The organism is Glycomyces sambucus (genome assembly GCF_900102815.1).
Classification (GTDB): Bacteria; Actinomycetota; Actinomycetes; order Mycobacteriales; family Micromonosporaceae; genus Glycomyces; species Glycomyces sambucus.
Map to the genome: position 1 here is coordinate 1 of NZ_FNGF01000003.1, position 115,343 is coordinate 115,343.

102 protein-coding genes and 3 pseudogenes are annotated in these 115,343 nt (G+C 69.5%); 45 read left to right on the forward strand and 60 right to left on the reverse strand.

Going from position 1 to position 115,343, the window contains the following annotated elements:
• Together BLS99_RS09780 and BLS99_RS09785 are read right to left on the reverse strand one after the other, a co-directional pair.
• A partial coding sequence (locus BLS99_RS09780) for an ATP-binding cassette domain-containing protein (RefSeq protein ID WP_342761270.1) occupies nt 1–427 on the reverse strand: 427 nt, incomplete at its 3' end.
• 125 nt (nt 428–552) lie between these two features.
• Nucleotides 553–1,650, reverse strand: a complete 1,098-nt coding sequence (locus BLS99_RS09785; RefSeq protein WP_091047928.1) for a Gfo/Idh/MocA family protein — start codon at nt 1,648–1,650, stop codon at nt 553–555.
• Between the two features lie 106 nt (nt 1,651–1,756).
• On the opposite strand from BLS99_RS09785, the gene BLS99_RS09790 reads away from it, so the two are divergent.
• Together BLS99_RS09790 and BLS99_RS09795 are read left to right on the forward strand one after the other, a co-directional pair.
• Complete coding sequence (locus BLS99_RS09790; protein ID WP_245712206.1) at nt 1,757–2,986, forward strand: ROK family transcriptional regulator; 1,230 nt, start codon at nt 1,757–1,759, stop codon at nt 2,984–2,986.
• 46 nt (nt 2,987–3,032) lie between these two features.
• On the forward strand, nt 3,033–3,968 hold the full coding sequence (locus tag BLS99_RS09795) for an aldo/keto reductase (protein ID WP_091049563.1): 936 nt from the start codon (nt 3,033–3,035) through the stop codon (nt 3,966–3,968).
• Between the two features lie 298 nt (nt 3,969–4,266).
• Here BLS99_RS09795 and BLS99_RS09800 read toward each other — a convergent pair whose 3' ends face one another.
• Complete coding sequence (locus BLS99_RS09800; RefSeq protein WP_143034733.1) at nt 4,267–7,572, reverse strand: DUF4132 domain-containing protein; 3,306 nt, start codon at nt 7,570–7,572, stop codon at nt 4,267–4,269.
• Nucleotides 7,573–7,626: 54 nt separating this feature from the next.
• Between BLS99_RS09800 and BLS99_RS09805 the strand changes: the two genes are divergently transcribed.
• Nucleotides 7,627–8,088, forward strand: a complete 462-nt coding sequence (locus BLS99_RS09805) for an SRPBCC family protein (protein WP_091047937.1) — start codon at nt 7,627–7,629, stop codon at nt 8,086–8,088.
• On the opposite strand, the gene BLS99_RS09810 is transcribed toward BLS99_RS09805, so the two are convergent.
• Nucleotides 8,073–8,645: a dihydrofolate reductase family protein gene (locus BLS99_RS09810; protein WP_091047940.1), complete on the reverse strand. Its 573-nt coding sequence runs from the start codon at nt 8,643–8,645 to the stop codon at nt 8,073–8,075. The genes BLS99_RS09805 and BLS99_RS09810 overlap by 16 nt on opposite strands.
• 87 nt (nt 8,646–8,732) lie before the next feature.
• Between BLS99_RS09810 and BLS99_RS09815 the strand changes: the two genes are divergently transcribed.
• From BLS99_RS09815 to BLS99_RS09830, 4 genes and pseudogenes are all read left to right on the forward strand, one after another.
• The gene (locus BLS99_RS09815; protein ID WP_091047944.1) at nt 8,733–9,308 is read left to right on the forward strand and encodes a TetR/AcrR family transcriptional regulator; all 576 of its coding nucleotides are present in this window, start codon (nt 8,733–8,735) and stop codon (nt 9,306–9,308) included.
• 285 nt (nt 9,309–9,593) lie between these two features.
• Nucleotides 9,594–9,995, forward strand: a complete 402-nt coding sequence (locus BLS99_RS09820) for a hypothetical protein (protein ID WP_091047946.1) — start codon at nt 9,594–9,596, stop codon at nt 9,993–9,995.
• A 295-nt stretch (nt 9,996–10,290) separates the two neighbouring features.
• On the forward strand, nt 10,291–10,863 hold the full coding sequence (locus BLS99_RS09825; RefSeq protein WP_091047949.1) for a hypothetical protein: 573 nt from the start codon (nt 10,291–10,293) through the stop codon (nt 10,861–10,863).
• Nucleotides 10,864–10,928: 65 nt separating this feature from the next.
• Nucleotides 10,929–11,039 (forward strand): annotated as a pseudogene (locus BLS99_RS09830) (endonuclease NucS); the annotation flags it as partial.
• Between the two features lie 23 nt (nt 11,040–11,062).
• Here BLS99_RS09830 and BLS99_RS09835 read toward each other — a convergent pair.
• The gene (locus BLS99_RS09835) at nt 11,063–14,371 is read right to left on the reverse strand and encodes a DUF4132 domain-containing protein (protein WP_176953293.1); all 3,309 of its coding nucleotides are present in this window, start codon (nt 14,369–14,371) and stop codon (nt 11,063–11,065) included.
• A 114-nt stretch (nt 14,372–14,485) separates the two neighbouring features.
• Between BLS99_RS09835 and BLS99_RS09840 the strand changes: the two are divergent.
• A pseudogene (locus tag BLS99_RS09840) lies at nt 14,486–14,590 on the forward strand (endonuclease NucS); the annotation flags it as partial.
• A gap of 62 nt (nt 14,591–14,652) precedes the next feature.
• Nucleotides 14,653–16,509 (forward strand): recombinase family protein, encoded by a 1,857-nt coding sequence (locus tag BLS99_RS09845; RefSeq protein WP_091047956.1) that lies wholly within the window; start codon nt 14,653–14,655, stop codon nt 16,507–16,509.
• A gap of 683 nt (nt 16,510–17,192) precedes the next feature.
• Here the strand turns inward: BLS99_RS09845 and BLS99_RS09850 are convergent.
• From BLS99_RS09850 to BLS99_RS09860, 3 genes are all read right to left on the reverse strand, one after another.
• Entirely contained in the window at nt 17,193–18,002 is an 810-nt protein-coding gene (locus BLS99_RS09850; protein ID WP_143034734.1) for a replication-relaxation family protein, read from the reverse strand.
• Nucleotides 17,999–20,443 carry a type IV secretory system conjugative DNA transfer family protein gene (locus BLS99_RS09855; protein WP_091047963.1) on the reverse strand — a complete coding sequence of 815 codons (2,445 nt, stop codon included), beginning with the start codon at nt 20,441–20,443 and terminating at the stop codon, nt 17,999–18,001. Before BLS99_RS09855 ends, BLS99_RS09850 begins: the two co-directional genes overlap by 4 nt.
• Nucleotides 20,444–21,087: 644 nt before the next feature.
• Nucleotides 21,088–21,678: a hypothetical protein gene (locus tag BLS99_RS09860; protein ID WP_091047967.1), complete on the reverse strand. Its 591-nt coding sequence runs from the start codon at nt 21,676–21,678 to the stop codon at nt 21,088–21,090.
• A gap of 160 nt (nt 21,679–21,838) precedes the next feature.
• Between BLS99_RS09860 and BLS99_RS09865 the strand changes: the two genes are divergently transcribed.
• The 5 genes from BLS99_RS09865 to BLS99_RS09880 all read left to right on the forward strand — a co-directional run bounded on the left by BLS99_RS09865 (nt 21,839) and on the right by BLS99_RS09880 (nt 27,881).
• A complete protein-coding gene (locus BLS99_RS09865) occupies nt 21,839–23,062 on the forward strand; it encodes a helix-turn-helix transcriptional regulator (protein WP_176953294.1) in 1,224 nt (407 codons plus the stop codon).
• Nucleotides 23,062–23,610, forward strand: a complete 549-nt coding sequence (locus tag BLS99_RS09870; protein ID WP_091049569.1) for an NUDIX hydrolase — start codon at nt 23,062–23,064, stop codon at nt 23,608–23,610. The genes BLS99_RS09865 and BLS99_RS09870 overlap by 1 nt, the downstream gene beginning before the upstream one ends.
• Nucleotides 23,603–26,389 (forward strand): DUF4365 domain-containing protein, encoded by a 2,787-nt coding sequence (locus BLS99_RS09875; protein ID WP_342761272.1) that lies wholly within the window; start codon nt 23,603–23,605, stop codon nt 26,387–26,389. The genes BLS99_RS09870 and BLS99_RS09875 overlap by 8 nt, the downstream gene beginning before the upstream one ends.
• Before the next feature lie 3 nt (nt 26,390–26,392).
• Nucleotides 26,393–27,295, forward strand: coding sequence for a hypothetical protein (locus BLS99_RS25615; protein ID WP_143034736.1), 903 nt, complete (start codon nt 26,393–26,395; stop codon nt 27,293–27,295).
• Between the two features lie 280 nt (nt 27,296–27,575).
• Nucleotides 27,576–27,881 carry a hypothetical protein gene (locus tag BLS99_RS09880; RefSeq protein WP_091047974.1) on the forward strand — a complete coding sequence of 102 codons (306 nt, stop codon included), beginning with the start codon at nt 27,576–27,578 and terminating at the stop codon, nt 27,879–27,881.
• A 90-nt stretch (nt 27,882–27,971) separates the two neighbouring features.
• On the opposite strand, the gene BLS99_RS09885 is transcribed toward BLS99_RS09880, so the two are convergent.
• Nucleotides 27,972–28,268 (reverse strand): hypothetical protein, encoded by a 297-nt coding sequence (locus tag BLS99_RS09885; RefSeq protein WP_091047977.1) that lies wholly within the window; start codon nt 28,266–28,268, stop codon nt 27,972–27,974.
• Between the two features lie 35 nt (nt 28,269–28,303).
• Here BLS99_RS09885 and BLS99_RS26595 point away from each other — a divergent pair, with 35 nt between their 5' ends.
• Nucleotides 28,304–28,963 carry a hypothetical protein gene (locus BLS99_RS26595; RefSeq protein ID WP_091047980.1) on the forward strand — a complete coding sequence of 220 codons (660 nt, stop codon included), beginning with the start codon at nt 28,304–28,306 and terminating at the stop codon, nt 28,961–28,963.
• Nucleotides 28,964–29,208: 245 nt separating this feature from the next.
• Here the strand turns inward: BLS99_RS26595 and BLS99_RS26600 are convergent, their stop codons facing one another.
• Together BLS99_RS26600 and BLS99_RS09900 are read right to left on the reverse strand one after the other, a co-directional pair.
• On the reverse strand, nt 29,209–29,469 hold the full coding sequence (locus tag BLS99_RS26600) for an SMI1/KNR4 family protein (protein WP_218126403.1): 261 nt from the start codon (nt 29,467–29,469) through the stop codon (nt 29,209–29,211).
• Between the two features lies 1 nt (nt 29,470).
• Nucleotides 29,471–29,926 carry a hypothetical protein gene (locus tag BLS99_RS09900; RefSeq protein WP_091047982.1) on the reverse strand — a complete coding sequence of 152 codons (456 nt, stop codon included), beginning with the start codon at nt 29,924–29,926 and terminating at the stop codon, nt 29,471–29,473.
• Nucleotides 29,927–30,062: 136 nt separating this feature from the next.
• Here BLS99_RS09900 and BLS99_RS09905 point away from each other — a divergent pair, with 136 nt between their 5' ends.
• Together BLS99_RS09905 and nucS are read left to right on the forward strand one after the other, a co-directional pair.
• On the forward strand, nt 30,063–30,416 hold the full coding sequence (locus tag BLS99_RS09905) for a hypothetical protein (protein ID WP_091047985.1): 354 nt from the start codon (nt 30,063–30,065) through the stop codon (nt 30,414–30,416).
• Between the two features lie 83 nt (nt 30,417–30,499).
• Nucleotides 30,500–31,165, forward strand: coding sequence for an endonuclease NucS (nucS, locus tag BLS99_RS09910; RefSeq protein WP_091047989.1), 666 nt, complete (start codon nt 30,500–30,502; stop codon nt 31,163–31,165).
• Between the two features lie 57 nt (nt 31,166–31,222).
• Here nucS and BLS99_RS09915 read toward each other — a convergent pair whose 3' ends face one another.
• Nucleotides 31,223–31,531: a DUF4190 domain-containing protein gene (locus BLS99_RS09915; RefSeq protein ID WP_091047992.1), complete on the reverse strand. Its 309-nt coding sequence runs from the start codon at nt 31,529–31,531 to the stop codon at nt 31,223–31,225.
• Between the two features lie 351 nt (nt 31,532–31,882).
• Here BLS99_RS09915 and BLS99_RS09920 point away from each other — a divergent pair, with 351 nt between their 5' ends.
• The 3 genes and pseudogenes from BLS99_RS09920 to BLS99_RS27615 all read left to right on the forward strand — a co-directional run.
• Nucleotides 31,883–32,971, forward strand: coding sequence for a mannose-1-phosphate guanylyltransferase (locus tag BLS99_RS09920; protein ID WP_091047995.1), 1,089 nt, complete (start codon nt 31,883–31,885; stop codon nt 32,969–32,971).
• Nucleotides 32,971–33,483, forward strand: a complete 513-nt coding sequence (locus BLS99_RS09925) for a hypothetical protein (RefSeq protein WP_091047999.1) — start codon at nt 32,971–32,973, stop codon at nt 33,481–33,483. Before BLS99_RS09920 ends, BLS99_RS09925 begins: the two co-directional genes overlap by 1 nt.
• A gap of 340 nt (nt 33,484–33,823) precedes the next feature.
• A pseudogene (locus BLS99_RS27615) lies at nt 33,824–34,075 on the forward strand (WhiB family transcriptional regulator); the annotation flags it as partial.
• A 308-nt stretch (nt 34,076–34,383) separates the two neighbouring features.
• Here BLS99_RS27615 and BLS99_RS09935 read toward each other — a convergent pair.
• Complete coding sequence (locus BLS99_RS09935) at nt 34,384–34,815, reverse strand: metallopeptidase family protein (protein ID WP_091048002.1); 432 nt, start codon at nt 34,813–34,815, stop codon at nt 34,384–34,386.
• Between the two features lie 121 nt (nt 34,816–34,936).
• Between BLS99_RS09935 and BLS99_RS09940 the strand changes: the two genes are divergently transcribed.
• From BLS99_RS09940 to manA, 5 genes are all read left to right on the forward strand, one after another.
• On the forward strand, nt 34,937–35,377 hold the full coding sequence (locus tag BLS99_RS09940) for a DUF3499 domain-containing protein (RefSeq protein WP_091048004.1): 441 nt from the start codon (nt 34,937–34,939) through the stop codon (nt 35,375–35,377).
• Between the two features lie 125 nt (nt 35,378–35,502).
• Entirely contained in the window at nt 35,503–36,882 is a 1,380-nt protein-coding gene (locus BLS99_RS09945; protein WP_176953296.1) for a phosphomannomutase/phosphoglucomutase, read from the forward strand.
• A gap of 3 nt (nt 36,883–36,885) precedes the next feature.
• On the forward strand, nt 36,886–37,098 hold the full coding sequence (locus BLS99_RS09950; RefSeq protein WP_091048008.1) for a Trm112 family protein: 213 nt from the start codon (nt 36,886–36,888) through the stop codon (nt 37,096–37,098).
• An 82-nt stretch (nt 37,099–37,180) separates the two neighbouring features.
• The gene (locus tag BLS99_RS09955) at nt 37,181–38,377 is read left to right on the forward strand and encodes an SIS domain-containing protein (RefSeq protein WP_091048012.1); all 1,197 of its coding nucleotides are present in this window, start codon (nt 37,181–37,183) and stop codon (nt 38,375–38,377) included.
• A gap of 135 nt (nt 38,378–38,512) precedes the next feature.
• The gene (manA, locus tag BLS99_RS09960; protein ID WP_091048016.1) at nt 38,513–39,661 is read left to right on the forward strand and encodes a mannose-6-phosphate isomerase, class I; all 1,149 of its coding nucleotides are present in this window, start codon (nt 38,513–38,515) and stop codon (nt 39,659–39,661) included.
• A 68-nt stretch (nt 39,662–39,729) separates the two neighbouring features.
• On the opposite strand, the gene BLS99_RS09965 is transcribed toward manA, so the two are convergent.
• Nucleotides 39,730–40,764, reverse strand: a complete 1,035-nt coding sequence (locus tag BLS99_RS09965) for a GNAT family N-acetyltransferase (RefSeq protein WP_176953297.1) — start codon at nt 40,762–40,764, stop codon at nt 39,730–39,732.
• Between the two features lie 407 nt (nt 40,765–41,171).
• Between BLS99_RS09965 and ahcY the strand changes: the two genes are divergently transcribed.
• On the forward strand, nt 41,172–42,617 hold the full coding sequence (gene ahcY / locus BLS99_RS09970; RefSeq protein ID WP_091048023.1) for an adenosylhomocysteinase: 1,446 nt from the start codon (nt 41,172–41,174) through the stop codon (nt 42,615–42,617).
• Nucleotides 42,618–42,790: 173 nt separating this feature from the next.
• Here ahcY and BLS99_RS09975 read toward each other — a convergent pair whose 3' ends face one another.
• The 6 genes from BLS99_RS09975 to BLS99_RS26905 form a co-directional block, all read right to left on the reverse strand.
• The gene (locus tag BLS99_RS09975) at nt 42,791–43,678 is read right to left on the reverse strand and encodes a serine hydrolase (protein ID WP_091048025.1); all 888 of its coding nucleotides are present in this window, start codon (nt 43,676–43,678) and stop codon (nt 42,791–42,793) included.
• An 11-nt stretch (nt 43,679–43,689) separates the two neighbouring features.
• Nucleotides 43,690–44,478, reverse strand: a complete 789-nt coding sequence (locus BLS99_RS09980; RefSeq protein WP_143034737.1) for a serine hydrolase — start codon at nt 44,476–44,478, stop codon at nt 43,690–43,692.
• Between the two features lie 257 nt (nt 44,479–44,735).
• On the reverse strand, nt 44,736–45,914 hold the full coding sequence (gene moeZ / locus BLS99_RS09985) for an adenylyltransferase/sulfurtransferase MoeZ (protein ID WP_091048032.1): 1,179 nt from the start codon (nt 45,912–45,914) through the stop codon (nt 44,736–44,738).
• 99 nt (nt 45,915–46,013) lie between these two features.
• Complete coding sequence (locus BLS99_RS09990) at nt 46,014–46,853, reverse strand: DUF3152 domain-containing protein (RefSeq protein WP_143034738.1); 840 nt, start codon at nt 46,851–46,853, stop codon at nt 46,014–46,016.
• 59 nt (nt 46,854–46,912) lie between these two features.
• The gene (locus BLS99_RS09995) at nt 46,913–47,902 is read right to left on the reverse strand and encodes an alpha/beta fold hydrolase (RefSeq protein WP_091048039.1); all 990 of its coding nucleotides are present in this window, start codon (nt 47,900–47,902) and stop codon (nt 46,913–46,915) included.
• A gap of 5 nt (nt 47,903–47,907) precedes the next feature.
• Nucleotides 47,908–49,791 (reverse strand): hypothetical protein, encoded by a 1,884-nt coding sequence (locus BLS99_RS26905; RefSeq protein ID WP_143034739.1) that lies wholly within the window; start codon nt 49,789–49,791, stop codon nt 47,908–47,910.
• Between the two features lie 176 nt (nt 49,792–49,967).
• On the opposite strand from BLS99_RS26905, the gene BLS99_RS26910 reads away from it, so the two are divergent.
• Both BLS99_RS26910 and BLS99_RS10005 read left to right on the forward strand, forming a co-directional pair.
• Complete coding sequence (locus BLS99_RS26910; RefSeq protein ID WP_143034740.1) at nt 49,968–50,585, forward strand: TetR/AcrR family transcriptional regulator; 618 nt, start codon at nt 49,968–49,970, stop codon at nt 50,583–50,585.
• A gap of 187 nt (nt 50,586–50,772) precedes the next feature.
• Nucleotides 50,773–51,000 (forward strand): DUF3107 domain-containing protein, encoded by a 228-nt coding sequence (locus BLS99_RS10005; RefSeq protein ID WP_091048043.1) that lies wholly within the window; start codon nt 50,773–50,775, stop codon nt 50,998–51,000.
• Between the two features lie 129 nt (nt 51,001–51,129).
• On the opposite strand, the gene BLS99_RS10010 is transcribed toward BLS99_RS10005, so the two are convergent.
• From BLS99_RS10010 to BLS99_RS10050, 9 genes are all read right to left on the reverse strand, one after another.
• Nucleotides 51,130–52,863, reverse strand: a complete 1,734-nt coding sequence (locus BLS99_RS10010) for an LpqB family beta-propeller domain-containing protein (RefSeq protein ID WP_091048046.1) — start codon at nt 52,861–52,863, stop codon at nt 51,130–51,132.
• Nucleotides 52,847–54,499, reverse strand: coding sequence for an MtrAB system histidine kinase MtrB (gene mtrB, locus BLS99_RS10015; RefSeq protein ID WP_143034741.1), 1,653 nt, complete (start codon nt 54,497–54,499; stop codon nt 52,847–52,849). The genes BLS99_RS10010 and mtrB overlap by 17 nt, the downstream gene beginning before the upstream one ends.
• Nucleotides 54,500–54,520: 21 nt before the next feature.
• Entirely contained in the window at nt 54,521–55,210 is a 690-nt protein-coding gene (gene mtrA, locus BLS99_RS10020; protein WP_091048055.1) for an MtrAB system response regulator MtrA, read from the reverse strand.
• Nucleotides 55,211–55,283: 73 nt separating this feature from the next.
• Complete coding sequence (locus BLS99_RS10025) at nt 55,284–56,660, reverse strand: NAD(P)/FAD-dependent oxidoreductase (protein ID WP_091048059.1); 1,377 nt, start codon at nt 56,658–56,660, stop codon at nt 55,284–55,286.
• 20 nt (nt 56,661–56,680) lie between these two features.
• Entirely contained in the window at nt 56,681–57,298 is a 618-nt protein-coding gene (locus BLS99_RS10030) for a hypothetical protein (RefSeq protein WP_091048063.1), read from the reverse strand.
• A 29-nt stretch (nt 57,299–57,327) separates the two neighbouring features.
• Entirely contained in the window at nt 57,328–58,698 is a 1,371-nt protein-coding gene (locus BLS99_RS10035; protein WP_091048067.1) for a DUF58 domain-containing protein, read from the reverse strand.
• On the reverse strand, nt 58,695–59,687 hold the full coding sequence (locus tag BLS99_RS10040; protein ID WP_091048072.1) for an AAA family ATPase: 993 nt from the start codon (nt 59,685–59,687) through the stop codon (nt 58,695–58,697). The genes BLS99_RS10035 and BLS99_RS10040 overlap by 4 nt, the downstream gene beginning before the upstream one ends.
• Nucleotides 59,684–60,223 (reverse strand): hypothetical protein, encoded by a 540-nt coding sequence (locus BLS99_RS10045; RefSeq protein WP_091048076.1) that lies wholly within the window; start codon nt 60,221–60,223, stop codon nt 59,684–59,686. The genes BLS99_RS10040 and BLS99_RS10045 overlap by 4 nt, the downstream gene beginning before the upstream one ends.
• On the reverse strand, nt 60,220–60,939 hold the full coding sequence (locus BLS99_RS10050) for a DUF4129 domain-containing protein (RefSeq protein WP_143034742.1): 720 nt from the start codon (nt 60,937–60,939) through the stop codon (nt 60,220–60,222). Before BLS99_RS10050 ends, BLS99_RS10045 begins: the two co-directional genes overlap by 4 nt.
• Before the next feature lie 183 nt (nt 60,940–61,122).
• Between BLS99_RS10050 and BLS99_RS10055 the strand changes: the two genes are divergently transcribed.
• Together BLS99_RS10055 and BLS99_RS10060 are read left to right on the forward strand one after the other, a co-directional pair.
• The gene (locus BLS99_RS10055; protein WP_091048083.1) at nt 61,123–61,581 is read left to right on the forward strand and encodes a helix-turn-helix domain-containing protein; all 459 of its coding nucleotides are present in this window, start codon (nt 61,123–61,125) and stop codon (nt 61,579–61,581) included.
• A 1-nt stretch (nt 61,582) separates the two neighbouring features.
• Complete coding sequence (locus BLS99_RS10060) at nt 61,583–62,137, forward strand: PIN domain-containing protein (RefSeq protein ID WP_091048086.1); 555 nt, start codon at nt 61,583–61,585, stop codon at nt 62,135–62,137.
• An 87-nt stretch (nt 62,138–62,224) separates the two neighbouring features.
• Here BLS99_RS10060 and BLS99_RS10065 read toward each other — a convergent pair whose 3' ends face one another.
• The 9 genes from BLS99_RS10065 to pruA all read right to left on the reverse strand — a co-directional run bounded on the left by BLS99_RS10065 (nt 62,225) and on the right by pruA (nt 71,444).
• Nucleotides 62,225–62,647 (reverse strand): protein-tyrosine phosphatase family protein, encoded by a 423-nt coding sequence (locus BLS99_RS10065; RefSeq protein ID WP_091048090.1) that lies wholly within the window; start codon nt 62,645–62,647, stop codon nt 62,225–62,227.
• A gap of 25 nt (nt 62,648–62,672) precedes the next feature.
• Nucleotides 62,673–63,914: an MFS transporter gene (locus BLS99_RS10070; RefSeq protein ID WP_091048094.1), complete on the reverse strand. Its 1,242-nt coding sequence runs from the start codon at nt 63,912–63,914 to the stop codon at nt 62,673–62,675.
• Between the two features lie 38 nt (nt 63,915–63,952).
• Nucleotides 63,953–65,107: a CHAT domain-containing protein gene (locus BLS99_RS10075; protein ID WP_091048098.1), complete on the reverse strand. Its 1,155-nt coding sequence runs from the start codon at nt 65,105–65,107 to the stop codon at nt 63,953–63,955.
• On the reverse strand, nt 65,104–66,381 hold the full coding sequence (locus tag BLS99_RS10080) for a tetratricopeptide repeat protein (protein WP_143034743.1): 1,278 nt from the start codon (nt 66,379–66,381) through the stop codon (nt 65,104–65,106). Before BLS99_RS10080 ends, BLS99_RS10075 begins: the two co-directional genes overlap by 4 nt.
• Nucleotides 66,382–66,475: 94 nt before the next feature.
• Nucleotides 66,476–67,006, reverse strand: coding sequence for a hypothetical protein (locus tag BLS99_RS10085; RefSeq protein WP_143034744.1), 531 nt, complete (start codon nt 67,004–67,006; stop codon nt 66,476–66,478).
• On the reverse strand, nt 66,996–67,610 hold the full coding sequence (locus BLS99_RS10090; protein ID WP_091048108.1) for an RNA polymerase sigma factor: 615 nt from the start codon (nt 67,608–67,610) through the stop codon (nt 66,996–66,998). Before BLS99_RS10090 ends, BLS99_RS10085 begins: the two co-directional genes overlap by 11 nt.
• Nucleotides 67,611–67,619: 9 nt before the next feature.
• The gene (locus tag BLS99_RS10095) at nt 67,620–69,161 is read right to left on the reverse strand and encodes a S8 family peptidase (RefSeq protein ID WP_091048112.1); all 1,542 of its coding nucleotides are present in this window, start codon (nt 69,159–69,161) and stop codon (nt 67,620–67,622) included.
• A gap of 304 nt (nt 69,162–69,465) precedes the next feature.
• Nucleotides 69,466–69,762 (reverse strand): DUF397 domain-containing protein, encoded by a 297-nt coding sequence (locus BLS99_RS10100; protein WP_091048115.1) that lies wholly within the window; start codon nt 69,760–69,762, stop codon nt 69,466–69,468.
• A gap of 56 nt (nt 69,763–69,818) precedes the next feature.
• The gene (gene pruA, locus BLS99_RS10105; protein ID WP_091048118.1) at nt 69,819–71,444 is read right to left on the reverse strand and encodes an L-glutamate gamma-semialdehyde dehydrogenase; all 1,626 of its coding nucleotides are present in this window, start codon (nt 71,442–71,444) and stop codon (nt 69,819–69,821) included.
• Between the two features lie 213 nt (nt 71,445–71,657).
• Between pruA and BLS99_RS10110 the strand changes: the two genes are divergently transcribed.
• On the forward strand, nt 71,658–72,587 hold the full coding sequence (locus BLS99_RS10110; RefSeq protein WP_091048122.1) for a hypothetical protein: 930 nt from the start codon (nt 71,658–71,660) through the stop codon (nt 72,585–72,587).
• Here BLS99_RS10110 and BLS99_RS10115 read toward each other — a convergent pair.
• Nucleotides 72,560–73,015: a DUF6912 family protein gene (locus BLS99_RS10115; RefSeq protein WP_091048126.1), complete on the reverse strand. Its 456-nt coding sequence runs from the start codon at nt 73,013–73,015 to the stop codon at nt 72,560–72,562. The two genes, BLS99_RS10110 and BLS99_RS10115, sit on opposite strands and share 28 nt — an antisense overlap.
• A 4-nt stretch (nt 73,016–73,019) precedes the next feature.
• Nucleotides 73,020–75,917, reverse strand: coding sequence for a preprotein translocase subunit SecA (gene secA / locus BLS99_RS10120; protein WP_091048130.1), 2,898 nt, complete (start codon nt 75,915–75,917; stop codon nt 73,020–73,022).
• Between the two features lie 111 nt (nt 75,918–76,028).
• Here secA and BLS99_RS10125 point away from each other — a divergent pair, with 111 nt between their 5' ends.
• The 3 genes from BLS99_RS10125 to BLS99_RS10135 all read left to right on the forward strand — a co-directional run bounded on the left by BLS99_RS10125 (nt 76,029) and on the right by BLS99_RS10135 (nt 79,427).
• Nucleotides 76,029–77,147: a GNAT family N-acetyltransferase gene (locus BLS99_RS10125; RefSeq protein WP_091048134.1), complete on the forward strand. Its 1,119-nt coding sequence runs from the start codon at nt 76,029–76,031 to the stop codon at nt 77,145–77,147.
• Nucleotides 77,148–77,228: 81 nt separating this feature from the next.
• Complete coding sequence (locus tag BLS99_RS10130) at nt 77,229–78,197, forward strand: GNAT family N-acetyltransferase (RefSeq protein ID WP_091048137.1); 969 nt, start codon at nt 77,229–77,231, stop codon at nt 78,195–78,197.
• Nucleotides 78,198–78,272: 75 nt separating this feature from the next.
• Nucleotides 78,273–79,427 carry an Ig-like domain-containing protein gene (locus BLS99_RS10135; RefSeq protein WP_091048141.1) on the forward strand — a complete coding sequence of 385 codons (1,155 nt, stop codon included), beginning with the start codon at nt 78,273–78,275 and terminating at the stop codon, nt 79,425–79,427.
• 66 nt (nt 79,428–79,493) lie between these two features.
• On the opposite strand, the gene hpf is transcribed toward BLS99_RS10135, so the two are convergent.
• The 5 genes from hpf to BLS99_RS10160 form a co-directional block, all read right to left on the reverse strand.
• On the reverse strand, nt 79,494–80,171 hold the full coding sequence (gene hpf, locus BLS99_RS10140; protein WP_091048145.1) for a ribosome hibernation-promoting factor, HPF/YfiA family: 678 nt from the start codon (nt 80,169–80,171) through the stop codon (nt 79,494–79,496).
• 393 nt (nt 80,172–80,564) lie between these two features.
• Nucleotides 80,565–81,212: a ComF family protein gene (locus tag BLS99_RS10145; RefSeq protein ID WP_091048148.1), complete on the reverse strand. Its 648-nt coding sequence runs from the start codon at nt 81,210–81,212 to the stop codon at nt 80,565–80,567.
• 16 nt (nt 81,213–81,228) lie between these two features.
• Nucleotides 81,229–82,614, reverse strand: coding sequence for an ABC transporter permease (locus tag BLS99_RS10150; protein ID WP_091048152.1), 1,386 nt, complete (start codon nt 82,612–82,614; stop codon nt 81,229–81,231).
• Nucleotides 82,614–83,897, reverse strand: coding sequence for a permuted SH3 domain-containing protein (locus BLS99_RS10155; RefSeq protein ID WP_091048155.1), 1,284 nt, complete (start codon nt 83,895–83,897; stop codon nt 82,614–82,616). Before BLS99_RS10155 ends, BLS99_RS10150 begins: the two co-directional genes overlap by 1 nt.
• A gap of 112 nt (nt 83,898–84,009) precedes the next feature.
• Nucleotides 84,010–84,693: a ferritin-like fold-containing protein gene (locus BLS99_RS10160; RefSeq protein WP_245712209.1), complete on the reverse strand. Its 684-nt coding sequence runs from the start codon at nt 84,691–84,693 to the stop codon at nt 84,010–84,012.
• A 368-nt stretch (nt 84,694–85,061) separates the two neighbouring features.
• On the opposite strand from BLS99_RS10160, the gene BLS99_RS10165 reads away from it, so the two are divergent.
• Both BLS99_RS10165 and BLS99_RS10170 read left to right on the forward strand, forming a co-directional pair.
• The gene (locus tag BLS99_RS10165) at nt 85,062–86,741 is read left to right on the forward strand and encodes a DEAD/DEAH box helicase (protein WP_245712210.1); all 1,680 of its coding nucleotides are present in this window, start codon (nt 85,062–85,064) and stop codon (nt 86,739–86,741) included.
• Between the two features lie 120 nt (nt 86,742–86,861).
• Nucleotides 86,862–87,092: a hypothetical protein gene (locus BLS99_RS10170; protein ID WP_091048164.1), complete on the forward strand. Its 231-nt coding sequence runs from the start codon at nt 86,862–86,864 to the stop codon at nt 87,090–87,092.
• A gap of 112 nt (nt 87,093–87,204) precedes the next feature.
• Here BLS99_RS10170 and BLS99_RS10175 read toward each other — a convergent pair whose 3' ends face one another.
• The 9 genes from BLS99_RS10175 to BLS99_RS10210 form a co-directional block, all read right to left on the reverse strand.
• Nucleotides 87,205–87,759: a hypothetical protein gene (locus tag BLS99_RS10175; protein WP_091048168.1), complete on the reverse strand. Its 555-nt coding sequence runs from the start codon at nt 87,757–87,759 to the stop codon at nt 87,205–87,207.
• A 23-nt stretch (nt 87,760–87,782) separates the two neighbouring features.
• Nucleotides 87,783–88,415 (reverse strand): MarC family protein, encoded by a 633-nt coding sequence (locus BLS99_RS10180; RefSeq protein WP_245712211.1) that lies wholly within the window; start codon nt 88,413–88,415, stop codon nt 87,783–87,785.
• A 75-nt stretch (nt 88,416–88,490) separates the two neighbouring features.
• Entirely contained in the window at nt 88,491–89,678 is a 1,188-nt protein-coding gene (locus BLS99_RS26160) for a hypothetical protein (protein ID WP_091048171.1), read from the reverse strand.
• Entirely contained in the window at nt 89,675–90,220 is a 546-nt protein-coding gene (locus BLS99_RS10190; RefSeq protein WP_091048175.1) for a SigE family RNA polymerase sigma factor, read from the reverse strand. The genes BLS99_RS26160 and BLS99_RS10190 overlap by 4 nt, the downstream gene beginning before the upstream one ends.
• A gap of 253 nt (nt 90,221–90,473) precedes the next feature.
• Nucleotides 90,474–91,337 carry a PH domain-containing protein gene (locus BLS99_RS10195; protein WP_091048179.1) on the reverse strand — a complete coding sequence of 288 codons (864 nt, stop codon included), beginning with the start codon at nt 91,335–91,337 and terminating at the stop codon, nt 90,474–90,476.
• Nucleotides 91,338–91,350: 13 nt separating this feature from the next.
• Nucleotides 91,351–91,509 (reverse strand): hypothetical protein, encoded by a 159-nt coding sequence (locus tag BLS99_RS26165; RefSeq protein ID WP_176953298.1) that lies wholly within the window; start codon nt 91,507–91,509, stop codon nt 91,351–91,353.
• A gap of 310 nt (nt 91,510–91,819) precedes the next feature.
• Nucleotides 91,820–92,467: a TrmH family RNA methyltransferase gene (locus BLS99_RS10200; protein WP_091048182.1), complete on the reverse strand. Its 648-nt coding sequence runs from the start codon at nt 92,465–92,467 to the stop codon at nt 91,820–91,822.
• A gap of 223 nt (nt 92,468–92,690) precedes the next feature.
• Nucleotides 92,691–94,625, reverse strand: a complete 1,935-nt coding sequence (locus BLS99_RS10205) for an acetoacetate--CoA ligase (RefSeq protein WP_245712212.1) — start codon at nt 94,623–94,625, stop codon at nt 92,691–92,693.
• Between the two features lie 104 nt (nt 94,626–94,729).
• Nucleotides 94,730–96,022 carry an MFS transporter gene (locus tag BLS99_RS10210; RefSeq protein WP_218126406.1) on the reverse strand — a complete coding sequence of 431 codons (1,293 nt, stop codon included), beginning with the start codon at nt 96,020–96,022 and terminating at the stop codon, nt 94,730–94,732.
• A 291-nt stretch (nt 96,023–96,313) separates the two neighbouring features.
• Here BLS99_RS10210 and BLS99_RS10215 point away from each other — a divergent pair, with 291 nt between their 5' ends.
• The 3 genes from BLS99_RS10215 (at nt 96,314) to BLS99_RS10225 (ending at nt 98,510) form a co-directional block, all read left to right on the forward strand.
• A complete protein-coding gene (locus BLS99_RS10215) occupies nt 96,314–96,982 on the forward strand; it encodes a FadR/GntR family transcriptional regulator (RefSeq protein ID WP_091048185.1) in 669 nt (222 codons plus the stop codon).
• A 108-nt stretch (nt 96,983–97,090) separates the two neighbouring features.
• Nucleotides 97,091–97,549: an RrF2 family transcriptional regulator gene (locus BLS99_RS10220; protein ID WP_091048191.1), complete on the forward strand. Its 459-nt coding sequence runs from the start codon at nt 97,091–97,093 to the stop codon at nt 97,547–97,549.
• A 37-nt stretch (nt 97,550–97,586) separates the two neighbouring features.
• The gene (locus BLS99_RS10225) at nt 97,587–98,510 is read left to right on the forward strand and encodes a YihY/virulence factor BrkB family protein (protein ID WP_091048195.1); all 924 of its coding nucleotides are present in this window, start codon (nt 97,587–97,589) and stop codon (nt 98,508–98,510) included.
• Nucleotides 98,511–98,551: 41 nt separating this feature from the next.
• On the opposite strand, the gene BLS99_RS10230 is transcribed toward BLS99_RS10225, so the two are convergent.
• The 3 genes from BLS99_RS10230 to BLS99_RS10240 form a co-directional block, all read right to left on the reverse strand.
• Complete coding sequence (locus tag BLS99_RS10230; protein ID WP_091048199.1) at nt 98,552–102,274, reverse strand: rhamnogalacturonan lyase family protein; 3,723 nt, start codon at nt 102,272–102,274, stop codon at nt 98,552–98,554.
• Nucleotides 102,275–102,530: 256 nt separating this feature from the next.
• Nucleotides 102,531–103,601 carry an L-cysteine desulfhydrase Cds1 gene (cds1, locus tag BLS99_RS10235; RefSeq protein WP_091048202.1) on the reverse strand — a complete coding sequence of 357 codons (1,071 nt, stop codon included), beginning with the start codon at nt 103,599–103,601 and terminating at the stop codon, nt 102,531–102,533.
• Nucleotides 103,588–104,061 (reverse strand): Lrp/AsnC family transcriptional regulator, encoded by a 474-nt coding sequence (locus tag BLS99_RS10240; RefSeq protein ID WP_091048207.1) that lies wholly within the window; start codon nt 104,059–104,061, stop codon nt 103,588–103,590. The genes cds1 and BLS99_RS10240 overlap by 14 nt, the downstream gene beginning before the upstream one ends.
• A gap of 226 nt (nt 104,062–104,287) precedes the next feature.
• Here BLS99_RS10240 and BLS99_RS10245 point away from each other — a divergent pair, with 226 nt between their 5' ends.
• The 3 genes from BLS99_RS10245 (at nt 104,288) to BLS99_RS10255 (ending at nt 108,534) form a co-directional block, all read left to right on the forward strand.
• Nucleotides 104,288–104,503, forward strand: coding sequence for a BldC family transcriptional regulator (locus tag BLS99_RS10245; protein ID WP_091048212.1), 216 nt, complete (start codon nt 104,288–104,290; stop codon nt 104,501–104,503).
• Between the two features lie 439 nt (nt 104,504–104,942).
• Complete coding sequence (locus BLS99_RS10250) at nt 104,943–106,367, forward strand: glycoside hydrolase family 6 protein (protein ID WP_091048214.1); 1,425 nt, start codon at nt 104,943–104,945, stop codon at nt 106,365–106,367.
• A 406-nt stretch (nt 106,368–106,773) separates the two neighbouring features.
• Nucleotides 106,774–108,534, forward strand: coding sequence for a glycoside hydrolase family 6 protein (locus BLS99_RS10255; protein WP_091048217.1), 1,761 nt, complete (start codon nt 106,774–106,776; stop codon nt 108,532–108,534).
• A 236-nt stretch (nt 108,535–108,770) separates the two neighbouring features.
• Here BLS99_RS10255 and BLS99_RS10260 read toward each other — a convergent pair whose 3' ends face one another.
• Both BLS99_RS10260 and BLS99_RS10265 read right to left on the reverse strand, forming a co-directional pair.
• Nucleotides 108,771–109,436, reverse strand: coding sequence for a TetR/AcrR family transcriptional regulator (locus BLS99_RS10260; RefSeq protein ID WP_091048221.1), 666 nt, complete (start codon nt 109,434–109,436; stop codon nt 108,771–108,773).
• 14 nt (nt 109,437–109,450) lie between these two features.
• The gene (locus tag BLS99_RS10265) at nt 109,451–111,049 is read right to left on the reverse strand and encodes an MFS transporter (protein WP_245712213.1); all 1,599 of its coding nucleotides are present in this window, start codon (nt 111,047–111,049) and stop codon (nt 109,451–109,453) included.
• A 375-nt stretch (nt 111,050–111,424) separates the two neighbouring features.
• Between BLS99_RS10265 and BLS99_RS10270 the strand changes: the two genes are divergently transcribed.
• Both BLS99_RS10270 and mqnP read left to right on the forward strand, forming a co-directional pair.
• On the forward strand, nt 111,425–112,894 hold the full coding sequence (locus tag BLS99_RS10270; RefSeq protein WP_091048225.1) for a menaquinone biosynthesis decarboxylase: 1,470 nt from the start codon (nt 111,425–111,427) through the stop codon (nt 112,892–112,894).
• Nucleotides 112,895–112,918: 24 nt separating this feature from the next.
• Nucleotides 112,919–113,803: a menaquinone biosynthesis prenyltransferase MqnP gene (mqnP, locus tag BLS99_RS10275; RefSeq protein WP_091048229.1), complete on the forward strand. Its 885-nt coding sequence runs from the start codon at nt 112,919–112,921 to the stop codon at nt 113,801–113,803.
• Nucleotides 113,804–113,822: 19 nt separating this feature from the next.
• On the opposite strand, the gene BLS99_RS10280 is transcribed toward mqnP, so the two are convergent.
• Entirely contained in the window at nt 113,823–114,539 is a 717-nt protein-coding gene (locus BLS99_RS10280) for an NAD(P)-dependent oxidoreductase (protein ID WP_091048232.1), read from the reverse strand.
• A 103-nt stretch (nt 114,540–114,642) separates the two neighbouring features.
• Between BLS99_RS10280 and BLS99_RS10285 the strand changes: the two genes are divergently transcribed.
• A complete protein-coding gene (locus BLS99_RS10285; protein ID WP_245712214.1) occupies nt 114,643–115,317 on the forward strand; it encodes a TetR/AcrR family transcriptional regulator in 675 nt (224 codons plus the stop codon).
• Nucleotides 115,318–115,343: the final 26 nt, after the last annotated feature.

The window sequence follows — 115,343 nt, forward strand, 5'->3', positions numbered from 1 at the left end:
TCTGCTGGTGCGCCACCGAGAGCGCGCCGACCTTGGCCGTGGGCGGCAGGTCGTCCACGCCGAGGTCGGCGAGGGTGGCGGCGGTGGACTCGACCATGGCGCGGCGGTCGATGAGCCCGCGCCGCTTGGGTTCGCGCCCGAGGTGCACGTTCTCGGCGACGGTGAGCTCGGGCAGGAGGTTGAACTCCTGGAAGACCGAGGCGACCCTGGCCTGCTGGGCCTGGAGGGGGTGGGTGAAGGAGACGGCCCGGCCGCCCAGTTCGATGGTGCCGGCGTCGGCGGTGTGGACGCCGGCGAGGATCTTCATCAGCGTGGACTTGCCGGCGCCGTTCTCCCCCACCAGTGCGTGGACCTCCCCCTGGTTCATAGTGAGGTCCACTGAGGAGAGCACGGGGACGCCGAGGAACGCCTTCCCGATGCCGCGCATGGCGAGCACGGGTTCGGCGGGCGCGGTGGAGGGTGCGGACGGGGGTGCGTCGCCGGTCGGGTCACCGGTCGCCACGGCATCGGTCGTGGTGTCGTCGACTGCGTCGTCGTTCATGTCGCCATCGTTCACTGCGGCACCTCCGCCCAGTCACGGGTGCGGGCCGAATCGGCGACGGCCTCGGCGATGCGGGCGGCGCGCAGGCCGTCCTCGAACACCGGCAGCCCGTCGGGGGCGCTCCCCATGATCGCCGCGCCGGTGTCGGCGACGAAGGCGTTGAAGCAGTCCTGGTAGCCCTGGGCGTGGCCGCCGGGGACGCGGGCGAGCCGCGCGGCGTCCTCGCTCAGGAGCTCGGGGTCGCGCATGAGCTCGCCGTTGATCTCGCGGCCGCCGATCCACAGCGTCTCGGGCCGCTCCTGGTCGAACGCGAGCGTGGCCTCGGTGCCCGAGACCTCCAGCAGGAGGCGGTTCTTGCGCCCGGCCGAGACCTGGCTGACGACGGTGGAGCCGATCATGCCCCCCGCGGTGGCGAACTGGAGCGTCACGATGTCCTCAGTGGAGACCTCGCGTCCGCCGCGGCGGCGGTTCGCGGTCGAGAGTTGGGCCGAGACGGCGGTGATGCGGTCGCCGGTGACGAACTCGAGGAGGTCGCACCAGTGGGAGCCGATGTCGCCGAAGGCCCGCAGCGCGCCGCCCTTGTCGGCGTCGACGCGCCAGTTGTCGTCGTCGGGCCGCAGCAGCCAGTCCTGGAGGTAGGAGCCGTGGGCGAGGGTGAGGCGCCCGACCTTCCCCGCGGCGACGCGGGCGCGGGCCTCGCGGACCATCGGGTGGAAGCGGTAGACGAAGGGCACGGTCGCCACCACGCCGGCCTCCGCGGCGGCCTCGGTCATGGCGCGGGCCGTGTCGAGGTCGGTGGCGAGGGGCTTCTCGCACACGACGTGCTTGCCGGCGGCGATGGCGGCCAGGGCGATCGGCGCGTGGAGGTGGTTGGGGACGCAGACGTGGACGACGTCGGCGGCGTCGATGAGCGCGCCGATGTCGTCGAAGACCGCCTCGGCCCGGAGCGAGGGCGCGGCGTGCCGCGCCCGCTCGGGGGTCGATCCGGCGATCCCGGCGACGGTGCCCCCGGCGACGGCGATGGCGTGGGAGTGCACCCGCCCCATGAAGCCGGTGCCGATGACGGCGGCGCGGTAAGTCGTCGGCCGAGTGATCGTGACGTGAGCCATATGACGACGGTAAGGCAGACTTATGACGGAGCACAAGCAAAAGTTGTCCGTGTTATGAAACAGTTATGACATGAGTACGACCGAACCCGTGTGGTTCACTAGTCCTGTGACAGATGGTTCGACCGGGCAGCCTTCAACCGCGCAGCCTTCAACCGCGCGGCACCGGGCGGCCCCAGCGGCCGCCGCCGGGGCCGGCACCCTGCTCCAGCTGCTGCGGGACGGCGTGCCCCGCACCAGGTCCGAGCTGTCTGCCCTCACCGGCCTCGCCCGGTCCACCGTCACCGGCCGCGTCGACGCCCTCCTCGCCGCGGGCTTCATCGCCCCCAGCGGCGAGACCGCCTCCACCGGCGGCCGGCCCCCCGCGACCTTCGCCTTCAACCCCGCCGCCAAGATCGTGCTCGGCGCCGACCTCGGCGCCACCCACGCCCGCCTCGCCGTCACCGACCTCGCCGGGACCGTGCTCACCGCCGTCAACGCCGACCTCGAGATCGCGTTGGGCCCCAAGGCGGTCCTCGACTGGGTCGTCGAGCACGGCCGCAAGCTCCTCGACGAGGTCGACCGGCCCGTGGCCGACCTCCTCGGCATCGGCATCGGCCTCCCCGGGCCCGTCGAGCACTCCACCGGGCGCGCCGTGAACCCGCCGATCATGCCCGGCTGGGACGGCTTCGACGTCCCCTCCTATGTGCGCGAACGCATCCCGGTGCCGGTCCTGGTCGACAACGACGTGAACATCATGGCCCTCGGCGAGCACTTCACCGCCTGGCCCGAGTATGAGCACCTGCTCTTCATCAAGGCCGCCACCGGGATCGGCTGCGGCATCATCGTCGGCGGCCAGGTCTACCGCGGGGCCCAGGGCGCGGCCGGCGACATGGGGCACATCCGCGTCGCGGGCGCCGACGACGCCCACTGCCGCTGCGGCAACACCGGGTGCCTCGAGGCCGTCGCCTCCGGCGCGGCCATCGCCACGGCGCTCACCGGCGAGGGCATCCCCGCGGGCGGGTCGCTCGACGTGGTCGAACTCGCGCGGTCGGGCTCCGTCCCGGCCCTCCAGCGCGTGCGCCAGGCCGGGCGCGACATCGGCGAAGTGCTCGCCGGGGCCGTCAACTTCTTCAACCCCTCGATCATCGTCATCGGCGGCTCGCTCGCGCTCGCGGGCGACCACCTCATCGCGGGGGTGCGCGAGGTCATCTACCAGCGCTCGCTCCCGCTGGCCACCAGGCACCTGCGCATCGCGGCCGCCCGCACGGGCGAGTCGAGCGGCGCGATCGGGGCCGGCGTCATGGTCATCGAGCACGCCCTCGACCCGGCCCGCCTGAACGCGGGCACCGCGGTCTGAAGCACCACGCAATGCGGAACGACATATTCAATAGGAACGGATGACCATGCAGCGCAACACTCTCGGCAACACCGGACTCGAAGTCGGCCCGCTGTGCATCGGCACCAGCACGCTCGCCGGGTTCACCGAGACGTACGGGTACGACGTGGACGACGAGCGCGCGGTCGAGACGGTCCTCGCCGTCTTCGACAGCGAGGTGAACTACCTCGACACGGGGAACAACTACGGCAAGGACGGGCTGGCCGAACGCCGCGTGGGCGAGGCGATCCGCCGCCGCGGCGGACTGCCCGAGGGCTTCGTCCTCCAGACCAAAGTGGACGCCGACCCGGTGACCGGCGACTACTCCGGCGCGCGAGTGCGCCGCTCGCTGGAGGAGAGCCTGGAGCGGCTCGGCGTGGACCACCTGCCGGTGCTCGCGCTCCACGACCCCGAGTTCATGTCCGCGGACCAGGACGGATTCGGGCCGGGCGGGGCGCTCGAAGCGCTCGTCGCGATCCGCGACGAGGGGATCGCCGACCACCTCGCGGTCGCGTCCGGGTCGGTCGAGGTGACGCAGCGGTACCTCGACACCGGCGCGTTCGACGTGGTCCTCAACCACAACCGCTTCACGCTCCTCAACCGCGAGGCGCAGGACCTGTTCGAAGGCGCGCGGGACAAGGGCCTCGGCGTGCTCAACGCGGCGCCGTACGGCGGCGGGATGCTCGTGAAGGGCCCGGCGCAGCAGCCGAAGTACTGCTACGGCGAACGCGACGAGGCGTTCGCCGCCAGCGCCCTCGCGATGGCGGAGGCGTGCGAGGCGGCGGGCGTCCCGCTCGCGGCGGCGGCCCTCCAGTTCTCGACCCGTTCGCCGCTCGTGGACTCCACAGTGGTCGGCATCTCCCGGCCCGAGCGCATCCGCGAGACCCTGGCGCTCCTGGCCGTCGAGATCCCCCCGGCCCTGTGGGTCGAGCTGGAGTCCCTGCGCCCGGACGCCCGCATCTAGGTCACGCATCGGCCTGGCCGCGAGCTCCGGTCTCCGGGCACCGCACAGGCCCGCCGCACCTCTGGGTTTGGGCCCCCGGTTCGCAATGGTGCCCGAGGGGTACGACATCGGCCCGGCCGGGAGCCGGATTCGCGAGCGGCCGCTGCTCTGTGCCGCCGCCCGTCGCCGGGCAACACACAGGCTCGTCGAGGCCCCGGGGATGGGCCCCCGATCTGCAAGCGTGCCCGAAGGGTACGACATCGGCCTGGCCGCGAGCGAAGCTCGCGGCCAGGCCGTCGCACTTGTCGGTTGGCCGCCGCTAGTTGGCCCGCGCGAGGCGCGAGACGACCATCAGGGCCTCGGACAGGCGGGCCGGATCGACGGCGCCCTCCTCGGGCAGGGCGATCTCGACCCGCGCCAAAGTCTGCTCGCCGTCGTCGTACCCGTAGCCCGGGTGGACCCCCGGGTCGGAGACGACGAGCAGGAAGCCGCCCTCGGGGAACGGCCGGAAGATCCCGTGCCCCTGCGGCCCCGACCGCGCGCTGCCGTACAGCCAGCCGCGCTTGAGCAGGCCGATCATCGGCCCCGACCCCGTCTTGCCGCCCTCGAACCGCGCCACCCGGCCGCTCGCGCGCTCCTCGTCCGTCAGCGTGTAGAACGGCCGCGCGAGCTGCTGGAACGGTTGCAGGATCTCGTAGTCGGCGAAGACCTCGGCCCAGGCCGCGACCTCCTCCCCCAGGTTGATCGGGTGCGCGACCCGCACCTCCGCGTCCTCGGGCAGGTCGAAGGGCTCGTCCTCGACGTCGGCCGCCGTCCGGTCCTCGGCGAGGCGGAACGACCGCCAGCCGTCCCCGGTCGAGCACTGCCACACCAGGCGCCCGGTGAGCTGCCACGCCACCGGGTGGTCGACCAGGTAGCGCCGGAACTCCGGCACGGTCCAGGTGCGGCAGTCGACCATCGCCGCCTCCATCCGCTTGACCAGTTCGGCCGCGGCCGTCTTGATGTCCTTGCGGAGCAGCCCGAACCGCTCGAAGGCGGCCTGCGCCGCCTCGGCGTCGTCCTTCGCCGCGGGCTTCGGGGCGCTCGCGCGGCGCTTGCCGGCGTCGTCCACCACGTACGGCTTCAGGTTCTCGTCGAACCTGACGGTGAACCGCCGCGGCCCGTAGTCGAGGACCAGCGGCTCGTCCGAGGAGAGCCCGAAATCGGGCACCAGGCGGTCGGCGAGCTGGTCGAGGCTCAGGTCCAGGCGCTCGGCGATGACCTCGATCTGGGCGGCCGCGGTCTTCTTGAGCGCCTTGAACTTCGCGTTCGAGGCGATCGACTGCACCGACCGCAGCGCGGCCTCGGACCCGATGTGCCCCAGGATCTCCAGGCCCCGCACGGCCTTGCGGTTCTGGCTCTGGCCGGGCCATTCGCGGATGAGCTCGGTCAGGCGCCGCACCGCGGCGTCGTCGGCGAACCGCCGCAGCTGGTCCATCGCCCAGCCGTCCTTCGAGGGCGCCCCGGAGGAGAGCCACAGCTCGAACAGGCCCCACGAGAACGACGTCAGCGACACCGGGTCGCACTCGGCCGCAAGGAGGTCAGCGCCCGGGTACAGCAGGTCCGGGTCGTCGAGGGTGAACGAGGCCATGAGGGTCCGCACCGCGTCGGCGGGCAGCGCGGCCTCGCGGCCGGGCAGCAGCACCGGCGGGAGCATCACCGGATCGGCCCAGGCCGGGCCCTTGGAGACGCGGCGCTGCGGGTCGAGCGGGTCGGCGTCCACGATCGCGGCGACCGCGGTCGCGGCGGCCGGACCGTACGCGGCGGCCGCTTCGTCCAGGGCGGCGCGGTTCGCCGCGGCGAGGTGCTTGAGTGCGTCGGCGGCGCTCTGGCGCTGCCTGCCGGCCTTGCCGAGCGCGTCCGGGATCAGGAACGCGGCGGCGTCGGCGGGGTGGCGGTCGAGCCAGGTCCGGCCGAGCGCGCGGTCGCCACGGGGCTTGGAGACCAGGTCGGCGGCGAGGCGGGCCGCGTCGAGGTTCACGAAGGGCAGCATGGCGGTCCGGTACGAGGGCCGCTTCTTGACGACCTCCAGGACCCGCGGCGCGGCCTCGTCGCCGAAGCGGGCGAGGATCGCGCGGACGGTCGCGACGCCGGTCCAGTTCGGCACCTCGCCCCGCCACAGCGGCAGCGCGGACCGCGCCCGCTCGTCCTCGGACCAGGCGAGGAGTTCGCAGAAGTAGTAGTGGTCGGGGTCGGGCCCCTTGGGCATCATGCGGTCCCACAGGCCGGGGCGGTTGCCGCGGATGTAGCTGTACTCGTAGCCGTCGTCGGGCATGGTCCCCCACGCCTCGCGCTCGCCCTCGGCCCAGCGCAGCTCGTCGGTCGCGGGGGCGGTGAGCCCGGCGACGGCGGTCTTCGCGGTCTTCGTGAACGGTGCCCAAGGGGGCGTGGCGAACACGTCGGGGACGGTCGCGGCGACGGGGTGCCTCGCGGTGGCGGCCAGCAGCTCCTCGACCCGCGCGCGGCGCTCGTCGTCGAGGTCCGGCAGGCGCGGTTCGAGCCCGAGGTCGCGGATGAGGCCGGCGATGCGGGCCTTGGCGTGCATGGAGGCGCCCGGCGCGGTCGCGGCGACGGCGCGGAGGGTGCGCACCGGGAACCGCGCGGCGGCCTCGCGGAGGGCCGCCAGCGCCTGGGGCTTGACGGTGCGTTCGAGGAGGTAGGCGATGCCGGTCTCGGAGGGCAGGAGGCCGATCGCCTGGAACATGAGGTCGCGGGCGTCGGCGGACGGCTTGAACTCGTGTTCGAGGCTGTCGATGAGCAGCGGGAGCGCGTCGAGGCCGAGGGCGTGGACGACCTGGCCGATCTCGGTGACGTCGAAGGAGGGGTCGTTGAGGAACCGGATGCCGGAGAGCTCGATCTGCTCGCGGCGGGAGATGAAGGACCAGACGGCCTTGGAGCCGTAGCGGGTGCGGCCGGAGGCGGCGTAGGCGGTGCACGCGTCGCGGACCCAGTCCTCGCGGTCGGGGGCGATGACGGCGCTGATGAACTGGTGGGCCTCAGTGGTGCGGCGGGCGCCGACGGCGTCGAGGACCTTCGCGTACTCGTCGTCGGGCAGCCGGGCCGTGAGGGTGCGCAGGTCGGCGAAGGCCGGGTCGCCGGTGTTGGCGTAGCGGGTGACGCCGTACATGCCCTGGGGGCGGAAGTGCAGCATCGAGTCGCCGGGGTGGTTCGCGGCGCGGTACCAGGTGAGGCCGTTTGCGTAGAACTCGGTCAGGGCCTCGGCGGCGAAGGCGAGGCCGTGGCGGGCGGCCCAGGCGTGGAAGGCGGTGGCGTCGACGGGGGTGCGGTAGGGGGCGAGGGCGCGTCCCGCGATGGCGGCGACGAACGCGGCGGCGAAGGGGTCGGGCTCCAGGGCGAGGCCGGCGCGGATCTGGTCCTCGGCGGGGGTGCCCTTCGCGGCCTCCAGCGGGGCTTCGAAGATCTCGGCGTGCTTGGCGTAGTGGTCCAGGAGTCGTTGCGGCGCTTCGGTGTCGATCACGACGGTCCGGGTGGCGCGGCCGCGGCGGTCGAGGAGGTGCTTCGTCCAGGCGTCCGGGAGCGCGAGGGCGTCTTCCCCGGGGACGGATGAGGAGTCGTTGAGGTTCACGCAGAAGAGCATAGGAACCGGGTCCGACACGGCTCCCGCTGCTACGGTGGCGCCATGGTGCGGATCGACAGGGCCGAGCGGACGGTGCCGGGGACCCCGGAGCGGGTGTACGCGGCGATCATGGACCCCGAGGCGCTGCTCGCGTGGCTGCCGCCGGCGGGCATGACCGGGCGCTTCGAGCACTTCGATCCGCGTCCGGGCGGGTCGTACCGGCTCACGTTGACGTATGCGGACGCCGCGGGGAGTCCGGGGAAGTCGACGGCGGACGCCGACACCGCCGACGGGCGGTTCGTCGAGCTGGTGCCGGGCGAGCGGGTGGTCCAGGCCGTCGACTTCGCCTCGGACGATCCGGCGTTCGCCGGGACGATGACGATGACCTGGACGCTCTCGGCCGTCCCCGGGGGGACCCTGGTAGCGATCGCTGCTGCGGACGTCCCTACCGGAGTGAGCCCCGAGGACCATGCGGCGGGCATGGGCTCGACCCTCGACAACCTGGCCGCCTATCTCGGCCGGTAGGTCTCGATCGACATCCCGGACGCGAAGGACTGCTTGGCGACCGGGTCGAAGCGGCGCGGTGCGTAGGGGCCGTCGAACAGCGGCAGGCCGCCGCCGAGGACGAGCGGGTAGCGCTTGAGGACGATGGTGTCGATCTCCTCGACCAGCGACGCTGCGAGCTTCCCGCCGCCGCACAGCCAGATGCCCTGGCCTTCTTGCTCTTTCAGTTCCCGCACGACCTTGAGCGCGTCGCTCGCGACGAAGGTGACGTCGGGGGCGAGGGCCGGGTCGAGGCTGGCGGAGAACACGTACTGCTTCAGGTGCGAGTACGGGCTCGGGGCGCCGGTCTCCAGGCCGGGCAGGTAGGTGCCGCGTCCCATGAGGACGGTGTCGAACTCGAGGTTCGGGGCGTCGGCGAGGCCGAGGGGCTCGCGGAACGCGGTCGGGATGGTCTCGGGCCGGATCCGATTGATGTAGGTCGAGATGTCGGGCTCGACGGGAAGGAGGTCGTACTCCCCGGCGGGGCCGGCGATGTAGCCGTCGATGGTGGCGCCGATGTAGTAGGTCAGCTCGCGCATACACACTCCGTTTGAAGTACTATGAATGAAGTGGTTTGAACTTACCACTACACTCGGAGTGGTGTCAACTAAGCATCGAGGAGACCCATGCGACAGAACCCCGAACGCCGCACCGCCCTGCTCGACGCGGCGATCGAAGTCCTCGCCGACCAGGGCGCCCGCGGGCTCACGTTCCGCGCCGTCGACCAGCGCGCGGCCGTCCCGACCGGCACGGCCTCGAACTACTTCCCCAACCGCGACGCGCTCCTGACCCAGGCCGGGCGCCGCGTCTTCGAGCGCCTCGACCCAGGACCCGAGGTGATCGGCGAATCGCTCGCGCTGCCGCGCACGCGCGCCTCGGTCGACCGGCTCATGCACGAGATGGTCGGACGCATCACCGCGTTCCCCTCCGGCCACCTCGCGATGCTCGAACTCCGCCTCGAATCGACCCGCCGGCCCGAACTGCGCGCCGTCCTCACCGAGCAGATCAAGACGAACCTCCAGGAGAACATCGACTTCCACCTCGACACGGGCATGCCCGGCGACGCGGACACGGTCGTCCACCTGTACCTGGCGCTGAACTGGCTCATCATCGAGCGCCTGACGCTCCCCGACCTCTTCGACGAGGCCCGCACCGACGCCCTCATCACCTCCCTGGTCGACCAGCTCGTCCCGCCGCGCTAGCAGCCGCGCCCGCAGGCACACCAGCCGGTGCCGCAACCCGAACCGCAGCATGAAGAACGACCGCCGCCGCAGCAGCAGCCAGCGCCCGGGCAGCAGCAGCCCGAACCGAACGTCGGCCCCGGGCCGCGCGAGAGTGCTCATCCCCCCACTGTCCCGATGCGAGCCCGACCCCACAACTCCGAACCGCTCAACCGAAATTCAGCACCGATGAACCCCCAGTTCACGAGGAACCCAGATTCAGCCCGACTGAACGACCGTTACCCGATTCGAAGCCGGAAGGACCGCATGGAGCCCGAGACGACCATCCGATACTCGACGGTATCGAGCCAGGACGACGACCACCTGGTCAAGCTGATGAAGCTGGACGACCTCATCGCCGCCCACGAGATCGCCAGGACAAGACGCTGGGGCGCCACCTGGACCACTGTCGACGCCCTCCTCGCTGAGGTCGATCCGGCCTCCCCGAAGTTCCTGCTCCCCGCCTTGAGGAACGCCGCCGGTGACACCCAGGTCGAATCGCTGCGCTGCCATCTCTGGTACCGGCCGCGATCCAGTACTTACGGCCGGGCAACGATCATCGACGTCGAACTCGCACAGTTCCGGGCACTCCCCACCCTTTCACCGGCGAAGACCACCACCGCACTGGAACTGCTGGTGGCGACCTTCCCTCTCACCGCAATCGACTGACCTGAGCGCCGGGCACTTCTGGGCCGCGCCGAGTCTCTGCCCCACGTGAGCACGACCGAGCCTGGTCAGGTTCCTCACCACAGCCCCAGTGAACCCTGCGGGAGAACGGATTCGGGACCATGCTCTCGGTACGCAGCGTCAAAGTCGGCGACCTCACGGCGCAATTCGGCGCGAGCAGGTCAGGTCCGGCACCGCGGCTCAGAGCGCAGAGGCGTGAGCGTGCGTGCATGGGACACGCCCGCCGGGGCGGCGGTAGGGTGCGAAGCGACCCCATAGCCTCTTTCTCAGGATCGACATGTCGTACGAAGACCGCCCTCGCAGCCCTGACGAGTACTTCACCTTGCTCAAATCGATCCGCGGCCAGATGATCGAGCAGGTTTTCTACCGGGATCTCTGCTACGACGACGAGGATTCCAAGACCGTCTTCTGGGATCACGGTCTGCTGCATCAACCGACGATGGGCGTGGAATTCAATGTCAACGGTCGATCGTTCTCGTTCATCTGGGGCCAGTCAGGTTCGGACTTCGGTTTGCAGTACTTCGCCGGCGAGCTGACCGAGACGGTCCGCAACACCCCTCAGTGCTGGGAGGTTACCGACCATCAGGCATGGCAGCCGTTCACCAGCCAGCCGATCCAGGACTTCGCCCTCTGGATCGACACCCACACCAACCTCGTCACCGCCATCGAACTCACCACACACGAGGAGCAGACCGTCTGGATCGTCAACGCCGACACCGACACCGAACATCGTCTGCTCGTCGGCACGGACGACCTGGTCGTGATCTTCGCCGAGGAGGTTGTGACCGCGACATTCGATTCCTCGCTGATCCGCCAGGTGCCGAACCGGGAAGACGCCAACCGATCCTAGGGGTCGTCCTCAGGCCAGCCACGTCAGAAACGATCGTAGTTGGCCGCACCGGTGGGGTGCTGGGCATGCGTTTGTTGGTGACACGGTGCCAGGTTGATTACACAGGTCGGCTTTCTGCCCATTTGCCAATGGCTGTCCGTTTGATAACATGGAAGGCAGACGGGTCCCGTCAGGTCACAAATCTCACCTGAGTCGATTTTTATCTCTGCGGGTTCCGTGCGACCTTCGCGATTGCCATGAGTGCCTCCGACATAGCGACAGCATCGATCGTGTGGTTCGCAGTTGGTAGAGCCAACTCGACGCAGTCCAGGGTGAGGTTGTCGTCTGGGCGGTAGGACGGGTAGAACGACGGCTTGGTCTCCATCGCAATGAAGCCGCCCCCGGAGAACTCGAAGTAGACGCTCCGCCGGCTTCCTTTGGGATCGGGGTCACCGTACTGCCAGCCGCGTTTGAGAAGTCCCATCAGAGGGCCGCCGTCCACTTCCCGGCCCACAAATCGGCTCAAGCGCCCGGACTGCCGCTCTTCCTCGGTCGGTGCGAGCACGGGACGCGCGAGCTGATCGAACGGCTGGAGGATCTCATAGTCGGCCAGGACCGCGGCCCACTGCTCGGCTTCATCGCTCAAGGTGGCCGGGTGCGCGAGTCGGACGACAGCTTCGTCAGGCAGGACCATCGGCTCGTCGTCGAGATTTGCAAAGGTGCGGTCCTCCGCGAGGCGGAACGAGGTCCACCTTGAACCAGAACCGGCTTGCCAGACCAGGCGGCTCGTCAGGTGCCAGAGCAGCGGATGGTCAACCAAGTAGGTCTGGAAGTCATCACCGGTCCAGTTGCGGCCGTAAACCATCGCGGATTCGAGGCGTCGCACTTGCTCCACCGCGACTTTCTTGAGGTCCTTGCGCATCGCGGTGAATCGCTCATATGCCGGCTGGGCAAGCTCGCGGTCGTCCTTCTCACCGGGCTTCGGCAGGTTGGCGCGACGTTTCCCGGAGTCCTCGACCACGTAGGGCCGCAGCTGCTCGTCGAACTTGACGGTAAAGGAGCGGGAGCCGTAGTCGAGGACGAGCGGTGTGACCGCATTCAGGCCGAAGTCCGGGACCAGTCGGTCGGCGAGCTGTTCGCGATTGAGGCCGAGCCGCTGCGCGATCGCGTCGATCTGATCGGCGGCCGCTTTCTTGAGCGCATTGAACTTCGTTTCCTCCGCGATCCCCCGCACCGCCCAGAGCGCAGCTTCGGTCCCCATGGCGCCGAGGATCTCGACGCCTCTCACGGCTTTGGCGCTCTGCCCCTGTCCAGGCCAGTCGCGGATCAGCGTGGCCAGGCGTCGCACGGTGTGCTCATCGGCGAACCTCGCCAACTGCGTCATGGCCCAGACGTCCTTGGAGGGACAGCCCGAGGCCGTCCACAGCTCGTACAGAGCCCACGAGAACGCGGTGAGTGCAGTCGCATCGCATTCGCGAACGAGCACGTCGACACCCAGATAAGGCCCCTCGAGTCCATCAATCGCCAGCGCGATCATCAGCGTCTTAGCAGCATCCACGGGCAACGCGGCAGCACCACCCGCGAGCAGCACCTGCGGCAGCGAGTGCGGATCAGCCCACGTGCCAATGCGCGGAAGGTTGTCGAGATTCGGGTCGAACGGATCAGGCTCGATCAGTGCCCGGACGGCTTCCGCGACAGATTCGCCGTACTGCTTCGCCTGTGTGTCCAGGACCTCCCGGCTTGACTCGGCCAGGTACCGCAACGCTTTGACAGCAGGCCTGCGCAACTTCGCGTCCGCACCGAGAGCGTCCGGGATGAGCAGCGCGGCCGCAGCGTCGGGATGCCTGCCGAGCCAGGCCAACGCAACGGCGCGGTCGCTCTGCGACCGCGTCATGCTGTCAGCTGCGGTCCTCGCCGCCTCGATGTTCACGATGGGAAGCACGGCCGGACGGAAGTCCTTCTTCGACCGGACGATCTGCATGACACGGTCGATCGCGGCGTCCGAGTGTCGGGCGAGGATCGCCTTGATCGTGGAGACCGAGGCCGAGCGGGCCCGACCATCCCATTGGTCGATCGCCGAATGGACCAGGTCTCCTGGGGCGTAGGCGAGGAACTCCGGGAACCACAAGTGATCGGTTCGCGGCCCGTCCGGCATCGAACGCTCCCAGAACCCCTGGTGGGCGAGATAGCTTTCATCATCGGCGAGGACCTGGAAGGCCTCCTGTTCGCCTTCGTTCCAGCGCAGTTCGTTCAATGGGGGTGCAAAGAGCCCGGCCAGCGGAGTCGGTGCTGTTCGATTCACGAAAGCCGCCCAAGGCGGCAACGTGAAGCACTCCGGCAGTGTCGATGAATCGGCCACCGGAACCCCCGCAGACATCGTCTGAAGCTGCTCGATCGCCTGTAGATCAACTTCGTCGAGCATCGCAACAGCCTGCTGTATTAGGGCGTTCGACTGCGAGATTCCGGCGAGCCTGGACTTGGCAGGACCAGTCGACGCCTCCGACACCGAGGCGATCGCTCGCAGGGTCCGAACCGGGAAGCGCTTCGCTGCGGCACGCGCCGCAGTCATCGGCCGCGCTTCGCCACTGCGTTCGAGAAGGTATTCGATCGCCGGGTCGGAAGGCAGGATTCCGAGCGCGTCAACCATCGCCCGTGCTACCTCAGGACGCTTGACCGACGGGCTGCTCAGGGACTTCACCAGGACCGGAAACGCGTCGACACCCAGCGCATCCACGAGACGGGCCACCGTCCCCACCTCGCACCGATAGGCATCGATCATGGATGCGCCGCTGGCTTCGAGGTGTTCCCGCCTCGACACGAAGGACCACAGGGCATCCTTGCCGACATTCAGCGGTCCATGCGATCGATAGAGCGAACACGCCTCCTCCACCCAGGATTCCTGGTTCGGCAACAGCATGGCGCTGGCGAATCGCTTCGAGTCATCCGATCGCATACCACCGACCGAGGCAACAACTGCTGCGTACGCCGAAGAGTCGAGCGCAGCCAGCAACGACCGGATGGGGCTGATCCAGCTGGCAACACCCCAAGTCCCTGCCAAGCGCTCGACATGCATCGGCCCGATTCGAACCTGCTGCCGAGAAACGACCCGAGGATGCAGCCAGGAAACGCTGGTACTCAACGCTTCGACCGCAGCTTTGACCGCGAAGGCGATTCCGTACTGCGCGATCCAGGCGTCCCGGGCAAGCTCTCGGTTATCGTTGGAAGCATCCACCCAGTCCAACAGTTTCAATGCCAGCGCGGCTCCGAGCGGGTCCGGTTCTCCGGCGATACCAGCGCGGATGGGCGCTTCGAGGGAGGGGTCGGGGAGCGCGCGGAACGCGTATTCGAGATACCGGGTCCCCTCGGCAAATCGTTTGTCGAGCTCGGCCGGGGCGTCTTGCTTGATCTCGACCGGCCGAGGCGCTCCACCGCCGGGCCGGTCGAGGGTGTGCCGCTTCCACGATCTGGGCAGCTCAAGCAGGTCCTCATCAGGCAACTGGCGCGGAGCCGAGGGGTTCACTCTCTTCATAGGAGTAAGGCTATGAGACAAGTGTGACATTCGTTCGCGACCCTGCACCTGTCACACCGCACAGACGGTTGCACTCGCGGTCCATGCCGCAGAGCGGCCGGTAGGGTGCTTGCCATGCGTTTGTTGGTGGCTCGTTGCCAGGTCGACTACACGGGGCGGCTTTCGGCCCATCTGCCCATGGCTACCCGATTGATCATTTGGAAGGCGGACGGGACGGTCCTCTGACTTTCCAAACCGCCGGTTTAGCCGCTCCCTGTCCGTTTTGAGGGGAGAATGGCAACATGAAGGTCCTTCCTGTCAAGCGCATCAGCAGGGACACCGAAACGTCCAGTGCCCTGGAGCGCCAGGACATCGAACTGCGGGAAGCGGTCGCGGTCGGCGGCCACGAGCTCGTTCACATGGTCGAGGACGCGACCGTCTCCGGAGCCGTCAATCTTGATGAGCGCCCGTCACTGGGCGAATGGCTGACCGAGCCGAAGGTCCACGAGTGGGAAGCCCTCATGGTCACCACGCAAGACCGCATCACCCGCGACGACATGCACTGGTGGCAGTTCGTCGGCTGGGTGCTCAAGCACAACAAGTCGGTGATCGTCCTCGACGACCCCTCGCTCGACCTCACGACCGAAGACGGCCGCATGATCGCGGGCATCAAGGCCACCCAGGCGGCGAAGTACCGCAAGACCGTGCAGGAGAAGAAGCTCAAGCAGACCGCCTACTACCGCGAGGTCAACCTCTGGAGCGGCGGCGTATGGCCCTTCGGGTACAGGACCGAGGCGATCATGTTCAACGGCTCGAAGCGGCTGCGTCTTGTCAAGGACGAGTACACCGCCGGCCTGATCCGCGAAGCGTACGAGAGCATCGTCGATCTCGGCTCGAACATGAACCGGATCTGTATCGACTGGAATGCACGTGGCATCCTCACCGCCACCGACTACCAGAAGACCGAGAACGCCAAGGCGAACAAGCAGGAAGCCAACACCAAGCCACGCGGTGTTCGGTGGCAGCCCTCGATCCTCAAGACGGTGCTCTCCAGTCCGACGCTCATGGGCTACGCGACCCACAAGGGCAGCATCATCCGCGAGGACGGGCTGCCGGTACAGCGCTCCGAGCCGATCCTCACTCGCTCCGAATTCGACCGGCTCCAAGAGGCGCTGGCGACCTACAGGAGCGCGGGCCGCCGACCGCACTACCCGCCGACGGTCTTGTCCGGTCTGCTCTTCTGCATCTGCGGGCTTCCGCTCTACTCGAACTCGTCGCGCCGCAAGCTCGCCGACGGCTCGTACAGGGAGTACCGCTACTACCTCTGCGCTGCCAGGTTCGCCGACCGGATGTGCCCCTATCGAGTCTCCTGGGACCGGGAGTACCTCAAGGAGTCGCTTGAGAGCTACTTCCTCGAGACCGTCGGAGACCTCGAGATCATGAACCGTGCCTTCGTCCCTGGCCGAGACCGCACCGCGGAGATCACCGAGCTCGAAGGCGCAATCGAGAACCTGGCCCAGGCCATCGCCACGGCGGAGTCCAGCATCGCAATTACAGCATTGACCAGTGCAATGGAACGTCACGCCAGGAACTTGGAGACGCTGCGCTCGTTGCCCGTGGTGCCATCATCTTGGACCGAGGTCGGCACCGGCGTCACCTATCGCGAGAAGTGGAACGTCCAGGAGGACTGGGAGGCAAAGGCCGAGATCCTGAGGCGCGGCGGGTTCAAGCTCTACTGCGCAGGAACTCCGCAGGCGCCGAGCCTGCACTTCCAGATGCCAGAGAACATCGAACGCCGACTTGATCTCAGCCCCATCGACTACCGCCCCGAAATCGAGCTGCGTGAAGGCATCCCGTACAACCGCGAGTCGGGCGAGCCGGTGGCTGCGCGGCTGGAGCCGCCGGAGCGTCGTAGAAGGTTATTCGAACGGCTCGCCCTCGTATCTGAACATGCCGTTGGGTTTCATGGGGACGAGGACAGGCTTGACCAAGCCATCCTCGACCTCCAACACCGCGAACCCTGGACCGCTGCCGAACGGTGGCTTCTGCCGCTCAGCGCGATGGCTCGCCGCCTGCAAGTGACCGACCTCCACCGCGTGCAGCGTCTGCCTCAGCTCACTCGGACCGCGGGTCTCCGAGGCGATTCCAAGGAACCCTGAGCATCCGCAGACGACGTTGACTCCGAGTTTCCGTGCCTCAGCCAGCGCCGTCGCGCCGACGGTCGAACGGCGTCGAACTCCGAGCGCCGCGCAGGCGATCACCCAGCCGGGAAGCAGTTCGACGTGACTGGAAAGCACCTCCACTTCGAATTCGGCGAGCATTTCCGCCAATTCGATCGGAGCATCCACACCGCGCTTCAATCGGGTTTGGCGTGGTATAGGGACGCGCCCACTCAGTCCGGGCATCGCGACGGGCCCTGTGTACACCGCTCGGAGCGGGCTCAGGTACTCCCGGGCGACGGACGCCAGCAGTGCCCCTTCCTCACTGCCCGTCTGCTCGGTACTCGAACGGTCCGCGAAGAGACCACCGATGTTGACCACGGCGGCCGGTTGAAGCCGTTCGATGAACCTCAGATGGCTCGAAAGCAATCTGAGTCCGTGGAACGGAAATCTGATCGGGCTGGTGATCACGACCAGGCCAGAACGGAGCCCGTTCAGGAGAGCACCACCCTTGGCCCTACGGGGAGTATGTTTCGGAGTCCCCAGGACCCGCACAACCTCGCTCTGAGCTGGCGTTCCACCCCTTGCCGCCCCCACACCGCCGGTAGGGGCGGTGTGGGGGTCGGAATTGGGGGCGGTGTGGCCCGCAGTGTGGGGATCGGTGTGCCCCGATTCTCGACTGGTCATGACCGCACCGCCGCCCCAAGTTCGCTCAACCTCGCAGGTCGTTCGGAGCCGAGCACTCGCCAGCAGGCACCGAGGAACCCAGCTCCGGCGCTTGTGGTTGCGATCAAGAACGGGAACCGACGGCCCGCGAGATGATCGTGAAAGTTGCGCTCGCGGCCCGGTCGGATGATCTGAAGCAGCACGAGTCGATTTCCGCCGACCGGCTGCTTGGCCGCGTAGCGATCAAGCTTGGCAGCCAGATAGCCGAGCGGTTCAGAGCCGGTGTCGTACTCGAAGAAAAACGGCGTCGAGCACCCCTCTCCCATGAGAGTTCCGGCGCCGTCGGGTCGAACCTTCCCAAGGAACAGGCCGGCGGCCTCGTCCTCGCACAGCCACGAGCCCACCGTCAACCCACCCGCCTCACGGGATTCGGCATGCATGCGAGCGAAGAAGGCGTTGACCCCCTCAAGGTGGCCTCGTTTCCGGGACACCGCGAGCTGATGGACCGCCAGGGCGACCACTGCTCTGGTCGGCGCTGACTCCCCTTGCCGCCAGGCGTGCACACCGCCACCCCAGTATCCGAGCGTGTACCGGTACGCCTTCCGGTTGTCGTCCCGGAAACGGGCGAGCACTTCCATCTCCACAAGCGTCACCGCTCGCACTCGGGCGGCCCAGGTCGACGGAAAGTACAGGTCGGCCATTTGCGCGGCGGTGAGGACGCGATGGCGGGCCAGTGCATCTATGAGCTCCATGTCCCGCCCGGTCAGGCGTTCAAGAACCTCGGAGAAGTCCTTCGTCACCTGACCGGGAATCCGCTGTGCGCTCAAGCGGCCTCACCGAACCTCTCCTCGTCCTCCCGGCGCTGCTCGGCGAGACGCTGTCTGAGGATCTTGGTGAACGGCCCTGGTACGGGCGGTATATACGGCCGCCCGGTCGCCTCGGCACGAATCTGCTCAGCCTTCCCGACGATCGGCGCGGGCGGGTCCGTCCGCAGCGTGAACGCCGGAGCCGCCACACCATCGACGATCAATCGGCAACCCGCCTCCCAGGCACCCATCCGAGCAAGATCTTCCTCACCCAGTTCGGGCAGCGTGTGCCGCTGAAGCCGGTGTGCATCCTCCGGACTCGCGTTGAAGAACACCTTGTTCCGCGCGTTCGCCGATATCCCGTCGGCAAGTTCGCGGTTGAGCTGGCCGAGATGCTGGTGGGCGAGCACCAGACCCATGTGCAGCCCCCGGGCCTCGGCGAGCAGGTCCTCAATCTTGTAGGGCAGGTTGAGGAAGTTGTGCGCTTCGTCGATGTACAGCACCGTCTCCGGCCGCTCATGGTCCGGCAGTTCGGACCGGCGCATGGCCGTCTGCCACGCCTTCGCGACCAGAACCGAACCCATCAGCGGCACTGCGGACTCGGGCATCTCACCCTTCGGAAGGCGCGCGAGCACGATCCCGCCTGAGTCGAGCACCTTGCCGATGTCGACGGGATTGGTGGGCCTGCCGAAGGTCGAGCGCATGAACTTGTTGCCGAACATCGCGTCGAAGCGCGAGAGGATCGGCCCGATCGCCTGGTGGCGGCTGGTCTTGTCCAAGTCCTCCCACCAGGCCCAGAACCCGAGCAATTGCTCGTCGCCTGGGTCCAGACGCTTAACGACTTCCCTCCAGTAGTCACGATTCATCATCAGCTCGGGAAGATCCACCAGGTCCAGCCCCGCAGCGATGATGGTTCGAAGGCCGTTCCGCAGGATGTAGTCGGCTCGCGGACCCCAGTGCCGTTCCCAGAGCTTGTTGCAGATACCGACCATGTGATCGACTGCGATCTCGCTGTTCGGCCCCGACAGCGGGTAGAACCCGTGCCCGTTCGGTTCCGATGGGTCGATCAGCACGACGCGGCCCTTGACCGTCTCGGGATTGAGCCGGTCCAGCAGGTCATTGATCAGATCGCCTTTGGGATCGATGACCATGACACCGTTGCCGCTCTTGATTTCGGCGAGAATCATGTTCTGTTGCAGCGTCGACTTTCCGGTCCCCGTTGCGCCGAGTACATGAACGTGTTGGCGGGCGTCAGCCGCAGTGAGCCCGACCTTTCGACCACCCTGAGCGGCACGACCGAGCGGCTTGACGTTTCGGCCTCCCGAACGCACCGCCTCGATTGGACGCACTCGCCGCGCCCTCGCACGCTCCATGACTGGAACGATCTCGTCGAAGGGCAAGTGCGCCAGCGCAGCGATCTCCGGCGTGTTCAGCAGCACGGTCGAACCGAGCGCCCACGTGTTGACCAGCCGCTCAGGCCGTCGAAGTTGGCGCCTGTTCACCCCACTCCCTCCCGCGAGTGAACGAACCGAAGCTCCGACCTGCTCATTGACCGCCTTCATCTGGGCCGATCGACCCTCAGGCATGCTGACCGCCCATCGAGCCGAACCCGACCACAAGGTCCCCTTCGACACTCGGTCCTGGAGGAGCTTGCGCTTGTGGGAGATCCAGGCCGCCTCGGGTACCGGACGAGCCGGTCCGGAGCCGGGCGACGAAGCCGGGTGCACGATGTCGAGCAGCTCGTTCGCGAGGCTCTTCATGAACGAACTGCCGCCGCTGTCACCGTTCGACCAAGCGGCCTTCGACATCCGGGACATCTGGCGACGACTCGCGGGACGAGCCGCGACCTGTACAACCAGGCTGGTGTCCGCATCGAGCTCGCCGATGTCGTGCGCCAGGAACCGCATCACATCGAACCCTGGAGTGCCTGGCCCGACCGGAACGTCGACGTCTTTGGGCCAGGAGAGCCTGCCGCCTTTCAGGCGAGCCTGCAGCCGCAACGGCGGGTCGGCCTCGACAACCGCTGTCGAGGCGCCGGGCCACGCCGCCTCGATTGCGCCTTCGATGAGTGCGGTGTCGATGCACGAAGGCACCCATACGCGGACCGTCATACGTCGGCGATCGACCCGCATCTCCCAGAGCACCCAGGGCTGTCCGTACCAGTACCGACGCCAGGTTGACCTTGCGATCGAGCCGAGGTGCTTCCAGAACACCTCCCCGCCCGACTCGGAGACCGTCCCAGGAGCGGCGATCTCGACGTACTGGGACCCTGCCGTCCAGCGCCTGCGCTCACGGCCATGGAGAGCTCGCCGTATCAGTTGCACGGCGAGCGCGGCAGCCAGGCAGATGGCTGCGAGAGCGACGAGCATCCGGACCTGTGGACTCTCCCACAAGTCAGCCAGGAGGCCCCTCAGATCGCTCCCCGGGGAGGGGAACGTGTTAATGTTCCATTCGTTGCTCATGCTTTTTCCTCTCGTTTGAATGAGCATCTTCGGGTACAGCTCCGCCCCGAAAAGGGCACAACTGGAACAGCGCGAGCACGGCATCGGGCCAAGCTCACAAGTATTCAGTTAGGGCATGACCAGCGCTTCTGCGACAGGAAGTACGCAGGCAGTGCTCGACATGTCATGTACGCATGGGAAGCCTTGAAAAGCGCAGAGCGCGCACTCCAACGGCACTAGTCAGTGGTCTCAGATGTCCGACTACAGTCCTCGTGGATCAAGGTGAATGAAGACCACCTGTCTCAGCGGACAGAACTCACCAAATCGACATGTCGAGTCGTATCGTGCTCAGGCTCCGAAAATAAATCCGCTATTTCTGTGAAGCGCGCGTGAACATTCGAGAGTTGGCTTTTACAATCCTCGCTGGACGCCGAGCGTTATCGAGCCCCTCAAGCCTCCGGCCCGAACCTTCTTCCTGGATATAGGCAGGGTGCGCGGCAGCTTCCGCGCAAGGGTGCGCTGGGTGCGCGCACCCTGAGCCGCATCGCACGCCCAGAACACGACGAACGGAGCGGGCACCGCCATCAGACGGTGCCCGCTCCGTTGCATCAATCGGGGCGTGGGGCCGCCGCCACCTCGGCGGCCCCACTTGGGGAGGGAAGGGTCTATCGCCCGTCGTTCGCGGCGGCCTGGGTCAGGATCGCCTCACTCTCGCGTCGCCATTGGCGACGGCGTTCGTCGGGCGTGCCCTTCCAGCCTGGACGGGTGACGAGCCCGCAGATTCGTCCTTCGTCATGGAGTAGGTCGGCCACCGGGGTGAGGCCGTTCTCGACGTTCACCACGCTGAGGACTGCGTGCTCGGACGCGACGGTGGGCTCGACGGCGAACCGGAAGCCGTCGAGGTCGAAGATCCCGATGACACTCGTGGGGAGCGGTGCAGGCCGGACCGGCCGCTGAATCTCGGCGTGCCAGTCTGCGATGAGCGAGGCGATGTGGTGCCGCTGTTGCCCTTTCCAGGCCCGAGTCTGCTCGTTCCAGGGAACCTCCCACCGAACTTCCCGGACTACCCCGCCCGCGTGAAGCGCATAGCCGATCTTCACCGCTTGGCCCTGGTAGTCCAGCCACACCGAGGCGTATCCGGTCTTGCGACGAGCTTTGAGCGACAATAGGTTCCCATTCGTGGTCTGCCACTCCCCCAGCACTTCGAAGCGGCCCTTGCTCCCACGGGCCCCGTCTTGCGAGGTCTCACCGACCATCGTTCCGCCCTCCATGGTCAACCCATCACCTGCATGGATGACGCCTTGCAACGATCAGGCATCCACCCGTAGCCTTGATTTCAGCAAGATCGGAACGTCTAAACCAGAGCATCACCGCCTCATCAATGAGGCATGAATGAGGCATCGAACCGCTCACCTGGTGCGCCAGGAGATCCCGAAACGGAGGCAGGCCGTGGGGAACCGACGTGAAGCACTGATTCGACGGCGGAGGTCGCTGAGCCTGAGTCAAGAGCTGGTCGCCGAGCGCCTCGGGGTTGAACGTTCTACGGTCTCCCGTTGGGAGCGAGGAGAGAACGACCCGCAGCCATGGATACGCGGCGGCCTCGCCAAACTGCTCAAGATCTCTCCCGAACAGCTTGAACACCTGCTGTTCGACCAGCAGCCGGAGCCAGGCAAAGCACCGGCAATGCCCAATGGCCGCGTCAGCCTGGATCCGATCACGGCTACCCGTGCTGCGACGAAGGAAGACCTCTTCCGGATCGAGCAAACCCGGGCACACTTCCAGGAGATGTACCGCCGAGTCGGAGGCGTGCCGACGCTTCCCCGGATCAACGCCGTCCTCGATCAGAGGGTCGCGCCGATGCTCCGCACCGCCTACGAAAACAACCTGGGCCGTCAGCTCTTCCGAGCAGCCGGAAGCCTTACCGCTTTCGCAGGGATCTGCGCCTACGACGCCGACCAGCAGATGGCGGCGACCTCACGGTTCGCGGAAGCCCTCAGCCTCGCCAGGGCAGCCGCCGATCTCCAGTTCGAGGGCTACCTACACGCCCTCCTCGCAAACCAGGCGATGCACCTCGGCGACATGGCCCAAGTCCTCGACCACACCGAGAACGTCTTGGACACGTTGGGGCTCCAGCTCAACTCAGCACTCGTATGCGACCTGCACACCCTGGCGGCGAAAGCCCATGCCCGCTCAGGCTCCGTCAGCGCATGCCATCGCCATCTCAGAGCCGCAGAGGCCACTGCCGATGCGAACCCTGACGACCCACCACTCCCCGAGGTCTCCTACATGAGCGCCGGCCTCATCCAACTCCAGACCGCAGAAGCACTCCGACGCCTCGGCGACACGACCGCCGCACGCACCTACGTCGACGAGACAATCCGAACCTCGCCGCACACCCACCTTCGCGGAAGGGTTCACCGTTGGGCAGGCTATGCGCTCGTCCTGACCGCTCAAGGCGAAATAGACCGGGCCGCGCACGCCGCCGCAACCATGCTCGATCACGCCGTCGGCATGGAATCCGGCAGGCTCCACGACCGCCTCACCAGCGTGGTCAAGGCGCTGCAGCCGTACTCCACCGAACCCTCCGTCGCGAGTACGCTCGAACGGGCCCACGTCCAACTCGCGGAACCGGGAGCATGATGCGCTGGAAAGTCAACTCCAAGCGAACCCTCTACCGAGACCAATGGGTTCACCTGAGCACCGCAGACGTAGAACTCCCCGACGGCCGCCACCTCGACCACCGCCTCATCGAAACCGGCCCAGGCGCAGGAGCCGTCGTAGTGAAGGACGACAAGGTCCTCCTCCTATGGCGCCACCGCTTCATCACCGACACCTGGGGCTGGGAAATCCCCATCGGCGGCATCGAGCCTGGCGAAACCCCAGAAGAAGCCGCTCGCCGGGAGGTCGAAGAAGAAACCGGCTGGAGGCCACTGGGGCTTCTGTCTCCGCTGATTTACACGCAACCTTCACCTGGGCTCATGACAGCAGAGCATCATATTTTTCTGTCTCTTGACTGTGTGAATATCGGCGAGCCGCTTGACAAGTTTGAATCCGATCGCCTGGATTGGGTTCCAATCAAAGACCTGGCCAGTCTCATTAAGAAAGGCAGCATTACAGCCGCTACTTCAACCGTTGCACTCCTCTTCTACCTACAAGTATGGGCTGAACTCGAACATGAGAATGACTAGTAATCAGCGAACGGGAGCCTTCGGACAGTCAAGAGTGAAAGCCCAGTTTGAGGACCTTGGCTGCGCTCCGATACCTAATCCTGAGCATGATTTTGGTACCGATCTCTATATACAGCTTGCAAATCTTGAAGGCAACTTGACTGGCGCCTTCATCGGGGCTCAAATAAAGACCGGCAAGTCTTTCTTTAAGGAAGAGGTCCACGGAAGGGCGGGAGTAGTCGAAGGATGGTGGTTTCGAGAGGATCTCGCTCATTACGACTATTGGATGACTCATCAGGTACCGCACGTAGTGATTCTGTATAATAAGTCAGAACAAACAGCTTACTGGTCACAAATTACAAAATCGCGTTGCAAACTGACGAAAAAGGGATTCAAGGTCTTTGTGCCGTCACATCAAGTTGTTGATTTCCAGCATCTTGGATCATTGATTCGCGTAGCGTCCTCAGCGTCTTCAGCAATTTCACTCGAGGGCACAGCCTGGGACTCATCGAAATACAGTATGCCGCAGGGCTCCAAAATGCGACACTCGTTCATTGCACCACGGCTGGTTGCACCCCATGGAAATCGGCAAATCGATACGATCGGGTATCATGAGGCTATTGCCCTACAAATACAAGGGCGCGGCGTTGACTATTCTGATTTTCTTGATTCTAATCGTGCTTTGAAAGAAGCTGCAGACACGTGGGGTTGGCAATTTGCAAGGACGGTCAATTCTTTCACTTCTGGCTTGATGCCCGATGAGTTCTCCTCCGAACTTCTGCAGCTTGGGTCGGCACCAACTGAAGATGTTCCAGGTGCGATAGTATTCCTCGCCTGCATGCATATGGAGCGCGGGAACTTTCACCAAGCAAAATCAGTTCTGGAAAACAACACCATAACAGAGAATTCTGTTGACAACGCATGGATTAAAACACAGATCGCTCGCTGCGAACTCGAAACTGGAAATCTTGAGGCCGCGAAGGTCATCATTAACAACACAATCATTGAATTGCTTCGAGTTAAGAATGACGTGACAGCGACTGCAATCCTCGGCGCCGCCACAAAGCTGAGAAACACAATGCTTGATTATCGCAACGCGAGCATCCAAGAAATGATCTCAGCAGCGGACAACATAGCCTCCTGGTGGAGATCAAAAACAGTTTCGATCGGAGCGACCAAGGTCCTGGTCCGTAATTTCCGTCAGTGGGCAGGTGATACATCTCAGATAATTTTCGCTGATGATGTGGCAAACAATAGCCTTTTTGCCGCTCAGATACAAGCTAATTTGACTGGGGATCGTGATGACTGGCGAACCTATCTTAGTTTCTCTGGCCAAAATACACTACTAGACAAAACAGATGATCGCAGCATTCAGATAGCACTAAGCGACCTTAAACTATCTGGCGATGCAAAGACGCTTGAACTAGCTACCAGAAAAATCTGTGATGATGGTCCGCTTCAGGTTCTAAGGAAGTTCGCAACATCTATTCGGAATTCAAACTGGAGTTATACAACTTCACTTCCAAATCTAATGGTTTGGAAGAATGCCGGCGAGCTACTTTCGGAATCGGATGCTGATGAAGCTGCAAGCTACTGCATAGATGCAATCCTCGGTCGGCAGAGCGCACTACATCCAAGCACTCTGACTGGATTTAGTATTGGTTTTCGAGTGTTCGAGGCACTTTCGGGAATCATGAATGCGTCGAGTGTTACATCTCATCAACGCGTTCTAGAAACACTAATTGAAATCGATGAGCGATCGTTCGAGCATCCCGAGATTAGCCGATGCCTCAAACGACTCAAATGGGATCGCATCAACCCAGAGTTGATTGATAGCCTCATCAATAAGATCGCGAATCTTAGCAACTCGTCAACCTCGAACTCGATACTAGGATTGATTTCCCGACATCGTACCTCTGCGAGAGATATTCTTCTGGATCGATTTACAAGTGATGCTGACGCTGCTCTGAGTATCGAATATATTGGCGGCCTATCGGAGCATGCCGCAAATGACTTGATTCAAGATCTTGCTTATCGAGTTGAGCGTCTCTGCAGCGAAAGTTCAACGCAACCTCGAACCTACCCCCCAGACCCGGCTCCTGCTTTTCTTGCTCAGCTTAACAGTTTGCACCAAAGCATTGCATGTTGGGATCCTGTCTTGACCTATCTCTCAAGTGAAAACATTGATAGGAACGACAAATATGCAACCTGCCAAATTATCTCTAGATTGCATAATAAGATTGCCGATAGGGTCCGAACGTCTTTGACTGAAAGCATCGGCAAGATTCGCTTGCAAAGCAGTAGTTACGCAATCCATAACTTCATGTCTCGAAACATCGATGGAGTCCTACTTCGCGCCGAGTACGTCCTCGGGGTGATTCCGCCGGAATCTATCAATCTTTCGGTGATTGCAGCTATTCACGGAGCTGCAGAGATTCGCCGTGACATCGCCGAGTTTGCTGCTCTCGATGACACAGGTCAGCTGGGCTGGGTTCTGTCAAATTTGCTAAATGACGGTGATGCTCAAGTTCGGGCCCTGGTCACTCAAGGGATCGCGCATTGGATAAGTAACGACCGAGCTGAACCATGGATGGTCTCATATGCGAGATCACTTCCTGATGGCGACGGGACTAGACTGCCGCTTGCTTTTGTTATCGGCATGTGCAATCCGACATCCGAACAGAGCCAACTTGTCCTCCCAACTCTAACGCATTTCTCAACCCACCCCTCAGCGAGAGTTCGGCGGATTGCAGGAGAAAAGCTGGCTAAGGTTGAACTGGAACAAGAGAAGGGAGTTTAGATTATGGTCGAGATTCAGTACCCGGAATACAGAAGGTATGTCGAGACCCGCGTCGTCGTAAATAACGCAGTTATGGCCCTGCTGGCGGGCTCCCGTCTTGCAGGGCACTCACTTCAGCTAAACACGGGCTCACATCGAACACTAGCGGAGCTCTTCCCTGCTGTTGAGCATATCGAGCGCTTTGACCTTCGTTCAGATCACGCGCGCGAACTTCTGCTAAATGCAGACTATCACCTTGCTTCAGTTACGATTCCATATGCTCTTGCTACGCATGAGGATTTTGTAATGTCCAGCATTAAGATGCTAAAGTCTGAGAAAATCACTATTCGGAAGGGAAAGGAGGAGATCAGAGCAAACAATATGCACGAAGTGCTATTCTCGTCTACTGATCATGCACTCCCTGAAGAATGGATGCAGAGCTTTCATCTTCTTCGACAGATGCGCAACTGCATCGTTCATGCAGGAGGTCGGGCACAAAAGGCGCTTCTTGACCACCTCACTGAGATGGGTGCTGCCGCGACCGAAGGTTGGCAACGTATAAACCATCAAACGCCGGCGCAGGTTGTTCTCAATGACAAGCTAGACCTAATTGCTGAGCATATTTTTACCGCGTTCGCAGTCACGAAGAGGCTCGGAAGGGAGATCAATACTGCGCTTGGATCAAGAATCCCTCAAACTAGTTGGGCGGCAATAGCAGTAGAAGATTTTCATGAACATAGCTCGAAGATTAAGAACTCTTCTGCATGGCGCCGAGCCTTGCTGGGTTACGCTCGTACTAGCTATAGTCCGCTCAAACTACAGGAAAATGAACTCGAATCCGCAGCACGAGCAAAGGGGTACTGGACTGTTAAAAGATGGAGGTTAGATCGCCTCAAGAATCTAAGAAATGGGGGCTCTTCCTATTGAGCTACTTCCTAAAAAGGAGCCGGGACTCGAACCCGGGTCACCACCCTCTCTGTGGAATCCCTGGTCATGAACCAACGGAAGCGCCCCTCCGAACTCCTAGCGCGATGGTACCACAAGGCCACGTCCAACCGCTAGCTTCGAGCGCCTCTCGCTAGGTCCAGCATGCGTGGCTTCTCTGGGTCTGGCGCGTGGGCCCGCGACCAGCCTCCACTGCTGTGAAACGCGCTCGGCCAGTTGGAACGACCCCATAGAGAATATTGCTGCGACCGAACCGCCTGAGATGAACAATCTCGGCGAGGTCTGGACCCTCCGGGACTTCGGCCGGACGATCGGCAGCATCACTATCGACGACGCCGACTTCCTCTGGCTCGAAGGCACATTCGAGCCTCGACCTGGTTTCGAGAGGTTCAGGCCCCTCTTCGACCGCAGCCCCGAACTCGTCACCGACCACCCCGACGAATGGGAAGTGGTCCAGATCCAGGCCCAGCTCGAACTCCACTCCAAGAACGGCCCCACAGCCGAGCACCTGCTCCACATCGAGAACGACCGCGCCTGGTTCCGCTGGAGCGACACGCCCTTCGACTGAGCCATCAACCGCGGGGAAAGGTGGAGGGCGGGGACACCCATCCTGACTCCAGTCCCGAGCCGGCTGCTGGGGACCAACAAGGAACCCACCTCACAGCCGCGACTTCAGGACGTGCTCAGTCAAGCTGAATCCTCCGACGACACCCGTTCTCGCAACCACGACCTCGAACACCGAGCACTCTTCGAAGACCAAATGGAAGTACGGGCTGCCTTCGACCAACATCTCCCAAACCTCGACCGCTTCGGGATCTGCGAGTACCTGCTCCGCGAGCGCGCCGTGCGCGGTCAACTCGCTATTCGATTCTTCGACCGTCACCAGGACGCCGAAGGTCAGGCAGAGGTTTGGGTTGCCCCACCATTCGAGCTGCGCAGCAAGGGGTTCCTCCATGAGGGAAGTCTCGCATCCGCGGCTAGGCTGCGTCCATGGACAAGGCGACCGCGATGCGTGCCCGCTTGATCGAGCAGGTCTCGCAGATGCTGCGACGACCCGGCATGTACGCCGTCCACGACCAGGACCTTGAGTCGCTGTGCTGGTTCCGACTCCGCGATCTGCGATTCCTCGACGACCTCCCCGAACCGTCCAGGGACGAGCTCGGGCTCTCGGACAAGTACCGGTCGTGCGGCATTCCCGGTCCGTTCCGCGAAGCATTCGGCGATGAGAACCGCTACCACAGCGAGGTCGCCTCGGTCTACGCCGAGATCTTCCACCGATACGGCTACCTCACCACAGAACGGCTGATCCCCGACGACGAGTGGCCGAGCCTGCTCACCAACGCGGGCTCGGCCTACAGGGAGACAGACACTCGACTGAGCGAGATCGTCGATGCCTTCGGACCGCCCAGCTTCAAGATCGGCAGGTGGCTCCTCTGCTACGCACCGGCAGACGGGACCGGCTGGATCTTCTTCGACGGTTTCAGCTACCACCCTGACGACCACGGCGCTCGACCAACCGTCTTCACCGGCTACCCCGACGACCCGATCCTCCGCAGCATCCGCCTCCCCGGACCCGACTTCGAAGCGGGCCTGCGCCTCACCCCACTCGGCGCAGCCCTTCGACGACGCCAACCAGCATCCTTTTCCTGAGAACCAGGCGAGCCCCAGCTCGGCGAAACATCGCAGCTTGCGCCTGATAAGCGCAGACTGGCCACGAAGTCACCGAAACTGGTCGCGATCGTTCTCGGCACACGGTCTTCGTCGATGTAGGCCACGGTGGGCTCCCCGGCTCGAGTGGTCCGGGAGTAGTCGAGCATGACCGTGTCATGCCCTCCCGAAGGGCATACGGCGAACACCACACCGATATCCGGGTAGCCCCACTCCGCGATCAAATATCAGCTACCGCCCACCGCAGCATCGACGCCGTTGATCCCGCCGATCCCCAGCAGTGCCTGAACCGCGAAGTGATCATCCGCCCATGAAGTGGGGAACGTCGTATCGAACCGGCACTTCCGAAGCACCCCGCCGTTTCGTACCCGCAGCATCGCCAGATAGGCCGCTGGCAGTCGTACACCGAGCGTCCGCTCGGCGTCCTCAACCATGCCTGGCGTCAGGCTCTGGCCGGTCCAGACGACGTCGTTGTAGTCGAACGCCACGTCAGTCACCGCTGGAGCCCCAGAAGGCCACCCAGTGTCGGCCGGAGTCGTCGGCCAAGAGCACACAGCGGCCGCTGTCTCGATCCGACAGGTCCCAGACATTCCGACCTGCCTCCAACGCACGCTTCCAGTCCGCAACCAAAGGCTTCGCCGTACCGAAGACCTCAATAGACTCCTGCTCGCTCAGTTCCAGCACCTGGCCCTGGTCGATCTCGTCGAGCTCGATGCCCCGCACGATCTCCCGCATGTCAACGATCGAGTGCGCCCCAGGGTAGTCGTTGCCGTAGATCGACTCCTCCCACTCGGCGAGGCTCTGCGGCTTCGGCCCCTTCCGCAGCTCGTCCTCCGGCCTCCAGTACCAGTCACCCGAGTCGAAGGACCGCCCCCGCAACGCGGCGAGCGTCGCCTCGACCGACCCGTCAAGCTCGACCAGGTAATCCCACGACGAAGCACCCACAACCAGACCATCCAACTACTCGAAGACGACAACCGCCTCGATGTCCGAGGCGTGCTCGGGAAACCTATAGCTTGGGTCCGACATGAATGAACATGCAGACCCATCTTCGGGCCTGCGATGGGCCGGGAGGCATGGCATGGGGCAACAGATTTCGCTCGGGTTCGATGCCAACGAGCGCGAGTTCTTCGCGCGGGCGCTCGAGGAGAGCGGCGGACCAGCTCACGTCACCGACGCCCTGGCTGCATTCGTGGGCTTTATTGATGCGGCCGATATGGTCAAGCGCTGCAACGACATAGCTGATCAGGTTCGCCGCGACGGCAGTATCGACGCCGCCGATCTTCGACGGAGCCAGCTCGCCTGCGAGATCCTGTTCAGCAGCGACATCCACGGCTCCGGGCTGGACTGGGAAGCCACCACCGGGCTCAGCGACGCCGATGCGATCGGGCTGCTGCGCCGCGTCCAGGTGAAGATGCTGGGTCTTCGCCGCTGAGTCTCATTTCCTGTTCACGGGCAGGCCTCAGGGCGCCCACGGCGTCGCAGGGGCGGTCCTGCGGCACCGGTAGGGTGCTTGCCATGCGTTTGTTGGTGGCACGGTGCCAGGTTGATTACACAGGTCGGCTTTCTGCCCATTTGCCAATGGCTGTCCGTTTGATAATATGGAAAGCGGACGGCAGTGTGCTGGTCCATGCCGACGGGGGTTCGTACAAGCCGCTGAACTGGATGACGCCGCCTTGCACGGTCGTGGAGGGCGAGACCGAGTGGACCGTCACGTCGAAGAAGACCGGGGACCAGCTGAAGATCTCGATCGAGGAGGTCCTGCACGACTCCAGCCATGAGCTGGGGGTCGACCCCGGGCTGCAGAAGGACGGCGTCGAGGCGCACCTCCAGGAGCTGCTGGCCGCCGACCCGGCGCCGCTGGGCAAGGGGTGGACGCTCATCCGCCGCGAGTACCCGACCGCGATCGGGCCCGTGGACCTCATGTGCCGCAACGCCGACGGCAAGCACGTCGCCGTCGAGATCAAGCGCCGCGGCGAGATCGACGGCGTCGAGCAGCTGACGAGGTACCTGGAGCTGCTCAACCGCGACCCGCTCCTCGCCCCGGTCGACGGCGTCTTCGCCGCCCAGGCCATCAAGCCCCAGGCCCGCGTGCTGGCCGAGGACCGCGGCATCAGGTGCGTCGTCCTCGACTACGACGACCTGCGCGGGGCGGTCGACGAGAGCCAGCCGCGGCTGTTCTAGGCGGGAACGCGAAGGGCCGCAGTGCTGTCGCACTGCGGCCCTCGGTGTGTCAGGGGTCTACATGTTCTCGAGGTCGAGGCATTCCTGCGAGCCGTAGATCGCGGAGCTCGAGTCGTTGCACTGGTCCTCGACGATGCCGAGGAGGACGAAGTAGATCGCGATGGACGCGATGAGGGTCAGGACGCCGAGGATGACGCCCCACAGGCCGGTGCCCTTGCCCTTGCCGCCGCGGCTCTTGGCCTTCACGAGGGCCACGATGCCGAAGATGACGGCGAGGATGCCGAGGGGGAGCCCGGTGAAGAGGTTGATCCCGGGGATCCAGGAGAAGATGATGAGGCCGATGAGGCCCAGGACGAGGGCGGTCACACCGAAACCGTTGCCCTGCTTAGCGGGCTGCTCGGAAGGGGCGGGAGCCGGGGCGGGCGGGTAAGACACGGGGGATGCTCCAGACGTGTTGGTTTGTTCGGTCGGGCGGATTAGCGGAGAGTCTAGAGGACCCGGGCCACCGACGTGTGACTGATACCGGGAAGCGCGCACACGCACAGGTGCGAATGCGAGTACGGGGCCGCGCGGCCCCGCCGCGGCGGTAAGCGGTATCTCCGCCCGTGGGCGGCGAGAATTGCCCCCGCTTTCACCTGCCGGCAACGGCCGCGTCATCGTCGCGGGCCCGCCGCGGGGGTGAACGAGCACGTGGGAGCGGCATGCAAGACTAGTGGCATGCTTCACGCGGTGGTCCCCGCAGGCGGTTCCGGAACCCGGCTCTGGCCCCTGTCTCGCGCTCAGCGGCCGAAGTTCCTCCTGCCTCTGACAGGAACGGACTCCTCGCTGCTCCAATCGACCGTGGAACGGGTGCGGCTGCTGTCGCGCCCCGACCAGGTGTACGTCGTCACGGGCGCCGCGCACGCGGTGGACGTGGCCCGGCAGCTCCCCGAGGTGCCCGGCGACAACATCCTCGTCGAGCCCTCGCCGCGCGACTCCGCGGCCGCGATCAGCCTGGCCGCGGCCGTGATCGCCGAGCGCGAGCCGACCGCGGTCATGGGCGCCTTCGCCGCCGACCACCTGGTGCAGGACGGCGAGGCCTTCGCCAAGACCGTCGAGCGCGCGATGGAGCTGGCCGAGACGGGCCTGCTCATGACCATCGGCATCAACCCGACCGGGCCCGACACCGGCTACGGCTACCTGCGCTTGGGCGCCTCCGTGGGCCCGGGCTACCAACTGGAGGCGTTCGTCGAGAAGCCCGACCAGGTCTCGGCGGTCGAGTACGTCTCGGCCGGGAACTACCTGTGGAACGCGGGCATGTTCGTGTGGCGCGTCGACGTCTTCCTCGACGAGCTGGCCCGGCGCCGCCCGGCCTTGCACGACGCGGTCCGGACCCTCGCCCGCGCGTGGGACTCCACGAACCGCGAGGCCCTGTTCTCGCAGCTGTGGCCGACGCTGGAGAAGATCTCGATCGACTACGCCGTCATGGAGCCCGCGGCCGCGGCCGGGCGCGTGGGCGTCGTCCCCGGCGACTTCGACTGGCACGACGTGGGCGACTACAACACGCTCGGCCAGGTCCTCAAAGCCGCCGACAAGGTCGGCAACGTCGTCGTCGAGCCGCGCGGCTCCGGCGAGGCCCTGCTGACGGAGTCGAAGCGGAACGTGGTCGTCCCGGCCTCGGGGCGCCTGGTCGCCGCGGTCGGCGTGGACGACCTCATCATCGTGGACACCCCCGACGCGCTCCTGGTGTGCCCCAGGGACCGCGCGCAGGAAGTGAAGGGCCTGGTCGAGGAGTTGAAGCAGTCCCAGCGGAACGACCTGATCTGATGCCCCCCACGCAGTTCGGGCCCCGGGCCCGCACCGTCGCCGCGTCCGCGCTCCTCGGCTGCGCCGTCGCCGTCATCGCGGTCGCGGTGTCGCAGTGGCTGTTCGGCGCCGAACTCGACCCGCGCGACGACGCGCTCCGGCGCGCCGCCGGGATCGCCTTCACCGACGAGGCCCGGAGCACGCTCTTCTCGGTCCTGCCCGTGGCGCTGCCCGCGCTCGCGGCGGCCCTCGCCCCTGATTCGCGACCCGGACGGGTGATCGGGAGGCTGACCCGTCTCGTCTACTTCGCCTATCTCGTTATCGGAGTGCTGCTGGCATCGTCGGCGGCGCGATACGGATTCGACGGCGCCAGGCAACTGGCGGAGGAGGGGCAGGTCTTCATCGGCACTCGGGCGGCGGTCGAACGACTGGTGCTCGACGCGGTCTGGCTCGCATTGGCGGGAATCGGACTCGTGTTCGCCGGAAAGGCGCGTTCACGCGAGCGAACCTCCACTGCGGAGGTTGTCAAGTAAGGTCCCCCGCAAGCGTGAGTCTGAGGGGTCCTTCCGTCGTTCGGATCACTGTGCGCTATCGTCTGATATCGAACCGTTATCGAATAGCGATGAGCACTCATCGTCCATAGAGATGAGTCAGGCGGTGCGGCCCCATCTTCAGGCCGCCCGCGGGCACCGGGCTTTCTACGAGCATTTGCAGGACTCGGCCAGAGCGGGCGGACCGGCGCGTCCGCCGCGGGGCCGTACGCGTCGCAGGGGAGGCGACGCGTAAGCCAGGAGTCCGCATTCCGGTGCCGTGCAAGTGATTGCAAGGGGGGAGCACCGGTTCACCGGTGCGCGAACGAGGAGGCGGACGTATATGGACGGCCGTGACTACTTGGCCGACCTGTTGGGTAACGTTCCGGAGTGGCAGGTTCGCGCATTGTGCGCGCAGACCGACCCGGAGGCGTTCTTCCCCGAGAAGGGGGGCTCCACGCGGGATGCGAAACGCATCTGCGCGCGGTGCGAGGTCAAAGAGAACTGTCTGCAGTACGCACTCGACCACGACGAGCGCTTCGGGATCTGGGGCGGGCTCTCAGAACGCGAGCGCCGCAAGATCAAGCGCCAGGCCCGGGAAGCGGCGCGCCGGCGCCACGAGCGGCTGCCGGTGGTGGTGTGCCTGCCGAGCCCGATGATCAACCCCGCGCTCGCCGCGGAGTTCGCCTTCACGGCGGAGACGCCGCTCGCGGAACCGGTCCTCTCGGGGGGCTTCCGCAGCGAGGCGCTGATGGACGAACTGGTCGGGCCCCGCCGGGGCGAGCCGGCCGCACCGCGGGCCGCCGAGCCCGCGACCGAGCGCGTGCCCGTGGCGGCGTGAGGGACATCCCTACTACGAGCGGATGAAGGGGCGGGACCGATCGGTTCCGCCCCTTCGCCCGTTCAGAACTCCAGGTCCTCCGGCGGCAGGTTGAGCAGGGACGCGAGCTGCTCGGTGAGCACCGAGCGCACCAGCGACTCCGTGTCGGCCTTGCTCTCGCCGCGCAGCTCGATCGGCCTGCGGTAGAGCACGATCCGCGGCGAGGCCGCGACCGTGCCGGGCTGGGCCGGGTAGAGCTTGGAGAGCGGCACGCCGCGGTCCTCGACGATGTCGGCGTCGTACGTCTGCGACTCGGGCGGGACCTCGTCTACGGCGAACTCGATGTGCCGCAGGTCGGTGAACTTCGAACCCAGGGTCTCCGCGAGCCGCCGCTCGATCGAGACGACCGACTCCATCACCAGCGCGTCGAACTCCTCGACGGGCGTGCGACGCATCGGCAGGGCCCCGGGCGCCAGCGGCCCCCGCATCCCCCGTCCGTGTCGATCTCTCCGCATGGGGCCACCTTAGCGTCCGGGTCCGACGAATCCGGCCCCCGCGACGCCCCGCGGCGCGAATCGATCCGCGGCCACTGGTCAGCAACACCGACTTCGACACCGCGAGTGGTAGTTTCGTGGGGTGAGGTCGGATCGGCGTTGCTCCCGGAACGGCTGCCGCCAGCCTGCGGTGGCCACTTTGACATATATCTACTCGGATTCGACGGCTGTGGTCGGCCCGCTCTCGACGGCGCGGGAACCCCACAGCTACGACCTGTGTGACGCGCATGCCCGGCGCCTCACCGTGCCCCACGGTTGGGAGCTCGTCAGGCACCAGGGCGACTACGCCGTGCCCATGCCCACCGACGACGACCTGGTGGCCCTGGCCAACGCCGTGCGCGAGGCCGCCGTCGGCGAGCGCCACGAGGACCCCGGCGCGCCCGAGGACGCCGCGACGCTGGCGAGCCGCCGCCTCGCCGAGGCAGAACCGTCTCCGCGGCAGGGCTACCGGCCCGCGGGGCCCCAGTTCGGTGCCCGCCGTCACCTCCGGGTGGTGTCCGGCGACGAGGACGCGCAGCGCTAGTCTCGTCTGCGGGGGCGGCCCTCCCGCAGCGGCGCGGTGCGGCCGCGGAGGCCACCTCCCCGACCGGCCCCGTTCGGCGACGCGCGAGCCGATCACAGGTAGGACACCGGAAAGGCGGCACACCCGTGGCTCCCAAGCTCAGTGAATTCGTGAAGGCGTACGACGTCCGCGGACTCGTCGGCTCGCAGCTGACGCCCGCGGTCTTCGAGGCGATCGGCGCTGCCGCCGTCGCCGTCACCGGTGAGACGCGGTGGGCCGTCGGCCACGACATGCGCGACTCCGGCCCCGGCTTCGCCGAGGCGTTCGCGCGCGGCGCGACCCGCGCGGGGGCCGACGTCCTCGACGCCGGGCTCTGCTCCACCGACATGCTGTACTTCATCGCGGGGCGGCGCGACGTCGCCGGCGCGATGTTCACCGCCAGCCACAACCCCGCCGAGTACAACGGCCTCAAGATGTGCCTGCCCGCCGCGCGGCCCATCGGCCTCGACACCGGCCTGGCCGACATCCGCGACAGGGCCCAGGCGATCCTCGACGGCGAGCCGGCCCCCGCGGCCGAGGCGCCCGGGACGTTCGCCGCGGAGGACTTCCTCTCCGCGTACGCCGCCTACATGCGCGAACTCGTGGACCTCTCCGGCATCCGCCCGCTCAAGGTCGTCGTCGACGCCGGCAACGGCATGGGCGGCCACACTGTCCCCGCGGTCCTCGGCGACCAGCTCCTCGCGGCGCTCCCGCTCGACATCGACCCGCTGTACTTCGAGCTCGACGGGACCTTCCCCAACCACGAGGCGAACCCGCTGGAGCCGGCGAACATCGTCGACCTCCAGGCCCGCGTGCGGGAGGTCGGCGCCGACCTCGGCCTGGCCTTCGACGGCGACGCCGACCGGTGCTTCGTCGTGGACGCCGACGGCGAGCCCGTCACCCCGTCCGCGATCACCGCGCTCATCGCCACCCGGGAACTCGCCAAGCACCCCGGCTCCGCGGTGTGCCACAACCTCATCACGTCCCGGGCCGTCCCCGAGATCGTCGCCGAGCACGGCGGCCGCCCCCTGCGCACCCGCGTCGGCCACTCGTACATCAAGGCGGTCATGGCCGAGGAGGACGCCGTCTTCGGCGGCGAGCACTCCGGGCACTACTACTTCAAGGACTTCTGGTTCGCCGACACCGGCATGCTCGCGGCCATGCACGTGCTCGCCGCCGTCGGCGGCTCGGACCAGACGCTCGCCGAGCTGGCCGCGGACTACGTCCGCTACACCGCCTCCGGCGAGATCAACTCCAAGGTGGCCGACCCCGCCGCGAAGATCGAAGAGGTCGCCGCCGCCTTCGGCGCCCGGGACGGCGTCGCGACCGACCGCCTCGACGGGCTCACCGTCTCCTTCGCAGACGGCTCCTGGGCCAACCTGCGCCCCTCCAACACCGAACCGCTGCTGCGGCTGAACGTCGAGGGCCCCGACACGGCCTCGATGGAACGGCTGCGCGACGACATCCTCCGCATCGTAAGGAACTAGCCCATGCCCGCCACCGCGCCCAAGCCAGTGCTCCTCGAACTGCTGCGCTGCCCCGAGCCCCACCACGCCCCGCTCTCGTTCGACCGCGAGACCAACGCGCTCACCTGCTCGGAGTGCGCGAAGGTCTTCCGCGTCGAGGACGGCATCCCGGTGATGCTCCTCGACAGTGCCTCGCACAACGGCGCCACCGGCAGCGGCGGACCCGAGCAGTACTAGCGGGGCGCGGCGGGCACCCCGAGCGATCCCACCCGGCAACCGAAGCGAACCGCGACGGCCGCGAAGGCCAAGGAGGAACAGCATGGGTCTCGACGACGACGGCATCGCCGGCATCACCGGCGACCGGCTCCCGGACGAGCGCCGCATCGAAGGCGACCTGAGCGAGTCGATCCGGCCCGGCGGCGCCTTGTGGGCGCTCGCCTCGGCCGGACCGCAGCTGCGCGAGTCGGCCGCGCTCGCCGCCGACGCCGGCCTCGCCGCGCTCGCGGAGGAGGGCCGCCCCCGGGCGGTCGTCGTCGCGGGCGTCGGCACCGCGGCCCGCACCGGCGACATCCTCGCCACCGTCGCCGGGCCCCGCTGCCCGGTCCCGATCCTCGGGCACCGCTCCGCGGGCGTCCCCGGCTGGGTCGGCGCCGCCGACGTCGTCATCGCCGTCTCCGCCTCCGGGCGCAGCCCCGAGGCGCTCGCCGCCGCCGAGGCCGCCGCCCGCCGCGGCGCCCGCCTGGTCGCCATCGGCGCCCCCGACTCCGAGCTCCAGGGCCTCGCCGAACGGGCCCGCGCCCCGTTCGTGGCCGTCCCGCGCCGCGCCCCCGCGCGCCTGAGCCTGTGGGCGCTCACCGTCCCGGTCCTCATGGCCGCCAGGGAACTCGGCCTCGTCAGCCTCGTGGAGGCCGACATCGCCGAGACCGCGCGGCGCCTCGACGAGGACGCCGAGCGGTGCCGGCCCGACGCCGACGCGTACGTCAACCCGGCCAAGGAACTGGCGATGAACCTCGCCGGCTCCATCCCGGTCGTGTGGGGCTCCAGCCCGCTCGCGGGCGTCGCCGCCCGGCGCTTCGGCGACATGCTCGCGGCGAACTCCCGCTACCCGGTGGTCTCCGGCGAGCTCGGCGAGGTCGGCCGCGGCCGCGTGGGCCTCCTCGACGGCGTCTTCGGCTCGCTCGCCGAGGGACAGAAGGACATCTTCGCCGACCCCGACGATGACGACGAGCTCACGCGCCTGCGGATCGTGCTCATGCGCGACGACGGCCTCGACGGCGACGACACCACGCCCAAGCCCGACACGCGCCGCGCCGACGCCGTCGCCGACCTCGCCGGGCGCCGCGGCGTCCGCTGTGACGTGCTCCCGGCCGAGGGCGGCTGCGCCCTGGAGCGGCTCGCCTCGCTCATCGCCGTCCCCGACTTCGCGTCGGTGTACCTCGCCCTCGCGCACGGCCTCGACCCCATGCGGGTCCCCGCCGTCTCGGAGATGAAGGACCTCACTCTCGGCGCCGAATAGCGGAGCACCAGCTCAAGGCCGTGGACGGCGCCGCCGTCCGCGGCCTGCGCCGTACCGCCGCCCTGGGGCGGTGAGACGCGAGAGCCGAACCGATAGAGTTGGGGCCTCCGGAGAAGAGACAGGTGAGGAGCGGCGGTGCAGGGGCTCTACGGCGTCATCCGCAACTACGCGTGGGGATCGCAGGACGACATCGCCAGGCTCCAGGGCCGCGAGGTGCCCGCGGACCTGCCCGAGGCGGAGGAGTGGTTCGGCGCCCACCACAGCGCGCCCTCGACCCTCCACGACGGGCGGCCCCTCGACGCCGCGATCGCCTCGGACCCCGCGGGGATGCTCGGCGACCGCGCCCTCGACCGGTTCGGGCCCAAGCTCCCGTTCCTGCTCAAGCTCCTCGCGGCCGGCAAGCCCCTGTCGCTCCAGGCGCACCCCAACGCCCGCCAGGCCCACTCGGGCCACCAGCGGGAGATGCGCATCGGCATCGACGCGGCCTACCGCAACTACGTGGACGACAACCACAAGCCCGAGATGCTGGTGGCGCTCACCGAGTTCCGCGCCATGTGCGGCTTCCGCGACCCGCTGGAGGCCGCCGCCGACATCGAGGCGCTCGCCGTCCCCGAGCTCGAAGGGCTCGCCGCGACGCTGCGCGACCGCAAGGCCGGGCTCCGCAAGGCCGTCCCCGACCTCCTCGGGCTCGCCCGCGAGGAGTGCCGGGCGATCATCGACGCCGCCGCGAAGGCCGCCTCCGAGCTCGACAGCGCCGACGGCGCCGACCTGGTCTCGCTGGCCCGGTCCTACCCCGACGACCCGGGCGTCCTGGTGAGTCTGCTGCTCAACCACATCACGCTCCAGCCGGGCGAGGCCGTGTACATGCCGGCCGGGAACCTCCACGCGTACCTGCACGGCTTCGGCGTCGAGGTCATGGCCGCCAGCGACAACGTGCTCCGCGGCGGCCTCACCAACAAGCGCGTCGACGTCCCCGAACTGCTGCGGGTCCTCGACTTCCAGGCCATCCCCGACCCGCGCACCACCGCCGAGGACAACGGCCCGGTCCGCTCCTGGCCGGTCCCGATCGAGGACTTCGCGCTGCGCCGGGTCGAACTCACCGGCGGCCCGCAGACCATCGCGGTCGAGGGCCCGCGGATCTGCCTGTCCACCGGCGGGAACGTCACCGTCGCCGACGACGCCGGCGAGGCCGCGCTCTCCCCCGGCCGCGCCGCGTTCTCCGCGGGCACGGCCGGACCGGTCATCGCCAGCGGCACGGGCGAGCTGTTCATCGCCAGCGCCTGAACACGCGAGAACGGCCCGACCGCTGAGCGGTCGGGCCGTTTCCCGTCTGCAACGCGGGAATCTGCGCGCTAGGCGAGCTTCTTCTGGACGTCGAGGTCGCGGCACAGGGCGCGGTAGCCCATCGCCTCGTTGATGGCGATCATGTGGTCGTTGACCTCGGCGTTCCAGGTGTGGATGTAGCGGATCTGCGGCCGGTAGCGGCGCATGAGGCGCTGGTTGGCGATCTTGAGGACCATGCCGAGGCGGTGGCCGCGGTGCTTCTGCTCGACGATGGTGTCCTGCTGCCAGGCGTGCAGCTCCTCGCCGGGGGTGAGGCCGATGCCGGACATGCCGGCGACCTCGCCGGACTCGACGTGGACGACGGCGCTGACGAACTGGGTCTGCCCGCGCTCCTTCATGGTCCACTCGGTGTTGCGGATGCGGGCGGCGTCGTAGACCGCGGGCCGGATGTCCAGCTCCTCGCCCATGGGCGGGTCGGTGTACATGCGCTCGTTCAGGGCCGCGTACCCGGCGAGGACCTCGTCGGGGCAGTCGTCGATCCACTGCACCAGCTCGTATCCGGCGGCCTTGGCCCAGGCGTCGGCGTACAGCGACTCCAGGACGTCGTCGGCGACGACGGTGAGGTCGTTGCGGCGGTGGATCTCCTGGTCGACGACCTTGTATCCGGCGGCCTTCGCGAAGTGCTGGCCGGCGTGGTCGAAGCGCTGTCCTCCGTCGAGGGAGTCGACGGCGAAGGCGAGGATCGTGTCGCGGCCGAGTTCGGCGGCGCGGCGCTCGGTGAAGTCGTTGAGCGCGGTGCCGATGCCCTGGCGGCGGCGGTCGGGGCGCACGTCGAGTTCGAGTTCGAGCAGGTGCTGGTTGTCCTGGGTCGGCATCGAGTACGTCAGGGAGCCGACGACCTCGCCGTCCTGGAGGGCCGTGTAGCGCTCCACGGCGAGGGAGTCGGGCCACAGCAGCAGGCGCAGGCGCTGGAAGGAGGGACTCGGCAGGGGCTCGCCCGGCAGGTCGTGCTCGGTGACGGCGCGCTGGGTGCGGATCCAGCCGTTGACCTGGTCGCGGTTCAGCGGGTCGATCGGGACGATCTCGATGTCAGGGTTGCTCACGCCCCGACCTTCTCGTATTTCGGGAGGCCCCGCAATCGAATTTCAGGACAGCGCTTGCCAGTAGGCGCAAAAATGTGCCGGGCGGCCACCCCAGACCGCCCGGCACTCCCCCCGGTTTGGTATCTCCGCTGCGCCGGTGGCGATGGTCTGGAACCCAGTGGATTCCCGCATCTCCGTGACGCTGCGTATCTGCAATATTACCCACCGCCTCAGCAGTGTCAAGCAGAAACAGGGGTTGCGGCAAGAAATTTTCCGTGGCGCCTCCCACGCGACCGCCGCCACGCCTCTCACCTGCGATTCCGCAGTCGCGAGTCCGATTCGTACGGTTTCCGACCCGCGGTGCGGCGTGGCTGGCGCCACGGTGCCGTTCGGCGGCGGTCGAAGGGGCGGCGCGTAGCATTTCAGGCATGACGAACAAGCTGCGAGCCGACGACTACAAGGTCGCCGATCTCAAGCTGGCCGACTTCGGCCGCCACGAGATCCGCCTGGCCGAACACGAGATGCCCGGCCTGATGGCCCTGCGCGAGCGCTACGGCGCGGACCGCCCGCTGGAGGGTGCCCGCATCACCGGCTCGCTGCACATGACGATCCAGACCGCGGTGCTCATCGAGACGCTGACCGCGCTCGGCGCGCGGGTGCGCTGGGCGTCGTGCAACATCTTCTCCACCCAGGACCACGCCGCCGCGGCGATCGCGGTCGGGCAGGGCACCCCGGAGGCGCCGCAGGGCGTCCCGGTGTTCGCGTGGAAGGGCGAGACGCTCGAGGAGTACTGGTGGTGCACCGAGCGCGCCCTGGACTGGGGCGGCGAGGAGCCGAACCTGATCCTGGACGACGGCGGGGACGCCACGATGCTCGTGGTCAACGGCGCGAAGTTCGAGGCGGACGGAGCCGTCCCGGACGCGTCGACCGCCGCGAGCGAGGAGGAGGCCGTGGTGCTCGCGCTGCTGGCCCGCTCGCTCAAGGAGGACCCGGCCCGCTTCTCGCGCAAGGCGGGCGAGGTCAAGGGGGTCACCGAGGAGACCACCACCGGCGTGCACCGGCTGTACGAGCTGGAGCGCGAGGGGCGGCTGCCGTTCCCGGCGATCAACGTGAACGACTCGGTGACGAAGTCGAAGTTCGACAACAAGTACGGTGTGCGGCACTCGCTCGTGGACGGCATCAACCGCGCCACGGACGTGCTCATCGGCGGCAAGGTGGCCGTGGTCTGCGGTTACGGCGACGTCGGCAAGGGCTCGGCGGAGTCGCTGCGGGGCCAGGGCGCCCGGGTCGTCGTCACCGAGGTGGACCCGATCTGCGCGCTCCAGGCCGCGATGGACGGGTACCAGGTGCTGACGCTGGAGGACGCGGTCGAGTACGCCGACCTCTTCGTCACGACCACCGGGAACAAGGACATCATCTCGGTCGAGCACATGCGCCGGATGAAGCACCAGGCGATCGTCGGCAACATCGGCCACTTCGACAACGAGATCGACATGGCCGGCCTCGCCGCCGAGCCGGGGATCAAGAAGCTCGAAGTGAAGCCGCAGGTCCACGAGTGGCAGTTCGCGGACGGGCACTCGATCATCGTGCTCAGCGAGGGCCGCCTGCTCAACCTGGGCAACGCGACCGGGCACCCGAGCTTCGTGATGAGCAACAGCTTCACGAACCAGGTGCTCGCGCAGATCGAGCTGCACACCCGGCTCGACGAGTACCCGGTCGGCGTCTACACGCTGCCCAAGCACCTCGACGAGGAGGTCGCGCGCCTGCACCTCGACTCGCTCGGCGTCAAGCTGACGACCCTGACGAAGAGCCAGGCCGACTACATCGGCGTCCCGGTCGAGGGGCCGTACAAGCCGGATCACTACCGGTACTGAGCGAAGCGAAGGGACGGTAGCGGGGGCACAGCCGGTACTGAGCGAAGCGAAGGGACGGTAGCGGCCGCACAGCCGGTACTGAGCGAAGCGAAGGGACGGTAGCGGCGGCACAGCCGGTACTGAGAGCGTGTCGGAGCGGCCCCGGCCTGTCGGCCGGGGCCGCTCCGCGTTCTCTAGAGGACGGCCTTGTCGATCACCGAGCGGGAGATCTTGGCGATCTCCTCGACGATCTGGATGCCGCGGGACTCGTTGGGGGCCTTGCTGGTCAGGATCGCCATGCGGATGGCGGTCTGACCCGGGGCGCTGATGACGCCGCAGGAGTGGACGACCCACAGGCCGCCGAGCGAGGAGCGGGAGTCCCAGCCGTTCTTGACCCAGACCGTCTCGCCGGTCTTCTTCGCGGCCCGCAGGCCCCACGCCTGGACCGAGGCGACGCCGCCCATGAGCCAGCGCGCGTGGTCGACCTTCGCCTGGTCGAGGCGTCCCTTGTAGAGCAGCTGGTTGATGACCGAGAGCTGGTCGCCGACGTTGGTCTTGGTCAGGCCCCAGCGGCAGTCGTCCGAGGCCGTCGTGTACGCGAGGCCGTAGCGCACGTGCGCCGCCTTGAGGGCGTCGCAGCCGCCGAGGTGGTTGTAGACCGTGGTGGTCGAGTCGTTGTTCGACCAGACGATCATCTGCCGGGCGTGCTCGCGGATGTCGGCGGGGATCGCCTCGACCGAGCTGTACTCCTCCAGCAGCATCAGCAGGATCTCCATCTTGACGATGGAGGCGGTGTCGTGGATCCGGCGGGCGTAGGTGCCCACGGCCCGGGTGCCGCGCGTCATCTTGACGGACGCCTCGGTCTGGGTGCCGGTGGTCGCCAGGTACGCCTGGACGCGTTCGAAGAGCTCGGTGGAGAGTTCGGCGTCGGTCGGGCCGTCGGCCCAGGCCGCCGTCCCGATCAGGGAGGCGCCTCCGGCGAGGGCGACGGCTGCGGGGACCGCCGCCCTCAGGACCGTTCGGCGCGAGGGGCGGGGCCGGGGGGCCGGCTCCGCGTTGACTTGGGGTGGTTCGAGGGTCATGTGGTTCCTAGTCAGTCGTACTGGATGACGTCGCGGGAGATCGCGGCGATCTCCTCGACGACGGGGATTCCTTCGACGTCGTCGACGGCGCCGCTGGTGAGGACGGCGAGTTTCACGGGGTCGTCGCCGTCGCCGCCGAGGACGCCGATCGAGTTGACGACCCAGAGGCCGCCGAGCTGGGATTCGACGTCCCAGCCGTTCTTGAGCCAGACGGTCTCGCCGTCCCGCGCGGCCGCGGAGACGCCCCACGCCTGCTCGGCGATCACGTCGCCCATGAGCTCGCGGGCGAGCGCGGTCTGGTCGGCGTCGAGGACGCCTTCGGTGAGCGCGAGTCCGGTGAGGACGAGCTGATCGGCGGCGCTGGACCAGCCGACGCCCCAGCGGCCCTGCGCGTCGGGCGTCGTGTCCTGGAGGCCGTACCTGTCGTGGGCGGCCACGAGCGCGTCGACGCCGCCGAGGTAGTTGTAGAGCGTGGTCGCGGAGTCGTTGTGGGACTCGCGGATCATGCGGTCGAGGGCGGTCCGGTGGTCCTCGGGGATCGCGTCGACCGAGCCCCAGTACTCCAGGGTCATGAGCATGATCTCGACCTTGACGATGGAGGCGGTGATGTGGGTCTGGTCGGGGTTGTAGTCGAGGTGCATGTCCCCGCGTTCGACGGCGACCGACGCCTCGACCTGCGTGCCGGTGGAGGCGAGGTACTCGTCGATCCTGGTGCGCAGCTCCGCTTCGAGCTCTTCGCGGGACGGCCCGAAGAACGACTCGAGGCCGTTCTCGGAGGCGTTCGCTGCGACCGTGGCCACGGCTCCGGCACCGACCAGGGCGGCCGCGGCGGGCACGCCAAACCGCAGCAGGCTGCGGCGGGAGGGGCGGAGTAGACGGGAGGATGGTTCGCTTCTGCGGATCATCCGTACAAGGCTAGGGAAGGGGGCGTTGCGGAGTCAACGCGCCCTCTTCGGAATCTTCCGAGCGTTCATGTCTGGAATGTCACCGGGGCCGCGGGCAACCCGCAGACGCCAAGGGGCGTACGGCCGCAGCCATACGCCCCTTGGGATCTCGCCTAGTACGCCGGCAGGCTCGGGTCGACCTGGTTGATCCAGCCGAGGACGCCGCCCTGGACGTGGACGGCGTTCTTCAGCCCGGCGGCCTTCGCGGCGGCCAGGGCCTCGGCCGAGCGGACGCCGGCCTTGCAGTAGAACACCGCCTGCCTCTCGGTCGGCAGCTCGCTCAGCGCGGCACCGGACACGATGTCGCCCTTGGGGATCAGCCGGGAGCCGGGGATGCGCACGATCTCGTACTCGGCGGGCTCGCGCACGTCGATGAGGTCGATGTCGCGGCCCTCCTTGATCCACTCGGCCAGCTCGCGGGCCGTGATGGTGGAGCCGACGACGGCCTCGGCGGCCTCGTCGGTGACCGAACCGCAGAAGTCCTCGTAGTCGATGAGCTCCTTGACGGTGGCGTTCGGGCCGCAGACCGCGCAGTTCGGGTCCTTGCGGACCTTGATCTTGCGGTAGGTCATCTCCAGCGCGTCGTAGACCATGAGCGAGCCCACGAGCGGGTCGCCGATGCCGGTGAGCAGCTTGATGGCCTCGGTGGTCTGGATCGAGCCGATCGACGCGCACAGCACGCCGAGGACGCCGCCCTCGGCGCAGCTCGGGACCATGCCGGGCGGCGGGGGCTCGGGGTAGAGGCAGCGGTAGCACGGGCCGTGGTCGGCCCAGAAGACGCTGGCCTGGCCGTCGAAGCGGTAGATCGAGCCCCACACGTAGGGCTTGCCGAGCAGGACCGCGGCGTCGTTGACCATGTAGCGGGTCGCGAAGTTGTCGGTGCCGTCGACGATGAGGTCGTACTGCTCGAAGATCCCGAAGACGTTGTCGTTGTCGAGGACCGTGTTGTGGATGACCACGTTCACGTGGGGGTTGATCTCGCGGATCGAGGCGGCGGCGGACTCGGCCTTGGGGCGGCCGATGTCCGACTGGCCGTGGATGATCTGGCGCTGGAGGTTCGACTCGTCGACGGTGTCGAACTCCGCGATGCCGATCGTGCCGACCCCGGCCGCGGCCAGGTACATCAGCGCGGGGGACCCGAGGCCGCCCGCGCCCACGCAGAGCACCCTGGCGTTCTTGAGTCGTTTCTGACCGTCCATGGCGACGTCGGGGATGATGAGGTGGCGCGAATAGCGGCGCACCTCGTCGACCGACAGCTCGGAAGCTGGTTCGACCAGCGGCGGCAAACTCATATCACCAATAATGCCCGCCTGCGCTGTGGATATTCCAGCGGGAAGGCCGGTGTGCCGAGATTCACCCCGTGGGATCGACCGTCCCACATGCCGGGAGGACTACTGGTCGACGAAGTCGTCCGGCGGCAGGTCGGGCCCGTTGTAGTCCCCCGCCGGACCGGATACGTACGTCTCGCCGTCCGGGAACGGCCAGGCGTTGCCGGTGCACCCGGCGAGCTGGTACGTCTGCTGCGCCATCACCGGCGAGACCTCGCCGTCGCCGGGGCACACCTCGTGGCCGTGGCCGAGGCGGTGGCCGACCTCGTGGTTCACCGCGTACTGGCGGTACGTGTCGAGCGTGCCGTCCCAGTGCTCGACGCCGGTGATCCAGCGGGCCGAGTTGATGACCACGTTGTCGCCGTTGCGGCACGAGACCGTCGTGTTCTGGGACCCGCACAGGTACGAGCGCTGCTCGGGGCTGGCGAGGTAGACCGTGAAGTCCGCGTCGCCGCCGCCGACCTGCTGGAAGCGCCAGGCGCCGCCCGCGGTCCACGAGCGGGCGTCGGCCAGGGTCGCGCGCACGAACGCGCTGAACTCGTCGGCGTCGAGCCCGATCCCGTTCTCGACCGCCACGTTGTACTTCAGGAGCGTGCCCGCGTCGCCGAAGACCGCGGTGTCCGCCGGCTCGGCGTACGTCCAGGTCCCAGTGCCCGAGAAGTAGAGCGGGACGATCGGGTCGGGCGAGGGGGAGGCGCTGGGGGACAGGGCGTCCGCGGTCGGCGCGGCGCTGGTGGCCACGGCCCGGTCGTCCTCGTCCATGGCCTGCGGCTGCCCGCCGGTGACGGCCGCGCCGAGGGCGAAGAACGCCCCGGTGCCCGCCATGAGGACGAGGATCGCGACCAGCACGAAGCGCCGTCGTCTGCGGAGCCTGCGGTTGCGATCCAGCCGTCCCTCAGTCACACCGGCGAGTCTAATTCCCGGGACGCCCCCGGGGGCCCAGCCCCGTCGAATGTGTGAGTTCACAATGCGGTCAGAACATCCCTCGCGTCTTCGTGCGCATCATCGTGCACCTCGTCGAGCATCGCCGCCATCGCGCGCGCGACCGCCTGCGGGCGCTCCATCATCGCCACGTGCCCGGTCCGGTCGAGGATGAGCAGCCGCGAGTCGGGGATCGCCAGCGCCGTCGGCGGCGCCTGGCGGACGTCGATGACGCGGTCCTGCTTGCCCCACACCACCAGCGCGGGGCACTGGATCTCGCGGGCGAGGCGCCACAGCGAGTTCGTCCCCGGTACCAGCGCCTGCATGAACGAGGCCATGAGCCCGCGGTAGGTCTGGAAGTACGCGCGGTTGTTCCACGGGACGGACAGGCGGTGCCGGGCCTCGGCGATCGCCTCGCGGCGGCGCTGCGGGTGGATCGAGTCGGGGTCGGCCCAGGTGCCGCGGATGATGTCGTCGACGACCTGCTGCGGGGTGCGCCCGCGCATGGCCCGGTCGGCGAGCCACGCGATGTTCGGGACCGCGAGCATCGGCAGGTAGCGGGACTGGTGCGAACGCCGCGGGTTCCCGAACGGCATCGCGGGCGACACGAGCGTCAGGGTCCGGATCAGGTTCGGGCGGGTCGCGGCCAGGTAGACCGCGACCGCGCCGCCGAGCGAGTGGCCCGCCAGGTGCACCGGGCCGCGCCCGGACTCGGTGATCCAGGCGGCGACGTCCTGCGCGAGCAGCGGGATCGTCGCGCGCGGGGCCGGGGCCGAGTGGCCGAAACCGGGCAGGTCGATCGCGTCGGTGCGGAGGCGGTCGGAGAGCGCGTCGGCGAGGTCGGTCCAGTTCTGGGCCGAGCCGCCCAGGCCGTGCACGAACACGGCCGGCTCGGCGCCGGAGGCGGTCGGCGGCGTGTGCCGGATGAAGAGCCGGCGGCGGCTGACCTGGTGCTCGATGCCCGGCCACGGCGAGTGCGGCCGCCGAGGGGTCCGGACCTCCCCGGAGTCGACCAGCCGCGCCCGCTTCATGGGAGCTAGTGTGCCACTTCGGCTGCCAGCGCGCCCAAAGTAGCCGAAACCACCGCGCGGGCGCGCTCGGCGGTCACGACCGCCGCGCCCGAGAGGCGCCGGACCGACCGGCCGTCGAGCCAGAGGATGACCACGACGGCGGTCTTGACCGGCCCGGTGGGGACGATCGAGGCGTGCTCGACCTCCACGCGGACGTCACCGGCGCCGAGGCGGGGGCGCAGGGCCTCCACTGTGGCCGCGGCGGCGGCGTGCTGGATGTGCCAGTCGATCGGCGGGACCGCGACCTTGCCGGTGGACTCGATGTCGCCGAGGGCGAGCGTGACGCTCACTTCGGCCTCGAGCCCGGCGGACTCGATCTCGACGCGGCGCAGCTCGACCGGGCCGACCGAGGCCACCTCGATGTCGGTGGAGGCGGACTCGACGTGGCCGCGGATCTCGGGCTCCTCGGAGGACTGCGGGCCGGGCTCGACCGCGCGCTGCTCGTTGACGACGGCGGAGACCACCGCGTGGACCTCGTCGGGGTCAACGCCCTCTTCGAGCTCCAGCCGCAGGCTGGAGGCCCCGTCGGGCGCGGTCACGTGGAACGCGTCGCGGACGCCGGGGACCTGGCGGACCGCGTCGACCAGGCGGGCGGACTCGGTGTCGGGCGCGCCGACGGTGCCGGCCGGGTTCGCGGGCATGGGTCCTGCGTTCTCCACGGTCGCGGGAGGGGTGGGCTCGGCGATGGGGGGCCGGTTCGCCGGGGACGAGCGGAGCGGGGCCTGCTCGGTGACGGGCGGGCTGGGGACCGCCGCGGGCGAGACCTCGGTGAGCGGGGGCTGGACGATCGGGAACTGGTCGGTCTGCTGCTCGACCACCGGGGAGGGGGCCGGCGGGGTCGCCGGGGCGGGCGGCGTGCTCGGGACGGGCTGGCGCTGGACCTCGGGGGCCGGGGCGGGGGGCGCGCTCGGGGCGGCCTCGGCGGCGCGCGGCTCGGGGCGCTGGCGCGGCGGCGCGCTGAACTCGGGGTTCGGGCCGGGCGGGGCGCTGAAGTCCTGCTGCGGCGGGGCGTATGCGGGCGGCGCGCTCGGCGCGGCGGCCTGCGGGACCTCGATGGGGCCGGTGTGCTGCGGCTGGGCCGGGACGCCGAAGTGCTGCTGCGGCGACTGGGGTTCGGGTGCCGGGGGTTGAGCGAACTCCTGGTTGGGGCCGGGCGGCGCGGGCTGCGGAGGTGCGGGGTTCCCAGAGGCGGGGTTGCCGGGAGCGGGGTGGGCGGCGTAGTCGCCGGACAGCGGCGGGGCGCTGTAGCCGGGGTGCTGCTGCGGGACCCCGAAGTCCTGGGCGGGGGCGCTGTAGAACTGCTGCGCGGGCTGGCTCGGCGGGGCGGCGCGGTCGAGAGAGGCGTGGTCGGGGGCCGGGGGCAGCGGCGGCGCGGCGTGCTGCTGGGGGACGCCGAACTCCTGGGCGGGAGGAGGGGCGTACTCCTGGTGCTGCGGCGCGGGCGCGTGGTCCTGGTTCGGTGCCGGGGGCGCGAACGGGTTCACGGGGGCCTGCTCGGCCTGGAAGCCTTGGGGCGCTTGCGGAGTCTGCTGCGGGGCGGCGGGGATCGGCTCGAACTGCTCGCCGGGCGCGGGGCGGCGGGTCGCCGGGACCATGGGTCCGGTGTCGGCCATCTCGACCGGGACGTTCGGGACCTGCCCGGTGGGGTCGTCGCTGTAGCGGTGGCGCCGGCCGCGGTCCGGGTCGAACCGGTACTGCTCGGGCGCCTGCCCCATCCCCTGGCGGGCGGCGTCGGCGGTCTCGGCGCCCTCGTCGGCCGGCGGTCCCCAGGACCTGCCGATCCTCCTGCGGGCTGCCCGTTCCTCCCCGGTCGGACGCTGGTCATCCGGTCGGTTCTGGTCATACACCACTAGACAACTCCTTCATATTCCCGCCCTCAAGGTACCGTGGCGCGCCCAGTGACTCGAACCCGCGTTTGTCGCCCCCGTACGCTGGGAGACTGTATTCAGGTTTCCGTAAACTTCGTTCGGGTCGCAAGTGCTCGCGACTGACGGATGGGCGACATGAGCCGAAGAGAGGTGCCGGAGTGAACAGCGCTGGTGAGGGGCGGGTCCGACTGCCCAGGAGCGAACGCCGCGCGCAGCTGCTGCGGGCCGCTCAGGACGTCTTCGTCTCCAAGGGGTACCACAGCACCTCCATGGACGACATCGCCGAGAACGCCGGGGTCTCCAAGCCCGTGCTGTACCAGCATTTCACCTCGAAGCTGGAGCTGTACCTGGCGCTGCTGGACGGCCGCGCGGCCGAGCTGGTGGGGCAGGTGCGGGACGCCCTGCAGTCCACGGAGGACAACAAGGAGCGGGTGAACCGCGCGATGCGGGCGTACTTCGACTTCGTCGACGCGCAGGGGGAGGCGTTCCGGCTGGTCTTCGAGTCCGACCAGCGCAACGACCCCGAGGTCGCCGGGCGGGTGCTGAAGATGGAGGCCGAGTGCGTCTCGGCGATGGCCGAGACGATCATGGCCGACACCCACGTGGACAAGGCGCGGGCCGAACTCCTGGCCACGGGCCTGCTCGGGAACGCCGAGGTCTCCGCCCGCAAGTGGATCGCCTCCGGCCGCGCGATCCCCAAGGACGAGGCGGTGCAGCTCATGAGCACCCTCGCCTGGCGCGGGATCTCGCATTTCCCGCGAGAGGGCGAAGCCTGAGCGGGAGCGAGCAGCACAGCCCGCGAGAAGGCGAGGCCTGAGCGGGGCGTGTGAGTGTTCACCCGCAAGGTGAATTCTCGGATCGGTCGTTCGCTCTCGGCGCAGCGCTCCGTGCAGTGGAGCGGGGGTCGCCGCGAGTAGTCTTGCATCGGACCGTAGGTCACAGTATTTCGATTGAGGAGGGCCCGTGGAGGTCAAGATCGGTGTCCAGTACGCCCCACGCGAACTGGTGTTGGAGAGCAAGCTGTCGCCGAAGGACCTGTCCGACACGATCGAGCAGGCCGTGAAGGACGGCGGAGTCCTTCGCCTCGAAGACGAGAAGGGCCGCCAGGTGATGGTGCCGGTCGAGAAGATCGCGTACATCGAGGTCGCCGCCACGAACGTGCGGTCGGTCGGCTTCACCGTCGACGCCTGAGCTTGCGAAGGCTTCGCGCAGTGAACAGGCGGCACAGCACCGTCGACGCCTAGCGCGACCAGGCAGACTTCAAGGCCCGGGGCTTCGGCCCCGGGCCTTATTCGTTCGCTCTCGCCGCCGGCTCCTGGGCTACTGGAGCACCGTGAACGGCGCAGTACCGCCCACGGCGGCCGTCCCGTTCCGGACGCCCTCGGGGCCGCTCGCGGTGTGGATGCGGTACAGCGTCTGGTTCGCCACGGCCAGGACCGGGTCGCCGCGGTTGACCACCGACTCGACCGGGTCGGCCGGGACCGCCGCGATCTCGGAGAACACCAGGCCCGAGGTCCCCGGCTGCGCCGAGGTGTGGGAGTTGTCGAGGGCGATGTTGAACAGCGTGTCGTTGCCCCGCTGCCCCGCCACCCACAGGAAGTTCTCGGAGCTCCAGGCCACGTCGGTGACGTCCTCGACATCGGTGCCGATCCGCCGCGCCTCGCCCGCCTGGAGGTTCCGGTCGGCGTCGACGATCAGCGTCGCCACCCATGCCTCGCCGTCCTCCACGTATGCGAGCCGCCGCCCGTCGGCCGCGAGGGACATCGCGGTGACCCCCTCCCCCACCGGGAGCGTCTGCACGACCGTGCGGGTGTTCGGGTCCACGACCGTGGGCACGCCGTCGGAGAGCACGATGAGCGCCGACACCGGGTGCCACTGCGGGTCGGTCAGCGCGTTCCCCAGGCCCGCGACCGTGCCCATCGCGGCGTCGGTCGGACCCACTTGGAGCACCTCGCCGGCGCCACTGGCGACGACCGCGGCGAGCTGGTCGGCGGGGCCGACGGCGACCTGCCGGAGCCCTTCGGCGGTGAAGCCGACCCACGGGTGGTCGGCCGAGGTCACGGAGACGCCCTCGCCGGTGTACTCCCACACCTGGTCCTCGGCGATGAAGTACGCCGTCTGCGGCAGGTCGCTCGGGATCGCGTTCCAGGTGCGCCAGTCGGCGAGGGAGCCCTCGGCGATGGTGTCGCCGTCGGCGGTGAGCACGAAGCCGTCCACGAGGTTGAGGCTCCAGGCGACCTGCGCGGCCATGGCGTCCTGGACGCTGCGGTCGTCGACCGGCTCGTCGAGCTGGAGGTCGATCTCGACCACGCCGTCCGGGGTCGAGATCTTGCCGACCGTGCCGATCGGGATGGCGGTGCGCGACGACTGGCCGGGGACGTCGGACGGGCCCCGCAGCAGCCAGTCGAGCAGGAGCCGACGGCGCGTGTCGGCGTCGAGGTCGTCGTAGATCCAGCGCAGGTCCGGGACCAGGAGCTCGGCCTGGTCGGTCTGGAAGTACAGCGGCGACTCGGTGTACGAGCCGAGGAACTGCTGGTAGTCCAGCGACACCTGGGAGGGGAGGCTCTGGATCTCCCACGAGTCCTGGAGGCCGCCGTCGCGGCGGAGCATGAACGTCTCCTCGTAGGCGTACGGCGAGGCCATGCGGGCCCAGCCGTCCTGGTGGAAGTAGACGCCGATGACCGTGCCGGTGACCTTCACGTTCGCCGACTCCAGCGGGTTGCCCCCGCCCTCAACCGAGACGTTGAGGTGGTCGACCAGGCGCAGGCCCAGGGTGGGGTCGGAGAACTTCGTGCTCCCGGCGGCCGTGAACTTGTTGAGCCGGTCGTCGCGGCTCGCGGGGTCGCCCGCGGCGGCCCGCAGGAAGTTCCCGACGGTCTCGCCCGCGTCGGCGGTCGGCTCGAACACCTCGACGCTGGTGCCCGAGGACTCGCCGAAGTCCGACGGGGCGTCGTCGATGATCTCCGGGGCCTTGCCGGTGGGGATGCCGCAAGCCGATGCGGCCCAGGCGGTGCCGACGGCGAGCGCGGCGGCGAGGCTAGTCCTGCGTCGCACGGGCGGCCTCCTTACCGGCGCTCCGCGGGCCGTCGAGGCGCAGCGGGATCGGCGAGGTGATGACGCGGTTGCCGGCCTGGAGCGGCAGCGTGAGCACGAACAGCGTGCCCTTGCCCTGCTCGCCGACGGCCTGGAGCGTCCCCGAGTGGAGCTTCGCGTCTTCCAGGCTGATCGCGAGCCCCAGGCCCGTGCCGCCGGTGCGGCGGTTGCGGGACGGGTCGGCGCGCCAGAAGCGGTCGAAGACGCGGTCGGCGTGGCCGGGCTTGAGGCCCACCCCGCGGTCGCGGACCGCGACGGCCACGGCCGTGTCGGACTCGGCGACGGTGACGCGGACCGGCTTGCCCTCGGCGTGCTCGATCGCGTTCGAGACGAGGTTGCGCAGGATGCGCTGGACGCGGCGCGGGTCGACCTCGGCGATGACGCGCCGCTTGGGCCGGGAGACGGTCACCTCGACGCCGCACTCGGACGCGAGGTGGGACAGGCCCTCCACGACGTCCTCGGCGATGCGGCCCACGTCCACGGCGTCGACTTCGAGCGAGGCGAACCCGGAGTCGAAGCGGGAGATCTCCAGCAGCTCCTGGAGCAGGTCCTCGAAGCGGTCGATCTCGTGCTGGAGCAGCTCGGTGGAGCGCTTGGTGACCGGGTCGAAGTCGTCGCGGTTGTCGTAGAGCAGGTCGGCGGCCATGCGGATGGTCGCCAGCGGGGTGCGCAGCTCGTGCGAGACGTCGGAGGTGAAGCGCCGCTGCATCATCGACATCTCCTCCAGGCGCCGGATCTGGCTCTGGAGGTTCTCGGCCATGAGGTTGAACGACCCGGCCAGGCGGGCGAGGTCGTCGGAGCCGCGGACCTCCATGCGCTCGTGGAGGAGCCCGGCCGCGAGGCGCTGGGAGGTGCGGGCGGCCTCGCGCACGGGCGTCACCACCAGGCGCGTGACCAGGGCGGCGATGACGCCGAGGAGCAGGACCAGGGCGACGCCGGCGAGCGCGAGGTTGGTGCGCAGGAGGCTGATGGCGTCCTGCTGCGATTCGAGGGGGTAGAACGCGTACAGCTCGAAGTCGAGGCTCAGGTCGATGTACGAGCCGACCACGAGGTAGGGCATGGCGCCCTCGCCTTCGAGCGCGAAGTTCCCGTACTGGGCCGCGGTCTTGCCCGAGGCCACGTCCTCCTGGAGCTCCGCGGAGGGCTGGACGTCGGAGGAGGACGGGTGCGAGCGGGTCACGTCCCCGTCCGCGGTCCGGAGCATGATCACGGGCGCGTAGACCGGGTCCTCGGCGAGTTCGTTGACGATCCGCTGCATGGCCGTGGCGAGCGCGGTGTCTGAGGAGGAGGTGTAGGTGCCGAGCTGCTCGGCGGCGCGCTCGACGGCGTTCAGGGTCTCCTCGACCGCGGTGTCCTTGCGCTCGGCGAGGAGCCCGGAGGTGACCGAGCCGGCCACGACGAAGCTGAAGATGAGGACCAGGACCGTGGAGGCGATGAGGGTCGAGGAGACGACCCGGAGCTGGAGGGAGGCGCGGTAGCGGTCGACCAGCGGCCGCGCGGCGCGGACGGCCCAGCGGGCGGTGCGCCGCCAGGCCAGGGCGAGTCTGCGGCTGCGCAGGCGTCGCCGAGGGTCCGGCCGCACCGGGCGCTCGCGCACCCGGTCCTCCCCGCCCGTCACCTAGCCCAGTCCGGCCTTGTACCCGACGCCGCGCACGGTCTGGATGAGCTGCGGGCGCTCGGGGTCGGGCTCGATCTTGGCGCGCAGGCGCTGCACGTGGACGTTCACCAGGCGCGTGTCGGCGGAGTGCCGGTAGCCCCAGACCTGCTCCAGCAGGACCTGGCGGGTGAACACCTGGCGCGGCTTGCGGGCGAGGGCCACGAGCAGGTCGAACTCCAGCGGCGTCAGTTTGACCTCGGCGCCGTTGAGGGTGACCTGGTGGGCGGGCACGTCGATCTGCACTTGGAGGCCGGGCTTGCCGATCTCCAGGCGCTCGGGCGTGACGTCGTCGCCGCGGCGCAGGCGGGCGCGGATGCGGGCCACCAGCTCCTTGGGCTTGAACGGCTTCACTATGTAGTCGTCGGCGCCCGATTCGAGGCCGAGGACGATGTCCACGGTGTCGGACTTGGCGGTGAGCATGACGATCGGCACGCCGGACTCGCCGCGGATGGCCTTGGCGACGTCGATCCCGCTCATGCCCGGGAGCATGAGGTCGAGCAGCACGATGTCGGGGCGGTGCTCCTTGAACGCGGCGAGCGCCTTCTCGCCGTCGACGACGAAGGTGGGGGTGAAGCCTTCGGTGCGGAGGATGATGCCGAGCATCTCCGCCAGCGCCGGGTCGTCGTCAACGACGAGTACACGTGCTCTCATGGACACCAGTTTTCCACCTCGCAAAAGCCGAGAGCACCACGGGTGGACACCCGTGGTGCTCTAACTGTAACGACTATCCGACGGACTTGGCCGCTCGTGCGGGGTCGGTGCCTGCGGCGATGGCCTCGAACGGCTCGCGGCCGGCCTGGATCTCGCCGAGCTGGACCATCTCGCGCTTGGTGAAGAAGCCGACGATCCAGTCCGCGAGGACGCGGCCCTTGCGGCCGGTCCCGGGCACGCGCGACAGGTGGTAGCCGCGGTGCATGAGCCAGGCGAGGAGGCCCTTGGCCTTGAAGCCGTAGGTGTTGGCGACGCCCTTGTACAGGCCGAGGCCGGCGACCGAGCCGATGTACTTGTGCTCGTACGGCGTCAGCTCGCGGCCCACGTGGTTGCGGTAGACGTTGTCCGCGAGGGTCTTGGCCTGGCGGACGGCGTGCTGCGCGGACGGGGTGCACCAGTCCATCGGGAAGTCCGAGGTGTCGGGGACCTGGGCGGAGTCGCCCGCGCCCCAGGCGCCTTCGACGACCTCGCCGATGGTGTGCTTGCCGGCCTCGATGCCGGTGGCGACCTGGAGCCGGGTGTTGCACTCGAGGTGGCCGCGGGGGCCGATCGGCAGGTCGGTCTGCTTGAGCAGCGGGTGGGGCATGACGCCGGCGGTCCAGATGATGGTGTCGGAGTCGAACTCCTCGCCGTCGGTGAGGACGACGTGGCCGCCCTCGCAGGACTTGAGGGTGGTGCCGAGCCGGATGTCGACGCCGCGCTTGGTGAGCTCGCGGGCGGCGTAGGCGCCCATCTCGGGGCCGACCTCGGGGAGGATCTTGTTGGCGTACTCGACGAGGTACCACTTGATCTCGGAGGCGTCGAGCATCGGGTAGTTCTTGACGATGTTCGCCGTCAGGTCCTCGAGCTCGCCCAGGGTCTCGGCGCCGGCGAAGCCGCCGCCGACGGTGAGGAACGTGAGGGCCTTGCGGCGCACGTCCGGGTCCTGGGTGGTCGCGGCGATGTCGAAGCGCTGGAGCACGTGGTTGCGCAGCCAGATGGCCTCGCCCATCGACTTGATGCCGATGGCCGTGTCGGCCAGGCCGGGGATGGGCAGCGGCCGGGAGACGGAGCCGGGGGCGACGATGACCTCGTCGTACTCGACCTCGCGGGCGGGGCCGACGTAGGGCTGCACGAGGAGCTTGCGCTCGGCGTGCTTGATCTCGGTGACCGCACCGGTGAGGATGGTGCAGTGCTTGAGGGCCTGTCGGAGCGGCACAACGCCGTGTCGCGGGGAGATGGAGCCAGCGGCCGCCTCGGGCAGGAACGGCTGGTAGGTCATGTGCTGGTTCGGGTCGATGACCATCAGTTCAACTTGACCGCGCTTGATGTCGCCCTTCAGCAGCTTGCTCAAGCGTTCGGCAACGTAAAAACCGACGTGACCGGCACCTATCACGACTATACGTTTCACGTGTTCAATTCTGGCCCTGCTCACGTGGTCTTGTGTAGTGAACGCGCGAGGACGTAGATCACGGTGACTGCGGCCACGATGCCCGCGCCGACCGCGAGACCTGCGGTGAGACCGGAGAAATACGCGGTGAACAGCGCCAGGGTGAGCGCGGTGCCCACAGTCGACGCCAGGACCAGGCCGAGGTGCTTCGCCCAGGTGAGGATGATCTCACCGTCCATTGCGGTAGTCGTTCGGAAGCGCTGCGCCACCGCGGCCGCGGAGTGGGCGGTGTACAGCAGGCAGGCGAGGGCGGCGGCCGTCCACAATGTGGGAGACCGGTCGCCGTCGAAGGCGTCCGCGAGGAGCCACGCGCCGAGGGTGAAGACGATCGCGACGAGGACCGCGGCCCCCGCGGGGGCCAGCGCCGCGGCCGCGGCGGCGAGCGCGGCGACGCCGACGTAGAGCCCGGCCGAGGCCCACTCGGGCGGGACGGCGAGCTCGGCCGCGGTGAAGAGCGTGAGGCCGACGAGCAGGCGCAGCAGGACCGGGGCGGGGGCGACGCGCCGGGCCCAGGAGACCGAGGAGGCGCGCCCGGCCTTGGCGCGCTCGCGGGCGCCGTCGCGGAGGGCCTGGAGGAGGCCGCGCTGGACGTCGCTCATCTATGACTCGCGAGCTTCGTCAAGGGTGCTCATCGGTAGCGCCTCCGGTTGAGTTCGGCGAGGACGGTGTCGAGGGAGGCCGAGCCGCGCCAGGGCTCGACGGCCACGCCGAGGTCGCGCAGCTCCATGACGGTGTTGTCGCGGGACAGGCGCCACAGCCGCTCGGCGTACGGGGTCCAGTGCGTCCGGCGCGGGGGCGAGACGTGCGGCGGGAGGGTGTCGACGCACAGGACGGGCCGGCCGGCGCGGGCCAGGGACGCCACGAGCGCGATCGAGCGGTCGGTGAGCAGGGGCGTGAACACCACGTTCAGGCTGCGCTGCCCGGCGAGCTGGCGGCGCAGCAGCTCGGGCGAGGGCGGGATCGGGTCCGGCGGGACCTCGACGGAGGCGAGCCAGCGGAGGGTAGCCGCGGCGTGGCGGCGGCCCGCGCCGGGGCGCATGCGGCGGCCGCGGGCGCCGAACTCGACGCAGGAGGTGCGGTCGCCCTGGAGCGCGTAGTGGGAGGCGACGGCCCCGGCGGCGCGCACGGTGAGGTCGGCGATCGAGGCGGCGCCGTCGACGCCGCCCGAGACCCCGGCCTCCACCTGGAGGTCGAGGATGAGGGTGACGTCGGTGTCACGCTCGGAGAGGGTCGCGTTGACGTACAGCTCCTGCGTGCGCATCGAGGTGCGCCAGTCGATGCGGCGGAGGCGGTCGCCGGGCTGGTAGCGGCGGACCTCGGCGAGCTCGCCGGAGTCGCCGCCGCGGCGGGAGCGGTGGACGCCGGTGACGCCGTCGGCGAACGGCAGGGACTCGGCGGACTCGAACCAGTCGGGCACCGGCAGGACCCACACGGTGGCGCCGGGCAGGCGCTGGACGGTCGTCTCCAGGAGGCCGCCGCAGGCGATGGAGCGGACGTGGACGGGACCGAGGTGGTGCTCGCCCCAGCGGCGCGCGGTCCCGGCGACGACGAGGTCGCGCCCGGAGGCCGGGGCGATCCGCTCGGCGAAGTCGCCCTTGCCGGTGTGCAGCTCGATCCAGGGGTCGGCGGCGGCGGTGACGAGCGTGGTGACCGCGGCCGCGTCGGGGTTGGCAACGACGACGCGCGCGGCGGCCGTGGCGCCTTCGGCGCAGGTCAGGTCGTCCGCGGTGCCTTCGAGGGGCGCGAGGCGGGCGTGCGGGACGCGGGTCGGGCGCTGTTGGAGGAGGAGGACGGTGCCGATCGCGAAGGGCGCGGCGATGAGCACGAGGTCGACCCGGCCGAAGGCGACCGCGGCGAGCAGGCACGCGGCGGTGACCGCGGCGGCCCGCGTCAGGGCCTTCGTGCGCCGCCACGTCACGGGCGGTTCGATCCGGGCCGGTCCGACCGGGCGCGCGTTGTCGGTGCGCAGGCTCAGGACCGGGTCGCGCGCGATCGTCATCGCAGGGGGGCGGAGTAGGTCGGGGCCTGCGCGGTCTGCGGGGCCTCGACGCCGCGGCAGATGTCGGCGACGACCGCGGCCGGGTCGATGCGGCGCATCCACAGCTCGGGTTTGAGGGTGATGCGGTGGGCGAGCGCCGCGCCGGCAACGCCCTTGACGTCGTCGGGGGTCACGAAGTCGCGCCCGGAGAGCACGGCCAGCGCGCGGGAGGCGAGGAGCAGCGCGAGCGACCCGCGGGGGGAGGCGCCGACCTGGACCTGGGCGTGGCCGCGGGTCGCGGTGGTCACGGCGACCATGTAGCGGCCGACGGAGTCCTCGACGGTGACGTCCTCGAGGGCGTGCTGCATGGCGACGAGGGTCGGGGCGTCGATGACCGGCGCGAGTTCCGCGTTCTCGGTGCGGCGGCCGATGCGGCGCTGGAGGACCTCCCACTCCTCCTCGGGCGTGGGGTAGCCGAAGGAGACGCGGAGCAGGAAGCGGTCGAGCTGGGCCTCGGGGAGCTGGTAGGTGCCCTCGAACTCGACGGGGTTGGAGGTGGCGAGGACGGTGAACGGCTCGGGGAGCAGGTGGGTCTCGCCCTCGACCGAGACCTGGCGCTCCTGCATGGCCTCCAGGAGCGCGGACTGGGTCTTGGGCGGGGTTCGGTTGATCTCGTCGGCGAGGAGGAGGTTGGTGTGGACCGGGCCCTTGCGGTAGACGAACTCGCCGGACTTCTGGTTGTAGAGCAGGGAGCCGGTGACGTCGGCGGGCAGCAGGTCGGGGGTGAACTGGAGCCGGCGGAAGTCGAGGCCGAGGCTCTGCGCGAAGCAGCGCGCGGTGAGGGTCTTGCCGAGGCCGGGCAGGTCCTCCAGGAGGATGTGGCCGCCGGCGAGGATCCCGGCGAGGACCAGGCGCAGGGGCTCGTCCTTGCCGACGATGACCGACTGGACCGACTTCAGGACGGCCGCGGCGTGGTGGGCGACCTGGTCGAGGCCGAGCTTGGCGGTCATTGAATCTCCTCTATGGCTTGCAGGTGCTCGCCGAGCACGCGCGGGGCGGGGCAGTCGGGGACCGGCCCGGTCAGGAACAGGTACGTCGCCTCGCCGAGGACGACCCGGCACTCCTCGGGCTGCTCCGCGAGGGACAGGCCGCGGCGCAGCCGCAGGCGTTCGGCGGCCAGCTCGGTGAGCTGCTGCCTGGCGTTGGTGGTGGCGAACCGGCCGGGCTTGGCCTCGGCGAAGATGAACCGGTCCTCCCAGCGGTTGACGTCGGTGAAGGGGCGCCAGGACGGCTCGTTGACGGTGTGGACGACGAGTTCGGGCGCGGGCTCGGTGTCGGCGCGCATCCCGGAGACGACGGAGTAGGCGAGGACCGCGGCGAGCGCGAAGAGGACGAGCTGCCAGATCGCGAAGTCGACGCCGCCGATGAGCGCGGCGGCCCACACGGCGACCGCGGCGGCGACGGAGGCGACGGCGGGCCACAGGCGCAGGCGCCCGAGGGGCGAGAGGAACTCGCGCACCGCGTCGCGGGCCGGGGGCCTGGTCACTGCGCCTCCCGGACGCCGAGCTGGGACCGGAGCGCGACGAGGGCGTCGCGGGCCCGGTCGCGGTCGGGCTCGCCGACCTCGCGGGGCGAGTAGCGGGCGCGCAGGTAGGTCTCGGTGAGGCGGTTCAGAGCGGCGCCGTCGAGGTCGTGGCGGGCGAGGAGCTTGTGCACGAGGTCGGCGGGGGTGTCGGAGGACTCGCGTTCGATGCCGACCGCGGCGGCGGCGCGCTCGAAGTGCACCCAGCAGGCGATGATCGCCGACCGGGCGTCGGTGCCGAGGTCCATCTCGGCGAGGGCGGCGGCGATGGCGTCGTCGACGAGCGCGAAGTCGCGGTGCAGGTACGCGGTCTCGGGGTCGGGGACCCCGCTGGACTCGGGGGCGTCGACGAGCCAGGCGATGACGCGGCGCGCGATGAACAGCAGGAGGAGGAGCGCGGGGATGCCGATGAGGACGCCGAGGACGAGCCAGGTGACCCAGGGCGGCAGGGAGAAGGTCGCGCCGGGTTCGCCGCCGGGCAGCGACGGCGGCGGCTCCATGCTCGGGGGCGGCGCCTCGAAGGTGGGGGCGTCGCCGCCCGCGGTGGGGAGGCGGCCCTGGTCCCACTGGATGCCGGTGCCCTGCGCCGCGATCCCGACGACGAGCAGCGCCGCCACGACCACGCCGACCGGCAGCCACCGCCGCAGCGCGGATCGCTCGGGCGGTGCGGGTGGCGTCATGGGTGACCTCGGGGACTCGGCGGCAGGGGTGATGCGCGTCCCCCACCTTATGTCAGGGGGACCGGGCATCCCAACTCCCCGTTTTCGGAGCGTTGTCGAACCCGGGCGCTGTCATGCGCTCGAGTCCGCGGTTCCGTTGCGTTCGTTTCGTTTAATTCGTATACTTCGTTGAGGAGGTGCGCAATGGCTGGACTCGGATCGGTCAGTTCCGTCAAGCCCGGAGATGTCGACGCAGAAGTCGCACAAAGGGCGCTCAGACGAATAAAGGACTATCTCGCTCGGCATCCCGACCAGCCCGAAATGATCGAAGTGGTCGTGGAGCACGATGAGCCCGCCTTGGTGCTGCCCCGGGCCACGGTCACGATGTTCGCGCAGATCCTGGCGCAGCTGGCGGAAGGCCGAGGCGTCTCGGTCGTCCCCTCGCAAGCGGAGCTCTCCACTCAGCAGGCCGCCGACCTGCTGGGGGTCTCCCGTCCGTATCTGATCCGGCTGCTGGAGGACGGCGTCATTCCGCACCGGAAGGTCGGGCGGCACCGCCGCGTCTCCTGCGCCGACCTCATGGCGTACAAGCAGGCCGACGACGGCGAGCGGCGCGAAGTGGCCGACGAGCTCGGAGGACTCGGACAGGAACTGGGATTCTGAATTGCCGCTGCGGGTTGTGTACGACGCGAACGTCCTGTATCCGAACAGTCTGCGCGACTTGCTGATCCGAGTCGCGCAGGCCGGTCTCGTCCAGGCGAAGTGGACCAACCGCATCCTCGATGAGGTCGAGCGGGCGATCATGAGGAACCGTCCCGAGGCACCGCGGCACAAGCTCACCAGGCTCCGCGAGCTGATGAACTCCGCCGTCCGGGACTGTCTGGTCGAAGGGTACGAACCACTGATCGAGGGGCTGAAGCTTCCCGACGCGGACGACCGGCATGTCCTGGCCGCGGCGATCACCTCTCGTGCCAACACGATCGTCACGTTCAACCTGAAGGACTTCCCTGCGGACGTTCTGGGCCAGTGGGGCATCGAAGCGTGGAGTCCGGACGAATTCCTCGTCGATCTCATCGAGCTCGACGCCAAGCTCGTCTGGGGCTGTCTGCAGCGGATCGCCGACTCCCGCAAGAACCCTCCCGAGACCGTCGACGATGTGCTGATGCAACTGGAGCGCTCAGGCTTGATCGAGGCGACCGCCGAGCTTCGCGCAGGTTGACCCGGCCGGAAAGTGCGCTCCTCCGAACGTGTTCGCAGGAGCGAAGAGCATCGAACCGCACACTTTCGTTCCGGCACCGCGGCGCGGTCAGGCGAAACGGGAGGCGAAGCGGTGCTGCCAGGGGGTCTCGACGGCCTTCGGGGAGTAGTGGGTCCTGACGTAGGCGACGGCTTCTGGGGCCGGGACGCCGTCGAGGACGGCGAGGCAGGCGAGGGCGGTGCCGGTGCGGCCGTGGCCGCCGTGGCAGGCGAGTTCGACGCGTTCGGCGGCGGCCCGGTTCCAGGCGTCGTGGAGGGCGGTCTTGAAGGCGGCCTTGTCGGCGGGGAGGCGGAAGTCGGGCCAGCGGACCCAGGTGGCGTCCCATGCCACGGCCGGGGGTTCCTTGCCGAGGAGGTAGAGCGCGAACTGCGGTTCGGGGCCGTCGGGGAGCGGCCGGGCGAGGCCGCGGCCGCGGACGAGGCGTCCGGAGGGGAGGCGGAGTACGCCGGGGTCGTCAGGGTTCCAGGTCATGGCCCGATGCTACTGCGGCGCAAGGCTATTTGGCCTCGACGAGGCCGGTGCCCTCCTCGGGGAGATCGGTGAGGGTGCGGATCGGGGTCCTGAGGAGGGCGAGGCATCCGGCGAAGAGCATCGCGGCGGCGATGAGGAGCACGGTCCGGGCGCCGGCGGCCTCGCCGGCGAGGCCGCCGAGGATCGAGCCGACGGCCATCGAGCCCCAGGTGATGACGCGCTGGGTGGCGTTGACGCGGCCTTGGATCGGGTCGGGCGTGACGGCCTGGCGGTAGCTGACGACGTTGACGTTGTAGACGACGATCGAGGCGATGAACAGGACCTGCCCCAGGAACGCGACCGCGGCGCCCCAGCCCGGGCCCGAGAGCGCGACGACGGCCATCCCCGGGCCCGACAGCGCGAGGGCGACGAGTGCGGTGCGGCCCATGCCGAACCGCTGGGAGATCTTCCCGACGAGCATCGCGCCGAGGACGCCGCCGACGCCGGACCCGGCGAGGACCAGGCCGACGACCGCGGTGGACTGGCCGGTGTCGCGGATGAGGAACACCACGAGCATCGCCTGGAACGCGCCGATCGAGAGGTTGCTCCAGGCGCTGGAGAGCGCCACGGTGCGGATGATCTGGTCCTTGAGGAGGAGGAACCTGATCCCCTGGGCGATCTCGCCGCGCAGGTTCGGGGTCGCGGACCGGACGGGTTCGGCCTCCTCGAAGCGGATGCGCCACACGCTGAACGCCGACACCACGAAACCGGCGACGGCGACCGCGACGGCCGCCGGCGCCGTCAGCAGCGTCACGAGCGGGCCGGCGAGGAGCGGGCCGCCGGTGTCCGAGGCCGAGCGGATCCCCTGCATGTGGGAGTTCGCGCCGGTGAGCCGGTCGTTGTCGATGAGCATCGGGATGTAGCTGCCCTGCGCCACGTCGAAGCACACCGAGACGAGGCCGAGCAGGAACATGACCGCGAAAATCTGCCACGCGGCGAGCGCGTCGAAGGCCCACGCGAGCGGGACGCTCAGCATGAGCAGCGCCCGCAGCGCCTCGCTGACGACGATGATCGGCTTGCGCCGCAACCGGTCCACCCAGGCGCCCACGAGGAGCCCGAAGATCACCAGCGCGATCTGGTCCATGGCGTTGAGGACGCCGATCTGCGCCTCGCTCAGGTCGAGGACCACGACGGCGATGATCGACACCGAGAAGTACGCGATCTGGAGGCCGACCTGGCTGGAGGCGACCGAGACGAGCAGCAGGCGGTGGTCGGGGTTGCGGAACATCGGTTCGGGGAAGCCTTTCCGGGGGGTATCCGGGCAGCTTACGCCCCGAACGCGACGAACGGGTGCCACGGCCGGTGCTCCCCTACGGCCGCAAGGGCTTCGGCGGGGGTGGCGCCGGCCGCGCAGCGGCGGTGGTACTCCAGCATCATGTCGGCGGCCATCGCGTCGGGGACCTTCGCGAGGCTGGAGACGACGGTCGAGGTGCCCGCGTGCAGGAGCGCCGCGGTGAAGCCCAGGGTCTCGTTCCCGACCTCCACAGTGGAACGTCCGAGGTCGCAGGCGGAGAGGACCACGTGCGCCGGGGGCTGGTCGAGGCTGAGGAGCTCGTACGCGTTCAGGGGCCCGAGTCCGAAGTCCAGGCGGGAGAACAGGACGTTGTCCGGCTCGTGGTGCCCGTGCGCGGCGAGGTGCGCGACGGCGGCGCCGTCGAGGGCCCGCAGCACCTCCTCGGGGTCGGACTTCTCGGCCTGCACGAGCGTCGCGTCGGGGTAGAGCGCGCCGATCGCGGCGACCTCGCTGTCGGCGCGCAGGAGCCGGGGCCCGGCGGCGACGAGCGCCGGGCGGGTCGCGGCGGGGCGGCGCACCGCGCGCCACCACGCCTCGGCCGAGGGCGCGACCGTGAGCGGGCGCCCGCGCAGCGGCGGCAGCAGCGGCCACGGCACCCAGGCGAGCTTGCTGTGCGGGATGACGACGATCTGCCGGTCGCCGACGTAGTCCGCGACCGGGTCCCAGACGCCCTCGGCGAGCGCGGTCGCGTTGCGGCGCATGGCGCTCTCGACGCTCTGGCGCAGCCGCTCGGGGTGGTGGAACGTGCGGGTCAGGGCGTCGAGGTCGGCGCCGAGGCGGCGCTCCAGTTCGGACGCCGCGTCGAGGTCCATGAGCGGCACGTGCCGGAGCCCGTCGCCGCCGGCGAGCAGGGCGCGCACGGTCCCGCCGACCTCGAACATGCTGACCACCACCGTGTCCCGCGACTCGGCGAGGTCGTGGATGTCGGCGGAGGCGATCCGCTCGGCCTGCTCCCCCGGGCCGGGCCGGGCCCGGTCGTAGTCGCGGATCTCGGCCTCCAGCCCGGAGACCCGCGCCAGCGCCTCGGCCGCCTCGCGGCCCTCGACCTGGAGCTCCCACAGCTCCTGGCGGGCCTGGCGCAGGCGCCCGAGCGCTTCGCGCGCACCGGGGTCGGAGGAGGACTTCACCGGGGGATGCGCAGCGCCTGGCCGCGGCAGCGCTCGGCCCACTGGAGCATCTCGGCGGGGCTGCCGTGGTTGGTGGTGTGGGTCAGGCCCTTGCTGGCGAGCTGGATGCCGAGCGCCGAGACCCCGGCCTGGAACTCGACGGAGCCGAACGTGGTGCGGTACTCGTCGAGCAGGTCGAGCCCGGCCCGCAGCTCGGGCATGGGGTCGCGGTCGAGCGCGATGGCGAGTTCGGCCTTCGCCAGGTACCGGGCCAGCCCCTCGGCGAGCGCGTCGTAGCCGGGGCCGCTGTGCTCGCCCTGGAGCAGGTCGGCGGCGCCGTCGAGGTCGCGCGCCCTGATCTTGGCGCGGGCGGCGAGGATGCGGGCCTGCTCGAGCCGGAGGGTCCAGCCGCGCTGCGCCAGCGCGTCGGAGAGCCGGACCACCTTCTCCGCGAAGTCCGGCCCGTCCTCGCCGGCGTCGAACTGCCCCTGGAGGATCAGCAGGCGGGCGAGGAACGCCATCGGCTCGTTGCCCTGCTCGTAGAGGGAGTCCATGGCCTGCTGGGCCCAGGTCCCGGCCGTGGTGAACTGCCGGTCCTCGAAGGCCGCCACGGCCCGCCAGAACTCGTAGATCGCGGCGTTCCGGCGGTCGCCGGCGAGGCGGTGCGCGGCGATCGCGTCGGCCCAGCGCACCGCGGCCTGCCGGTGCATCCCGACGTACAGGAGCGCGTCGCCGTACGAACCGTCCACATAGGATTCGAGAATGGGCGAATGGACTCGGAACTGATCGCGGACCTCATCGAGTTCGGAGAGCGCTTTGGTGACCTCTCCGAGATCGAGCCAGAGCTGCGCCCGCAGAAAGCGGGCCTTCGCGCGGTTCACGGGAATGTCGATGCGGTCGTACAGTTCGATCGCCCGCTGGATGTTCTCCATTCCCTTGCGGAGCTCGCCGAGATCGCGCCACACCATCGCGCGGTTGTGGAACAGCGCCGCATAGATGTTGTCGGGACCGTTCACCGCCAGATGCGGCTCGGCCTCCGCGAACCATTGCAGCGCGTCGGAAAGGCGCCCGCTCTGCCACAGGTTGAACGCCCGCTGGTGCAGCAGCATGCCCCGGTCCCGGTGGAACACGAATCCGTCGGCGCTGTCGAGGAGCCGCAGTCCCTTTGCGGCATCGCCCATCTGGGCCAGATTGGTGGAGCGGATCATGAGCACCTGGGCGGTCAGCCTCGCGCGCGCCGTTCCTGCCTCAGGCGGGTTCGCGGAGTCCCATTGCAGCGATTCGAGCGCCGCCACGAGTGCCTCTTCGGCATCCCTGATCCGGCCCCGACGGTGCAGTCGCTGGCCTCGATTGAACAGACGCCAGGCATCCTGAAGCATTCTTCACATGCTACAGCCGGACCGCCGGGGTCACGACCACCGCGGGGAGGCCGTCCCGCTGCAACGCCTCGTCCGGTCGGATCACGAGCTGGAACATCTCGTTGTTCGGCAGTCCCTCCAGCACGAACCTCCCGCTCGCGTCGGTGGAGACCCGGCGGACGCCCTGCGGACTGCGCAGTTCGACCCCGTAAGTCCCCTCCGGACCTATCCACCCGTCGAGGCGCATCTCCTCCAGTGCCGAGGGCCGCGGCGTCACCATGACGGTGACGGTCTCGCAGTCGAAGGTGATGGAGGCGGGGTCCCCCTGGTTCACCGTCAGCTCGGCCTCCCCCCGGACGAGGGTGAGCTCGGCCGGGCGGTAGACCGACGCGACCTTGGCGTCGAGCGCCGCCTCCAGTTCGAGCACGAAGTGCACCCGCTCGTTGAGGTCGTACGGCACCGGGTCGTCGCGCCGGTGGAGCTCGTTGATGACAGCGAGGATCCGCTCGTCGCAGGAGTCCAACGGTTCGAACTCGCCTTGGTCCCGATTGTCAGGTTCCATCTGCATTCCGCTCCTCACCTGCGCCCCAGGACGGGTCGTCCAGCAGGGTCCTTCTCAGCTTGTCCAGGCACCGGCCCCGAGTGGGTCCGATGCTCCCCCTTTTCATCCCGAGCTCTTCGGAGATGACGTCGTAATCCGGCCGGGCGAACGCCGCCACGTAGGCGAGCAGCGCCCGGCACTTGTCGTCCTGCGCGAGGAAGGCGCGGCGCACCGCCTCGCGCTCGGCGTCGCGGACCAGGTCGTCCTCGATGCCGTCGATGACCGGCTCCTTGATGTCGACCGGGTCCGAGACGACCTCGCGCCGCGACTGGCCGGCCACGTTCCAGGCCTCGCGGCTGACCGTGGTGCGCAGCCACTTGGTCAGCGCGCGAGGCTGGTTCAGCCCGTCCCTGGTGCGCCACAGTCGAAGCCATGCCGTCTGCACCACGTCGGCGGCGCTCTCCCGGTCGAGGCCGGCCCGCCGGGCCACTCGCCAGAGCGGCTCGTTGAGCTCCTCGATCAGGGTGCGCTGCGCGATGCTGTCGCCGGCGCGCGCGGCGATGTAGAGCCGCGCGTACCGGTCGTAGTCCACCGCCGCCACCGAGTGAGCTGATATCGCGTTCATGTCTTCAGGCTAGCGACTCTTCAGCCGCGCGAGGGCCGCGTGAGCGCGCTCCGCGGCCTTGACCGAGTCCTGCACCTCCTCGACCCCCGACTCGGCGATGGCGTTCAGCAGATAGGCCGCCGCGACCGGGGCCGCGAACGAGGTGCCGCTCCAGACCGCGAACCCCGACGAGAAGTCGTCGAAGTCGTAGCTCTCGCGGAACCGGTTGCGCACGCTCGACTTCGAGCGGCGCTCGGGCTCGCGGGAGCCCTCGGCCTCGCACGGGTACGTGCTCACCAGCCCGGCCCCGGTGGCGTAGCACGAGACCCACGGGCCCTCGTTGGAGAACATCGCGATCTCGAGGTTCGGGTTCAGCGCGCCCACGCTCACGATCGGCGCCGCGTTCGCGAGCGGCTCGTGCGCGGCGAACGCGGCGGGGTAGAACGGCCGGTCCGAGGACTGGTTCCCGGCCGCGGCGACGACGGGGATGCCCAGCGCCGCAAGGCGGTTCACCGCGTCGCCGATCCACCCGCCCGGCTCGTCGTGCGGGTTCTCGTCGACGTAGCCCATCGCCAGGACCACCACGTCCACCGCGTACGCCTCGGCGTCGCCGCCGCGGGCGGCCTCGATCTGGTCCGCGAGGTGGTGGAGCGCGCCGATGACGTCGTGCTCGTACGCGAGGCCGTCGTTGTGGATGACCCGCAGCGAGTAGACCTGCACGTCGGGCGAGAGCTGCCGCAGCAGCCCGGTGATGAAGGTGCCGTGCCCGAAGTGGCTCGCGACCTCGCCGATGAGGGTCGGCTCGTGGACCGGCCCCTCCCACGGGTCGTCCAGCGGGATCGCCGGGGAGTCGGAGTGCTCGCCGAGCTTCACCTGGAAGGCGTGGTCGACCACGACGAAGGTGTCCTCGTCCTCGGACCGGTCCGAGACGTCGAACGCGGGGTGGCGGTTCGGGACGCCGGTGTCGAGCACCGCGACCCGCAGGCGGCGGTCGAGGCGCCGGCGCGAGGGCATGGGGTTGACCATGTCGACCGGGACGCGCCCGAGGGACGCCGCGCGCGGGCCCCCGGCCGGCGTCTCGCCGCCGCCGATGCCGATGCCGCCTTTGGAGCAGATCATCAGGTGCTCCAGGCGGACCTTGTCGAGGAGCTCCACCGGGAGGCTCTCCTCGCTGGTGTCGGTGCGCAGGCGCTGGAGCAGCGACCACGCGTCGACGCCGGCGTGGTCCCCGTGGGCGCTCACCACCGGGACGCGGTACGAGCCCTGGCCGGGCACGAGCGTGCTCGCGGGCTGGCTCTCGATCGTCATGCCGCTGGGCCGGATCGCCCCTTCGAGCCGGCGGAGGGCCGCCTCGTCGTTGATGACCGACTCGTCGACCAGCAGCCGGTCGTAGCGGTAGATAGTGCCGACGGGGGCCGAGCGGCCCGCGGTGCGGACGACCTGGCCCGGGGCGAGGACGCGGCCGCCGTGGCGGTCCAGAGTGGAGTAGGCGAGTTCGGGCACGCCGCTCATGTGGTCGCGGCGCGGATTGGGCTTCAGATGGGGTTCGTTCTCGGCGAACACCAATCGCATGGGAGCTCCTCTGGTCGTCTTCGGGGGTCTATGCGGTTGTCGGTGAGGAGGGGGATCTCTTCGATGCCGATTCTCCTCACCTTCTGCCGGGCGTGGGGTCCACGCCTGGTCCGATAGGTCGAAGGGCACTCAAGCCCGGAATGCCGCGAACGCCACGGGCTGACGGATATCGCGGCTTTCACCAGGGAAGAGGCAGGGCGTTCACCCGGGATACACACGGGAACGCGGATTCTCAGATTGGCACGTTCGAGGGACGCCGAACGCGCCCCGGAGGCGGACCTCCGGGGCGCGTCGAGTCGCGGTCTTACTGCTTGGCGGGCGCGTCCTCGCCGTCGTCGATGACCTCGACGATCGGCTCGTCGTCCCAGGTCTCGATGTCGAACTCGCCGTCGCGCACGCCCTCGACGAACGCCTCCCACTCCGACGGGGTGTAGATGAGGATGTCGCCCTCGGGGTCCTCGGCCATGCGCAGGGCCACCAGGCCGTTGTCGGCGTAGCCGATCTCCAGGGCGGCGGGAGTGCCGTCCTCGTGCGTCGTGCGCTCCCAGCGCGCCTCGGCGGTGTCGAACTCGCCCTTGAGCGGATGCTCACGCTTCGTCATCCCGTAAGCATAGAAAGGGCCCGGACCGCGTGGTCCGGGCCCTCCTCGCGGACGGGCTAGCCCTGGTGCGGGTAGCGGTACTCCGTCGGCGGGACGAAGTTCTCCTTGATGGAGCGCGGGCTGACCCAGCGGACGAGGTTCTGCCAGGAGCCGGCCTTGTCGTTGGTGCCCGAGCCGCGGGCGCCGCCGAAGGGCTGCTGGCCGACGACCGCGCCGGTCGGCTTGTCGTTGATGTAGTAGTTGCCGGCCGCGAAGCGCAGTTCTTCACTCGCGCGGGCGATGGCGGCCCGGTCGGTGGCGAAGACCGCGCCGGTGAGCGCGTACGGGGCGATGTCGGCGGCCTGGCGCATGACGGCGTCGAAGTCGCCGTCGTCGAAGACGTGCACGGCGTTGATCGGCCCGAAGTACTCCTCGGAGAACAGCTCGTGCGTCGGGTCCGTGGACTCGATGAGCGTGGGCTGCACGAAGAAGCCCTGCGAGTCGTCGGCGGTGCCGCCGGTGACCACGGTGGCCTTCGCGTCGCCTTGCAGGCGTTCGAAGAGCGCGGTGTGCTTGGCGTAGGCGCGGGCGTCGATGACGGCCCCGCCGAAGTTGGTGAAGTCGGTGACGTCGCCGTAGGTGATGTCCTCGGTCATGCCGACGACGGCGTCGCGCAGCCCGTTCCTCCACAGCGACGCGGGCACGTAGGTGCGCGAGAGCGCCGAGCACTTCTGGCCCTGGTACTCGTAGGCGCCGCGGACCATCGCGACGGCGAGCGCGTGCGGGTCGGCGCTGGGGTGGGCGATGATGAAGTCCTTGCCGCCGGTCTCGCCGACCAGGCGCGGGTAGGTGCGGTAGCCGCCGATGTGCTTGCCCACGGTGGACCACAGGTGCTGGAAGGTCCTGGTGGAGCCGGTGAAGTGGATGCCGCCGAGGTCGGGGTCCAGCAGCGCGGTCTCGGAGTGCTCGCCGACGCCGGTGACCATGTTGATCACCCCGTGCGGCAGCCCGGCCTCCAGGAGCACCCGCATCACGAAGTGCGCGGCGAACTGCTGGGTCGGCGAGGGCTTCCACACGACGGTGTTGCCCATGAGGGCCGGCGCGGTCGGGAGGTTCCCGGCGATGGCGGTGAAGTTGAACGGGGTGATCGCGAGGACGAACCCGTCGAGCGGGCGGTGGTCCATGCGGTTCCACAGGCCCTTGGAGGAGATGGGCTGCTCGCGGTAGATGCCCTCGGCGAAGGCGACGTTGAAGCGCAGGAAGTCGATGAGCTCGCACGCGGCGTCGATCTCGGCCTGCGCGGCGGTCTTGGACTGGCCGAGCATGGTCGCGGCGTTGAGCACGTCGCGGTAGGGGCCGGAGATGAGCTCGGCGGCGCGCAGGAAGACGGCGGCGCGGTCGGCGAAGTCGGTGCGGATCCAGTCGTGGCGGGCCGCCTTGGCGGCGGCGACGGCGTCGGCCCACTCGCCGGCGGTGGCCTCGCGGACGGTGCCGAGGACGTGGCCGCGGTTGTGCGGCTGCACGACCTCGATCTCGGCGCCGGCGCCGCGGCGCCACTCGCCCGAGATGCTGTGGTCCAGGTCGAGGCGGGTGCCGGCGAGTTCGGCGAGCTTCTTCTGGAGCCGCTCGCGCTCGGGCGTGCCGGGCGCGTAGGTGTTGACCGGTTCGTTCTCCGGCTTCGGTACCGTAAACAAGGCGTCCATCGCACCCTCCCATTGATTCGACGGATATTGCGATAATCAGTCTTTGAACACGAGGTTACTCGACCCGTTTCGCTACCGCCATCCTCGCACAATCCGACCCCGGTGAACCGGTGCGATGCGAACAAAGGAGGGCACCGCGGCCGGTGGCCGCGCGCGGGCCACAACGGCGGCGCCGCGGACGGCGCGCGGGACCGGGGTCCGTACTCTGGGGTCGTGACCGATACGCAGGAGCAGCACGCCGAAACCGCCGCGACCGCGCCCGCCGCCCCCCGGCCGGGCCCCGCCGCGCTCTGGATCCTCGCCGTCGCCGCCGTCCTCTCCCTCGCCGGCGTCGTCTACTCGCTGTACCGCCTCACCGGCATGGCCGACGGCCTCGACGACACCGGCGTCATGATCCTCGCGAACTCCCTGTTCAGCCCCATCATCGTCACCGTCTTCGCCGGCGCGGTCGCCGGCGTCGTCACCCCGCGCCTGGTCAAGGGCCCGCAGCAGGCCCTCACCGTGCTCGGCGCGCTCGTCCTCGGCCTCGCCGCCGGGGCCGCCGCCTACTTCTCCTTCAGCGCCGACGCCGACATCGCCCTGGCGGTGGGCCTGGTGCTGTTCGGCTCCGCGATCGCGGGCGGCCTGTTCGCGCTGCCGAAGCGGTCGGTCGCGGTGGTCGCCGGGCTCAGCGCCACGCTCCTGCTGCTCGCGTTCATGTTCGGCCGCGGGTTCTACGAGGCCGCGTCCTCGGTGAGCCTGTTCTCCGACCCTCTCGACGAGTACGGCGCGCTCGGCACCGCGATCCCGTTCGTCGCCGGCATCGCCTGCGGCATCGGCGCGTTCCTGTACCTGCGGGCCAAGAAGGCCGGCGTCAAGCTCCTCGGGCACCTGCTCGCCGGGGCCCTTCCCGGCGGGATCTGGCTCGCGGCCACGGTCATCGCGCAGGTCGGCGTCGAGGTCGTCCTGAACACCGGGCTGAACGAGGTGTCCCCGCTCGACGAGGCGTTCCTCGCCCTGAGCTTCCAGTGGCAGTACAACGGGTCGATGACCGCGATGTTCGCCGGGGCGCTGTGCGCGGTCCTCGCGTACGGGCTGCTCCTGCCCAAGCCCGCGAAGGCCGGGGCCGCGAAGCCTCAGTCCAAGGCCGCCAAGAAGTCCTGAGCCTCGGAGGGCGCGTACCAGTCCAGGACGTGCGCCTCCACCGCGTCGAGGTCCGGCTCGTCCGCGGCGAGCGCCCGCGCGACCTCCTCGGCCGCCGACGCGTCGTCCGCGTGGAACGCCGCCACCCGCTTGAGCTTCACGACCCCGTCGAAGTCGGCGGCCGTGCCCTCGGCGTGCTCGGACAGCAGGTCGCCGGGGACGTCCGCGGAGACCACGATCCGGCGCGGGACCCCGCCCGCCAGCAGCGGCAGCGAGTCCAGGGCCGCGTCGGCGAACGCCGTGTACTCCAGGTCCTCCTCGTCCGCGCCCGGCGCCTCGCGCCGGAGCCACGAGGTGACCGTGCGGACGGCCGACACCGGCTTGATCTCACCGGTGCCGGCCAGCGTCCGCAGGAGTGCCGCGTTCGCGGGTACGTAGATGCGCGCCATGCCTCTAGTGTGCGGCACCGGGCGCGCCGTGGCAGCGCTTGTACTTCTTCCCCGAGCCGCACGGGCACAGCTCGTTGGGGCCGACCTTCTCGACGCGGCGCTGCTGCGGGTTCGCCTGCTGCGCGGGCGGCGCGGTGGCGGCCTTGCGGGGCCCGGAGGCGCGCGCCGACTTCGAGGCGACCTTCGCGGCGCCCTTCTGGCCCGCGCCCGGGGTGCGCTTGACGTCGCGCTTCTGGCCGGCGACGGGCTTGGGCGGGCGCTTGAACACCGCGCCGTCCTCGGTCGTGGCCTGCTCCTGGACGCCCGACGCGGAGTCGATCGACGGCGCCGACTGGAGCAGCATCTCCGGCTTGCGCAGCGGTTCGAGCCCGCGGATCTCGGCCTCCGGCTCGGCGGCCCCGCCCTCGGGCTTGGTCTTGAGCTCGGCGTTCATGAGGAAGCGGACCGTGTCCTCCTTGATGCCGTCGAGCATCGTCTGGAACATGTCGAACGCCTCGCGCTGGTACTCGATGACCGGGTCGCGCTGGGCGTAGGCCCGCAGGCTGATGCCCTGCTTGAGGTAGTCGACCTCGTACAGGTGCTCGCGCCACTTCCGGTCGATCGTCTGGAGCAGCACGCGCCGCTCCAGCTTGCGCAGGACCTCTTCGCCGAACTCGGCCTCGCGGCCGGCGTAGACCTCGTGCGCGTCCTCCTTGACGGCCTTGAGGAGCGTCTCGGCGTCGAGCTCGTCGAGCCCGCCCGCCCGCTTCACGAGCTCCTTGTGGGTCAGGCCGATCGGGTAGAGCTGCTTGAAGGCCGACCACAGCTCGTCGAGGTCCCAGTCCTCGCCGTAGCCCTCGCTGGTCGCGCCCGCGACGTACGCCTCCAGGACGTCGTCGATGAAGTGCTCGATCTGCTCGGAGACGTCCGCGCCGTCGAGGACCTTGCGCCGCTCGTCGTAGATGACGGTGCGCTGGTTGTTCATGACCTCGTCGTACTTGAGGACGTTCTTGCGGATCTCGGCGTTGTGGCCCTCGATCTGCGACTGCGCCGACTCGATCTGGCGGGTCACGAGCTTGGAGACGATCGGCACGTCGTCGGGCACGCGCATGCGGTTCATCATGGCGCGCACGGCGTCCGCGTTGAAGCGCTTCATGAGGTCGTCCGAGAGCGAGAGGTAGAACCGGGACTCGCCGGGGTCGCCCTGGCGCCCGGACCGGCCGCGGAGCTGGTTGTCGATGCGGCGGGACTCGTGGCGCTCGGTGCCGAGCACGTACAGGCCGCCGGCGTCCTTGACCTCCTCGCCCTCGCTCTCGCAGATCTCGTCGAACTTGGCCTTGGCCTCCTCGAAGGCCGCGGCGTACTCCGCCTCCTCGGCCTCGTCGACGCCGCGCGTGCGCAGCTCCTCGGCCGCCATGTACTCGGGGTTGCCGCCGAGCATGATGTCGGTGCCGCGCCCGGCCATGTTCGTGGCGACCGTGACCGCCCCGAGCTTGCCGGCCTGGGCGATGATGTCGGCCTCCTTCGCGTGGTTCTTCGCGTTGAGGACGTTGTGCTTGATGCCGCGGCGCTTGAGCAGGCCGGCGAGCATCTCGGACTTGTCGACCGAGACGGTGCCGACGAGGACCGGCTGGCCGGTCTCGTGGCGCTCGGCGATGTCGTCGACGACCGCCTGGTACTTCGCCTCTTCGGTCTTGTAGATGACGTCGGGCTGGTCGCGGCGGATCATCGGCCGGTTCGTGGGGATCGGGATGACGCCCATGCCGTAGACGTTGTTGAACTCCGACGCCTCGGTCTGCGCGGTGCCGGTGATGCCCGCGAGCTTCTCGTAGAGGCGGAAGTAGTTCTGGAGCGTGGTGGTCGCGAAGGTCTGGTTCTCCTGCTTGATCTCCACCTTCTCCTTGGCCTCGATGGCCTGGTGGATGCCCTCGTTGAAGCGGCGCCCGGCGAGCACGCGGCCGGTGAACTCGTCGACGATGAGGACCTCGTCGGCGTCGGAGACGATGTACTCGCGGTTGCGCTCGAACAGCTCCTGCGCCTTGATGGCGTTGTTCAGGTAGCCGACCAGGGGGGTGTTCACCGAGTCGTAGAGGTTCTCGATGCCGAGGCGGTCCTCGACGCGGGCGACGCCGGCCTCGGTGATCGCGATGGTGCGCTTGCCCTCGTCGACCTCGTAGTGCTCGTCGCGCTTCATGGTGCGCACGATGTTCGCGAACTCGGTGTACCAGCGCTTGGAGTGCTCGGCGGGGCCCGAGATGATGATCGGGGTCCGGGCCTCGTCGACCAGGATCGAGTCGACCTCGTCGACGAGCGCGAAGTTGTGGCCGCGCTGCACGAGGTTGTCGGCCGAGCCGGTCATGTTGTCGCGCAGGTAGTCGAACGCGAGCTCGTTGTTCGTGGAGTAGGTGATGTCGGCGGCGTAGGCCGCGCGGTGCTTCTCCGAGCCCTCGCCCGGGAGCACGATGCCCACGCTCAGGCCGAGGAACCGGTGGATCTCGCCCATCCACTCCGCGTCGCGTCGCACCAGGTAGTCGTTGACGGTGACCTGGTGCACGCCGTTGCCGGTGAGCGCGTTGAGGTAGACCGGGAGCGTCGAGACGAGGGTCTTGCCCTCGCCGGTCTTCATCTCGGCGATGTTGCCCTGGTGGAGGGCGGCCCCGCCCATGAGCTGCACGTGGTAGTGGCGCATCCCGCGGACGCGGTCGGCGGCCTCGCGGACGGTGGCGAACGCCTCGGGGAGCAGGTCGTCGGTGGTCTCGCCGTCCTTGAGCCGCTCCTTGTACTCGTCGGTGAGCGCGCGCAGCTCCGCGTCGGTCAGCGCCTTGTACTCGTCTTCCAAGGAGTCGACCGCGTCGGCGATCGCGTTGAGCCGCTTGAGCGCGCGGCCTTCGCCGGCCCGCAGTACCTTCTCGAACAAGGACACGGAAGATCAGCTCCCAGCAAGGTCGTACCAGAACGGGTGGAATTCCCGGTCAATACTACGCGTAGGCGGCGGCTGGCCCCGATCGCAGCCGGTGGGGCACAATCGGGGGCTATGGAACCGGTCACCCTCCACGCCGACGGCCTGCGGCTCGTCGCCTGGGAGCAGCGGCACCTGCCCGATCTCGCGCGGATCTACGCCGACCCGCTCATCGAGCGCTTCCTGGTCATGCCGCTCCCGTGGACCGGACCCGCGCGCGACCGGTACGTGGAGACCCAGCGCCGCCACTGGGGCGGGGCGAACCCGCGGTGGGCGGTCGAGGAGGCGGGGCGCCTGGTCGGCTCGATGGCGCTGACCAAGTCCTTCCCCGGCGAGATGACCATCACCTACGTCACCGCGCCGTGGGCGCGCGGGCGCGGGGTGGCCCAGCGCGGCATCCGCGCGGCCGTCGAGTTCGGGTTCGCGCGCCTCGGCGCGCGCCGCATCGCGTGGGACGCGATCGTCGGCAACCACGCCTCGCGCCTGGCCGCGCTGCGCACCGGGTTCACCGTCGAGGGGATCTCCCGCGGCGGCGTCAACCAGCGCGGGGTCTCGCGCGACTGCTGGATCGGCGGGATGCTCCCCGGGGACCTGCGCGGACCCGGCGACCCGCCGCCGCACTACGCGGCCATGAAGCTCCAGGCCGCGTTCTTCACCGCGCCGCAGCCGGTCCTGGAGACCGGCGCCCAGGGGCTGCGCCTGCGGGCCCTGCGCGAGTCGGACCTCGACGACCTCGCGGCGACCTGCGCCGACGAGCAGACCCAGCGGTACACGACGGTGCCGCGCGGCTACACCCGCGACGACGCCGCCGATTGGCTCGCCTCCAGCCGCAGGCGCCGCGACGAGGGGACCGCGGTCCTCTACGTCCTCGCCGACGCGCACGACCGGTACTCCGGCAGCGTCCAGCTCAGCCTCCGCGAGCCCGGCGAGGCCGAGATCGGGTTCCACGCCGCGCCGTGGGCGCGGGGCCGCGGCTGGACCACCGCCGCCGTGACGCGCGTCGTCCGGCTCGGCTTCGACGCGCTGGGCCTGGAGAAGATCGACTGGCGGGCCGTGGTCGGCAACGAGGGCTCGCGCCGGGTCGCCGAGAAGGCCGGGTTCACCGTCGAGGGGGTCCGCCGGGGGCTGCGCCACGGCGCGGACGGGCGCGCCGACTCGTGGGTCGGGAGCCTGTTCCCGGACGACCTCGCCTGATCCGCCCGCATCGGCGCATCCTGCGCAATTCGAACTCCGCAAACGGTTGACGCACCGCGCGCGGACTGCTTTTCTGAGGACGTGCAGTACTTCGAACCCGTCGAGACCACGGCGTTCGTGCTGCGCCCCGCCGATCCCGGTGCGACTGTGGACTGCGGGTTCACCCCCGACGCGGTGGCCGTGTCGCCGGAGGGCGAGGCGGTCTGGGGCGCGCTGTCGTTCAGCGGCGCGCCCGTCGCCGGCGTCCGGTACTGGGTCGCCCCCGAGCGGCGCGGCAAGCGGCTCGCCTCGGCGATGCTGCGGGCCGTGTCACCGGTGATCTTCGACGCGGGCGCAACGCGCCTGGAGGCGCGGCCGCCGGTGCGCGACCAGGCGGCGATCCGCGCCGCGATGGGCGCGGGCCTGCGGCCCGACGGCGGCGTGTCCCGCGGCGCGGCCTGGGACGGGACCGAGGCGCTGACCCTGGGGCTGCTGCCGGGCGACGGCACGGGCCCGGCGCCGCGCGTGCTCCCCGACCTGCCGGGCGGGTCCCTGAGCGACGGCGTCATCGCCCTGCGCCCGCTCGTACCAGGGGATTTCGCGGCGCACCTGCGCCACCGCTCCAGCCCGGACGTGTACGCCGGGGCGGCCCTGCCGCTGCCGCCGAGCGCCGCGGAGGCGCGCGAGGTGTGCGAGTGGCGCGCGGCGGTCGACTGGCTCCGCGGGCGCAGCGCGCTCATGGCGATCGACGACGGCGAGGGCTACCAGGGGACGATCGGGCTCTACGACGTGGCGCGGATCGTCGGCACCGGCATGATCGGGTACGACCTGCGGGCCGCGGTGCGCGGCCGCGGGTACGCGACGAGAGCGGTGAACCTGTTGCGGCGCTGGGCGTTCCACGAGGTCGGGCTGGACCGGGTGTGGGCCGGGACCGACCTCCACAACACCGCGTCGCAGGCCGTCCTGCGCCGCGCGGGCTTCCGGCTGGAGGGCGTCGAGCGCGGCGGACTGCCGACGCTGGCGGGCCGCCGGCGCGACACGTTGGTGTGGGCTGTGTTGAGCAGCGATTGAGGTGCAACCCGAGGGGTGGTGCCGGGCGTCGAGGATATAGTTATCGCGTCGCTTCGCTTTGTGGAGGAACCCCCTTTGAAACGCCGGACTCTCGTCGCTGCCTCGGCGACGTCCCTGCTGCCGCTGGCCGCGTGCGCCGAGCCCCAGCAGGGTACGTTCACGCCGGCCCCGATCGTGCCCGTGGTGTCGCTCGACGCCGTGGACGACCACGATCCTTCCCAGCCGTTCAACCTGTCGGTGGTTGACGGCATCCTGGAGGAGGTCAACGTCACCTCCGACAGATCCAAGACCATCGAAGGCGAGTTCACCGAGGACCTCACCGCGTGGACCTCGAACGGCGTCCTCGACGCGGGGTCGGTGCACACCGTCGCCGCCAAGGCCGTCAGCTCCGACGGCACCGTCACCGAGTTCGAGCAGACCTTCTCCACCGAGCGCCGCGACGGCAGCGGCTTCGCGGTGGCCGACGTGACGCCCATCGTGGAGGGGGAGACGGTCGGCGTCGGCGCACCGATCATCGTCTTCTTCACCGAGGACGCGCCCGACCGCGCCGAGGTCGAGAAGAACCTCAAGGTCGAGTCCGAGCACGGCCACGAGGGGGCCTGGAACTGGATCAGCGACTCCCAGGTCATCTACCGGACCAAGGAGTACTGGCAGCCGTACCAGAAGGTCACCTTCACGGCGAACTTCGACGGCGTGTTCCTGGGCGGCGACACCTGGGGCGACGAGAACCACGAGTCGGTCATGGAGATCGGCCGGGCCCAGACCTCCCACGCGGACCTGGAGACCCACACCATGACCGTGAAGTTCGACGGCGAGGTGGAGAAGGAGATCCCGATCTCCGGGGGCAACGGCGAGGAGTGGGAGTACTACACCGCGACCGGCGTGCACCTGGTCATGGAGAAGTTCGCCGACAAGGTCATGGTCTCGCCCGGGCGCGAGGAGGGCGACGAGGGCTACTACTCGACTCCGGTCAAGTGGGCCACCCGCATCAACGCCTCCGGCGAGTTCGTCCACGGCGCGCCGTGGAACGGGAGCCTGGGTTCGGCGAACCTCTCGCACGGGTGCCTGAACGCGAGCGACGCCAACGCGGAGTGGTTCTACGGGATCGCCCAGCGCGGCGACCCGGTCGACGTCAGCGGCTCCCCGCGCGAGATGCCGTGGGACAACGGCTGGGGCTTCTGGATCAAGTCCTGGGACGACTGGAAGTCCGGTTCGGCCCTGGAGGGCTAGCCCAGACGCGGAGCGGGGCCCGGGCGATCACTCGCCCGGGCCCCGCCGCGTTCGCTGGAGCCGCCGCTACAGGTCGAGCCTGAGCAGCCCGTAGTCGAAGGCGCGGCGCCGGTACACCACCGAGGGGCGGCCGGTCTCCTTGTCGTGGAACAGGTAGAAGTCGTGGCCGACGAGCTCCATGTTCTGGAGGGCGTCGTCGACGGTCATCGGCTCGCCCGGGTGGATCTTCTCGCGGACGACGGTGCCCGGCAGGTGGTCCTCGACGAGGCCGTCGAAGTGGTCGACGTCCTCGGAGATGAAGCGGGCCTGGGCCGCCTTGGCCTCCAGGTCGGCTTCGGCCAGCGTGAGCGTGTTCCCGGACGGGATGAGGCCGCCGCCGTTCGCGGTCGCCTCCGCGACCGAGATGGGGGCCTTGGTGCCGCCGCGGCTGACGCGCTTGCGGTCGGAGGTCTTGCGGAGCTGGTGGCCGAGCTTGGTGGCGGCCAGTTCGAACGCGGATCGGAAGTCCCCGGCGCACGCCTCGGCGCGGATGACCGTCCCCTTGGGACGGCAGGTGATCTCGACGCGCTGCGCGTGGTCGGCCTGGCGGGGGTTGGGCTCGTGATAGAGCTCGACGTCGATCTTGATCGACTCCCCGTCGTAGCGGGCGAGGTACTTCGCGATCTTGCCTTCGATCTTCTCTTCGACGAGCTCGCGGTAGTGGTCGGGAACCTCCACGTTGCGGCCCTTGACGACGATGTCCACCTCTGAACCTCCCAGGTGCATCCCTGCTGCGGCGATGCTGACGTAGTTGCGTGTGCTGGGTCCGGAGCCGAAGTTCCGGTACGGCGGATGGCGCTACCTCCCTTCACGGGTCAGGACGAATGGAGCGCCTCACTGCAAGGGGGCGTTCACTTCTGGGCCAACTGGCCTCTGCCGTCTCGTTACCGATCTGAGATTTCGAGACTAACCCTTCGGTCACCGAAAGTCGACCCTTCGGCTACCGGAATTCTCCAATGCGGGGGGCCTCCGCGCACGGTTTCCACCGGAAGCGAGATAAGTCTTCGCATTCTTGGGCGAACCTCCGATCGGCGCTGTCGGTATCACGACAGCAGTACGTGTACCCGACTCGCGCCCCACGAATCCCCTCCGCGGCGCTCAAACCGCGGCGACCACGATCGCGGCGGGCACCGCGACCCCGGCACCGCGCAGGGCCAGCGCGGCCGCGCGGAGGGTCGCGCCCGTGGTCGCGACGTCGTCGACGAGGATCGCGGGCCGCCCGGAGGCGGCCAGGGCGCGGACCGCGCGGGCGGTGCGCAGGCTGCGCCTCGCGGCGGCCTCGCGCTGGGCCGGGGTGAGGCCGACCGAGTCGGGGCGGGGGCGGGCCCGCAGGCAGGGGCGCAGGTCGCCGAGCCCCGCGCAGGCGGCGGCGACGTGGTCGAAGCCGCGGGCGCGGCGGGCGGCCGCGGTGGGCGGGACGGGGACGAGCACGGCGCCGGGGACCTCGGGGGCGACGACGGCGAGCGCGCCGGCGAGGAGGGCGCCGAGGGCGGGGGCGAGTTCGCGCCGGGCGCGCTCCTTGTACTCGTTCAGGGCCTCGGCGAGCGCGCCCGCGTAGGGCCCGGCGGCGACCGTGGGCGGGGCGGCCTGGCGCAGCGCCGCCAGGCGGGGGCGCAGGGCCCGCAATTCGGCGGCGCAGTCGGGGCACAGGCCCCTCCAGACGCCGCCGCCCGCCGCCCGGGCGCTCCGGCAGGAGGCGCAGGCGGCGGGCAGGAACAGGTCCCGGGCGTCCTCGATGAGGTTCACGCCGGTCTAACGAGGATCAGGTCCTCAGGGTGACCGCCGGCGGGACGCGGCTGGCGCGCCACGCGGGGTAGACCCCGGCGACGACGCCGACGACGGCGCCGATGACGGGCCCGGCGGCGAAGAGTCCGGGGTCGAAGACGATCTGCCAGTCCCGGTAGAGGGAGACGAGCGCGGTGACGTTGACGCCCAGGACCGTGCCGACGAGGCCGCCGATGAGGCCGATGAGCGTGGACTCCCAGACGAACTGCATCGCCACCGCCCGGCGGGCGGCGCCGACGGCGCGGCGCAGGCCGATCTCGGAGCGGCGCTCCATGACCGAGACGAGCGCGGTGTTGGAGACCGAGACGGCGCCGATGACGAGCGAGACGGCCGCGAGGCCGAGCAGGAGGGCCTGCATCTCGTTCTCGACGCCCTTGCGGAACGAGCGGAGGTCCGAGGGCTTGGACACCGAGAGGTTGTCGGGCCCTTCGGGGAAGACCGCGGTGGGGGCGGTGTCGGCGACCTTGTCGGCGGCGCCGAGGTCGGTGCGGATGAAGACCTGCGCGGGGGCGAAGCCGGCGTCGGCCTCCAGGCACGGGGCCGGCGGGACGACGACGGCGCCGGTGAGCTTGGCCTCGCCCTCGGGGGCCTGGTAGACGCCGATGAGCGCGTACTCGCGGCCGTCGATGTAGATCATCGGGCCGCCTTCGAGCGAGTTGTAGCCCAGGTCGCGGGCGGCGGACTCGTCGATGACGGCGACCTGGTCGGCGCGGGCCACGTGGCCCTCGTCGAACGCCGCGCCCTGCGTGAACTCGAAGCCGTACGCCTCCATGGCGCCGGGCTCCATGCCGAAGACGGGGACCTCGCGGACGTAGTCCTGGCCCTCGGTGCGGGAGGCGGCGAGGTCCTCGGTGGACCCGCAGACGATCCCGGCGTCGAGGACGCCGTTGATGTCGCGGACCCGCTGGGAGGACTCGAGGGTCGGCGCGTACCCGGCGTCGCGCATGTTGTCGGAGAACGAGACCGTGACCTGGGTGGCCTCGGTCGCGTCGAAGCGCTCGGCGATGGCGGCGGCGGAGGTGGACGAGAGGCCGACGGTGGCCACGGTGGCGGCGATGCCCAGGGCGATGCCGATCGCGGTCATCCAGGTCCGCACCGAGCGCCCGCGCAGGGACTGGATCGCCTCGTAGGCGATGCCCAGGCTGCGGACGCCGAAGCGGCCGCGGGCCTTGGGGATCTCGTCCCTCGCGTCCTCGGCGGCCCGCTTCGCCTCCCGCTTGGCGGCGCGGCGGGCCTTGCGGCCCTGGGGTTCGGGGGCGTCCTCGCCGGGCGCCGCGGCGGACGCCTCGTCCGGTTCGCCGCCGGGGGTGACGTAGCTGAGCAGTTCGGTGTCGGTCTCCGGCTTGCGCGGGCGGCGGGCCATCAGCCGTTCTCCCGGTCGCGCCAGGCGATCACGACCTCGTCGCCGGCGGCGAGCTCGCCCTCGACGGGCACGACCACGCCGCGGCCCTCGTGGCGCAGGGTCACGTCGACCTCGACGTGCCGCTCCTCCTTCCCGTCCTCGTCGAGGACGGTGATCATGGTGCGGTCCTCCGAGTCCGTCCACAGTGCCGAGAGGGGCACGATGAGGGCGTCCTCGGCGGAGCGGGCGCGCACGAGCGTGACCTCCTGCTCCTCGCCGGGGGCGAGGTCCTCGATGCCTTCGAGGGCTTCGGCGTCGAACTCGAAGACGGCGTAGGTGACCTCGACGGCCTCGCCCTCCTCGCCGGTCCACTCGTCGGTCTCGCCGGCCTCCTCGCGCACCTCCAGCTCGAAGCCGCCGACCGCCTGGCCCTCCATGGGGCCGTCGCCGTACTCCAGCTCGGCCTCGTCGCCGAGCTTGGACAGCTCCGAGGAGGTCTCCTCGTCGAGCTTGGCCTCCAGCTTCCAGTCGCCGGAGGCGAGCACGATGACGGGCTCCTCGGCGCTGACGGGCGCGGACTGCTGGGCGTTGACCTTGGAGACCTGCATGGGCAGGTCGGGCAGGAACACGATCTCCGAGGCGGGCAGGACGACGCGCTCGACCGTGGTGGTCTGGGCGCCGCCGGTGTTCTCCTCGCCCTCGCCGGTGCCCTCGGTGTCCCCGGTGCCCTCGGTGTCGGTCTCGTCGTCCTCGGTGGCGACCTCCTCGGTGGTGGTCGCGTGGTCGTAGCCGGCGTGGTCGTAGAGCTTCTTCAGGTCCGAGACGGTGCGCGAGTCGAAGGTGCCGGTCTTGGGGGTGCCGTAGAGCTGCTGGAGCGCGAGCTGGAGCTGCTCGACGTCGGGCCCGGTGTCGCCCTCGGTGAGGTCCCGGTAGGCGGGCACGTCCCCTTCGAGCGCGATCATGGGCCGGCCGGACACCTCCAGGAGCACGGTCCCGGCCTCGACGTCGTCGCCGACGTCCAGGGGGATCTTCGAGGCCAGGGCGGTCTCGATGCCCTCGGGCGCGCTGGGCGCGGGGACGGCGAAGTCGCCGGTGCGGTCGAGGACCGCTTCGAAGTCGAGGGTGTCGACCAGTTGCTCCTGGTCGACCCTGACGGTGATGACGCTGTCGTCGGGTTCGGCCGTCTCCTCGGCCCGCTGGGCCGGGGTCCGCGCCTGCGCAGCGAAGTACCAGGCGGTGGCCGTCGCTCCGAGCAGAGCGACGGCGAGCACCCCGCTGACGACATGGCTTTTCGTGAGCCGCATGTTGAAGTCCTCCTCCGCCCCGAAGACGCGCGGAGCGGAGGTTCCAGTTGCGGCCGGTTCGTCTCGATTCGGTAACGGCACTGGCGCGGACGTGCGCAAACGGTTACGGAGGCTAGTTGTTGAGGCCCACGGACTTCATGCGGTCCTGGTGGGCGCGGGTGAGGCGGCGCAGGAGCGCGTCGAGGGTGCCGCCGTCGCCGACGATGATCCCGGTGAGCCGCTCGTTGGCCGCGGCCACGCCCTGGGCGCGGTTGATGCCCTCGCCGACGAGGCGGCGGGCCCACAGCGACAGGCGGCCGGTGACCGACTCGTCGGCCTCGACGGCGGCGCGGATCTCCTCGGCGGCGAGGTCGGCGGCGCCGCTCTCGGCGAGGACGGTCTCGATGAGCTCGCGGTCGGCGTCCTCCAGGCCGGAGGAGACGGCGCGGAAGAAGTCGTCGGCGACGGCGTCGCCGAGGTAGACCTTCACCAGGGCCTCGAGCCAGTCGCGGGGCGAGGTGGAGGCGTCGAAGGAGCGGAACGCCTCGCGGAAGGGCGCCATGGCCGCGGCGGGATCGGCGCCGAGCGCGGTGAGGCGGTCGGCGATGAGCCGGTAGTTGCGAATCTCACCCACGGCCGCTTCCGAGAGGGCGGCGCGTCGGCCGAGGTCAGGGGCGAGGCGGGCGTCGAAGACCATGCGCTCGAACGCGAGCAGCTCGCCGAGGGCAAGCAGCCCAAGGAGTTCGACGACGGCCTCGCGGCTGGGGGCCTCCGGCGCGGCGGCCGGGGTCACGGCGGGATCAGGAGTCTCGGACACCGGGGCAGGTTACCACTGGACGGATGCGGCCCTCGCCTTCACACGGGTGTCGCCGATCGGACGGATCCGCACGTCTTCGCAGGCCAGAAGGGCCGTTCGCGGGCGGGTCCCGAAACGGCGCGGCTCGCCCGGGAGCGGCGCACCGAGACGATGGGGCCGGGAGCGCGTAGGATGGACGGGAGGGACCGCGGCCCCGAAGGGGCATCCCTGTACCAGGCGGTCCTCAAGCGGTACCGGTTTCTGCACCGGGCCGCTCCTGCGAAGCGGCGACTCACCGAATCCGGCGGTCGTCGCCGCTGTGTAACGAGACTATATGTGGCGCCGAGTTCCCCGGATCTGGTGACGTCCTCCGCCACGAGGTGAACAGAGTGAACGAATTGAACAACGACCGGCCCCACAACGACGGGCCGACCTTCGCAGCCCTGGGCGTTCGGGAAGAGACCGTAGAAGCGCTTGCGGCGCTTGGCATCGAACGGGCCTTCGCGATCCAGGAGTACGCGATCCCCATCGCCCTGCGGGGCTCCGACATCATCGGGCGCGCCCCCACGGGCACCGGCAAGACCTTCGGGTTCGGCCTCCCGATCATCGACCGGATCACCTCCGCCGAGGAGGGCTCCGACGGGCTCCCCCAGGCGCTGATCCTGGTCCCGACCCGCGAGCTGGGCCTCCAGGTGGCCCGCGACCTCGAGGACGCGGGCAAGACCCGCTCCATCCGGGTCCTGCCGATCTACGGCGGCCGCGCCTACGAGCCCCAGGTGGAGGCGCTGAAGGCGGGCGTCGACATCATCGTCGGCACCCCCGGGCGCCTGCTCGACCTCTACAAGTCGAAGCACATCAAGCTCAACAAGATCGCGCACTGCGTCCTCGACGAGGCCGACCGCATGCTCGACCTCGGGTTCTCCGAGGACGTCGAGAAGATCCTCAAGCTCCTGCCCGAGCAGCGCCAGACCATGCTGTTCTCGGCCACGATGCCCGACACGATCATGTCGCTCTCGCGCCGCCACATGAACCGGCCGATCACCGTGGCCGCCGACGTGAGCGCCCCCGACCTGGAGGCCGCGAACAACACCCGGCAGCTGGTCTACATGACCCACGCGATGAACAAGATCGAGGTCGCCGCCCGCATCCTCCAGGCCAACGGCCGCGGTCTGACCATCATGTTCTGCCGCACCAAGCGCGCCGCCCAGAAGGTCGCCGACGAGCTCGACTTCCGCGGCTTCGCGGTCGGCTCGGTCCACGGCGACCTGGGCCAGAACGCGCGCGAGCGGGCCCTGCGGGCCTTCCGCTCGGGGAAGATCGACGTGCTCGTGGCGACCGACGTGGCCGCGCGCGGCATCGACGTCCCCGACATCACGCACGTCATCAACTTCGACGCGCCCGAAGAGGCCGAGACCTACGTGCACCGCATCGGCCGCACCGGCCGCGCGGGCGCGACCGGCATCGCCGTCACGTTCCTGACGTGGGAGGACCTGCCCCGCTGGAAGATCATCGTCAAGGCCAACGGCCTCGACCTGGGCGACCCGCTGGAGACCTACCACACCTCCGACCACCTGTACTCCGACCTGGACATCCCCGAGGGCGCCCCGCCGGCGCTCCCGAGCGAGCTCCGCAAGCGCGACGGCCTGAGCGCCGAGCGCGAGGAGAACGTCGAGGGCGAGCCGCGCAAGAAGGGCCGCGGACGCGGCGGCCCGCGCGGGCGCGGCGGACGCGACGGGGGCCGTGAAGGCGGCCGCGTCCGCGGTGAGAGCGACCGCGGGCGCGGCGAGGGCCGTCGCGGTGAGCGCACCTCTGAGCGCGCCTCCGAGCGCCCCGAGAAGCGCGACGGCGAGCAGCGGTCCGACGCGGACCAGGGCGGGGACGCCCCGCGCAGCCGCCAGCGCCGCCGCATCCGCACCGACGAGGACAGCGCGCCGCGCGCGTCGGCGCCCCGCACCGAGCAGGCGCCGCGCGAGTCCGCCGACGCGGACGGGGACGCCCCCGCCCGCCGGCGCCGCCGCCGGCGCCGCCCGACCGGCGGCAACGACCGGCCCGCTCCCGCGCAGGACTAGCGCACCGCGCTGAGCAGTGGAACGCCGCGGGCGGTGTCCCTCGATCGAGGGACACCGCCCGCGGCGTTCCGCGTCCGGACGGCGGAGGCGCCCGCGCGCGTCCGGCGCTAGGCTCTCCTCATGAGCGACGAGCAGCCCGCCTACGAGGGCCCGCCGGTGAACGTCCCGCCGCCTCCGGGCTGGCGGGTCGAGGCGGTGGCCCTGACGGGGCCGCCGCGCCGGCTCCCGCCGCAGGACCACGCCGCGATCGACGCGGCCGAGCAGCGGGCCCGCCTCGTGACCCAGTGGCTCACGCTGGTCTCGGTGGCCCTCATGTTCGCGGTCCTCATCATCGGACTCGTGGAGTTCTAGACGATGCGCAAGCCCCCGCACCCGGATCGGGTGCGGGGGCTTCCGCATGCGTGTCGCGAGGCGCGCTTCGCCGAGCGGCGCTCCTCAACGAGGGCTCTACTGAACAGCGCTGCTACTGAACGACGCCGCCCCAGACCATGTCGGCACCGGTGTGCCCGGTCTTGAAGAGCCACCAGGCCGCCAGGCCCAGGAGCGCGAGGGCGACCGCGCCGAGGATGAACATGATGACCTTGCGCCCGGCCGCGGCCGGGTCGTCGGAGCCGGTGGACGCGGTCTCGCCGTCCTCGGTGGGGGCGGGCTTGGGGGCGTCGCCGTTGCGCAGCAGCGCGGCGCGGCGGCCGCGGTCGAGCCCGGCGAAGAGGAACCACACCGGGACGAGGGCGACGAGCGTCCACAGGAGCCAGTACGCGTTGTCGTGGTGCTGCTGGACGGGGTCGGGCCACTCCCCGGCGCCGTAGGTGAAGTCGGCGAACTGCTCGCCGGTGAAGATCGAGCCGTAGACCGAGGCGGGGGCGAGGAGCACGAGGAGCGCCGCGGCCCAGCCGACGCGCTGGCGCAGCGGCGGGACGAAGAGGTAGCCGGCGCCGAGGAGCACCAGGAGCGCCTCGAGGATGATCGGCGCGTGCACGGCCAGCGGGTGCAGGGGCAGGTCGAGAACTGTCGTCATGGGTTCATTGAACCCTAAAGCGATCACCAACCGGTAGCGCCGGGTGAACTTTCGAACAGGGCCGCGTAGCTCATGACCGCGTCGGCGATGAGCTGCACCGCGATCGCGGCGAGCAGGACGCCCGCGATGCGGGTCAGGACCTCGATGCCGCCGCGCCGCAGGATCTTCACCAGCAGCCCCGAGAACCGCATCACCAGGTAGATCAGGAAGTGGATCACCACGATGGCGAGCGCGATCCACAGGTAGTCCCCTTGGGACGGCGCCTGCTTCACGAACAGGATCACCGCGACGATCGCGCCGGGCCCGGCCAGGAGCGGGGTCCCCAGCGGCACGAGCGCGATGTTCGAGGTGGCCGCCTCGTTCGGGTCGTCGGCCTTGCCGGTGAGGAGCTGGAGGGCGACGAGCAGCAGCAGGAGCCCGCCGGCGCCCTGGAGCGCGGCGAGGTCGATGTGGAGGTACGAGATGATCTGCTGGCCCAGCAGGGCGAACAGCGAGATCACCCCGAGGGAGAGCAGGGTCGCCTGGAGCGCCGCCCGGTTGCGCTCGCGCTTGTCCATGGTCCCGGTCAGCGCCAGGTAGATCGGCACGATGCCGGGCGGGTCCATGATGACGAACAGCGTCACCATGACGGTCAGCAAGTACTCGGTTCCACCCACGCAGCGAGTATGTCAAGTCCGCCAGGTCACAGCCGCCGAATCGGCCGCTCCTGTTACGTGCGGCTCAGACCGGGGTCACTCCGGGGGCCGGCAGTCGAGGACCGGCATGACCGCGCCCTCGGGCGGGGTCAGGATCGACACGGCCGGGTCGTCCCCGGTGTAGTCGACGAGGATCCACGTCGAGTCGCCGCGGCTGTAGCTCAGCTCCCAGCGCCCGCTCGGGTCGAGCTGGGAGTACTCGGCCTGGTAGTACTGGTCCTCGTAGTCGCCGAGGTCGGCGGGCTCGGAGTCGGCGTAGATCTGCGTGCCCTCGCCGGAGAACTCGGCGACGGCGGTGTCCACGAGGTCGGCGGCGGCCTCGTCGACCGCGGCGGCGCCGAGCGCCTCCTGGACGAACGGGGAGTCGACCCGGCCGCAGTCCTCGCCGACCTGCGCGAGCCCCGATCCGGGCTCCAGGTCGGCCACGCACACGAACGACGGGTCCTGCTGGTCGAGGATCACCGCGGACTGGTACCCGGCGTAGCCGACCGACTCAAGGTTCCACGAGTACTGCTCGTCGAAGAACCAGCGCTTCTCCTGCCCCGCGGTGGTCGACCACAGGTCGGCGGTGAAGACGGTGGTCGAGGCGGACCAGTCGGCGAGGGTGAGCTCGAAGTTGGTGGTGAACTCGATCGTGGTCGTCCGGTCGGCGATCACCGCGTCGTTGATCGCGTACGACTCCTCGGTGTAGTCCGCGTTCGAGGTCACCATCGCGAACTGGGTGGCCTCGCTGTTGACGACGTTGTAGGTCATCTCGGAGGGCCAGCTCATACCGCGGCCGGCGGCGCCGTCGAGGCCGATCAGCTCGGTGGTCTGCTCCTCGGCGGAGACGACCAGGTAGGCGTCGGCGAGGCGGTAGACGTCCTGGGGGGCGTAGTCCACGAGGGCGACGCGGTCGCCGTCGTCGTTGATGACCTGGTAGCCCTCGTCGTCCTGGATCAGGAACTCCATGCCGAGCTCGTTGCGGACCTCGCTGGTGCTGGTGTCGGCCGCGAGCTGGCCCTGGTCCTCGGTCGCGAGCAGCGGCTGGAGCACGAACGCGCCCGCGCCGAGCACGAGCAGGCCGGCGCCGGTCGCGCCCGCGGCGGCGCGCCTGCGGCGGCGGATGCGGTGGGCCCCGGCGATGGCGAGGTCGGCCAGGGCGGGGTCGTCGACCGTCGCGGGCGCGCGCTCGGCCTGCTCGGCCAGCCCGCTGCGCAGGAGGGCCTCGATGTCCCCGTTCACGCAGCCTCCCTCGGTTCCATCGCGACGCCCAGTGCGGACGCGGGGGTGCCGAGGCGCTTGCGCATGCCCGCGAGGGCGCGGGACGCCTGGCTCTTGACGGTGCCGATCGAGATGCCGAGGATCTCGGCGATCTGGGCGTCGGAGCGGTTCTCGTAGTAGCGGAGGACGAGGACCGCGCGCTGGCGCTTGGGGAGGACCGCGATGTGGCGCCACATGGCGTCGCGGACGGCGGCGTGCTCGGTGAAGTCGCGGGAGAGGTCGGCCCGGTCCTCGAAGACCTCGGTGGGCTTCTCGCGGTTGGACCGCTTGCGCCACCAGGAGGCGTTGGTGTTGTAGAGGATGCGGCGCGCGTAGGCGTCGATCGAATCAGTCGTCCTGATCCGGCTCCACGCCAGGTAGGTCTTCGTCAACGTCGTCTGCACCAGGTCCTCCGCTGTCGCCCAGTTTCCCGTGAGGAGATACGCCGCACGGTGGAGCGCGGCTGAGCGCGCCGCCACGTACTCGCGGAACTCCTCGTCCTGAGACGATTTGACCTCGCTCACGCGTCTCCCTGGGGGGTCCGAACAACAGACGACGTACCCCCGGTGGAAAGTTGCCCCGCAGGGCGGAATTCTGCCAAAAGATGGGTGTCATCGGCAACCGAGGGTTGGTGCAAAGGCGAGTATACGAAGTATCTGCAACCCGCCGCCTCCCGGATTCATGCCACGAGACGGGCGCCATGGGGCGCTCGGCGCGAAGCACCCGCCGGCGGCGGCCGGCGGGTGCGGTGGTGACGGTTGCGGGCGGGAAGGGAGGTCAGGTGCCGTCGGACTTGGCCGGGACGGCCTCCTCCTCGGGGATGAGGTCCTCCTCGGGCTCGGCCATGCGCTCGTCGACGGCCTCGGGCTCGTACATCTCCTCGCACATCTGGAGGTAGAGCTCGTTGGGGTTCGGCAGGTGCGGGACGTTCCGCAGCGCCTGGTCCTGGCCGGCGGACTCGATGATGAACTCGCCGTAGTTGAGCATCCGGCCCATCGGCGTCTGCGAGTACTTCATGTCGGTGACGCGGCCGAGCGGCATCATGGCGACCGAGCGGGTGATGACCCCCTGGATGAGCATGATCCGCTTGTTGGTGAGGATGAACCGGTCCATGTACCAGTCGAGGATCTTCCAGCCGACGAAGCCGAGGATGAGCAGCCACACGATGACGGTGACCGACAGGGCGGTGTCGCGGTTCTCGTTGTCCCACTTCGTGAGCATGCCGGAGGCGAGGCCCATGATGAAGGTCGAGAGGGTGCCGATGATGTACCAGGGCATGAGGTGCACCCAGTGGCGGCGCCACTCGCCGCGGTACTTCTCGGTCGGGAAGAGGTAGCGGGCGGAGATCGGGGACGGGACGTCCGGGACCGCGGGGGCGCGCACGCCGGAGAGCAGGCCCCCGGCGGGGCTGTCGTCGTAGCGGACGCCGTCGATGTCGCCGGCGGCGGCAGCGGGGGCGCCTCCGGGCGGACCGGGCGTGGCGACGCCCGGGGGGCTGTGCTGCTCGAAAGCGGGGAACTCGCGCGTGGGGGACTCGGCGGCACCCGGGGCGGGGCCGTCGGACGGGGCGCGGGGGCTGGGAGGTTCCAGCGGCTCGGTGTCCTTCTTGTCCCCCGAGCCGCCTGCACCGGAATCGGTCATCGATCCGCCGACGTCAGGTCACGAGGTTCGTGAAGAACGCCGCGAAACCATTTGCGGCATCGAGGATTCCGCCTGCCAGCGAACCTACGACGCCACTGGCCTCGTCGGGCCTGAAGGCCACAAAGAATACTAGGAACGCAAGTCCGCCCCAGGTCAGAATCTTCTTCAACATCCTCACCCCTCCCGTCAAAGGGTCCTGGCCGATCGTTCGTCTGGCGCAGGCTGGCACGAGTCTACCGTACGAGTATGACTCGGCTTTCAGTTTTGTGAGCGGCTCCGGCGGCGTGAACCGAGGGGCCGTTCGCCGGGGATCAGTGTAACGACATCGTTCCACTTTTGCCCGACTCCGCCTATCTACCAGCGGAATAACCTATTCGCTTATGACATCGGCGAGCTTACCCCAAGTCACGTTCCCTTGGCTCAATGTAGGCGCATCGCCCTCGTGAACCCCAGGGAAGCGTCAGGTATCCGACACTGGACGATCAGGAGTGAGACCGGGGGCCCTGTCCGAACACGTGTTCCCTCACCCAGGCGTGCATGGCGATCCCGCTGGCGACCCCGGCGTTGATGGAGCGGGTCGATCCGAACTGGGTGATCGAGCAGACCATCGCGCACGCCTCGCGGACCGGTTCGGACAGTCCGGGGCCCTCCTGGCCGAAGACCAGGACCGCCTTGCGGGGCAAGGAGGCCGTCTCGATGGGGACCGAGCCGGGGAGGTTGTCGATCCCGACGACGGCCAGGCCCTCGGCGCGGGCCCAGGCGGTGAAGTCCTCGACGGTGGCGTGGTGCTCGACGTGCTGGTAGCGGTCGGTGACCATCGCGCCGCGGCGGTTCCAGCGGCGCTTGCCGACGATGTGGACGGCGGAGGCGAGGAACGCGTTCGCGTTGCGCACGACGGTGCCGATGTTGAAGTCGTGCTGCCAGTTCTCGATCGCGACGTGGAAGTCGTGGCGGCGCTCGTCGAGGTCGGCGACGATGGCCTCGCGGGTCCAGTAGCGGTAGCCGTCGACCACGTTGCGGCGGTCGCCGCCGCGCAGCAGGTCCGGGTCGTACCGGTCGCCCTCGGGGAGCGGCCCCTCCCAGGGCCCGACCCCGACCTCCACCGCGTCCTCTTCGTTCACGCGGACCATTGGAGCACAGGGCCCGGGCGGGCGGGCCGCGGACGGGAGCGCCGGAGGCAGAGCGCCGCCCCGGCGGCTACGGGGGAAACCGACCGGGGCGACACGAAACATACTAACGACCCCACGTCTGCGACTGGGCACACACCCATTTGAATTCCCTTGCCGCAGAAGGAAACCGGGTTACCAGTGGCCCCACGTCACTCCGAGTTCCACTCGTCCCAGCCGCACGGGATCAGGCGCGCAGGAACGCGCGGAGCGCGTCGGGGTTGGCGAGGGCGTCGCGGGCGACGGCCTCCTCGGGCCGGACGCCCTTGAGGATCTTCTTCACGGGCACCTCGACCTTCTTCCCGCTCAGGGTCCGCGGCACCTCGGGCACCTGGCGGACCTCGTCGGGGACGTGCCGCGGCGACAGCTGCTCGCGCAGGGCCGCGACGATGCGCCGGCGCAGGTCCTCGTCGAGCTCGACGCCCTCCTGCAGCGCGACGTAGAGGAGGAGGCGGTCCTGGCCCGGGTCGTCGAGGTGGACCACGAGCGAGTCGGCGACCCCCTCGACGCCCTCCACGACGGCGTAGAACTCGGCGGTGCCCATGCGGACCCCGCCGCGGTTCAGCGTCGCGTCCGAGCGCCCGGAGATGACCGCGGACCCGCGGTCGGTGATGGTGATCCAGTCGCCGTGGCGCCAGATCCCGGGGAAGTCGGTGAGGTAGGTGTCCCGGTAGCGGTGCTTGAGCGGGTCGCCCCACAGGCCCACCGGCATCGAGGGCATCGGGGAGGCGATGACGAGCTCGCCCTCGCGGCCGATCCCCGCGTGCCCCTCGGGGTCGAAGGACTGCACGTCGGCGCCCAGGCACCGGCACGACAGCTCGCCGCGCCAGACCGGGACGGTCGGCGCGCCGCCGATGAACCCGGTGCACAGGTCGGTGCCGCCCGACAGGGACTGGAGCTGCGCCGTGGGGCTCACCGACTCGTACACGTAGTCGAAGCCGACCGCCGGGAGCGGGGCGCCCGTGGAGCCGATGCCGCGCAGGCGCGAGAGGTCGGCCTCCTCGGACGGCTTGATCCCCCGGGCCCGGCAGGCCATGAGGAACGGCGCGCTGGTGCCGAAGTAGGTGGTGCCGGACGCCTCGGCGAGGCGCCACATGCCGGCCGGGTCGGGCATGCCGTCGAACAGGACCACGCCCGCGCCGACGATCGGCGCCGAGACCAGGTAGTTCCACATCATCCAGCCGGTCGTGGAGTACCAGAAGAACCGGTCGCCCACGCCGAGGTCGTGGTGCAGCGAGTGCATCTTGGCGTGCTCGATCGCCATGCCGCCGTGCGAGTGCACGATCGCCTTCGGCAGGCCCGTGGTGCCCGAGGAGTAGAGGATGTAGAGCGGGTGGTCGAACGTGAGCGGCTCGAAGGCCACCCCTTCGTCGTAGGCGCAGAAGCGGTCCCAGGTCTCGCCCTCGACCTCGCCCCCGGCGTCCGGGTCCAGGTACGGCAGGACCACGAGCGAGCCGAGCCCTTCGAGGCCGCGCACGACCCGGCGCACGTCCTCGGTGCGGTCGACCGCCTTGGGGCCGTACCGGTAGCCGTCGACGGCCACGAGGACCTTCGGCTCGATCTGCGCGAAGCGGTCGAGGACCGCTCTGGCGCCGAACTCGGGGGCGCACGAGGAGAAGACCGCGCCGAGGCTCGCCGAGGCGAGCATGAGCGCGAAGGTCTCGGGGATGTTCGGCATCCACGCCGCGACGCGGTCGCCGCGGCGGACCCCGTGCGCGACGAGCCCCGCGCGGGCGCGGGCGACGTGCTCGCGCAGGTCGGCGAGGGTCCACTCGACCGGGGGCCGGGTGTCGGAGTAGGCGCGGACGATGACGTCGTCCTCGCCCACGCCCGGGGCGGTGAGGACGGCCCGCGCGTAGTTGAAGGCCTCGTCGGGGAACCAGACCGTGTCCGGCATGGTCTCGTCGGCGAGCACGCGGTGCTCGGGGACCGTCGCGCCCAGGCCGAAGTACTCCCAGACCGCGCCCCAGAACGGTCGCAGTCGCTCGACCGAGTACTGCCACAGCGCCGGGTACGAGGTGAGGTCCCGCTCCTCCCGGCGCGACAGCCACTGCCCGAAGCGGCCGATGTTCGTCGTCTCCACCGCGTCAGGGCGCGGCAGCCACAACACCTCGCTGGTCACGATCGCCTCCCGATTTCCACCGCACTGTGGTCCACAGCACTATCGTGGCACGGCTCAGGTTCGGGCCCGCCCGCGGGGGATCGTTTGCACGCATTTGTCTGGACTCACGGATTCGCTTGTCCCAGTTCGTCCTCGATGTACCGCTCGCGCGTCACGAACAGGCCCGTCACGAACAGCAGCAGCGTCAGCACCGACAGGAGCGTGAACGGCACCGCCCACGAGGCGGTCAACCCGTAGACCCACCCGACCGCCAGCGGACCGGACCCCGCCAGCAGGTACCCGCCCGACTGCGCGAACGACGACAGCGCGCTGGTCCCGGCCGGGGTCCGCGCCCGCAGCCCGAACAGGGTCAGGATCAGCGGGAACACCGAGGTGCCGACGCCGAACAGGACCATCCACAGCCAGGTGAGCGGGCCGCCGCCCGCCAGCCACAGCCCCGCGATCGCGGGCGGGTAGCAGGCCATGAGCACCAGGAACGTCGGGCGCGGGCCCCAGCGGACGGTGAGGATCGGGACCGCCACCGAGACCGGGATCTGCACCAGCGTCAGCAGGCCGAGCATCGACCCGGCCGCGGCCGCCGACATGCCGTCCGCGGCGAGGATCGTCGTCGTCCAGCCCATGAGGATGTACGCGATGGCCGACTGCGCGCCGAAGAGCAGCAGCATCATCCACGCCAGGCGCGAGCGGCCCGCCCCGGGCAGGTGCGCGACCGGGTTCGCGCCCGCCGCGGCCGGGGCCGGGCGCCACAGCAGCCACGGCACGATCGCGATGAGCGCCGGCAGCGCCCACGCCGCCAGCGCGATCCGCCAGTCCCCCGCCAGGTGCTCGATCGGCGCCGTCGCGGCCGCCGCGACGGCCGTCCCGACCGCGAGCGTCGTGGAGTACAGCGTGGTCATGACCCCGATGCGGTTCGGGAAGTAGCGCTTGACGATGACCGGGACCGCCACGTTCCCGATCGCGCCCGCCGCGAGCGCGAACAGGCTGAAGAGCAGGAACAGCACGGTGCCCGGTGCGTACGCGCGTGCGACGAGGCCCGCGCTCATGACCACCAGGGCGCCGGTGAGGAGCATCCGGGGGCCGAAGCGGCGGGCCAGGCGCGGGGCGAGCGCGCCGAGGCCGGCGAACGCGAGGACCGGGAGGGTGGTGAGGAGCCCGGCGACGGCCTCGGACATGCCCAGGCCCTCGCGCAGTTCCGCGAGGATCGCGCCGACGCTAGTCACGGCGGTGCGGAAGTTGAAGGCGGCGAGGACGACCCCGGCGACGAGCATCCAGCCGGCCGCGACGGCGGCGCGGCCCGGGAGCGGGTCGGCGATCTCGGCCGCGGGCGGCGGGACGGGGTGCTCGAGCTCCTCGGCGAGGCCGCTCTCGGGCGGGCTGGCGCTGGCGTCGGTCGTCACGGGGACGGCTCCTTCGAGGCCGGGGTGTTCGCGGTGGGCAGGTGCCGGCAATCGCTCTCATAACCGCCGGGAGGAGCACCGGCGGATCGTGGCTGAACCGATTCACGGCAGTGGCCAAGGGGCCTCAGCAGCCGGGATAGAATCGAGTCAATTCATGGGATGAATTGACGGCCTGTCAACGGTATCGCGACGGCTGTCTGCTTTAATCCTTCTAGTGTCAGGAAACACGCACACCCCCCATGGCGGGCCCCCGCAAGCCATGGCCGCGATCCGGGAAGGTCAGGTCCGCCAGTGGCATTGCAGTCGACACGCAAGTCCGCCCTCGTCGATCAGGTGATCGAGCAGCTGCGGCAGCAGATCAGCGACGGCGAGTGGGGCCTCGGATCGCGCATCCCGACCGAGAGCGAACTCGCCGAGCTCCTCGGCGTCGGCCGCAACACCATCCGCGAAGGCGTCCGCGCCCTCGCCCACGCCGGACTCCTGGAGATCCGCCAGGGGGCCGGGACGTTCGTCGTCGGCCGCAGCGAGGTCACCGCCGCCGTCCGCCGCCGCATCGCCGCCAGCCCCGCCTCCGACGCCATGGAGGTCCGCCGCGGCCTGGAGGTCGAGGCCGCCCGCCTCGCCGCCCACCGCCGCACCGAGGCCGACATCACCCGCCTGCGCATCCTCCTGGCCGAGCGCGAGGCGACCCACGAGGTCGGCGACACCGAGTCGTTCGTCGCCGCCGACATCGCCCTGCACCAGGCCGTCGCCGAGGCCAGCCACAACAAGCTCCTCGCCGAGCTGTACTCCGAACTCGCCGAGTCGCTGCGCGAGACCGTGCGCGCCGGCCTGGGCCCGGTCCTCGCCGAGGAGCCCCACATCGACCACACCCGCGCGATCGAGGCGATCATCGCCGGCGACGCCGACCTGGCCGCCGCCGAGACCGCCGCGTACCTCCGGCTGCTCGTCGACGACTGAACCGCCGCGCGCCCGCCTCACAGCGGGACCGCGAACGGCCGGACCGCAGCGGCCCTAGAGATAGAGTCGATACTGCCGCCCGAACCGGCGGCACCGAGAGGAGTCCCCATGCGCCTGTCCGCCCGCGTCGACTACGCCCTGCGCGCCGCCGTCGCCATGGCCGGGTACGGGGACCGGTGGGTGTCGGCCGAGCAGATCGCCGAGGACCAGGCCATCCCCCGCAAGTTCCTGGAGTCGATCCTGCTCCAGCTGCGCCGCGGCGGCATCGCCTCGTCCAAGCGCGGCTCCGAGGGCGGCCACCAGCTCGCCAAGCCCGGCGACCAGATCAGCCTCGCCGACGTCATCCGCGCCGTCGACGGCCCCCTCGTGGGCGTCCGCGGCGAACGCCCCGAGCAGGTCTCCTACACCGGCACCGCCGCGGCCCTCACCAACGTGTGGATCGCGCTGCGCGTCTCGGAGCGCAACATCCTCGAATCGGTCTCGCTGGCCTCCGTGGCCGCCGACGACCTCCCGACCTCGGTCACCAAGCTCCTCGAAGACCCCGACGCGTGGGTCATCCGCGACTGAGCGAGCGCCGCGCCGCGGCCTCTGCCAGAATCGGAGCGTGAAGTTCCCTGACCTGGGGGCCTGGTGGGACCGGGTGCTCCTGTCCTCCCGCAGGCGGTCCAACCTGGTCGACCACGCCTGGCGCACCGGCGAGCGCTACGGCGAGGTCCACGGCGGCCAGCTCGCGGCCGCGATCTCCTACTACGCGTTCTTCGCCGCGTTCTCCATGTCGCTGCTCGCGCTCGCGATCTTCGGCTACCTGCTCAACTCCCCCGACATCTACAACTCGGTGGAGCGGTGGCTCTCGACGAACCTCCCGGTGATCGACATCGGGGTGCTGGAGAGCTCGCGCAAGTCGGTGACGATCTTCGCGGCCATCGCGCTGGTCGTGGCCGGGGTGGCGTGGGTGCAGTCGGTGCGGGCGTCGATCCGGGTGGTGTGGGGGCTCGACGCGCAGCCGGGGAACCCGTTCCTGCGCTGGGCGATCGACCTCGGCATCCTCGTCGGGGTGTCGGTGCTGCTGCTCATCACCATCGGCGCCACCGCGGGCGCGGAGATCGTGCTCGCGTGGCTGCACTGGGACGAGGCGACCGGGAACTGGGCGCCGCTGGTGCGCTCGGTGTCGGTCGTGGTGGGCCTCATCGCGAACGCGATCCTGGCGGCGGTGCTGCTCCAGGCCCTGCCGCGGGTGGTGATGCCGCTGCGGCGGGTGGTCTGGGCGGCGCTGACAGTGGCGGTCGGGATGGAGCTGCTCAAGACCGTGGGCCGGATCTACGTCCTCCACGTCTCGGACCGGCCCGCGTACCAGGCGGTGACGACCGCGGTCGGCCTGCTGGTGTTCCTGTACCTGTTCGACGCGATGCTGCTGCTGGCCGCGGCCTGGACCGCGACCTCTCTGCGCGGCAAGGCGATCGACCTGTACGACCGCGAGCGCATCCCCAACGGGCACGGCCGCCTGTACAAGCCCTCCGGAAAATGGTGACGGCCCGGACGCGAACGCCCGGGCCGTTTGCCGCAGTTCGGTTACGCGGTGGCGCAGACCTGTCCGTTCATCAGGAACATGCCGGGGTCGGCGGGGTCGCCGGTGCCCTGGAAGCCGATCTGCTTGGTGCGGCCGGGTTGCAGAGGGAAGTTCCAGAACGCCGGGTCGGCGGCCATGGCCCCGCCGTCGATGGCGATCTCGCCGCCCCAGTCGTAGAGGACGGACTCGACCCCGCCGGACCTCCAGCGCAGGTCCCATTCGTCGATGTCCGAGGCACCGGTGTTGGTGACCTTGATCTGGACGACGAAGCCGGTGCCCCAGTCGGCGGCGACGCGGTAGTCGACCTCGCAGGAGCCGGTGGCGTACGGTGCGGCGGCGGCGTCGCGGGTGGCCTCGGCGGCGACGGGGCGCCACGCGGGGTCGTCCATGCCGAAGCCGAGGAAGAAGCTCGGCCACGGCGGCTGGTTGTAGGAGATGTTCTGCCAGGCGATGCCGAGGCGGTACTGCGGGTCCTGCATGAGCGTCGGGATCGTGTGCTCGGTGGGGACGGTCGTGGTGAAGATCCGGACGCCGTCGTTCGACTCCTTGCGCAGGACCACCTCCTCGCGCCAGTCGCCGAGCAGGTCGCCGGTGAGGACCGCGTTGCCCTTGGTGCCGTTGTTCGTCTGCACGCCTTCGGGGGTGAAGATCTCCTCCTGGGTGCCCGTGGCGGGGTCCCACTCGGCGATGAACGGGTAGACCGGCGTGTAGGAGGGCTCGTCGAACTCGTGGTCGAAGATCTCGCGGCCGAGGTCGCCGTCCCACCACACCATCGAGTTCGCCGACGGGATGGCGGTCCCGATGAGGGTGCCGTCGGCGGCGCGCAGCTCGCCTTCGCGCGAGTTCCAGGCGCCCGTGGCCGAGGCGGCCCAGCACTCGGCGCCCGCGTAGCCGGGGTCGATGTCGCCGCAGGTGCCGCGGCCGGTGTCGCGCGTGCCCGGCACCGACCACAGGACCTCGCCGGTCTCGGCGTCGCGGAAGGCCGCGGCGCGGTTCCCGGAGGCACTCATGGACTCGAAGGGGCTGAAGACCTCCAGGCCCTCGCGGGACGGGTCGAGGTCGGCGACGTGCAGCGCGTCGCCGTGGCCCAGGCCCGCCGACTGGAGGATCGTCCCGTCGTCGTTGAGCGTCAGGGACCCGTAGACGATCTCGTCGCGCCCGTCGGCGTCCACGTCGGCCACCGACAGGTTGTGGTTGCCCTGGCCGGAGTACTGCGCGCCCCAGTCCTGGGAGCGGAACGCCCAGCGCTGCTCCAGCTGCGAGCCGTCCCAGTCCCAGGCGGTGAGCTCCATCTTGGTGTAGATGCCGCGGGTGGTCACCAGCGACGGCGTGTTCCCGTCGAGGTAGGCCACGGCGGCCATGATGCGGTCGACGCGGTTGCCGTAGCCGTCGCCCCAGTCGGTGACCGCGCCGCGGTCGGGCTGGAAGTCGACGGACTGGATCGCCGCGCCGGTCAGGCCGTCGAAGACGGTGAGGAACTCGGGTCCGGTGAGGACGTACCCGCCGGAGTTGCGGTGGTCGGCGGCGGCGTCGCCGATCACGGCGCCGGTGCCGTCCACGGTGCCGTCGGCGGTCTTGAGGGCGACCTCGGCCCTGCCGTCGCCGTTCAGGTCGTAGGCCGTGAGGAAGGTGTAGTGGGCGCCCGCGCGGACGTTCACGCCGAGGTCGATGCGCCACAGGCGTTCCCCGTCGAGCGTGTACGCGTCGACGTAGACGTTCCCGGTGTAGCCGGCCTGCGAGTTGTCCTTCGCGTTCGAGGGGTCCCACTTCTGGATCAGCTCATAGGCGCCGTCGCCGTCGAGGTCGGCCACGGTGGCGTCGTTGGGCCGGTACTCGTAGGCGACGCCGTCGGGGGTGGTGCCGCCCGCGGGCCGCTCCATGTCGACGTCCACGTACTGGTCGCCCCAGACCGCGAACGCGGCCGAGTAGCCGGTCTCGACGCCGCCCCGCACCGTGGCGATCCAGTAGGTCGCGTTGGCGGTGCCGCCGTCGTCGGTGAGGTTGGTGAGCGCGGTCGGCTCGGGCGTGATGAGCCGGCCGTCGCGGTAGACGTTGAAGGCCGTGCCCTCGGGGTCGGTGGCGAGGCGGCGCCAGGACAGGTAGTTCCCGCCCTCGGAGGCGACCGCGACCGGGGCCCGGTCGAGGTCCTCGATGCGGGCGGCGCAGTCGGCGCACGGCTCGTCGGGGCCCTCGGTGCCGGAGCCGGGCACGTCGCCGATCCTGGTGAGCTCCAGGCCGTTCAGGTGCCCGGTCTGGCCGGAGACGTTGAGGTTGAGCTGCCCGTCCTCGACGACGATCCCCTCGAAGTCCTTCGTGAGGATCGTCCGCGATCCGGCGTTGGCCGCCCCGTAGTCGATCCCCTCGAACTTCAGGTTCGAGCGGGCCGAGCCGACGTAGTCGCCGGTGTGGACGCGGGCGGTGTACAGGCCGTCGGCGACGTCGACCGCGAAGTCGTAGGAGCCGCCGAACCAGGCCACGAAGTCGCTGCCGAGCGGGTCGGTCGCGACCCCGCGGTCGCGGTCGATCGCGGTGGACATGTCGGTGGTGAAGCCGTAGCCCTTCGCGGCGTCGTACGCGGTGCCGCGGTTGACCTCGGTGTAGCCGGGGGCCACGGTCTGGCTCGCGGGGCCGAAGTCGTACTTGAACCCGGCGGTCGCGGTGGTGGCGGTGAGCGTGTCGGAGTACGCGGACTCGCCGCGGCCGTTCACGGCGGCGACGGCGAACTCGTACGCCGTCTCCTCGGCGAGGCCCGCGACGCGGCCGACCCCGACGGTGGCCGTGGTGCCCAGGCGCCACTCGCCGCCCGGCTCGCGCACGTAGACGCGGTAGATGTCCGCATCCGCCTGCTCGGTCCAGTTCAGGGTGATGCTCGCGTTGGCGACGGTGGCGGCGACGAGGCCGCCCGGCGCGGCCGGCACGTCGGCGGGGGGCGCGACGTCGACCACGTGCCCGCTCAACGGGAGTCCGAGGGTGGCGGTCTCCTCGGCGACCAGGCGGGCCATCTGGATGGCGCCGTACTCCTGGAAGTGGGTGTCGTCGACGGTCCCGCTGGGCCGGTTCGGGTAGACCCCGGCAGGCACGTGCAGGAACACCGACTTGGCCTCTTCGGGGCCGATCTCGTTCAGGTACGCGCGGGACGAGGCCGAGAGGTCGACCATCGCGACGCCGGTCTCCTCGTGGAGTTCGTGGACCTTCTCGACGTACTCGGGGAAGGAGACGTTGAACTCACCGGTCGCGGCGTCGAAGCTGCGGCGCGAGACCGGGGTGACGAGGACGGGGACGGCGCCCTTCTCGATCGCGCCCGCGATGTAGTAGTCGCGCAGGTAGGTCTTGTAGTCGTCGGGCGAGGTGTAGCGCTCGGGGACCGAGACGGTGGCGTCGTTGTGCCCGAACTGGACGAACAGGTAGTCGCCCGGCTGGATCTCGCTCAGGATCGCGTCGAGGCGGCCCTGCTCGATGAACGAGCGGGAGGAGCGGCCGCCGATGGCGTGGTTGGCGATCGTCACGCTCTCGTCGAAGTAGCGGTCGATCACCTGGCCCCACCCGGCCTGCGGCTCGTAGTAGGGGTCGTAGGTCTGGACGGTTGAGTCGGAGGCGAGGTAGACGGTGATGCCGTCGTCGTCCTGGGCCTGCGAGGGGGCGCCCGCGGCGAGGACGCCCGCGAGGGCGGTGGCCCCGGCGGCGGCGAGCGCGAGGGCGCGGCGCCACCGGGATGGAGGAGTCATGGGCCTCATGTTCACTTCCGTAGTGAGAGGAGGGTACCGGCCCGGCAAGCAGCATGAATGAAACGTTTCAATCAAGCTGGAGACTGCGAGGGCAAGCGTTTACTACTCCGGGGACGCTACCGAGTGGACCGCCGAATGTCAATACATGTCGATACCTGTGGGGAATCCCCACCCTCCCCGGGGCAGTACACCCGCCAGCCTCCCCCTGGGGAGCGACAGAAAACGCCTCCCGCGGCGCCGCCGTCACCCGAACGGGTCAGGCCGGCAGCAGCGGCGCCAGCCGCTCCGCCGCCGCGGCGAGGTCGATGCCCTGGGACTCGACCCAGTCGTCGTCGAAGTACGTGGCGCCGTAGCGCCGGCCGGAGTCGCACAGCAGCGTCACGATGCTGCCGCCGCGCCCGGCCTCGCGCATCTCGGCGATGAGGGCGAGGGCGGCGACGAGGTTGGTGCCGGTGGAGCCGCCGAGGCTGCGGCCCAGGCGCTCGGAGGCCCAGCGCATGCAGGCGATCGACTCGGCGTCGTCCACTTTGACCATGCGGTCGACGAGCGCGGGGATGAACGAGGGCTCCACGCGCGGGCGCCCGATGCCCTCGATGCGCGAGCCGCGGTCGCTCGCCGCCTTCGGGTCGCGGTCGCGCCAGCCGGAGAAGAACGCCGAGTGCTCGGGATCGACCACGCACAGGTTCGTCTCGTGCCTGCGGTACCGCACGTACCGCCCGATCGTGGCCGAGGTGCCGCCGGTGCCCGCGCCGACCACGATCCAGGCCGGGACGGGGTGGCGCTCCAGGCGCATCTGCTCGAACACCGACTCGGCGATGTTGTTGTTCCCGCGCCAGTCGGTGGCCCGCTCGGCGTACGTGAACTGGTCCATGAAGTGCCCGCCGGTCTCGGCGGCGAGGCGCTCGGCCTCGGCGCAGACCGCGGCCGGGTCGCGGACCAGGTGGGCCCGGCCGCCGTAGAACTCGATCTGGGCGATCTTGGCCCGGCTGGTGGACTCGGGCATGACGGCGGTGAACGGCAGGCCGAGCATCCGCGCGAAGTACGCCTCGCTCACGGCCGTGGAGCCGCTGGACGCCTCGATGACCGGCGTGCCCTCGTCGATCCAGCCGTTGCAGACCGCGTACAGGAACAGCGAGCGGGCGAGGCGGTGCTTGAGCGAGCCGGTCGGGTGGGCCGACTCGTCCTTGAGGTAGAGGTCGACGCCCCACTCGGGCGGGAGGGGGAACGGGAGCAGGTGGGTGTCGGCCGAGCGGTTCGCGTCGGCCTCCACGGTCGTGATCGCCCAGTTGGTCCAGAGCCTGTCGCGGGTGCGGTCAACCGACTCCATGGCCGTCCCCGTCCTCGGGGATCGGCTGCGGGCGGTCCTCCCATTTGGTGGAGAGGGTGATCGTGGTCCGGGTCTGGGCGACGCCGGGGATCGCGCCGACGCGATGGATCAGGCGTTCGAGGTCGCCCATCTTGGGGACGCGCACCTTGAGCTGGTAGCACTCGACCCCGGCGAGGAAATAGCACGACTCGATCTGCGGAATGGCGCGGAGGCGTTCGCAGATGTCCAGGTGGTCGGCGGAATTGTCAGGGATGATACCGATAAGGGCGGTGATCCCGAGTCCGATCGCCTCGGAGTCGATGACCGCCTTGTAACCAGCGATGACGCCGTTGCGCTCCAGTTTGACGACGCGGTCCTGCACCGAAGGCGCGGTGAGGCCGACCCTGCGCGCCAGTTCGGCGTAAGAGGTGCGCCCGTCGGCGCGCAGCAGGTTCACGATGGTCCGGTCGATCTCGTCCACTACACGAGGATAACGGGAGTTACTCCTTGGGTCTTGTGCCTACCTCATACCCGGGAACTCCTAGAGCGCCGGAATCAGCTCAGAGCGCCGTTGACATACGCGTGGTACGTTCAGGCAATACCTACCGACCGAAAGTATGTCCAAGAACTCATGGCAGGTTTGACTGAATAGTGGTGTAATGGGTTTAACGCACGAAGTGAGTCTTCATCACGGGGAGGAAGAAATCATGGAGACCGAGGACCGCCTACTCACACCCGGCGAAGTCGCCTCGCTGTTCCGCGTCGATCCGAAAACGGTGACGCGGTGGGCGGCGGCCGGCCGGATCGGGAGCATTCGCACACCGGGCGGCCACCGTCGGTTCCGCGAGTCAGAGGTCCGGGCCCTGCTCGAAGGGGACGCCGGAGCCCAGGCCACGTTCGAATCGGGCAACGCCCAGTCGTAGCGCGGCTCCGACCGCGGGGTCGCGACGAGGCGACCGCAGACCTGCCTGGCACAAGCCGGTCCAGCGCAGCGCACCACGGCCCCGGGGGCCGAGGGGGGACGCGCGCACGGACCGGCTTTTTCGCGTGCCCGGATTCGAGCGCGATTCCGCGGGCCGCATTCGGCCGGGATCGATCCACATCGGAGTGGATTTGTTCCATTTAGGGCAATTGCCCACTCTTTGAAGCCGGATCAATACCCTGAGTCGCCATCTAAGCCGCCAATCTGACTTTTCCGGATTCTCCGGTCGCAGACCCCTTGACATCACACTGATACATAGGCAAACTTCGATGTGATGTTGGGAGCGCTTCCGTGGGCACCCGGTACACGCGGAGCCGCACCCGGGCATCGACGTTCGACGACGCCGTCGTTCGAACACACGTCGAGCAAAGGGAAGGCACATGACGAACCGAAGCAGACGACAACCCCGGCGGCTCGCCGCCCTGGCGGCCGCGGCCGCCGCGGTGGCCACCGTCAGCGGCCTGGCGGTCACCGCCGCCGGCGCGCAGGAGCCGGACCCCGGCGAGGTCGAGGCCGCCCAGGCCAAGGTCGACAACCCCTACGAGGGCGCCCAGGTCTACGTCAACCCGCAGTGGTCGGCGCAGGCGGCGGCCGAACCGGGCGGCGACGCGATCGCGGACCAGCCCACGGGCGTGTGGCTCGACCGGATCAGCGCCATCGAGGGCAACGACTCCCCCACCACCGGCTCCATGGGCGTGCGGGACCACCTCGACGAGGCCCTGGCGCAGGGCGCGGACGCGATCCAGTTCGTGATCTACAACCTGCCCGGCCGCGACTGCGCCGCGCTCGCCTCCAACGGCGAGCTCCCCGCGGACGCGATCGACCGGTACAAGAGCGAGTACATCGACCCGATCGTCGAGATCCAGTCGGACCCGGCCTACGCCGGCCTGCGGATCGTCAACGTCATCGAGATCGACTCGCTCCCGAACCTGGTCACCAACGTCTCCCCGCGGGAGACGGCGACCGCCAACTGCGACACCATGCTCGCGAACGGGAACTACGTCGACGGCGTCTCCTACGCCGCGGCCGAGCTCGGCGCCCTGCCGAACACCTACAACTACCTGGACGCCGGCCACCACGGCTGGATCGGGTGGGGCGACGCCAACCCGCAGTACGACAACTTCAACGCCTCCGCGGCGCTGTTCGGCTCGCTCATCGGCGAGAACGGCATGACCGCCGCCGACGTCCACGGGTTCATCACGAACACCGCGAACTACTCGGCGCTGGAGGAGCCGCACTGGGAGGTCGACCAGGTCGTGGGCGGGCAGCCGCTCAACCAGAACCCGAACGTGAAGTGGGTGGACTGGAACGACTTCAACGGCGAGATCGACTTCTCGACCGCGTTCCGGGACGAGCTGGTGGCGAACGGCTTCGACGAGTCGATCGGCATGCTCATCGACACCAGCCGCAACGGCTGGGGCGGCCCCGACCGCCCGGCCGGCCCCTCCACTTCGACGGACCCGGTGACGTTCGTGGACGAGTCGCGGATCGACCCGCGGTACCAGAAGGGCAACTGGTGCAACCAGGCCGGCGCCGGGCTCGGCGAGCGGCCGCAGGTGAACCCCGAGGCGGGCATCGACGCGTACGTGTGGATCAAGCCCCCGGGCGAGTCCGACGGCGCCTCCGAGGAGATCCCCAACGACGAGGGCAAGGGCTTCGACCAGATGTGCGACCCCGCGTACGAGGGCAACATCCGCAACGGGTTCAACCCCAGCGGCGCGCGCGGTGAGATGCCGCTGTCGGGCCACTGGTCCTCCGAGCAGTTCGCCGAGCTCCTGGCGAACGCCTACCCGCCGCTGGACTAGCGGGCGGACCGGGCGATCGACCACCCGCCGCGGGCGGGCGGGGCGGACCGGCACTCCGCTCCGGAAGCGGGGCCGCGCAGATGCGCGGCCCCGCTTCCGCGCGTCCGGCACGGCCGGGACCGCTCCGAGACGCCCGCCTCAGAGGCGTCCGGGCAGCGAAGTTTTTCTAAGCGACCCTTCGAGTGAGCGCGGGAGCGTTTTCACTGATTCAAGCGCTTGCCGGTCGCCCGGTCATCCGTGAAAGCGGTGGCCCGGGAGCGTTCATGCGTGAAATATCCTGGCGACCCTCTTGACAGTCCATCCATATATCGGAGATTATCAATGCACATCTTGGGAGCGCTTCCCTCGATGGACACCCGTTCCGGGCTGCCATCGGGCCGCCCATCGACCCCGAAGGACATCGAACATGCAAGTACCTCGACGAAGAAGGAGACTGGCGATCGCCGGTGTCGCGGTCGCCGCGCTCGCCGCGACCGGGCTCACCTTCGCTTCGGCGAACCAGGCACTCGCCGAAGAAGGCTGCAAGGTCGACTACAAGGTCGTCAGCAGCTGGGGCGGCGGCTTCCAGGCCAACGTCACGATCACCGCTCAGGAGGCCATCAACGGCTGGGACATCGAGTGGACCTTCCCCTCCGGGACCAGCGTCTCCAGCGCGTGGAACGTCAGCCACTCCCAGAGCGGCACCACCTTCCGGGGCTCGGACGTCGGCTGGAACGGCTCCATCGCCTCCGGCCAGAGCCGCGAGGTCTTCGGCTTCATCGGCTCGGGCTCCTCCGCGACGCCGACGCAGTTCAAGATCAACGGCGACCTCTGCAACGGCACCACGCAGCCGCCGACCAGTGAGCCCCCGACCTCCGAGGACCCGGGCAACCCCGGCGGCGGCGACAAGGTCGACAACCCCTACACCGGCGCCCAGGTCTACGTGAACCCGCAGTGGTCCGACCGCGCCGCGGCCGAGCCCGGCGGCGACGCGATCGCCGACGAGCCCACCGGCGTGTGGCTCGACCGCACCAGCGCGATCTACGGCAACAGCTCGCCGACCACCGGCTCGATGGGCCTGGAGGACCACCTGGACGAGGCGGTCGCCCAGGGCGCCGACGTCATCCAGATCGTCATCTACAACCTGCCCGGCCGCGACTGCGCCGCCCTCGCCTCCAACGGCGAGCTCGGTGCGACCGAGATCGCCGAGTACAAGAACGAGTACATCGACCCGATCGTCGACATCATGAGCCAGTCCAAGTACGCGGACCTCAAGATCGTCAACGTCATCGAGATCGACTCGCTGCCGAACCTGGTCACCAACGTCTCGCCGCGCGCGACCGCGGTCGCCAACTGCGACACGATGAAGGCCAACGGCAACTACGTCGACGGCGTCTCGTACGCGACGGCCGAGCTCGGCGCCCTGCCGAACACGTACAACTACATCGACGCCGGCCACCACGGCTGGATCGGCTGGGGCGACACGAACCCGCAGTACGACAACTTCTTCGCCGCGGCCGAGCTCTTCGGCTCGCTCATCGGCGAGAACGGCATGACCGCCGACGACGTGCACGGCTTCATCTCCAACACCGCGAACTACTCGGCGCTGGAGGAGCCCTACTGGGCGGTCAACCAGAACGTCGGCGGCCAGGCGCTGAACCAGAACCCGAACCTCCCGTGGGTGGACTGGAACGACTTCAACAACGAGAAGGACTTCACCGAGGCCATGCGCGACGAGCTCATCGCCAACGGGTTCAACGACGACATCGGCATGCTGATCGACACCAGCCGCAACGGCTGGGGCGGCGACTACCGCCCGACCGGCACCTCGACCTCGACCAACCCGGTGACCTTCGTGGACGAGTCCCGCATCGACCAGCGGTACCAGAAGGGCAACTGGTGCAACCAGGCCGGTGCCGGCCTCGGTGAGCGCCCGCAGGCCGACCCCGAGCCGTGGATCGACGCCTACGTCTGGATCAAGCCCCCGGGCGAGTCCGACGGCGCCTCGGAGGAGATCCCCAACGACGAGGGCAAGGGCTTCGACGAGATGTGCGACCCGGACTACGGCGGCAACATCCGCAACGGGAACAACCCCTCCGGGGCCCGCGACGACATGCCGCTCTCCGGCCACTGGTCCTCGGAGCAGTTCCAGGAGCTGCTGGAGAACGCGTACCCGCCGGTGAACTGACGACCGGCCGACCAGCAAGAGACGCGGGCCCGGTGTCCCTCGACGCCGGGCCCGCCCGAAGACCACATCCTCGGTTCCTTCCGGAGGCCGGGCCCCGCGGGACGGCGGGGCCCGGCCGCAAAACCCGAGTGCGACGCGAAGCGGCCCCGGCCGGTCAGATGACCGGCCGGGGCCGCCGAGCGCTGCAGTGCTTCTTGCAGAGCTCCTTGCGGTGCTTCCTGCTTCGCTTCCCGCCCCTAGCGGGACTCGCAGAGCGGGCCGCCGATGCCGCGCAGGAGGTGGTGGACGAAGCGCTCGACGGTGTCGTCGGCCTGGAGGTGCGCGTACTGCCCGTAGACGAAGATCGTCAGCAGCGGGCTGGTGAACATCGCCACCGCCAGGTCGAGGTCGAGGTCCGCGGCCACCTCGCCGCGTTCGGCCCAGTACTCGAAGGTGTCGCGCACGAACCGGCGCCGCTGGTCCACGAGCCGGTCGTGGTGGTGCTTGTACTCGGGGTCCTCGTGGAAGACCGTCATCATGCACCGCACCACCTTCATGTCGCGGGGCCCGTAGGTGCGGCGCATGCTGTGGCCGATGTGGACGAGGTCGTCGTGCAGCGAGGTGCGCGGCATCCCGTCCGGCTTGGGGGCCTTGATGCTCTCGAAGGCCGCGGCGATGAGCTCCTCCTTGGAGGACCAGCGCCGGTAGATCGTGGCCTTCGAGACGCCCGAGAGCTCCGCGACACCCTCGACGCTGACGTCGGTCACCGTCCCGTGCTCCGCGATGAGGTCCAGCGCGGCCTCCAGGATGGACTGGCTCACCGCCTCGCTGCGGGGACGGCCCTTCGCGGGGGCCGCCGCCGCAGAGGCCGTCGCCGCGGGGGCGCGGTGGTGGGCTGTCGCATCGCGGAGCTCGGGTCGCATGACTCGATTGTCCCTCAGACCTCGACGAGGGCGGGCTCGGCCGCCTCGGCGGGGGCCTCGGACCCGCCGCCGCGGCGCTTCCCGGGGAAGAACGCGGCGATGATGACGAGGCCGACCACGCCCACGGCGACCGCGGCGAACGCGGTGGTGTGCAGGGCGTGGATGAAGGAGTCGTTCGCGGCCTGCGCGACCTGCGCGGCGGCGTCGGCCGGGAACTCCCCGGTCTCGAGCGCGCCGTACGTGGAGGCGTAGGACTCGCGGGCCGCGTCCGGCAGCTGCGGGGCGGCGTCGGTGATCTCGGTCCGGTAGACCTGGGCCATGACCGTGCCGAGGACCGCGACGCCGAGGGCGCCGCCGACCTGGCGCAGGGTGTTGGCGAGGGCCGAGCCGACGCCGGCCTTCTCCCTGGGGACCGAGGACATGAGCGTGTTCATCGCGGGCGGCATGAGGTTGGCCATGCCGGCGCCGGTGATGAAGAACAGCACGATGACGACCCAGATCGAGGTGTCGGCCTCCAGGACGAGCGCGGTGACGGCGAAGTTGGTGATGACCAGGAGCATCGCGACGATGCCGACGGCCTTGGCGCCGAACTTGTTGACGAGCGTGTTCGAGAGCGGCGCGAAGACGAGCATCGAGGCGCCGAACGGCAGGAACAGCAGGCCGGTCTCCAGCGGCGAGTAGTCCTTCAGGATCTGGAGGTAGAAGGTCATGAAGAACATCAGGCCCATCATCCCGAAGAAGGTCAGGGTGATGATGGCCGAGGAGGCCGAGAAGCGGGTGCTCTTGAACAGCTTCATGTCGAGGGAGGCGTGCGGGGTGCGCCGCTCCCACAGGACGAAGCCGGCCAGGACGATCACGCCGAGGGCGATGGTGCCCCAGACCTCGATGCCGGCCCACGAGCCGGCGTCGCCGGCCTCGATGATGCCGTAGGTGAGGCTGACGAGGCCGATCATGGACAGGGCCATGCCGACGAAGTCGGCCTTGGTCTGGCTGCCCTTGGACTCGGGGGCGAGGATCGCGATGGCGATGAGGCCGAAGACGACGATCGGCACGTTGATGAGGAAGACCGAGCCCCACCAGAAGTGGTCGAGGAGCGCGCCGCCGACGATCGGGCCGATGGCGCCGCCGATGCCGACGGCGCCGGTCCAGATGCCGAGGGCCTTCGGGAACTCCTTGGCGGAGAAGACGTTGCGCAGCAGCGACAGGGTCGAGGGCATCATGATTGCCGCACCGGCGCCCATGAGGGCGCGGTACCAGATGAGCTGGTCGGGCGTGGTCGAGTAGGCCGAGAGCAGTGAGGCGGCGCCGAAGACGACGAGGCCGGCCAGGAGCATGCGCTTGCGGCCGATGCGGTCGCCGATGACGCCGGACGCGAACAGGAGGCCCGCGAAGACGAGCGTGTACGAGTTGATCATCCAGGCGAGGTCGCTCTGGGTGGCGCCGACGCCCTCTTCGGGGTCGGCGAGGGTCTTCATCGCGACGTTGAGCACGGTGTTGTCGAGGACGACCACGATGAGGCTGAGCACCAGGACGCTGAGGATGGCCCATCTGCGCGGGTGGCCTTGGTCGTCGGAGCCGGCCTCCAGGACCGGTTCGGAACGGGTATCGCTCACAGGGTTTCCGTTTCTGCGTTCGCACCGGGGCTAGTCGGTGCGGAGATGACGCCGCGGCGCCGATACCGCGGGTGGTGATTCGGATGTGGTGTCGTCTACGTCGACGTTCCGCGGGCGGGAGTTGTGACGGCCCGGGCGCGGCTGCCGCGAGATCCCGGGGGCCGGTGGGCTCCGCGGGGCGGCACGGTGTTGGGAACGACGCTACGCCATTCCGAAACGATACGGTACCGTATCGTTAAGTAGATCACAGGGAATCGTACCGCCGGGGTGCGACACCCCCGCCGAGCCGGAGAAGGCGCCGCCGTGAACGCCGAGCGAAGGACCGTGTTCACTCCGTCTCGGGCTCGCCGGGCGGCCGGGGCCCCGGGTGGTTGAATGGGCCCCGTGGCACCCAAGTTCCCGTACGACGACCTCCAGTCGTTCCTGGCCGCCCTCGAAGCCGACGGCGACCTCAAGCGGATCTCCGCCGAGGTGGACCCCCACCTGGAGATCTCCGAGATCACGCAGCGGGTGATCCGCGAGGGCGGGCCCGCGCTCCTGTTCGAGAACCCCGCCGGCAGCGACATCCCGATCGCGATCAACCTCTTCGGCACCACCGAACGCACCGCCCGCGCCCTCGGCGTGGGCGACCTCGACGAGATCGGCCGGCGCATCGGCGAGCTCGCCAAGCCCGAGCTCCCCGTCGGCTGGGCCGGCATCCGCGACGGCCTCGGCAAGCTCATGCAGCTCAAGTCCGTGCCGCCCAAGCGCATCAAGAACGCCCCCTGCCAGGAGGTCGTCTTCACCGGCGACGACGTGGACCTGAGCATGCTCCCGGGCCTCCAGGTGTGGCCCGGCGACGGCGGGGTCTTCCACAACTTCGGGCTCACCCACACCAAGCACCCCGAGACCGGCAAGCGCAACGTCGGCCTCTACCGGCTCCAGCAGCACGACGAGCGCTCGATCGGCCTCCACTGGCAGATCCACAAGAACTCCACCTCGCACTACGCCGAGGCCGAGAAGCGCGGCGAGCGCCTGCCGGTGGCCGTCGCGATCGGCCCCGACCCCGTCATGGCCTACGCCGCGACCGCGCCGCTCCCGCCGGACATCGACGAGTACCTGTTCGCGGGGTTCCTGCGCGGCGAGCGCGTCGAGATGGTCGACTGCCTCACCGTGCCGCTCCAGGTCCCGGCGAACTCGCAGATCGTCCTCGAGGGCTGGGCCGAGCCCGGCGAGCGCCTGCCCGAGGGGCCCTTCGGGGACCACACCGGGTTCTACACGCCCGTGGAGCCGTTCCCGGTGATGCGCATCGAGGCGATGACCATGCGGCGCAAGCCGATCTACCACACCATCATCACCTCGGCCCCGCCCCAGGAGGACCACGGCCTGGGGAAGGCGACCGAGCGCACGTTCCTGCCGCTGGTGAAGATCATGATCCCCGAGATCGTGGACTACGACATGCCGGCCGCGGGGGTGTTCCACAACTGCGTGATCGTCTCGATCGACAAGAAGTTCCCGAAGCAGGCGCAGAAGGTCATGAGCGCCATCTGGGGGCTCCAGATGATGAGCCTGACGAAGCTCATCGTGGTCGTCGACGCCGACTGCGACGTGCACGACTACCGCGAGGTGGCCTGGCGCGCACTGGGGAACGTGGACTACTCGCGGGACCTGCTGCTCACCGAGGGCCCGGTCGACCACCTCGACCACGCCTCGTACCACCAGTTCTGGGGCGGCAAGGCCGGGATCGACGCGACCGCGAAGTGGCCCGAGGAGGGCTACACGCGCGGCTGGCCCGAGGCGATGCGCATGAGCGCGTCGGTGCAGGCCACCGTGGACCGGCGCTGGAAAGAGTACGGGCTCGGCTAGCGCCGCCCGATTGAGGAGCACACCGTGACCGCCCTTGCCCCGCGCCCGAACCACGTGAAGGACTTCCTGAAGCTGGTCGCCTTCGAGCACTCGGTGTTCGCGCTGCCGTTCGCGTACCTGTCGACCCTGACGGTGATGGTGCTGGAGGACGCGTTCTCCTGGTGGGACCTGGTCCTGGTGACCGTGGCGATGGTCGCGGCCCGGACGCTGGCGATGGCCGCGAACCGGATCATCGACCGCAGGATCGACGCGCAGAACCCGCGCACGGCCAAGCGCGAGCTGGTGACGGGCGCGGTGTCGCTGCGGACGGCGTACACCGGCTGCGCGGTGAGCCTGGTGCTGCTGCTGGCCTCGGCGTTCGCGCTCAACCCGCTGTGCTTCTACCTGAGCCCCCTGGCCGTGGCGCCGCTGGTCGTCTACCCGTACGCGAAGCGGTTCACCGACTATCCGCACGCGGTCCTGGGCCTGGCCCAGATGGTGGCACCGGTGGGTGCGTGGCTGGCCGTCACCGGGACGTTCGCGGGCGCGGGCCCGGCGATCGTCCTCGGTGCGGCCGTGGGGCTGTGGATCGGCGCGTTCGACCTCATCTACGCGTGCCAGGACGTCGAGATCGACCGCGAGATCGGCGTGCACTCGACCCCGGCCCGGTGGGGCGTCAAGGCCGCGCTGCGCGCCTCCTCGATCGCGCACGTGGTCACGGTGGGCCTGTTCGCGTGGTTCGGGCTGCTCACCGGGTTCGGGCTGCTGTACTGGATCGGGCTCGGCCTGGTCTCGGCCGCCCTGGTCTACGAGCACTCGATCGTGCGGCCCGGCGACCTGTCCAAGGTCAACCGGGCCTTCTTCACCGCCAACGGCTTCGTGGCCGTGGCCCTGTTCGCGTTCGCGCTCGCGGACCTGCTGCTGCGCTAGCCGGAGCCGGCTCCGATCGCTAGACGGCGCCCTCGGCGTGGGCGATCGCGGAGGGGGTGAGCCGGCCGTTGATCGCGGGCGCCTCGCCGATGAGCGAGTCGTCTTCGATGGCGGCGACCATGAACAGCGCGAAGTCGGTGCGGCGGGTCAGGTTGCTCTCCAGGACCGGGTCGCCGACGTGGCGGCTCCAGACCGGCAGGCCCTCGCTGGGGCCCTCTTCGAGGTCGCTGCCGCGCACGACGGTCCACCTGGTGTCGCTGCTGAAGATCGCGTCGGTGGCGCGGTACTGGTCGGCGATGTCGACCAGGCGCGTGATCTTCATGAACTTGGCGAAGGCGACGGCGGCCCTGATGCCGCGCTTGTAGCGGTCCCCGCCGTCGCGGGTGATGTGCCAGCCGCACGAGAAGATCAGGCGCGCATCAGGCTTCGCGAAGTCCATGACGGCCTTGGCGGTGCCCGAGGCGTAGTCGTGGACGCCCCAGGGGACGAGGACGGTGAGGACGGCGTCGCAGCCCGCGACGGCGCGCTCGATGACCGCGCGGTCGTCGGTGAAGGCGCCGTGGACGGTGATGCGGTCGGCGTACTCGGCGAGCTTGTGGACGCTCTTCTCGCGGCAGACGCCGACGACCTCGTAGCCGCGGTCCAGGGCGTGCTTGACCATGTACCGCCCGAGCTTGCCCGACGCGCCGACGATGCAGACCTTCTTGCCGACACCGGTCTGCGGGATGAGTTCCATGACGTTGCTCCTCAGTCGAAGGGTGCTTGCTCCTTTACACTGTACAGGAAAACTGTACGGTGTACAGTACAACCGCCCGCCTACCGGACGAACAGGAGCCCACGTGAGCGACGAACCCGCGACGCAGTCCGCCCGAGGGACCTTGAGCAGGGAGAAGGTCCTGCTCGCGGCCGTGGCGATGGCCGACGCGGCGGGCGGCGCGGTGCCGAGCACCCGCAAGCTCGCCGAGCGCCTGGGCGTGCGGGCCATGGCGCTCTACCACCACTTCAAGAACAAGGACGAACTGCTCGACGGCATGGTGGACCTCGTGTTCGCCGAAGTCGAGCTGCCGGAGCCGGGGCAGGACTGGCGGGAGGGGATGCGCCTGCGCGCCGGGTCGATGCGGGCGGCGCTGAACCGCCACCCGTGGGCGGTCGGGCTCATGGACTCGCGGCTGGACGCGGGGACGGCGACGCTGCGCCACCACGACGCGGTGCTCGGGTGCCTGCGCCGGGACGGCTTCTCCGTCGCCGGTGCGGCCCATTCGATCTCGCTGCTGGACAGCTACGTGTACGGGTTCGCGATCCAGGAGGCGGCACTGCCGTTCGACTCCGCGGGCGGCGACGACATGGAGGAGCTGGCCGCCGGGATCATGGCGCGGGCCGCCGAGGCGTTCCCGTACCTCGCCGAGATCGCCGTCGAGCACGCCATGAAGCCCGGGTACGCGTACGGCGACGAGTTCGCGATCGGGCTCGACCTCATCCTCGACGGCATGGAGCGGCGCCGCGAGCAGTGGTGAGCGGCGGCCCGGTGCCCGACAAGGGC

Coding starts and splice junctions, on each gene's coding strand:
- BLS99_RS09785 (WP_091047928.1), bottom strand. CDS start 1,650: ATGGCTCACGTCACGATCACTCGGCCGACGACTTACCGCGCCGCCGTC.
- BLS99_RS09795 (WP_091049563.1), top strand. CDS start 3,033: ATGCAGCGCAACACTCTCGGCAACACCGGACTCGAAGTCGGCCCGCTG.
- BLS99_RS09805 (WP_091047937.1), top strand. CDS start 7,627: ATGGTGCGGATCGACAGGGCCGAGCGGACGGTGCCGGGGACCCCGGAG.
- BLS99_RS09810 (WP_091047940.1), bottom strand. CDS start 8,645: ATGCGCGAGCTGACCTACTACATCGGCGCCACCATCGACGGCTACATC.
- BLS99_RS09815 (WP_091047944.1), top strand. CDS start 8,733: ATGCGACAGAACCCCGAACGCCGCACCGCCCTGCTCGACGCGGCGATC.
- BLS99_RS09820 (WP_091047946.1), top strand. CDS start 9,594: ATGGAGCCCGAGACGACCATCCGATACTCGACGGTATCGAGCCAGGAC.
- BLS99_RS09825 (WP_091047949.1), top strand. CDS start 10,291: ATGTCGTACGAAGACCGCCCTCGCAGCCCTGACGAGTACTTCACCTTG.
- BLS99_RS09835 (WP_176953293.1), bottom strand. CDS start 14,371: ATGAAGAGAGTGAACCCCTCGGCTCCGCGCCAGTTGCCTGATGAGGAC.
- BLS99_RS09845 (WP_091047956.1), top strand. CDS start 14,653: ATGAAGGTCCTTCCTGTCAAGCGCATCAGCAGGGACACCGAAACGTCC.
- BLS99_RS09855 (WP_091047963.1), bottom strand. CDS start 20,443: ATGAGCAACGAATGGAACATTAACACGTTCCCCTCCCCGGGGAGCGAT.
- BLS99_RS09860 (WP_091047967.1), bottom strand. CDS start 21,678: ATGGTCGGTGAGACCTCGCAAGACGGGGCCCGTGGGAGCAAGGGCCGC.
- BLS99_RS09870 (WP_091049569.1), top strand. CDS start 23,062: ATGCGCTGGAAAGTCAACTCCAAGCGAACCCTCTACCGAGACCAATGG.
- BLS99_RS09875 (WP_342761272.1), top strand. CDS start 23,603: ATGACTAGTAATCAGCGAACGGGAGCCTTCGGACAGTCAAGAGTGAAA.
- BLS99_RS25615 (WP_143034736.1), top strand. CDS start 26,393: ATGGTCGAGATTCAGTACCCGGAATACAGAAGGTATGTCGAGACCCGC.
- BLS99_RS09880 (WP_091047974.1), top strand. CDS start 27,576: ATGAACAATCTCGGCGAGGTCTGGACCCTCCGGGACTTCGGCCGGACG.
- BLS99_RS09885 (WP_091047977.1), bottom strand. CDS start 28,268: ATGGAGGAACCCCTTGCTGCGCAGCTCGAATGGTGGGGCAACCCAAAC.
- BLS99_RS26595 (WP_091047980.1), top strand. CDS start 28,304: ATGGACAAGGCGACCGCGATGCGTGCCCGCTTGATCGAGCAGGTCTCG.
- BLS99_RS09905 (WP_091047985.1), top strand. CDS start 30,063: ATGGGGCAACAGATTTCGCTCGGGTTCGATGCCAACGAGCGCGAGTTC.
- nucS (WP_091047989.1), top strand. CDS start 30,500: ATGCGTTTGTTGGTGGCACGGTGCCAGGTTGATTACACAGGTCGGCTT.
- BLS99_RS09920 (WP_091047995.1), top strand. CDS start 31,883: ATGCTTCACGCGGTGGTCCCCGCAGGCGGTTCCGGAACCCGGCTCTGG.
- BLS99_RS09925 (WP_091047999.1), top strand. CDS start 32,971: ATGCCCCCCACGCAGTTCGGGCCCCGGGCCCGCACCGTCGCCGCGTCC.
- BLS99_RS09935 (WP_091048002.1), bottom strand. CDS start 34,815: ATGCGGAGAGATCGACACGGACGGGGGATGCGGGGGCCGCTGGCGCCC.
- BLS99_RS09950 (WP_091048008.1), top strand. CDS start 36,886: ATGCCCGCCACCGCGCCCAAGCCAGTGCTCCTCGAACTGCTGCGCTGC.
- BLS99_RS09955 (WP_091048012.1), top strand. CDS start 37,181: ATGGGTCTCGACGACGACGGCATCGCCGGCATCACCGGCGACCGGCTC.
- ahcY (WP_091048023.1), top strand. CDS start 41,172: ATGACGAACAAGCTGCGAGCCGACGACTACAAGGTCGCCGATCTCAAG.
- BLS99_RS09975 (WP_091048025.1), bottom strand. CDS start 43,678: ATGACCCTCGAACCACCCCAAGTCAACGCGGAGCCGGCCCCCCGGCCC.
- moeZ (WP_091048032.1), bottom strand. CDS start 45,914: ATGAGTTTGCCGCCGCTGGTCGAACCAGCTTCCGAGCTGTCGGTCGAC.
- BLS99_RS09995 (WP_091048039.1), bottom strand. CDS start 47,902: ATGAAGCGGGCGCGGCTGGTCGACTCCGGGGAGGTCCGGACCCCTCGG.
- mtrA (WP_091048055.1), bottom strand. CDS start 55,210: ATGAGAGCACGTGTACTCGTCGTTGACGACGACCCGGCGCTGGCGGAG.
- BLS99_RS10030 (WP_091048063.1), bottom strand. CDS start 57,298: ATGAGCGACGTCCAGCGCGGCCTCCTCCAGGCCCTCCGCGACGGCGCC.
- BLS99_RS10035 (WP_091048067.1), bottom strand. CDS start 58,698: ATGACGATCGCGCGCGACCCGGTCCTGAGCCTGCGCACCGACAACGCG.
- BLS99_RS10040 (WP_091048072.1), bottom strand. CDS start 59,687: ATGACCGCCAAGCTCGGCCTCGACCAGGTCGCCCACCACGCCGCGGCC.
- BLS99_RS10050 (WP_143034742.1), bottom strand. CDS start 60,939: ATGACGCCACCCGCACCGCCCGAGCGATCCGCGCTGCGGCGGTGGCTG.
- BLS99_RS10055 (WP_091048083.1), top strand. CDS start 61,123: ATGGCTGGACTCGGATCGGTCAGTTCCGTCAAGCCCGGAGATGTCGAC.
- BLS99_RS10065 (WP_091048090.1), bottom strand. CDS start 62,647: ATGACCTGGAACCCTGACGACCCCGGCGTACTCCGCCTCCCCTCCGGA.
- BLS99_RS10070 (WP_091048094.1), bottom strand. CDS start 63,914: ATGTTCCGCAACCCCGACCACCGCCTGCTGCTCGTCTCGGTCGCCTCC.
- BLS99_RS10085 (WP_143034744.1), bottom strand. CDS start 67,006: ATGGAACCTGACAATCGGGACCAAGGCGAGTTCGAACCGTTGGACTCC.
- BLS99_RS10090 (WP_091048108.1), bottom strand. CDS start 67,610: ATGAACGCGATATCAGCTCACTCGGTGGCGGCGGTGGACTACGACCGG.
- BLS99_RS10095 (WP_091048112.1), bottom strand. CDS start 69,161: ATGCGATTGGTGTTCGCCGAGAACGAACCCCATCTGAAGCCCAATCCG.
- BLS99_RS10100 (WP_091048115.1), bottom strand. CDS start 69,762: ATGACGAAGCGTGAGCATCCGCTCAAGGGCGAGTTCGACACCGCCGAG.
- pruA (WP_091048118.1), bottom strand. CDS start 71,444: ATGGACGCCTTGTTTACGGTACCGAAGCCGGAGAACGAACCGGTCAAC.
- BLS99_RS10115 (WP_091048126.1), bottom strand. CDS start 73,015: ATGGCGCGCATCTACGTACCCGCGAACGCGGCACTCCTGCGGACGCTG.
- BLS99_RS10125 (WP_091048134.1), top strand. CDS start 76,029: ATGGAACCGGTCACCCTCCACGCCGACGGCCTGCGGCTCGTCGCCTGG.
- BLS99_RS10150 (WP_091048152.1), bottom strand. CDS start 82,614: ATGGCCCGCCGCCCGCGCAAGCCGGAGACCGACACCGAACTGCTCAGC.
- BLS99_RS10155 (WP_091048155.1), bottom strand. CDS start 83,897: ATGCGGCTCACGAAAAGCCATGTCGTCAGCGGGGTGCTCGCCGTCGCT.
- BLS99_RS10170 (WP_091048164.1), top strand. CDS start 86,862: ATGAGCGACGAGCAGCCCGCCTACGAGGGCCCGCCGGTGAACGTCCCG.
- BLS99_RS10175 (WP_091048168.1), bottom strand. CDS start 87,759: ATGACGACAGTTCTCGACCTGCCCCTGCACCCGCTGGCCGTGCACGCG.
- BLS99_RS10195 (WP_091048179.1), bottom strand. CDS start 91,337: ATGACCGATTCCGGTGCAGGCGGCTCGGGGGACAAGAAGGACACCGAG.
- BLS99_RS26165 (WP_176953298.1), bottom strand. CDS start 91,509: ATGTTGAAGAAGATTCTGACCTGGGGCGGACTTGCGTTCCTAGTATTC.
- BLS99_RS10200 (WP_091048182.1), bottom strand. CDS start 92,467: ATGGTCCGCGTGAACGAAGAGGACGCGGTGGAGGTCGGGGTCGGGCCC.
- BLS99_RS10220 (WP_091048191.1), top strand. CDS start 97,091: ATGCGCCTGTCCGCCCGCGTCGACTACGCCCTGCGCGCCGCCGTCGCC.
- BLS99_RS10230 (WP_091048199.1), bottom strand. CDS start 102,274: ATGACTCCTCCATCCCGGTGGCGCCGCGCCCTCGCGCTCGCCGCCGCC.
- cds1 (WP_091048202.1), bottom strand. CDS start 103,601: ATGGAGTCGGTTGACCGCACCCGCGACAGGCTCTGGACCAACTGGGCG.
- BLS99_RS10245 (WP_091048212.1), top strand. CDS start 104,288: ATGGAGACCGAGGACCGCCTACTCACACCCGGCGAAGTCGCCTCGCTG.
- BLS99_RS10250 (WP_091048214.1), top strand. CDS start 104,943: ATGACGAACCGAAGCAGACGACAACCCCGGCGGCTCGCCGCCCTGGCG.
- BLS99_RS10255 (WP_091048217.1), top strand. CDS start 106,774: ATGCAAGTACCTCGACGAAGAAGGAGACTGGCGATCGCCGGTGTCGCG.
- BLS99_RS10260 (WP_091048221.1), bottom strand. CDS start 109,436: ATGCGACCCGAGCTCCGCGATGCGACAGCCCACCACCGCGCCCCCGCG.
- BLS99_RS10270 (WP_091048225.1), top strand. CDS start 111,425: ATGGGCCCCGTGGCACCCAAGTTCCCGTACGACGACCTCCAGTCGTTC.
- BLS99_RS10280 (WP_091048232.1), bottom strand. CDS start 114,539: ATGGAACTCATCCCGCAGACCGGTGTCGGCAAGAAGGTCTGCATCGTC.